The sequence below is a fragment of the Iodobacter violaceini genome (assembly GCF_011601265.1).
Classification (GTDB): domain Bacteria; phylum Pseudomonadota; class Gammaproteobacteria; order Burkholderiales; family Chitinibacteraceae; genus Iodobacter; species Iodobacter violaceini.
Genome location: NZ_JAAOLX010000005.1, coordinates 172,749 through 288,091, shown reverse-complemented (window position 1 = coordinate 288,091; position 115,343 = coordinate 172,749). Strand labels below are relative to the sequence as shown.

101 protein-coding genes and 1 tRNA gene (2 of these 102 cut by a window edge) are annotated in these 115,343 nt (G+C 47.7%); 47 read left to right on the top strand and 55 right to left on the bottom strand.

What is annotated here, in order from left to right; all coding sequences use genetic code 11:
* From HA050_RS11605 to HA050_RS11590, 4 genes are all read left to right on the top strand, one after another.
* Positions 1–849, top strand: the 3' portion of a protein-coding gene (locus tag HA050_RS11605; protein ID WP_166826098.1) for a PoNi-like cognate immunity protein. The gene continues 129 nt to the left of window position 1, outside the view; the window shows 849 of its 978 coding nt (coding positions 130–978); its start codon lies beyond the left edge, outside the window; its stop codon occupies positions 847–849.
* A 3-nt stretch (positions 850–852) separates the two neighbouring features.
* A complete protein-coding gene (locus tag HA050_RS11600; RefSeq protein WP_166826095.1) occupies positions 853–2,034 on the top strand; it encodes a type VI immunity family protein in 1,182 nt (393 codons plus the stop codon).
* A 42-nt stretch (positions 2,035–2,076) separates the two neighbouring features.
* Positions 2,077–3,054: a PoNi-like cognate immunity protein gene (locus HA050_RS11595; protein WP_166826092.1), complete on the top strand. Its 978-nt coding sequence runs from the start codon at positions 2,077–2,079 to the stop codon at positions 3,052–3,054.
* Positions 3,055–3,303: 249 nt separating this feature from the next.
* On the top strand, positions 3,304–4,866 hold the full coding sequence (locus tag HA050_RS11590; protein WP_166826089.1) for a hypothetical protein: 1,563 nt from the start codon (positions 3,304–3,306) through the stop codon (positions 4,864–4,866).
* A gap of 80 nt (positions 4,867–4,946) precedes the next feature.
* On the opposite strand, the gene HA050_RS11585 is transcribed toward HA050_RS11590, so the two are convergent.
* From HA050_RS11585 to HA050_RS11530, 12 genes are all read right to left on the bottom strand, one after another.
* Positions 4,947–6,485, bottom strand: coding sequence for a pilus assembly FimT family protein (locus HA050_RS11585; RefSeq protein WP_166826086.1), 1,539 nt, complete (start codon positions 6,483–6,485; stop codon positions 4,947–4,949).
* Positions 6,486–6,576: 91 nt separating this feature from the next.
* Positions 6,577–7,113: a type 4 pilus major pilin gene (locus tag HA050_RS11580; protein ID WP_166826426.1), complete on the bottom strand. Its 537-nt coding sequence runs from the start codon at positions 7,111–7,113 to the stop codon at positions 6,577–6,579.
* Between the two features lie 46 nt (positions 7,114–7,159).
* Positions 7,160–8,203 (bottom strand): type II secretion system F family protein, encoded by a 1,044-nt coding sequence (locus tag HA050_RS11575; protein WP_166826083.1) that lies wholly within the window; start codon positions 8,201–8,203, stop codon positions 7,160–7,162.
* A gap of 8 nt (positions 8,204–8,211) precedes the next feature.
* Positions 8,212–10,095 (bottom strand): GspE/PulE family protein, encoded by a 1,884-nt coding sequence (locus tag HA050_RS11570; RefSeq protein WP_166826081.1) that lies wholly within the window; start codon positions 10,093–10,095, stop codon positions 8,212–8,214.
* 20 nt (positions 10,096–10,115) lie between these two features.
* A complete protein-coding gene (locus HA050_RS11565) occupies positions 10,116–10,730 on the bottom strand; it encodes a hypothetical protein (RefSeq protein WP_166826078.1) in 615 nt (204 codons plus the stop codon).
* A gap of 2 nt (positions 10,731–10,732) precedes the next feature.
* The gene (locus tag HA050_RS11560; protein ID WP_166826076.1) at positions 10,733–12,367 is read right to left on the bottom strand and encodes a type 4b pilus protein PilO2; all 1,635 of its coding nucleotides are present in this window, start codon (positions 12,365–12,367) and stop codon (positions 10,733–10,735) included.
* Positions 12,368–12,371: 4 nt separating this feature from the next.
* The gene (locus tag HA050_RS11555; protein ID WP_166826073.1) at positions 12,372–14,084 is read right to left on the bottom strand and encodes a secretin GspD/PilQ domain-containing protein; all 1,713 of its coding nucleotides are present in this window, start codon (positions 14,082–14,084) and stop codon (positions 12,372–12,374) included.
* A gap of 21 nt (positions 14,085–14,105) precedes the next feature.
* Positions 14,106–14,960, bottom strand: a complete 855-nt coding sequence (locus HA050_RS11550; protein WP_115226472.1) for a TrbG/VirB9 family P-type conjugative transfer protein — start codon at positions 14,958–14,960, stop codon at positions 14,106–14,108.
* Complete coding sequence (locus tag HA050_RS11545) at positions 14,960–15,766, bottom strand: lytic transglycosylase domain-containing protein (protein WP_166826071.1); 807 nt, start codon at positions 15,764–15,766, stop codon at positions 14,960–14,962. The genes HA050_RS11550 and HA050_RS11545 overlap by 1 nt, the downstream gene beginning before the upstream one ends.
* Positions 15,767–15,768: 2 nt before the next feature.
* Complete coding sequence (locus HA050_RS11540) at positions 15,769–17,130, bottom strand: TraB/TrbI/VirB10 family type IV secretion system protein (protein ID WP_166826068.1); 1,362 nt, start codon at positions 17,128–17,130, stop codon at positions 15,769–15,771.
* The gene (locus HA050_RS11535; RefSeq protein WP_166826066.1) at positions 17,130–17,930 is read right to left on the bottom strand and encodes a TrbG/VirB9 family P-type conjugative transfer protein; all 801 of its coding nucleotides are present in this window, start codon (positions 17,928–17,930) and stop codon (positions 17,130–17,132) included. The genes HA050_RS11540 and HA050_RS11535 overlap by 1 nt, the downstream gene beginning before the upstream one ends.
* A 4-nt stretch (positions 17,931–17,934) precedes the next feature.
* Positions 17,935–18,672 (bottom strand): VirB8 family type IV secretion system protein, encoded by a 738-nt coding sequence (locus tag HA050_RS11530; protein ID WP_166826062.1) that lies wholly within the window; start codon positions 18,670–18,672, stop codon positions 17,935–17,937.
* A 548-nt stretch (positions 18,673–19,220) separates the two neighbouring features.
* On the opposite strand from HA050_RS11530, the gene HA050_RS11525 reads away from it, so the two are divergent.
* Together HA050_RS11525 and HA050_RS11520 are read left to right on the top strand one after the other, a co-directional pair.
* Positions 19,221–20,387: an AAA family ATPase gene (locus HA050_RS11525; RefSeq protein ID WP_205836413.1), complete on the top strand. Its 1,167-nt coding sequence runs from the start codon at positions 19,221–19,223 to the stop codon at positions 20,385–20,387.
* On the top strand, positions 20,384–22,600 hold the full coding sequence (locus tag HA050_RS11520) for a S8 family peptidase (RefSeq protein ID WP_166826059.1): 2,217 nt from the start codon (positions 20,384–20,386) through the stop codon (positions 22,598–22,600). The genes HA050_RS11525 and HA050_RS11520 overlap by 4 nt, the downstream gene beginning before the upstream one ends.
* Before the next feature lie 445 nt (positions 22,601–23,045).
* Here the strand turns inward: HA050_RS11520 and HA050_RS11515 are convergent, their stop codons facing one another.
* The 11 genes from HA050_RS11515 to HA050_RS11465 form a co-directional block, all read right to left on the bottom strand.
* Complete coding sequence (locus HA050_RS11515; protein WP_166826057.1) at positions 23,046–23,363, bottom strand: DUF5710 domain-containing protein; 318 nt, start codon at positions 23,361–23,363, stop codon at positions 23,046–23,048.
* A gap of 868 nt (positions 23,364–24,231) precedes the next feature.
* Positions 24,232–25,935 carry an ATP-dependent helicase gene (locus HA050_RS11510; RefSeq protein WP_166826054.1) on the bottom strand — a complete coding sequence of 568 codons (1,704 nt, stop codon included), beginning with the start codon at positions 25,933–25,935 and terminating at the stop codon, positions 24,232–24,234.
* 116 nt (positions 25,936–26,051) lie between these two features.
* Positions 26,052–26,807 carry a hypothetical protein gene (locus HA050_RS11505; RefSeq protein ID WP_166826052.1) on the bottom strand — a complete coding sequence of 252 codons (756 nt, stop codon included), beginning with the start codon at positions 26,805–26,807 and terminating at the stop codon, positions 26,052–26,054.
* An 88-nt stretch (positions 26,808–26,895) separates the two neighbouring features.
* A complete protein-coding gene (locus HA050_RS11500; RefSeq protein WP_166826049.1) occupies positions 26,896–27,780 on the bottom strand; it encodes a hypothetical protein in 885 nt (294 codons plus the stop codon).
* A 41-nt stretch (positions 27,781–27,821) separates the two neighbouring features.
* Positions 27,822–28,757, bottom strand: a complete 936-nt coding sequence (locus HA050_RS11495) for a type IV secretion system protein (RefSeq protein WP_166826047.1) — start codon at positions 28,755–28,757, stop codon at positions 27,822–27,824.
* Positions 28,754–29,005: a hypothetical protein gene (locus HA050_RS11490; RefSeq protein ID WP_166826044.1), complete on the bottom strand. Its 252-nt coding sequence runs from the start codon at positions 29,003–29,005 to the stop codon at positions 28,754–28,756. The genes HA050_RS11495 and HA050_RS11490 overlap by 4 nt, the downstream gene beginning before the upstream one ends.
* 24 nt (positions 29,006–29,029) lie before the next feature.
* Positions 29,030–29,773: a TrbJ/VirB5 family protein gene (locus tag HA050_RS11485; protein WP_166826042.1), complete on the bottom strand. Its 744-nt coding sequence runs from the start codon at positions 29,771–29,773 to the stop codon at positions 29,030–29,032.
* Positions 29,766–32,270, bottom strand: coding sequence for a VirB4 family type IV secretion system protein (locus tag HA050_RS11480; protein ID WP_166826040.1), 2,505 nt, complete (start codon positions 32,268–32,270; stop codon positions 29,766–29,768). The genes HA050_RS11485 and HA050_RS11480 overlap by 8 nt, the downstream gene beginning before the upstream one ends.
* Entirely contained in the window at positions 32,267–32,563 is a 297-nt protein-coding gene (locus HA050_RS11475) for a hypothetical protein (protein WP_115226485.1), read from the bottom strand. The genes HA050_RS11480 and HA050_RS11475 overlap by 4 nt, the downstream gene beginning before the upstream one ends.
* Entirely contained in the window at positions 32,564–32,920 is a 357-nt protein-coding gene (locus HA050_RS11470) for a TrbC/VirB2 family protein (protein ID WP_166826037.1), read from the bottom strand. It abuts the gene before it with no gap.
* Positions 32,917–34,002: a TadA family conjugal transfer-associated ATPase gene (locus tag HA050_RS11465; RefSeq protein ID WP_166826035.1), complete on the bottom strand. Its 1,086-nt coding sequence runs from the start codon at positions 34,000–34,002 to the stop codon at positions 32,917–32,919. The genes HA050_RS11470 and HA050_RS11465 overlap by 4 nt, the downstream gene beginning before the upstream one ends.
* 97 nt (positions 34,003–34,099) lie before the next feature.
* Between HA050_RS11465 and HA050_RS22475 the strand changes: the two genes are divergently transcribed.
* Both HA050_RS22475 and HA050_RS11455 read left to right on the top strand, forming a co-directional pair.
* Entirely contained in the window at positions 34,100–35,032 is a 933-nt protein-coding gene (locus HA050_RS22475; RefSeq protein WP_166826033.1) for a tyrosine-type recombinase/integrase, read from the top strand.
* Between the two features lie 200 nt (positions 35,033–35,232).
* Positions 35,233–35,308 (top strand) — tRNA-Thr (locus HA050_RS11455).
* 93 nt (positions 35,309–35,401) lie between these two features.
* Here the strand turns inward: HA050_RS11455 and HA050_RS11450 are convergent.
* The gene (locus HA050_RS11450; RefSeq protein WP_166826030.1) at positions 35,402–36,349 is read right to left on the bottom strand and encodes a helix-turn-helix transcriptional regulator; all 948 of its coding nucleotides are present in this window, start codon (positions 36,347–36,349) and stop codon (positions 35,402–35,404) included.
* A 150-nt stretch (positions 36,350–36,499) separates the two neighbouring features.
* On the opposite strand from HA050_RS11450, the gene HA050_RS11445 reads away from it, so the two are divergent.
* The 9 genes from HA050_RS11445 to HA050_RS11405 all read left to right on the top strand — a co-directional run bounded on the left by HA050_RS11445 (position 36,500) and on the right by HA050_RS11405 (position 44,703).
* The gene (locus HA050_RS11445; RefSeq protein WP_166826028.1) at positions 36,500–38,479 is read left to right on the top strand and encodes a TonB-dependent receptor domain-containing protein; all 1,980 of its coding nucleotides are present in this window, start codon (positions 36,500–36,502) and stop codon (positions 38,477–38,479) included.
* A 66-nt stretch (positions 38,480–38,545) separates the two neighbouring features.
* A complete protein-coding gene (locus HA050_RS11440) occupies positions 38,546–39,673 on the top strand; it encodes an ABC transporter substrate-binding protein (RefSeq protein WP_166826026.1) in 1,128 nt (375 codons plus the stop codon).
* Positions 39,673–40,719, top strand: coding sequence for a FecCD family ABC transporter permease (locus tag HA050_RS11435; protein WP_166826024.1), 1,047 nt, complete (start codon positions 39,673–39,675; stop codon positions 40,717–40,719). The genes HA050_RS11440 and HA050_RS11435 overlap by 1 nt, the downstream gene beginning before the upstream one ends.
* Positions 40,716–41,489: an ABC transporter ATP-binding protein gene (locus HA050_RS11430; protein ID WP_166826021.1), complete on the top strand. Its 774-nt coding sequence runs from the start codon at positions 40,716–40,718 to the stop codon at positions 41,487–41,489. The genes HA050_RS11435 and HA050_RS11430 overlap by 4 nt, the downstream gene beginning before the upstream one ends.
* 14 nt (positions 41,490–41,503) lie before the next feature.
* Positions 41,504–41,785: a DUF2218 domain-containing protein gene (locus HA050_RS11425; RefSeq protein WP_166826018.1), complete on the top strand. Its 282-nt coding sequence runs from the start codon at positions 41,504–41,506 to the stop codon at positions 41,783–41,785.
* Positions 41,786–41,901: 116 nt separating this feature from the next.
* Entirely contained in the window at positions 41,902–42,426 is a 525-nt protein-coding gene (gene def, locus HA050_RS11420; RefSeq protein ID WP_166826015.1) for a peptide deformylase, read from the top strand.
* A 31-nt stretch (positions 42,427–42,457) separates the two neighbouring features.
* Positions 42,458–43,585, top strand: a complete 1,128-nt coding sequence (locus HA050_RS11415; RefSeq protein WP_166826012.1) for a hypothetical protein — start codon at positions 42,458–42,460, stop codon at positions 43,583–43,585.
* Between the two features lie 54 nt (positions 43,586–43,639).
* Positions 43,640–44,008, top strand: a complete 369-nt coding sequence (locus HA050_RS11410; RefSeq protein WP_166826009.1) for a VOC family protein — start codon at positions 43,640–43,642, stop codon at positions 44,006–44,008.
* Positions 44,009–44,070: 62 nt separating this feature from the next.
* Positions 44,071–44,703 carry a LysE family translocator gene (locus HA050_RS11405; RefSeq protein ID WP_166826006.1) on the top strand — a complete coding sequence of 211 codons (633 nt, stop codon included), beginning with the start codon at positions 44,071–44,073 and terminating at the stop codon, positions 44,701–44,703.
* Positions 44,704–44,887: 184 nt separating this feature from the next.
* Here the strand turns inward: HA050_RS11405 and HA050_RS11400 are convergent, their stop codons facing one another.
* A complete protein-coding gene (locus tag HA050_RS11400; RefSeq protein ID WP_166826002.1) occupies positions 44,888–45,745 on the bottom strand; it encodes a DMT family transporter in 858 nt (285 codons plus the stop codon).
* A 295-nt stretch (positions 45,746–46,040) separates the two neighbouring features.
* Between HA050_RS11400 and HA050_RS11395 the strand changes: the two genes are divergently transcribed.
* Positions 46,041–47,924 carry a methyl-accepting chemotaxis protein gene (locus tag HA050_RS11395; RefSeq protein WP_166825999.1) on the top strand — a complete coding sequence of 628 codons (1,884 nt, stop codon included), beginning with the start codon at positions 46,041–46,043 and terminating at the stop codon, positions 47,922–47,924.
* Positions 47,925–47,981: 57 nt separating this feature from the next.
* On the opposite strand, the gene HA050_RS11390 is transcribed toward HA050_RS11395, so the two are convergent.
* From HA050_RS11390 to HA050_RS11380, 3 genes are all read right to left on the bottom strand, one after another.
* The gene (locus HA050_RS11390; RefSeq protein WP_166825996.1) at positions 47,982–48,779 is read right to left on the bottom strand and encodes a head GIN domain-containing protein; all 798 of its coding nucleotides are present in this window, start codon (positions 48,777–48,779) and stop codon (positions 47,982–47,984) included.
* Positions 48,780–48,908: 129 nt separating this feature from the next.
* Positions 48,909–49,820 (bottom strand): 5'-nucleotidase, encoded by a 912-nt coding sequence (locus tag HA050_RS11385; RefSeq protein ID WP_166825993.1) that lies wholly within the window; start codon positions 49,818–49,820, stop codon positions 48,909–48,911.
* A gap of 68 nt (positions 49,821–49,888) precedes the next feature.
* Complete coding sequence (locus HA050_RS11380; RefSeq protein WP_166825990.1) at positions 49,889–50,740, bottom strand: AraC family transcriptional regulator; 852 nt, start codon at positions 50,738–50,740, stop codon at positions 49,889–49,891.
* A gap of 107 nt (positions 50,741–50,847) precedes the next feature.
* On the opposite strand from HA050_RS11380, the gene HA050_RS11375 reads away from it, so the two are divergent.
* Both HA050_RS11375 and HA050_RS11370 read left to right on the top strand, forming a co-directional pair.
* A complete protein-coding gene (locus tag HA050_RS11375) occupies positions 50,848–51,501 on the top strand; it encodes an HAD-IA family hydrolase (protein WP_166825987.1) in 654 nt (217 codons plus the stop codon).
* Positions 51,498–51,758: a SemiSWEET transporter gene (locus HA050_RS11370; RefSeq protein WP_166825985.1), complete on the top strand. Its 261-nt coding sequence runs from the start codon at positions 51,498–51,500 to the stop codon at positions 51,756–51,758. The genes HA050_RS11375 and HA050_RS11370 overlap by 4 nt, the downstream gene beginning before the upstream one ends.
* A gap of 541 nt (positions 51,759–52,299) precedes the next feature.
* On the opposite strand, the gene HA050_RS11365 is transcribed toward HA050_RS11370, so the two are convergent.
* Positions 52,300–53,244: a DegV family protein gene (locus HA050_RS11365; RefSeq protein ID WP_166825982.1), complete on the bottom strand. Its 945-nt coding sequence runs from the start codon at positions 53,242–53,244 to the stop codon at positions 52,300–52,302.
* A gap of 311 nt (positions 53,245–53,555) precedes the next feature.
* On the opposite strand from HA050_RS11365, the gene argJ reads away from it, so the two are divergent.
* Positions 53,556–54,785, top strand: coding sequence for a bifunctional glutamate N-acetyltransferase/amino-acid acetyltransferase ArgJ (gene argJ, locus HA050_RS11360; RefSeq protein ID WP_166825980.1), 1,230 nt, complete (start codon positions 53,556–53,558; stop codon positions 54,783–54,785).
* A gap of 62 nt (positions 54,786–54,847) precedes the next feature.
* Here the strand turns inward: argJ and HA050_RS11355 are convergent, their stop codons facing one another.
* The 7 genes from HA050_RS11355 to HA050_RS11325 all read right to left on the bottom strand — a co-directional run bounded on the left by HA050_RS11355 (position 54,848) and on the right by HA050_RS11325 (position 63,387).
* On the bottom strand, positions 54,848–55,189 hold the full coding sequence (locus HA050_RS11355) for a zinc ribbon domain-containing protein YjdM (protein ID WP_166825977.1): 342 nt from the start codon (positions 55,187–55,189) through the stop codon (positions 54,848–54,850).
* Positions 55,190–55,369: 180 nt separating this feature from the next.
* Positions 55,370–56,962 carry a jacalin-like lectin gene (locus HA050_RS11350; protein WP_166825974.1) on the bottom strand — a complete coding sequence of 531 codons (1,593 nt, stop codon included), beginning with the start codon at positions 56,960–56,962 and terminating at the stop codon, positions 55,370–55,372.
* A 375-nt stretch (positions 56,963–57,337) separates the two neighbouring features.
* Entirely contained in the window at positions 57,338–58,111 is a 774-nt protein-coding gene (locus HA050_RS11345) for a MetQ/NlpA family ABC transporter substrate-binding protein (protein WP_166825971.1), read from the bottom strand.
* A gap of 86 nt (positions 58,112–58,197) precedes the next feature.
* Positions 58,198–58,872 (bottom strand): methionine ABC transporter permease, encoded by a 675-nt coding sequence (locus tag HA050_RS11340; protein WP_166825968.1) that lies wholly within the window; start codon positions 58,870–58,872, stop codon positions 58,198–58,200.
* Positions 58,872–59,879: a methionine ABC transporter ATP-binding protein gene (locus tag HA050_RS11335; RefSeq protein ID WP_166825966.1), complete on the bottom strand. Its 1,008-nt coding sequence runs from the start codon at positions 59,877–59,879 to the stop codon at positions 58,872–58,874. The genes HA050_RS11340 and HA050_RS11335 overlap by 1 nt, the downstream gene beginning before the upstream one ends.
* Before the next feature lie 463 nt (positions 59,880–60,342).
* The gene (locus HA050_RS11330; protein WP_166825963.1) at positions 60,343–63,036 is read right to left on the bottom strand and encodes a hybrid sensor histidine kinase/response regulator; all 2,694 of its coding nucleotides are present in this window, start codon (positions 63,034–63,036) and stop codon (positions 60,343–60,345) included.
* Positions 63,037–63,108: 72 nt separating this feature from the next.
* Positions 63,109–63,387: a hypothetical protein gene (locus tag HA050_RS11325; protein ID WP_166825960.1), complete on the bottom strand. Its 279-nt coding sequence runs from the start codon at positions 63,385–63,387 to the stop codon at positions 63,109–63,111.
* A 114-nt stretch (positions 63,388–63,501) separates the two neighbouring features.
* On the opposite strand from HA050_RS11325, the gene HA050_RS11320 reads away from it, so the two are divergent.
* The 5 genes from HA050_RS11320 to HA050_RS11300 all read left to right on the top strand — a co-directional run bounded on the left by HA050_RS11320 (position 63,502) and on the right by HA050_RS11300 (position 67,482).
* The gene (locus tag HA050_RS11320; RefSeq protein ID WP_166825958.1) at positions 63,502–64,587 is read left to right on the top strand and encodes an oxygenase MpaB family protein; all 1,086 of its coding nucleotides are present in this window, start codon (positions 63,502–63,504) and stop codon (positions 64,585–64,587) included.
* Positions 64,584–65,294 (top strand): transmembrane-type terpene cyclase, encoded by a 711-nt coding sequence (locus HA050_RS11315; protein WP_166825955.1) that lies wholly within the window; start codon positions 64,584–64,586, stop codon positions 65,292–65,294. Before HA050_RS11320 ends, HA050_RS11315 begins: the two co-directional genes overlap by 4 nt.
* Positions 65,295–65,638: 344 nt before the next feature.
* Positions 65,639–65,902 (top strand): hypothetical protein, encoded by a 264-nt coding sequence (locus HA050_RS11310; protein WP_166825952.1) that lies wholly within the window; start codon positions 65,639–65,641, stop codon positions 65,900–65,902.
* Positions 65,903–66,203: 301 nt separating this feature from the next.
* On the top strand, positions 66,204–67,229 hold the full coding sequence (locus tag HA050_RS11305) for a hypothetical protein (protein ID WP_166825949.1): 1,026 nt from the start codon (positions 66,204–66,206) through the stop codon (positions 67,227–67,229).
* Entirely contained in the window at positions 67,216–67,482 is a 267-nt protein-coding gene (locus HA050_RS11300) for a hypothetical protein (protein ID WP_166825946.1), read from the top strand. The genes HA050_RS11305 and HA050_RS11300 overlap by 14 nt, the downstream gene beginning before the upstream one ends.
* Positions 67,483–67,667: 185 nt before the next feature.
* Here the strand turns inward: HA050_RS11300 and HA050_RS11295 are convergent, their stop codons facing one another.
* A complete protein-coding gene (locus HA050_RS11295; protein WP_166825943.1) occupies positions 67,668–69,569 on the bottom strand; it encodes a B12-binding domain-containing radical SAM protein in 1,902 nt (633 codons plus the stop codon).
* 325 nt (positions 69,570–69,894) lie between these two features.
* Here HA050_RS11295 and HA050_RS11290 point away from each other — a divergent pair, with 325 nt between their 5' ends.
* Positions 69,895–70,206, top strand: a complete 312-nt coding sequence (locus tag HA050_RS11290) for a hypothetical protein (protein ID WP_166825941.1) — start codon at positions 69,895–69,897, stop codon at positions 70,204–70,206.
* 295 nt (positions 70,207–70,501) lie between these two features.
* Here the strand turns inward: HA050_RS11290 and HA050_RS11285 are convergent, their stop codons facing one another.
* Positions 70,502–71,809 carry an MFS transporter gene (locus tag HA050_RS11285; RefSeq protein WP_205836411.1) on the bottom strand — a complete coding sequence of 436 codons (1,308 nt, stop codon included), beginning with the start codon at positions 71,807–71,809 and terminating at the stop codon, positions 70,502–70,504.
* A 959-nt stretch (positions 71,810–72,768) separates the two neighbouring features.
* On the opposite strand from HA050_RS11285, the gene rarD reads away from it, so the two are divergent.
* Complete coding sequence (gene rarD, locus HA050_RS11280; protein WP_166825940.1) at positions 72,769–73,674, top strand: EamA family transporter RarD; 906 nt, start codon at positions 72,769–72,771, stop codon at positions 73,672–73,674.
* A gap of 49 nt (positions 73,675–73,723) precedes the next feature.
* Here rarD and mutY read toward each other — a convergent pair whose 3' ends face one another.
* Positions 73,724–74,755, bottom strand: coding sequence for an A/G-specific adenine glycosylase (mutY, locus tag HA050_RS11275; protein WP_166825938.1), 1,032 nt, complete (start codon positions 74,753–74,755; stop codon positions 73,724–73,726).
* A complete protein-coding gene (locus HA050_RS11270) occupies positions 74,752–77,085 on the bottom strand; it encodes an AsmA family protein (RefSeq protein ID WP_166825936.1) in 2,334 nt (777 codons plus the stop codon). The genes mutY and HA050_RS11270 overlap by 4 nt, the downstream gene beginning before the upstream one ends.
* Before the next feature lie 75 nt (positions 77,086–77,160).
* On the opposite strand from HA050_RS11270, the gene HA050_RS11265 reads away from it, so the two are divergent.
* Genes HA050_RS11265 through HA050_RS11255 form a run of 3 tightly spaced genes read left to right on the top strand, consistent with a single transcriptional unit; the run spans position 77,161 to position 78,622 of the window.
* Entirely contained in the window at positions 77,161–77,568 is a 408-nt protein-coding gene (locus tag HA050_RS11265) for an acyl-CoA thioesterase (RefSeq protein ID WP_115228228.1), read from the top strand.
* Complete coding sequence (locus tag HA050_RS11260; RefSeq protein WP_166825934.1) at positions 77,561–78,013, top strand: LEA/WHy family protein; 453 nt, start codon at positions 77,561–77,563, stop codon at positions 78,011–78,013. The genes HA050_RS11265 and HA050_RS11260 overlap by 8 nt, the downstream gene beginning before the upstream one ends.
* Positions 78,014–78,028: 15 nt before the next feature.
* Positions 78,029–78,622 (top strand): hypothetical protein, encoded by a 594-nt coding sequence (locus HA050_RS11255; RefSeq protein ID WP_166825932.1) that lies wholly within the window; start codon positions 78,029–78,031, stop codon positions 78,620–78,622.
* Here the strand turns inward: HA050_RS11255 and HA050_RS11250 are convergent.
* From HA050_RS11250 to HA050_RS11225, 6 genes are all read right to left on the bottom strand, one after another.
* Entirely contained in the window at positions 78,619–79,539 is a 921-nt protein-coding gene (locus HA050_RS11250; RefSeq protein ID WP_166825930.1) for a carbohydrate kinase family protein, read from the bottom strand. The genes HA050_RS11255 and HA050_RS11250 overlap by 4 nt on opposite strands.
* 173 nt (positions 79,540–79,712) lie before the next feature.
* A complete protein-coding gene (locus tag HA050_RS11245) occupies positions 79,713–80,936 on the bottom strand; it encodes an ROK family protein (protein WP_205836410.1) in 1,224 nt (407 codons plus the stop codon).
* Entirely contained in the window at positions 80,917–81,372 is a 456-nt protein-coding gene (locus HA050_RS11240) for an RbsD/FucU family protein (RefSeq protein ID WP_166825928.1), read from the bottom strand. Before HA050_RS11240 ends, HA050_RS11245 begins: the two co-directional genes overlap by 20 nt.
* Before the next feature lie 429 nt (positions 81,373–81,801).
* Complete coding sequence (locus tag HA050_RS11235; RefSeq protein WP_166825925.1) at positions 81,802–82,599, bottom strand: ATP-binding cassette domain-containing protein; 798 nt, start codon at positions 82,597–82,599, stop codon at positions 81,802–81,804.
* Positions 82,599–83,558, bottom strand: coding sequence for an ABC transporter permease (locus tag HA050_RS11230; RefSeq protein ID WP_166825922.1), 960 nt, complete (start codon positions 83,556–83,558; stop codon positions 82,599–82,601). Before HA050_RS11230 ends, HA050_RS11235 begins: the two co-directional genes overlap by 1 nt.
* A gap of 74 nt (positions 83,559–83,632) precedes the next feature.
* Positions 83,633–84,622 (bottom strand): sugar ABC transporter substrate-binding protein, encoded by a 990-nt coding sequence (locus HA050_RS11225; protein WP_166825919.1) that lies wholly within the window; start codon positions 84,620–84,622, stop codon positions 83,633–83,635.
* Between the two features lie 482 nt (positions 84,623–85,104).
* Here HA050_RS11225 and HA050_RS11220 point away from each other — a divergent pair, with 482 nt between their 5' ends.
* The 11 genes from HA050_RS11220 to murI all read left to right on the top strand — a co-directional run bounded on the left by HA050_RS11220 (position 85,105) and on the right by murI (position 97,211).
* Positions 85,105–85,566, top strand: a complete 462-nt coding sequence (locus tag HA050_RS11220) for a DUF4124 domain-containing protein (RefSeq protein ID WP_166825916.1) — start codon at positions 85,105–85,107, stop codon at positions 85,564–85,566.
* 202 nt (positions 85,567–85,768) lie between these two features.
* A complete protein-coding gene (locus HA050_RS11215; RefSeq protein ID WP_166825913.1) occupies positions 85,769–86,212 on the top strand; it encodes an SRPBCC family protein in 444 nt (147 codons plus the stop codon).
* 900 nt (positions 86,213–87,112) lie between these two features.
* Complete coding sequence (locus tag HA050_RS11210; RefSeq protein ID WP_205836409.1) at positions 87,113–88,729, top strand: methyl-accepting chemotaxis protein; 1,617 nt, start codon at positions 87,113–87,115, stop codon at positions 88,727–88,729.
* A gap of 247 nt (positions 88,730–88,976) precedes the next feature.
* Positions 88,977–89,135: a hypothetical protein gene (locus HA050_RS11205; protein ID WP_166825908.1), complete on the top strand. Its 159-nt coding sequence runs from the start codon at positions 88,977–88,979 to the stop codon at positions 89,133–89,135.
* Positions 89,136–89,336: 201 nt separating this feature from the next.
* Positions 89,337–89,723 carry a hypothetical protein gene (locus HA050_RS11200; RefSeq protein ID WP_166825905.1) on the top strand — a complete coding sequence of 129 codons (387 nt, stop codon included), beginning with the start codon at positions 89,337–89,339 and terminating at the stop codon, positions 89,721–89,723.
* Positions 89,724–90,048: 325 nt separating this feature from the next.
* A complete protein-coding gene (locus tag HA050_RS11195; protein ID WP_166825903.1) occupies positions 90,049–90,993 on the top strand; it encodes an MbnP family copper-binding protein in 945 nt (314 codons plus the stop codon).
* Positions 90,990–92,132 (top strand): methanobactin export MATE transporter MbnM, encoded by a 1,143-nt coding sequence (locus tag HA050_RS11190; protein WP_166825900.1) that lies wholly within the window; start codon positions 90,990–90,992, stop codon positions 92,130–92,132. Before HA050_RS11195 ends, HA050_RS11190 begins: the two co-directional genes overlap by 4 nt.
* Positions 92,080–93,207, top strand: a complete 1,128-nt coding sequence (locus tag HA050_RS11185) for a hypothetical protein (protein WP_166825897.1) — start codon at positions 92,080–92,082, stop codon at positions 93,205–93,207. Before HA050_RS11190 ends, HA050_RS11185 begins: the two co-directional genes overlap by 53 nt.
* Positions 93,208–93,614: 407 nt before the next feature.
* Entirely contained in the window at positions 93,615–94,088 is a 474-nt protein-coding gene (locus HA050_RS11180) for a copper chaperone PCu(A)C (protein ID WP_166825894.1), read from the top strand.
* 724 nt (positions 94,089–94,812) lie between these two features.
* Positions 94,813–96,192 carry a peptide MFS transporter gene (locus tag HA050_RS11175; RefSeq protein WP_166825891.1) on the top strand — a complete coding sequence of 460 codons (1,380 nt, stop codon included), beginning with the start codon at positions 94,813–94,815 and terminating at the stop codon, positions 96,190–96,192.
* Between the two features lie 206 nt (positions 96,193–96,398).
* Positions 96,399–97,211, top strand: a complete 813-nt coding sequence (gene murI / locus HA050_RS11170) for a glutamate racemase (protein ID WP_166825887.1) — start codon at positions 96,399–96,401, stop codon at positions 97,209–97,211.
* A 171-nt stretch (positions 97,212–97,382) separates the two neighbouring features.
* Here the strand turns inward: murI and HA050_RS11165 are convergent, their stop codons facing one another.
* Complete coding sequence (locus HA050_RS11165; RefSeq protein WP_166825884.1) at positions 97,383–98,510, bottom strand: patatin-like phospholipase family protein; 1,128 nt, start codon at positions 98,508–98,510, stop codon at positions 97,383–97,385.
* Between the two features lie 172 nt (positions 98,511–98,682).
* Entirely contained in the window at positions 98,683–99,051 is a 369-nt protein-coding gene (locus HA050_RS11160) for a winged helix-turn-helix transcriptional regulator (RefSeq protein WP_166825881.1), read from the bottom strand.
* Positions 99,052–99,160: 109 nt separating this feature from the next.
* On the opposite strand from HA050_RS11160, the gene HA050_RS11155 reads away from it, so the two are divergent.
* Positions 99,161–99,928 carry an SDR family NAD(P)-dependent oxidoreductase gene (locus tag HA050_RS11155; RefSeq protein ID WP_166825878.1) on the top strand — a complete coding sequence of 256 codons (768 nt, stop codon included), beginning with the start codon at positions 99,161–99,163 and terminating at the stop codon, positions 99,926–99,928.
* 71 nt (positions 99,929–99,999) lie between these two features.
* Here the strand turns inward: HA050_RS11155 and HA050_RS11150 are convergent, their stop codons facing one another.
* The 4 genes from HA050_RS11150 to HA050_RS11135 all read right to left on the bottom strand — a co-directional run bounded on the left by HA050_RS11150 (position 100,000) and on the right by HA050_RS11135 (position 105,041).
* Positions 100,000–100,323: a DUF2845 domain-containing protein gene (locus HA050_RS11150; protein WP_166825876.1), complete on the bottom strand. Its 324-nt coding sequence runs from the start codon at positions 100,321–100,323 to the stop codon at positions 100,000–100,002.
* A gap of 137 nt (positions 100,324–100,460) precedes the next feature.
* Positions 100,461–102,245, bottom strand: a complete 1,785-nt coding sequence (gene recQ, locus HA050_RS11145; protein ID WP_166825873.1) for a DNA helicase RecQ — start codon at positions 102,243–102,245, stop codon at positions 100,461–100,463.
* A gap of 561 nt (positions 102,246–102,806) precedes the next feature.
* Positions 102,807–103,349, bottom strand: a complete 543-nt coding sequence (locus HA050_RS11140) for a cysteine hydrolase family protein (protein ID WP_166825870.1) — start codon at positions 103,347–103,349, stop codon at positions 102,807–102,809.
* A 231-nt stretch (positions 103,350–103,580) separates the two neighbouring features.
* A complete protein-coding gene (locus tag HA050_RS11135) occupies positions 103,581–105,041 on the bottom strand; it encodes a catalase (protein ID WP_166825867.1) in 1,461 nt (486 codons plus the stop codon).
* Positions 105,042–105,485: 444 nt separating this feature from the next.
* Between HA050_RS11135 and HA050_RS11130 the strand changes: the two genes are divergently transcribed.
* Positions 105,486–108,206, top strand: coding sequence for an ImpA family metalloprotease (locus HA050_RS11130; protein WP_166825865.1), 2,721 nt, complete (start codon positions 105,486–105,488; stop codon positions 108,204–108,206).
* Between the two features lie 54 nt (positions 108,207–108,260).
* Here HA050_RS11130 and HA050_RS11125 read toward each other — a convergent pair whose 3' ends face one another.
* The gene (locus HA050_RS11125; protein ID WP_166825862.1) at positions 108,261–109,136 is read right to left on the bottom strand and encodes a LysR substrate-binding domain-containing protein; all 876 of its coding nucleotides are present in this window, start codon (positions 109,134–109,136) and stop codon (positions 108,261–108,263) included.
* Positions 109,137–109,232: 96 nt separating this feature from the next.
* Between HA050_RS11125 and HA050_RS11120 the strand changes: the two genes are divergently transcribed.
* Both HA050_RS11120 and HA050_RS11115 read left to right on the top strand, forming a co-directional pair.
* Positions 109,233–110,432 (top strand): MFS transporter, encoded by a 1,200-nt coding sequence (locus tag HA050_RS11120; protein ID WP_166825859.1) that lies wholly within the window; start codon positions 109,233–109,235, stop codon positions 110,430–110,432.
* 192 nt (positions 110,433–110,624) lie between these two features.
* The gene (locus HA050_RS11115; RefSeq protein WP_166825856.1) at positions 110,625–111,161 is read left to right on the top strand and encodes a hypothetical protein; all 537 of its coding nucleotides are present in this window, start codon (positions 110,625–110,627) and stop codon (positions 111,159–111,161) included.
* Between the two features lie 103 nt (positions 111,162–111,264).
* Here the strand turns inward: HA050_RS11115 and HA050_RS11110 are convergent, their stop codons facing one another.
* Positions 111,265–112,005, bottom strand: a complete 741-nt coding sequence (locus HA050_RS11110) for a tetratricopeptide repeat protein (RefSeq protein ID WP_166825853.1) — start codon at positions 112,003–112,005, stop codon at positions 111,265–111,267.
* A gap of 81 nt (positions 112,006–112,086) precedes the next feature.
* Positions 112,087–114,099, bottom strand: a complete 2,013-nt coding sequence (locus tag HA050_RS11105; RefSeq protein ID WP_166825850.1) for a bifunctional 2',3'-cyclic-nucleotide 2'-phosphodiesterase/3'-nucleotidase — start codon at positions 114,097–114,099, stop codon at positions 112,087–112,089.
* A gap of 578 nt (positions 114,100–114,677) precedes the next feature.
* On the opposite strand from HA050_RS11105, the gene HA050_RS11100 reads away from it, so the two are divergent.
* Positions 114,678–115,343 carry the start of an NAD(P)/FAD-dependent oxidoreductase gene (locus HA050_RS11100; protein WP_166825848.1) on the top strand. Its footprint extends 948 nt past the window's final position, so the window shows 666 of its 1,614 coding nt (coding positions 1–666); its start codon is at positions 114,678–114,680; the stop codon falls past the right edge of the window.

Sequence of the window (115,343 nt, the reverse complement as noted above, 5' to 3'; positions counted from 1 at the left end):
GCGGCAAGGCAGTCATTTAAATGGAGCATTGCATCTGAAAAGTTAGAACTTTTTATTCTTAACTATACAGCAGGTCAATCTATTCAAACTTCATCAGCTGATTTCATAGGAATAATTGATGCCTTCGATGATTTTATTAAAAATGAGATAAAAAAAAATGGCGTAGCTGAATCTCTAGAGATCACACAGATAGAAGCCTATGTTTATGTTATGTGGCTATTATCCCTCGCCAAATTGCTCGGTCATGAGGAGCAGATCCCCCGAATTATGGGCTGGATTAATAAAAACGCTGAATTTAATCGTCACCGTGATGGTTTATTTGAATATATTGTTCAAAAGCTTACCCCTGAAACTGGGCCAATTGAGCGCACGTTGCTGCATGCCGATGTTTATCGCCCTCTGGCCAAAGTGATTGTTTCCCCAGCAGAAGAGCGCCCTGCTTTAGTTAAAGCTTTTCTGGATGGCTGGTATAAGAAAATGAAAGATTGCTATTGGTATGGCTCCCATACAGATGAAGTCGGCCATTCTTCTTACTTTGGCTATTGGGCCTTTGAAGCCGCTTTAGTTACTTTTCTATGGGATGTTGATGACAGCAGCTATCGTGATCATTTGTATTACCCAAAAGACTTGATCGACTTTGCCCGCTCCAGAACAGAGCAACCATCGCCCGAGAATGATTTAGGCCCACAACGTGTTGTCGCTAACAAGCCCTGCCCACAATCAGGCTACTGGTACACCCCCGCCAAACAAAACAGCCGTGTTTTGTTTAAACAGGGCGAATTAATGCCAGATTTCCCCGGCTCTACTTACGGTGCGACGATTTGGTATTGGGATGCTGAGCAGGATTAAGTCATGAGCTTTTTTGAAGAATGGGAAGAGGCCAACTGGCATTTCACCTATGTGGATGAAGACGAGCCAAATAAAACAACCTTACAAGGGGGCTTAGTGGCCGTGTTTTACATGGTCGGTGCTTATCTGCCTGCCCGCCGCCAAGCTATTGCTCAAGTGATGCAAGAATTTCACCTGCATTATGGTCAGCATATTCAATGGGGCTATTGGGGGGATGGGCAGGACAGAATCCGCGCCTATTCCGCCAGTGATTATGCCAACAGCAGCGAATGGGTAAGAACCTTACCCATGACTCATCCTCTTGAATTTACTTGGTCGTCTGGCGCAGGCTATGAGTTCGTTGGCAGCTATGCTATAGAAGCATACTCAATGGCTGGATGGAAAGAAAAAAATTACAAAGGAATTTCGTACCTTAATATTTACTTACCTATAGAGGAGCTGCAAGGCAACGGTCTAATTGTATTCGAGCGGCGCTTACGCGAATGGGCCAGCTTGCTACAACCTTTGCATGGCTATGCTGGGCTAGGTTTCCAGCAGTGTAATGAATATCATCGTTATGAAAATTTAGAACTGGAACACGCCGAGCAATTTAGATGTTTTGATGTCGGTAGCTGCCTTAGTCATGACGAATTACGTGAAGGTTTTAAAAGCATTAACTGGTACACGATTCTATCGGACGATTATTTGCCTAAGCTGGGCGGCAAAGATGTGCTGGCATCGGCTTTAGAACAAGAGGGGCTTGGCTTACTGAATTACTCCGGCGGCATCATGGTCAAAACGGGGGAATACCCGGAGCTGGGCTGGATAGAAAAAGGCCCGCTACCCGCCAGTTATATCGCTGCCAACCGCATCCTAAAACCGGCCCGTGTAGCGGAGCTATCCAATTTGCATTACGGCTCGATCGCCGGTGAGGCTAGGTTTACACCAGACCTTACAGATCAATGGCTAAAGCGCTTTGATATTCCAGATGAGCCAGTAGCCTATGCAGTTGTCGTGCCTTTCCCTCAAAATAACACGGATATACAGCGCTGCGAAGCGCATCAGCCTTGCCCGCAATCAGGCTACTGGTATACCCCCGCCAAGCAAAATAGCCGTGCTTTGTTTAAACAGGGTGAATTAATGCCAGATTTCCCTGACTCTAGTTACGGTGCAACGATTTGGTATTGGGATTTCAATCAAAACTAATTCCATGAATAATGGCTAAAAATAGATAGGGCTAATTACTCAATGAGCTTTTCTAAACAGCGCAGGCAGCGTTTTATAAGTGAAGCTCATTATAATGAATTCACTAATGATTTAGCTGAGACTATAAGATTAAGAAGTGAATGTCTTATTAATGATAAATCTCTTAGTCAAAAAGCAATCAAAACATTCAAGTGGCGCATAGCCAGCTCTCTTTTAGAAGTACAAATTCTAAATTATACAGCTGGTAGCCCCATTCAAGAGTTAGTCCAAAGTTTTACCATTACAATTGATGCCTTTGATTCTTTTATTTCTATTGAAGAGCGCAAGCAAGGGGAGGCTTTAACTTTAGAAATCACCCAATTAGATGCCTATGTTTACGTAATGTGGTTGTTGTCTCTCGCCAAATTGCTCGGTCATGAGGAGCAGATCCCTCGAATCATGGGCTGGATTAATAAAAACGCTGAATTTAATCGTCACCGTGATGGTTTATTTGAATATATTGTTCAAAAGCTTACTCCTGAAACTGGGCCAATTGAGCGCACGTTGCTGCATGCCGATGTTTATCGTCCTCTGGCCAAAGTGATTGTTTCCCCAGCAGAAGAGCGCCCTGCTTTTGTTAAAGCTTTTCTGGATGGCTGGTATAAGAAAATGAAAGATTGCTATTGGTATGGCTCCCATACAGATGAAGTCGGCCATTCTTCTTACTTTGGCTATTGGGCCTTTGAAGCCGCTTTAGTTACTTTTCTATGGGATGTTGATGACAGCAGCTATCGTGATCATTTGTATTACCCAAAAGACTTGATTGACTTTGCCCGCTCCAGAACAGAGCAACCATCGCCCGAGAATGATTTAGGCCCACAAAGAGTTGTCGCCAGCCAGCCTTGCTCGCAATCAGGCTTCTGGTATAGCCCTGCCAAGCAAAACAGCCGTGCTCAGTTTAAACAGGGCGAGCTAATGCCAGATTTCCCTGACTCTACTTACGGTGCGACGATTTGGTATTGGGATGCTGATCAGGATTAAACCAGTAAGATTAATAATATTGTCTTAGAAATAGGTTGATAAGGTAATACGTAGTAATGACGTAGTATCAAGTAAATATTTTGGAATAGTTTAGCTGACCAAAAAAATACTACGCCGTTACTACGTATAATTATTTCCCAGACGCTTCATTTTCCCTTGCGTTACTCTTTCGTTAAATAAAATTTCCTGTAAAGTAGTCTTTGTTAATACATCTGCATAACCTTTCAAAGAAAACACAGGGAATTTAAAATGACAGTTAAAAATACCCCCCATTCTGCATTGCTGCCTGTAGTGACATTGGCTGCTGTGGCGTTGTTGTCTGCTTGCGGCGGCGGGGGAGGTGGTGGTGACTCTGCACCGTCTGGAGGTAATCCTTCTACGGGCGGTGGTAATGTGGTTGTTCCAACGCCTAACCCAGTTATTCCTCCTCCTGCTTTGGGGGATGCAATGGCATTTTCTAATGATGCGGCTGAATCATTCACTTATGCAGCGCTAGACGGGTTCAATGGGGATTCGTCTGCTGCAGCGGTGGCCACTGGTGATGTCAACGTTCAGAAAATTGAGTTCGGGCAAATCAATCTGAAGACTGCAGATTCGCCATATTTTGCGTTGGCGGCTAATCGGGATGTTTTGATCCGGGTTGCCGTTTCCGGCTCAGTGGCAAACTTAAAAGCGCCTAAGTTAAAAGTCACTATTACTAAAGATAAAGATGGTAGCGAGGTCTTTAGTCAAGTTGTCTCTGCCCGGGATGGCCAGCGTGTGTTGCCTGTCGAAATCGATAAGGCTCCAATTTATTATGCTGCCTATACCACTCGGGATTATGTTGATAATGGTAGTAATGTGGGCGTGTACAAAGATCGTAGCCAGGCAACCACAGAAATCAAAAGCACTTCTTTACCTGATCTGAATCGCAGTTATCTTGTGCGCTGGCCAGCCGGGCAAGTGCTGGCAGAAAAGCTCACTGTTAAGGCTGAAATCGTAACGGGCACTGTGCTGGATAGTAATTCGGCGAACGACGTTAAAACAGCTCAGCTTGAGCCTCGCATTACTAAGCCTTTTAATATGGCCATCGTGCCGATTAATGTGGCTGGAACTCTACCCAATGTACCGAGTGATGAGTTTTTTAGAAAAGAAATTATGAAGTTTTTTCCGGTGGCTTCAGTCAACATCCGTCACCGTGAAACTTGGGTGCCGAATTCGAGTATTTTAGGGGATGGCGTGACGGTTGATCAGCATAAAAATGGTGGCCAAGAAGCAATTACTAAATTGATGGGGGGAAAACCTGGATCGTTCACCTATTTAAGCATAGATGATGGCGTGGAGGTGAACCTAGGTTCAGAAACGAGTGGACCTAATATTGGTAGCTTTAAAGGCTCAATTAGTAAGGAATACTATTTGGGCTTGGCTCGTTCGGATCATTCGGGAGGGATAACCTCAGCAACAGGCACGTCGAGTATCATATCCGATAGTTCATTTGGCATAATGAAAGCGCTATCAAATGAAGTTTGGAATGGTCCTGGACAATCAGATGATATTGCTGTGTGTGGCTCGGTAGTACAAACCACTAAGCTCTATCCTTATGCAGGTGGCAGGATGGGTGGGGCTTGGGGTATTGATTTGGTATCGGAATCAGGAAAAATTAAACTAATCAATCCTAGTTTGCACTTTGATATGGCAGGTTATTGCTCCCCTATTTGGACCTCTGATTATTCAGTGAAAAAATGGATGAGGGATTTCAAATTGGGTGAGCTAGATCATATTAATGAACAGCCACTATCTAAAACTGCGATTGATCCATTTAAGTGGTGGTGATTTTGTTTTAAGTAAAAAACCGCACTTTTGTGCGGTTTTCTTTTACCTATTTAAACAATAGGAATTAAACAAATATGGTTTTATACCATTCCATAGCAAACATAATCAATTGCGGACCTGCCTGCATAAGGTGGGTTATTGTACGATCCTCCCGCACCATATAAAGTGAGTTCATTCGTGTCAATATAAATGTTCCATTTATAATGTAATCGGCCATTAATTGTTTTGGAGTCGCCTGCGTTCATTGTTGGTCCGCCATGAAGAATGTTGGTGTCGCCATTAAATTTAATCTGGCAAGAGGTGAAATAACCTCCAGAGAAAGCACCACCTGGGTCGGCAAACAATCCACCCACATTGCATGCGGGATCACCATTGACATTGGTGCATTTATTCCCGCCGCCATTAAAAATCCACTGGGTTACATACCCTGAGTAAGTAACCCAGTGCCACCCACCACCGCCTTGGCCAACTTTAATTGTCCAGCTACTATAAACAGGATCACCTGCTACAGGGATAGAGCCAGATGAAATGGCTTGTTCGGTGTAATTAGGAGAGGGTGGAGAAGTTGTATTTGGTGGTACGTTTTTGCAAGCATTGCCAGAGTCCGTTCTATCGACGTTTTTACAATCAATCCAACCTGCTTTATCCGCCCATGCTGCTCGATCAGCATCACCCGCTTTATTGGCCCATGCCGCTTCACCTGCTTTATTGGCGTACTGAATGTTGTTCAGCCCACCACCATTTCCGTTGAATTGACCACCAGCGAGAATGTCTTTGTATGCCTTAAGTGTCTCTGCGCTAATGGTATTCCAACCTTTAATTGCACCTTGAACCTCCATATCCATTTCCATCTTGGTCATACCTCTGATGAGGATGTTGCCATTGGCATCAGTGGTATTGCCGTTGATATCAGTTCGGCCAGTGAGGGTGGTGTTGCCATTAATAGAGGCGTTGCCATTAATGACTTGGTTGCCATTAATCGGTGTGCTGCCATCGGTGCGCACGAACTGCCCCCAGCCAGATGACATATAGCCACGGCGGAAAGCAAGCATGCCTGGCTTATTAATGGGGTTGTTAATGCGCCAGTCACCAGCCGTGCCGGTAATCAAGTTCTTTGTGTCTAAACGAGAAAACCCAAAATCAGCGCCTCCATCATGCGCAGCGGATGCCGCACGGGCTGGATCGGGGTCGGTGGTGCCTTGGTGATACACGGGTTCAGAACCCCGAACGATCATTTGTACATCGCAGGCCGGGGGAGTGCAGCCCGCAGGAACAAGCGTCATTTCAATGACAAAATTTCCGCCCATTTTGCCTTTTTCAGGAAAATCAACAGGTAAGTAGTGGGCGGCTTTAAGTTCAGCAATTGATGGGTTGCTGGGATTAGCAAAGCCTGGCACAGGGGCTCCAGATTGCAGCAACGCATATACTTTGGTGAGGTATTGCCCTTCAATGGTATTGCCGAGGTTTTTTAATTGCTGGGCGTAGGTATCAACTCGCCGCTGCTTGCGTTCTTGTGCGCTACTATGGATAAATCCACCTAAGATAATGGCCGTGATGGTCATAACAATCATCATTTCGAGCAGCAAATATCCCCGCTGCTTGCTTTGTATTTTTTTCATATTTTTACTCCTCCTAGAGCAAAGTACGTGATGAATAGGGTTAGCTATTCATCACGTAGTGCAGCGCAGACAAATGTCACTCAGGCTTTAATTAACCTTTGCCAAAAATAAAGGAAACAGAATTAGTTGTACCAACAACGCAGGCTGCATTGATGGTTTCGTTTACCTTTGTTTCTGTTCGTGCTTTAACGGTTGTGCCATTCGCTTTAATCACTTCATAGGAGGCCCCGCCCGTCTTTCCATACTCAATGCATTGCTCTTTATTCATTCCATTATTGGTGATGTTAATGGCATCATTTGCATTAGTTAAAGTATCGGGAGCAATTGTCGTTTCCCCACCAAACCGATTTGTAATTTTGTTGCCACCTAAAATTGTTTCGTCAGGAACTGATTTCAAATTAATGACGGTAGTGGTATCAATGCCCTGTGTATCAACGTTGTTTGTTGTGTATTTAACGAGGCTGGCCTGAATTAAAGATACTTTTTTGGCTTCTCGATCAACGTTGGCTCCTGATTTAAGCATTTTGAAACCCATGATCAGTCCGCCAACAATAATAGAAATAATGACCATAGCAATCATAATTTCAATGAGTGTGTAACCTGTTTGTTTCTTGTTGAAATATTTCATTTTTCTTCCTAGTTGAGATGTTACATTTAAAAAAAATAATAAAAAGTCAAACACCAATTCCAGATTTAAGAGCGGAGAACATTCCAGCAAAGTCAAAAGCCACACCAATAATTACCGAGCCACTGATTAAAATTAGCATTGTTGTAATTGGCTTAAGGGTACTGCGAATAGAATCTAGCATTTGCTCAAATCCTTCATCTCCCAGTTCAGATATAAACTGTTCTGCCTTTTTGTTTTTGTCATAGCGATCAATTCGCGCTATTAAATCTTTAGGCATCAATCCAGTGCTAATAGACTCAGCTAAAGACAGGCCATCCCCAAAATTTTTAGCCATTTTTGCCATATGATCAGCTAGATATGGTGAGCTTTTTTCTTGAATCATTTGTACTGCTTTCTTTGGTGGAAGTTGAGCTCGAATCATGGCTGAAAAAACAATCATGAAATACACACTACAAAATTGACGATAAATCATGTAATGCGGCATAAACTTTTCAGCCACCGCTCGTGTTTTTCCGCGCCAATTACTCATTGACCAAATACTTGCGGCTAAAAGAGAGATAATGACGAATAGCATGCTATAGGGATGATTTTCTAGCGTGTGAAGACAAAAAAGAGAAAAACGTGTTGTAATTCCCATTCTGTCTTCTTTAATTCCAGCCTCCATCAGGCTCGGTGCTATGGCTGTCGCCAATATCCCTAGCCCAACAATACTGATGATAATGAAATATAGAGGAAGCACTAAGCTTTTAGAAATCAATCCAAAAATAGCTTTTCTTGCTTCATTGACTTTAATTGCCCAGCCTAAACTTTCTTCTAAACGGCTGGTGTTTTCACCTACCTCTATTAGCAATAATTCATCAATACTGTAATAACCGCTGAGTGCGTCAGAAACACGAGCACCTTTGCGGCGAAGTTTTGTTTCTAAATCTTCAAATGCAATTGATTTTATGCTTTTTCCATAGAATTCGCTCATTGCCCCGAAATACTGGTGAGTTAATATATTCATTTTCATTTCGGCAATCATATCTTTAAGAACATTAATACGTTTGCCTTTGAAACTTACTTTTGAAGCCCATAATGAGAAAGACATAGAAGTCCCTATTTGTTGACTACAGCGGCAGAGGAAACTGGTTTTGTAACCATTAAATCGGACATTAATTGCTTAGTGTCTTGAGTGCTCTTACTTGATTTTTTTCTGATGTATAACAAGTTAGGTTCAAATTCATGCTCTACTTCACGCGGGTCAATAAGCCCTTGGCTCATTTTAAAAAGTGCAATTTCGTGCGCTGTTTTGCCATTTTGAGAGCTATCCCATAAAGGGGACTTTTGGGACTCCCAATAACGTAAGGCCCCCATTTGATCGTGTTTACTGATTTTCTCTAGCAGGGTGTTGTCAGGCATTAATACGGAGGCGCAGACCGTTCTATCGCTTTCACCTTCAAAGCAGTGGGCACAACCGTGCGAATTCTTGAAGTGCACATCTGACGTCAGATTGCCAAGTAGTGTGGCAACATTTTCCATATAGTCGGAATCAATGATTCCTTCAGCAATGGCTTGTTTTGCGGTTAGTTTGCAGTGCTTGCAAAGTGATCGAACGAGCTTCTGAAAACAAATCAGGGATAAGAAGTCAGGCTGGGTTAGTGTATGTAAATCTAAGCCGATCATGGCACCATTCAGCCGATAGAACGCACCCATTGCTGATTCGGTGTGGAGTGTTGTGAGCGTCAGGTGGCCAGTTGAAACTAAGGCTTCAAAGCCCCCGGCTGTATCCGCTCCGCGAATTTCAGACACCATACAAATATCTGGATCTGCACGCAGGAAGGCTTCGATCAAGAGCGATAGAGCTTGATCTTTTGTTTCCATCTTCCCTGTGGTCTGATCTTCTTTTGGTGTAACTTGATGCTGACTCACACCAAAAAGCTTCACTTCGACCGGATCTTCTGCTGTGCGAATCATCACGCCTGGCGTGGCCATATGCGTGAGGGCAGAATAAAGCGTAGTTGTTTTACCTGCGCCGGTAGGACCACAAAAAACCAAGCCGCCTGATGTTTTTCTCATCGAGAGCGCAATGAGTTCCGCTTGCTCTGGCAAATACCCAAGTTGAATTAGGTCCGATGTAAGGGATTTTCCCTTTTTAATTTTTCCGCCGGATTGCCACAACAATCGCATAATGACGTCGTAGCCTCCCGCAGCTTCGATGGATTGAAAGCGGAGTTGTATTTTTTGAAATACGCCATTTACTTCTACTGAGACAATAATTGAAGTTCTTTTAGATCCACTGGGGGAGAAGCTTGATTTATCATTTGCACCACTTTCAGATTCACCATAAATAGCCCGAATCATATTGGTGGTATGGCCGTAGCTTAATGTACGTGATTGTCTAACTAAACGCCCATCCAGACGAAATAGCAGGCCAACGGAATTATCTCCTCCTTTTTTGAAATCCATATTCGGTTCGCGCACACAAAAATGAATATCAGATGCATTTTTTTCTGCCGCAGATTGGACTATTCCTAAAAACTCCTCAACGATTTCAGAGTCCAATTTTCCTGTAGCGGAAATTGCGCCCTTATCTAGCAGATTTGAGATTGATGCTAGAACCGGGCTGGATACTACGTAGGGCTGAAATGGGGTATTTAATCCAGATTCTTCATCTAGCCAGCGTTTAATAGCCATGACCTCGCCACGCTTTACCTGAGCAAATGCAATAGAAAACAACACAACAGGGGCGCTTTTTGTTTTGAAAATAAAAATATCGTTGGCAGATAAATTACGCAACATGGCACAGCGCGAAAATTCGCTTAATGCGATCGCTTCTGGTTCACGCCCATCCAAATTTATTTCGTTTATATCTGCAATTACTTTTTCCAGCCAGCTGGATTGAATCGATGGACGAGGTGCAATATTTGTTACTTTATTGCTTTCTTCCTTAACCTTTTTTGATGGAAAAAGAGTGGACATAAACAGTGAAATAATAGACATGTGGCAACCTTTATATTTACTTATCGAGCATTGTTGCTTAAACCAATAAATGGCTTAACTGCAAATGGATTGGAATCCGTAACAGCTCGAGGCGCAGTATTTATTTCTGTTACAGGAACTGCAGGTATAGAAGTGTTGTTTGTGCCATTGGCATACATTGTTAATTTTTTGGTTATGGTTCTATTTGTATTGGCAGTCGATTTTCTGGATTTTTTTGCTTTCTTTGTACTTTTTGTATTAAGCGATTTTTCTAAAATAACTTCGTTATCGTTAATAGCGCTGACTGTCCAAGTTTCGAATTTAGAGCCAACACGGATAGGAAGAATGCCACGGTCACCGATTGCAATTTTGGCCATTAAATCTTTGCCGACCCCGTAAATGACGAGGAGTTTTAATTCATCGGTTGCTAAGGCGGTCGTACCCATTAATGGGTTAAATGGTGTCGGTGATACTGAATTAGGTTGCACATTTAATGCAGGAGCTGAAATTGAATTGTTCTCAGCCTTTTTGATCGCTTCATCGAGCTGCTTCAAACGTAATTCCGCGCCCTTATTGGCGATAGCATCTAAATCAACGCCCGCATGAGTAATGCCAGTGAGCAGAAGAAGCGATGCAATGAGTGTTTTGCTGCGCATTTTTATTTCCCTTTTGGAGGAGTAAGGCTGTTTAACAGCTCATCGGCTGGAGTGACTTTTTTAGCCTCAGGCTTCTGTGTCGTAATCAATGACGCTGAAGGAGCTGGTTTTTTGGGGGCCGAGCTGCTGCTTGCAGGATTTTTTGCAGGCAATAGAGCTGCTGCGGCATTTGAGGCTGCTTGCGTAACTGGTTGCTGGGGTGGCAGTACTTGCATCATGGCCAGCGACTGAGTGGTCATTGCAGATGCCGTAGTAGGTGTAAGGGCACTTAGTTTTTTGCTGGTGATTTCACCTGACGCTTCAAACCAAACCCCTTTAGCTGCGAATTTTGCTTCCTTAGCATCCTTCAGGTCCCAGTCAATTGCAGTAGCAAACAAATTTTTTGGAAAGTGAAAAAAACTATCTTTTAGGTACGCAGGGCACTGAATGTTCCAGGCGTGACTGGCCACCTTTATCTTGCTTGCAGAAGGGGAGGCTGCACCAGCAACTGCGCTGGCTGGTCTTGGTGTTGCGACGTCGGGCCAAACGGGTTGGTTTAATTGGATCAATGCTGAGCAGCCATTGTCTTTTGCTCCCTGCAAAGCACGAAGTGTTTCATTTCGATTGGCTTCAAAGAACTGAAGCAACTGATCAGGTGATAAGTTAAGGGGCAGTGTCGCGGCATTGGGGTGTGTAAAGTTCATCGCAACATCTGCATAATCTAGATCATTGACAGTTGCCGTTGCATCCTCAATAGCACCAAAGGGTTTGCTGTAGACTTGTCGCTCATAACGAGCGGTACAACCGAAGTTTGAGCACTTTAAGTCGTTAGGTAGCCAACCATTGTTTTGTTCAGGTAAATGACTTGCAAGCGATGTAACGAGCTCATTAAAGTCTTTGGCTGTTATAAAGCGTTTAGCGTTAAATTGAGTAACGAAAGATGCGGTGTATTGCTCTTCTGCTGTGGGCAGCTTGGCAGCCGCTTTTTTTGCAGCAGCGGCGGCTATTTCAGCTTGGATGCGCTCTTGTTCTTCTACTTCTTTTTCGTAGAGGTAGTAGCCAAATCCTGCTCCGCAAACAAGTGAAACTCCGATGATGGAAAGCAGTGCATTGAAATAAGCTGGCTTACCCAATCGCTTCATTAATGAAAATGACGAGGGGGAGGCGAGGGGATGAACGTCAACAACCTCAACCCCATACACGCTAGTGAGTTCATAGATCATTCCACCGGCAGAAAATAGCGTCGCGGTCGGAAATTTTGCGTGCAACTCAGCGATGAACGCATTGGCCTTGTCAATGGACGCGGCACTGTATACAAAATCAGAGCCTTCGACCGGCACGCCTTGCGCGGTGGCACACACCCACAATTGGTCTTCTGCCAAGGGCAGTACAATAATCGCATCCCGGCCCTGAGCCAGTTCTGTTAGCCACAGCGCTCCTGCAAAGCAGCTTTTAATTGCAAGGTCAGATTTCTTTTTCCGTCCACCTGCAAATCCCAGCATTGGAAAAGGGGTTTTAATTTCAGCGCAAAATAGTGAGTTGGTGCTGCTTAATTGTTCCTTGCGTTGTTTTTTGCTTTTTGCGGGATCAATGTCTAGTGGCAACCAGACTAAACCGATCGCTAAGTTGCTACCCTGGTATTCAACTATGCTCGCCATATGATCACCCTAACCGTTTCAGTTTTCGGGCAGGGCTCATCGAGGCAATGACTTGTGGTAGCAATTGGTTTAAAGCCATTAATGAATCGGCTTTGAAGTACTTGCCTGGTTCCAGTGCTGCATCGTTATCCACGAGCACAGGCGTAATTAAAATCAATAGATTTTCTTCCGCCGCTGTATTGGCGTAACTGCCACCAAAGGTGATCTTTGCATCACGGTTTAATGTGAGGTTGTTCATCGCAGAAAGAACGACTGTTTCTCCCACATTGATGTTGACGGTTTGTGAGGTAGCCCGTCGTGGGACGATAGGTGATTTCAGCGTAGCAACCGCGGTAGGAGTGCTTTCCCAGCCCTGTAACACGGAGGTATCGACGGTGTAGCTCAGTAGCATTTTGTTATTGTCGAGCAGGCGAGGGAGCAGCTGCATAAAGATGCCTGTTGTGACCTGCTTTTGATCGACCGTCACTTGGGTAGAGCCTGAGCCCTGAGCTGATGACGAGCCAACTGAATCGACATAACTTTGTGTTGTGGCCATCGTAAATGGCACTGGGCTGTTATTGATCGTAGTGGCCGTCATGGTCGATTTAACCTCGACGTTTGCAACTTGCTTCAGTGCGTTTATGACCACTGAAGAACCGGCCCAAGGGCTATCTGATCCCGGAGTGACAACGCCATTGGAAGAGACTGGAGCCATGATTGCACCAGAAAGTGAGCCGACTGATGTGGAGTTCAGGCCGCTTGGTGATTTGAGTTTGAATGAATTAAATCCATCGTTATAAATGGCATCCAGACTCAGGCCCAACTCGACGCCATCGCGAGCGGTTACGTTAATTAAATCAATTCGGAAATAAACAGTTCGTGAAATACGACGGTTTTGTTCAGATAGGACTTGAGCGATTTGACGATGAACAACAGGGGTATCTGTGACCGTAACAGTGCCCACCGCCTCGTTCATACTGACGCGGCCGCCAGCAGTCAGGTAAGCCTTAATTTCAGAGTTTAATGCGCCCCAAAAATCGAGCTTGGCGCTACTTTTTTGCTGAACATTAATGACGCTATTACCGCCGCTTCCGCCTTTCGCAGAGGATGTGGCCACATTCCCGCTTGAGTTAAATTCTGACTGGACCTCTTTAATACCAGCCAGCGATTTAACTTCATAAGTCGTCGTTTTATATCGGAAAAACTGCAGCCGATTATCTTTGAATTCCCAGGCAATCCCCAGCCTCGCCGTTGCTGAGTCCAGGAAACCAGCAAGGGAGCCTTTCCAATCCAAGGTGATATTGGCTTCTAAGTCACTGGCCGTATTTGCGGCGGAGATACCTGTATCTTTTCCGTCCCCATTGGGAAGCGTACTGTTTTTGACATAAACATCAGGAGAAATCTCCGTCACAATGCCGGTTGCGCTATGAATAATTTCTGCAGCTGTGGTGAGGTTAATTCTCCCTTCAGACACTAGCCTGACCGGGTGTTGAAATGGCTTTGCAAATACGGCTGGAAGCGATGCCTCTCGTGACAATGGAACAGTCCGGCTGCCAAGATAAGAGCCATTTACCCGTTCAACAGTAGGGCGACTGTTTAGCGTCTCCCTAGCTATTAATGCTGATTTTGCCTGCTCAATTTGTTTTGAGCTTTCGACGCGCTTTTGCTCAACATTCATTGTTGAGCATGCAGTAAGAGAAAGGGCGACAAGGGCAGAAATAGTTGATTTTTTAAACATGAGCTTTGGGGCCTATGGCAATTAATTAGCGGCAGAGAAAACGCGAATGGCTTTGTTTTCTGCGTAAAGGCGGACTCGGATTTTTTGCTGGGGATTGATCGCGTCCATGAACTGGGTAATGACGCTTTCAAACTCACCGCAAAATTCAGCATTACCATCGAGGGCAACATCTGTTGGGTATTCCCAGATGGGTTCTTGCCAGCCCGCCTGACGTGACCAATTTGATATAACCGTGCTTGCTAGCCGGTCTGTTTGACCCACTTTCCAACATTCAGCAGGTTTATCTGCTGCAGATTTTCTGGGAGCTGCCTTCGATGAAACTTGCAGGATGAGGGCTTCTTTTGCCGCCAAAAGATCAACATTTGCCTGCAACTCCTGTGCCTCAATTCCGGCTTTCTTGGCCCGTATTTCAGCTAATTGCGAGTCAATTTTTGCGAGCATCATTTCAGGTGATTGCGTTCCGACCACCTGATTTGAAGGTTGCGAGGTAATTGCTGTTTTTTGTGTTGCTGTGTTTGTACTGGCCAGCGCCCGGATATTTACGCGTGTACCGGAGTAACGAACCGTGGACTGTTCTCCACCAGTGGTTTGAACCTCATAGGCGGGGTAGACACCATCCACAACCAGATACGGCTTCATTAGTTGAGCTGTGAGCGGAACAGTTTTACCTTCGCTATCAACTGTTGCGATCGTTATTTGAGAGGGGTCGCGAAATTGAAAAAATGTTTTCCCCCCGTCATTGAAAACCTGGCTAGGTTTTGCAAAGCGCGAGCCATTAACGCTGTAATTAAATTCGTAGTTACTAATATCTGCAGCCGTCGCCATGCTTGCAAACAGAATGGCCATGATGCTGGCCGCGAATGTCGCCTTTTTCACTAAATGCTCCCTTCGGACCTAGCCGAACGATAATGAGTTATAAATTTGTTGAAATAAGGCTGGTTTTTATTCGGATTTTTGCTGTGGTAGCGCCGAATGGCCTCATTCATGTTTCCGGTACTTCGGTAGTTTTCTCGCAAAATCTGTGCTGCAACTGAAACATTTGTTGAGGGTTGTAATGCTCTCCAAGTTGAGTTGCCAAAGCGCTGTTTGTGATAGGCCCAGTGCACCTGCATCGTTCCGATATCAAAGTTTTCGTTTCCGTTTTTTATGAGTGATTCAGCCGCCCGGAATGCATCCTCTCTACTGCGGAAATACCTGGCCTTACCATTTGCATTGAGTGTCCAAGGCCATGGCCGCCCATTGATACCGGATTCGTTTTGGGCTAGTGCAAACAAGACCGCTGGCTCTATGCCTGCCCGCCTGGCTGTGGCTTCAAATGGGGTCAGCTTTCCTACGCAGGCTGTACCCCATATGCCTTTTCGTTCTGCCACTGCATCATCTTCAAAACTGGCGTATCGATTATCACTGGCTCCAATCAATCCGTTTTTAACCAGCATTTCCCCAACATTGATTGCCCCTGTTTGATTCGTGGCCCAAATGTCGTAACCGCCATTGGCTTTAATTAGCTTTAATTCGTTTTTATCGGCCATTGCTTGCAAATAACTCACGGTGTTTTGATCATTGCAAAGCAGGCGACGAACATTAGCGATCTCAATATTCCCGCCTGAAACGGCAATTTGCAGTGGCGCTGCAAATGCAAAAACAGGGAATAAAAGGGCCGTAGCGAGTAACTGGTAATGCATAATTAAGATTTTCTAAAAACGCTATTGGGAACTACGATGTCTCTCTTAATCTGAATTAGAAATGTTTCACCCGCAGGAACTGCGATGGTAGGGGCCATCTTGGTGTACCTATCCATGCTGCGCTTTGCTACATCGCCTAATGTTGCTCCTGCGCTATTCATTACTATTTGGCTATTGCTGCTTGAGCCATTCCCATTGCTGTTTTTATTTGAAATAACATCTGTGCCAACCTGAATTAACGAGATCGCAAATGCCGCTCTAAACTGAGTCCAGAAATGGTCATCTACATCGCCTGTTAAGCCGCCAACACCCTCAGCATCAGCAGCCGTCATGCCGCCAAGACGAATATCTGCACCGTTAGGAAAAATGATTCGTTCAAATGCCACGGCTACGCGAGTACTTGCCTGATCAATATTGGCATTGCAGATACCCACTACCCGTGATCCAGCGGGAATGAGAACGCGTTGATTGCGCACGGTGTCGTAAACATCTCGTGTTATATGGGCAGTAATTGAGGTTGGTTGCTGGCAGTCAATACGTTGTCGTGTCACTGCCCGGACGATGGATCCTTGGTAAATAGTGTTAGGATCACCCGGACCCTCAGCAACAATGGCCCCTTTGCGGCTGCTTTTGTTCGCATGTTCAACGAATTGAGCAAGGTTTTCATTGTTACCGCCTTCTACTTTGCTTTCGCCAGCCCCCGCACCTTTTTGTAGAAGTGCTAACCGATCATTCAGCGCACTATTTTGAATGGCACCGCCAGCTGGGGTTGTTGCCGCCTGTTGTTGCTTAAGCAATTTAATTTTTAGCTCAGTATCCGAAAGAGTATCTGCATCACCACCTGAGGCTGACGATTTAGCCGCAATTGAAATTAATGGTGATTTCCGTAAATCAACCTGAACTTGTTGTTTTTTCTTCTCGTATTCAGCAGCATCTTCTGTGCCTGAAACTAGACCGAGAGAGCTACCCCCTCCTTTGGTTGGGATGCTGCCCGTCGCGTCAAACTCACCATTTGCTGCATATGGAGAAGGTGATCTTCGTTCTGCGCTCACGCCGCTCGCATTGGGGGTGTTTGCGGCTGCTAATAGCTCATCTAAGGTCTGTTTCTTCTCTATCTTCTGTTCTTCCGCCTTCAGCTGAAGATTGGGGCGAACGTTGTCCTTCGCTTCGGCCTTGCGTGCGGCAACGCGTTTTTCTTTTTCAACTTGAGACAGGCTTTTACTATTTCCGTGAAAAATTTCTATGGCGAGAACAACGAATAGGCCACCTAAAATTAAGCCGATAATGATGTGGGGGATTTTTCGTGAAATTTTCCCCTCCATGAGGCTTTTTTCATCAAGATCATTTTGGATGTTAGCGGACATTACCGGCTCCTCATCCGTGGAGCTACGCGTCTTGACTCGCCACGTTCTCCTCGTTCAATTTTGACTTCCTGTGAGCCGAGTTTGAGCAGTGCGCGTTCAACCAAGCGATTTAAAACGTAATAGTCAGCTCGCTGCGTGTAATCGACGAGCACGGCCCGATCATCGCTATCGACCATAAACATGGCAGGCAGCTCTTGCATGCGTGGTGAAAATTTAATCCAAGTTGATTTGCCATCATCAAAAATTTGTGAAGGCTTGAAATCTGCATCGCCATTAACGTCGTAATTAAAATTCAACGTCTCAATATCGATATTGCGCTCGACGATGGGTTGCTCAATTCGGCTTGATTCCAGCTCATTTGCCTGAGTTTTTGCCGCAGAGACTTGTCGCTGGTAGGCGATCAGTTCTGGGTAATTCCAGCTAACACGCTGAAACCATGTTTGAGAATCCTCTACTGATTTCAAATGCAGCTGATAGGTGCGTTTGCTCGTTACGAGTTGGCCTGATGTACTTAGACCAGCCTTTGTTGGCTTCAAAAAAACTTGTGTGTCTGTATTGGCGGGGATCCACTGTACCGTGTCGCCTAGAATTAACATTTCGAGTGTTTCATCTGGGCTAAGTTGAATGTTGGTAACGCGGTTTGGAGCAGAAATCACGGTATAGCTATTATTTTTATCGAACTGATACACAATCAGCCGAGGATCCGCTGAGAAGCTATTTGGTTTTGCTTCCGCATAGGCGTAACTAGCAGTAAGCAGTGGAAGGGTCGCAATGGCGGTGGCCAGTAAAAATTTTTTCATTGAGTTATGTCTCTGGGTCATCAACAAATTCAAAATGGGTAATGAACATGCCAATTGCATTGTCGAAAATTTCTTTCTTTGTTTTCGGCGCTTCAATTTCATAATGAGCAGTCAATAGCCAGTGATTTACAATCGGCTGATTGCGACTGTCCCTGATTCGCGTAGCAAATCGAACGAATGCTATTTTTTCACTTTTATGAAAAAACACATTTACGTCCTCAACTTCTCTTGTTAGGTTTGGCAATGTTTTTAGAATTTCAGCAATTTTTTGTTTTTTAAGAAAATCTTGAAACTCATCAATTGCCTTACCTCTGACTTTTTTGTATGCGCGAGGTAGGTATTCGGCCTCGCTCAAAACGGGATCAATGGTCATTGCATCCGTTACCCACGCATTCATCAGGTGGATTTTTTCGTTCTCTCCAGGTACATACTTCTGTGCGCTAACCTCGCTAACGGAAACGGTCCCTTTTTTAGAATCAACATTGGCTACATAAAGCTCAGTCGTTTTGAGCGGTGTTAGCCCATTCAGCGCCAGCGCCATTGTTGTAACAATTAACCCTGAAATGCATAAGCCAATAAACTGTCTGCGATTCGTCGTTTTTAGATTTGCAATCAAATCGAGTGTTGGATTCGTCGAATGATCTTTTTCTACTGGATCTGGATGATTGCGAAACGCTATTTCATCATCTGTTTTGGGTTTTTTAAACATGGCGCTTAGAAGGCTTATGGATGGCGTTAGCATGTCATATTTTTAGAATGAAGACGTTTGATAAGTCAGCAGATTTTGGTAGTACTTAGGCATCCAAAACCTAAAGAAAATGGAGTATTTAGATGAAAAAAAACCACTCAAAGAGTGGTTTTTTTGGTTATTAATTTCTGAAATAGGATTTATAAAAAAACATACTTAAAGCACTCCATTTAGACCTAGGGAGCCTCTGCACAAATACTTTTCTCGCGCAATCACCCGTTGTAAGTAATTGATTTCATTGCGAGCCAATCTGGGTTTTTTGATTCGTGCAGAGGTTCCCTGGGAAAATTCCTCATATGGAGCTGCTAGTTCTCAAATAAGCATAAAGGCAACTCCTACATAGTGTAGTACGCAAATCGCACAGTAATCTCTCGCAAGCAAGCCACAGGTTTGAGCCAACTGAAGTGTTTTTGTGCTCACTATTTGAAGGTATAGAACGGATGTTCTGTTATTGTGCTTCACACTGTAGCAAAAACATGAGAAAATATATTTATTCCGTTTTTTACTATTACAAATAGCATGATAATCAATGAGTTACGAAAATGATGGACGATCTAAATGACATTCAGTTGGATTTAGCCCAGTTGATTAGGCTTGCACTTGCCGAGCAAACTGAAGATGTGCGCCTCTTCGTTGCGCGGCTGGTGCGAAAATATCGCAATACTTATCCTGAATTAGCGGAGCAGATGGATTTATATCTACGAGCAAAGACGCCTCGCTCAAGCCCACCAATGCGTAAGGTGATGCAAAAAGCCGTGTCAACACAGGATCTTCCTGTTGATGATGAATCTAGATTGTCGCTGCTTAAAGTCTTTAAGGATGAAACCAATCGAGAGCAACCATTACTCTCACTCGACCTTGAAGAAAAATTGAGTCAATTGATCCAAGAGCGGCATCAAGTGGAGCGTTTAGCATCATTGGGGCTAAATCCAACAAGGTCTGCAATCTTTGTAGGCCCACCAGGTGTGGGTAAAACATTAACTGCGCGTTGGTTGGCCTCACAATTGGGTGTGCCGTTGTATATTTTGGATCTCACTGCCGTTATGAGTAGCTTGCTTGGGCGCAGTGGAAATAATCTGCGAGCTGCTCTGGATTTTGCAAAACGAACTCCGTGCGTATTGTTATTGGACGAAATTGACGCTATCGCGAAGCGTCGTAGCGACGATACAGATATTGGTGAATTAAAACGTCTAGTTACTGTTATTTTGCAGGAGGTCGATGAATGGCCTGCAACTGGTTTACTTCTGGCCGCGACCAATCATGCGGAGTTGATTGATCCCGCATTATGGCGGCGCTTTGATCTGGTTATTAACTTTAAGACACCAGAAATGCAAGCAGTTAAGCAGGCAATTAAACGTTTTCTGGGGCAGGACTTTGCGATGTTTGCCCGTTGGATCGATATCCTGACCTTTGTTTTTAATGGTGAATCATTCAGTGATATAGAACGGGATCTTCAGCGTTTCAGGCGCGCTATCGCGCTTGGTACAGCCTCTGACGCAGATTTAATTGAAGAGTTTGTTAAATCACGCGCACTAATCCTAGAGCGCCAAGAGCGGATTGATTTAGCGGTGTTGCTGGCAAAGCAGACTCGGCTTTCACAGCATGCTATTTCGGATATCACGGGGGTGAGCCGCGATACGATTCGAAAGTATACAACTGAGCAAACCTTAACTAACAAGCAGTCATCGAAAAGGAAGCCTGACGCATGAGTCTAACTAATTTTCTGATAGGACGCGGCGAATTACTGACCCACGATATTAAAGGTCCAAAGCGGATGCCTGGTAAAGCAGAGGTTTATACTCTTGCGCAAGCCGTGCAACGATTGACGCCTCAATTCTCAGCTACTGCTTCTTTGCTCGATGAACTACCGCAACAGGCTTGCCCTAGTGATTTTGGTGTTGCTCGACTAATGATGAATCCAAGCTACATTGCTCGATCATTTTTTCCTGCATCAATGCTGCGCACTGTTGGTTTAGAGTCCGTTGGTAGCCGTACAGTTAAGGTGACCCCTGGTGGGTGGACTAAAAAAGGGATACCTCAGGAATGCACAACGACCGAACTATTTGTTGCGGGTAAGCGACAAGCTTTTCGCCATCTTCAGGACTGGGTTTTGCAAATCGAATCAGAATCTGATGAGGCATTGGATCTGGCTCGCATAGAACAGTTTTCAGCTTTTACGCCACAACAACGACTCATTAACTGTGGTGGCGGGAAGGGAGCTTTCTTTGAAGTTGGCCTTCATTTACTGCCCGATGGAAATCGACTATTTATTCAGCAAGCATTTGTGAAATATGCGAAGGAATTAAGCGTTAAAGTTTATGGCGATCTTGGTTTTACTGCTGGCAGCCTGTGGTTTGTGCCTGTTGAGGGTAAACGAGACGAAATAGAAAAGCTCGCAGAGTTTGTATTTGTGCGTGTTATTCGGCCTGTTCCTAAACTACGTGGCATGCGGCCCGTTCGACGGACTGGCGAAGTTTCGGTTACGTGTAATCTACCCAAAGAACAACCGCTTTCGTCTGAGCCTAAGGTTGCGATACTTGATGGTGGTTTGCCGAAACAACATGCGATTGGTCCTTGGCTGCGTTCATATCGTGTTCTTGATGAAGATGCTCAAGATGACCCCGCAGGTTTAGAGCATGGTCTAGCTGTCAGTTCCGCATTTTTATTTGGCCCGATAGAACCGAATGGCACTGCAGCGCGACCATTTGCATATGTAGATCATCTGAGAGTTCTTGATAAGGATGCTGATTCAGAAGATCCATTGGAACTTTACCGAACTTTAGGTTTTGTTGAGCAGGTCTTGCTTTCACGGCAGTACCAGTTCATCAACCTTAGTCTTGGGCCTGACTTACCTATTGAAGATACAGATGTGCATGCTTGGACATCAGTTATTGATGATTTACTGAGCGATGGCGATACGTTAATGACGGTAGCCATTGGTAACAATGGTCATTTGGATCGTGCTTCTGGTAATGCACGGGTACAAGTTCCTTCAGATTGTGTTAATGCCTTGGCGGTAGGGGCGGCTAATAATACTGATGCTAACTGGGCTCGAGCGCCATACAGTGCTGTCGGACCAGGTAGAAGTCCTGGTGTCGTTAAGCCGGATCTAATGGCCTTTGGTGGTGATGCGAGTAAGTATTTTCACGTGCTTTCGCCGGGAAAGAAAGCAACGCTTTCTCCTCAACTTGGCACTAGTTTTGCATCCCCATACCTTTTGCGCAGCGCAGTCGGAATTCGTGCCATTTTGGGTTCAGAATTATCGCCCCTTGCTATCAAGGCTCTACTTGTTCATGCTGCAGACGCACAGGAACACGACAAATTAGAAGTGGGTTGGGGTAAGGTGCCAGAAGATTTGATGACTATTATCACTTGCCCTTCCGGGGTCGCTCGGATTGTTTATCAAGGTGAGTTAAAGCCTGGCAAATACCTACGAGCATCGCTGCCGCTACCAGAGGGTGGGTTGAACGGCAATATTCGTCTAAAAGCAACTTTTTGTTATGCGTCACCAACTGATCCTCAAGATGCAGCGGCTTATACGCGAGCTGGATTAGAGACGGTATTTCGCCCCAATGATGAGAAAATTAAAGAGGGTAAGGCTAACGCTGACACCAAAGGCTTCTTTGATATGAAGCAATATGCGACTGAAGAAGAGCGTCGTTCAGATATGGGGAAGTGGGAGACAGTACTGCATGGTTCGAAGAGCATGCGTGGAAGTAGCCTGAAAAATCCAGTTTTCGATATTCATTACAATGCACGGGAATCAGGACACAAAGCCAATGGCGCAGAGAAAATCCGCTATGCATTGATCATTACTGTGGAGGCCCCCAAGCATGCTGAACTTTACAATGAGATTTTGCGTGCTTATGCACAAACATTAGTGCCAATTCAGCCGCAAGTATCTCTGCCGATACGTGTTTAGTCGTAGTTGCTGGTCTTAAAAATGCAATTGTGTATTTTTAATGTAAGCGTCCAGCCTTCTCATCTAAATGCCTCTTTTTTTCGTCATGCTGAGGTTTTTATCAAGCAGGAGAATTTATGGGGGATTTACAGAAGCGGTGCAAGGTATGCCTTTTGGAGTCGTGCCAGTAATCGCATTAAACTTCTGTGCTGTGCTGTGCTGTGCTGTGCTGTGCTGTGTTGGTGCGGGCGTGGTTGGCACCGCGACGATTGCATCAAGGCCGGTTTATTTGGCCGCGTAGCGATCGTGAGCTTTTACCTCGGATGCGCATGAATGGCAGTGGCTCACCACCGGCTTGGACTGGCAGTATTTGTTGGCAAAACCCTCTGGATTTTTGTGTGGGTAAATAGGGTAAAACTTAATAAAAATGAGCCTCCATTCATAAAATGAAGGAGGCTCATGTGATTTAGATTGAAATGCCATTCCGCGAAAATGACTCGACGGCTTCAGGTTTCATCCATTTAATAAAGTTTTTTAATGGCTTCCAAGCAGGAATAAACCAGCGCCATTGCGCTCCAATTTTTTCTGCTTGAGCACCAAATGCTTTTGCTTGCTCTTTATCTACGTATGGGACATCAATGTAGGTTTTGTAAGCGACGCCGGAGACAAGCGAGTTTTGTAAATGTCGTTTGTGTTCTGAGGCAAGAAATTGTGTAGCCGCCTGACCATGGCCATTTTTACGCATGGTACTGGCATAGGCATTGGATTGATTATGACTGCGCATTTTAAAAGCTCCGTGGTGAGCGGAGCCCCACCAAGCGGGGGGGCCCGCTTGGGTGAAAAATGTTGTTTCCTGAATGAAAGGCTGCATAAAAGGCACAAAAAAATGACGCCACTTGGCGTCACCATTTCATGATTTTTATGTGGTTAATTAATAAAAATTGAATATCTGATTTGCCGTGCAATATTCTTGCAAGACATAAACCAAAATATCTTAAGATTTGATAATAAAAAAGGACGCTATGCGGCGTCCTTTTTTAAGGTAAAGCTTGTGTGGAGTACATCAATTTCGTTTGAATACGAATGGGTTAAGCCTAAAAGGGCTAATGGTACTGCGTTTTAGCTCACGTTCAGTTCGCGTGTCATTACGATAAAAGCTGATGAATCTTGATTATTCAATAGGATTTGCAAAGTGTCCAGTATTTTATATCGAAATTTATCATTGCAAATGAAGAAGCTTAAGGCACTGCCTGTTAATTACTACGTTAACTTTACGTAGTAATTAACAGGAATCCCTTCTTTAGTGATTATTGATATACGTAGTAATGACGTAGTATTTTATAAGGTAGGGCGCTGTGCCGATAGTTATGCATTGAAAAACGGATGTGCTACATGCGAGAGGATATTCTAAGGAACGTTTAAATTTTCCTGGAGTTTCATCTGCAAGTTGTTTAATGAAAATGTCGTATATGGATAAGACGCATTATATTTTATTTAGGAATTGAGCGATTTAGCCAAAGGAAAGGAGAGGGCAGGTGAAAGACAATCGATATAGATATAAAAACCAGCTTAGGTAGGTGCATTGTTCTGCTACCAGAGCTGGTTTTCAGTAGTTAAAAATTAGCCCTACTGTATCCGGGAGAAATTGATAGTTAGAGATTAATTGGGGAGCCGACTTTGGGCATGGAAAGGCCTGCTTCTGAAATAAACCGACTAGGCTTATTTAGTGATGTTGCGGAAATAACAAGCCTATTCTGAGCTCGTGTCATTGCGACGTACATGAGTCGTCGCTCTTCGCTTTCTGGAGATCTTTCGCTAGGGATAACTTCTTCTTCTGCTCGAATGATCCAGACATTGGGAAACTCTAACCCTTTGCTTGCATGCATTGTGAAAAGTCCGACTCCTTCAATATCTTCTTCTTGTTTTCGCTGAACGAGGGCGATCCGCTGTGATATTGAACCTTTCAAGCGCTGTAGCACCGAGATTGCTCGAGCGAGTATTTCTTTATCCCAAGTACTGGCTGCAGGCATTAGAAATTCAGATACCCCAATAAGCAGTAATTCTTCCCGCTTGTTTTTGGCTAGATTTTGCCAATCGAGAAACTTAATGGCCAGATTATTTATTGTCTTCTTCGTTGAGGCACTTATGGCATCACCATCTGGATAGCTGGCACCAACGTAGCTAACCTGGCCATGCTGATGTAGTTGAGATAGCTCATGCTCAGGAACCCCCATCCAGTGAAGTAGAGAGTCATATCCTCCGTTAGATTGCCGTGAAATACTTTGCAATAGATCTAGTAAAACTTGCGTTGCAAGCTTGGACCAAACGCCACTCCCGCCGTGGCGTGTATAAGGGATCTGGCGGGCAGTAAGCTCTAACTCAATAACATCAAGCGCCATATTTGTTCGAGCCAAGACGGCCCATTCAGAAGGGGCTTGGGTGGCTGCATTTGCTAAAGCTTCAGCCTCATCTTGATCTGTCGAAAACCGATTGCATGCAATACGTCCGCCTCTTCCCCTTGCCGGGTCAAGAGCCTTTAGCATCCTGTCCTGGTTAAGATTAATGAGGCAAGCCGATGGGAATACGATCTCTCTATAAGACCGATAATTTATACCAAGTGTGACAACTTCAGCTTGAAACTCGTTAACGAAGCGCTCCATACCTTGAAACCCCAGAGCATTGCGCCAGCCGTAGATGCACTGGTCATCATCCCCGACAACCGTGATAGAACGGCTAGGGTTTCTATGCAGTTTTAACCATTCGAATTGAACGTGATCAGTATCCTGAAATTCGTCAACAAAAATCCATTTATGCCCAAATGGCCGGAGTCGGCCTGCTTTCATTTCAGCCACGGCATCTAAAATGAGGTCGTGCATATCATGCTTGCCATCACGTCGCAGCAACTCTTGGTAAGCTTCAAACAAATCATTTATGGCAGCATCCGTTGGGGCAGTAATGCTGCATTTAGCAGCATCAATTTTTTGCAGAGCATCATCGGCCTTGCCTTCAAAATCGGCTTGTTTCATTGCCCTTTTGACTAATGCTATTAATTTACTGCCAGTTACCAAATTAAATTTCTTATTAAGCCCCTTTTCAAGTTGTTGTTTGCATACTGAGTGAAATGTGCCAACAGATATGCGTGATGAAAGAGGGCCGATTTTTTTATTAATCCGCTCTTTGATTTCGCCTGCTGCCTTCTTTGTGAAAGTAACGATGAGAATGCGATCATCATGATCTGGGCTAATTAAGTGTGCTGCCTTTTCAATTAGCGTTCGTGTTTTTCCTGACCCAGGGCATGCAAAAACCGCCAAATTACCTGATGAATGAATAGCTTGTTCTTGGTTGATATTTAGCATGATGAGTTTGGTCGCTATAATAAAACTAAGAAGCGCTGAGCAGCCAATATAATTGGCTGCTCTTTAGCCACTGGTGAAGTGAAGTTCAAAACAATAAGTAAATCTGTGTTAATTTCTTAATGACTAAACCGAATTTCTGAATAAACGCCTGACTGAGAATCAGCATTAGTTTCGGTATAGCTAAAACTCCTTAATATAAGAGTTCCTTCAGCGGCTATGCCTAAGTATTCTCGAATTGATTTATTTTTTTGATTCGAAAAATGATTAATGAAGCCTCTAGGCTGATGGCCAAGAAATATGGTTATGCCAGTAAAAGTCATATATAAAACTAACCAGCTATAGCACAGATTCGCAAAGTGACTATAAGGTTGGAATGCTAAAGATTCCTTACTAAAATTGGAGAATATGTTTAGCAAAGTATCCGGTTCAAATATAGCGAATATGAATAACATCCAAAAAATAGCGACAGGTATAGTAAAAATAAAATCGTTAATTTTTAATAACCAAACCCAAAGAGCATTTAAAAATTGAGCAATATATATCTTTTTGTCAGTTGAGGTTTTTAAACAAATATAGGCATATTTTTCATCACTAATTTCACCAATTTTTACGTTGTTGAGGGCTACGTCCCATGAAACAGGGGAGCTAGTTTCAATACGTTTTCTTAAATTAGAAATTCGTGTTTTTATTGCGTTATTGAGTATTAACCCTCCAGATGAAAATAATAATAAATAACTTAACCATACGGTGAGATGGCTTAGGCTGAGGCCGATATATAAACCATAGGGAAGGGTTAGGATGCCTAAAATACTGCAGGCCTTAATATAAGAATAATTATATTTAAATATTTCTACAATATTTTTTAGGTTCATGATCGCTAACACTCTATGTTATCAACAGGATTTTTTTAAAGATTGAAGTGATTGTTCAATAAGTTATGAACAATCACTTTCGTTTAAATTAGGCTTCGCTTAATTCCAAATCTGGTTCGGCATTTTTTTGCGGATCAAGATCCGCAGCAATGTCTAATAGCTCTTTATTATGTTTTTGCTGAGCAGTGTACTTCTGCTGTACGCTTATTGCTTGCTTCCGAATATCAATGGATAACTTTCTTAATTTTATTTTTGTTTTATAAAATGACTGGTTATACTCTTTTTGAGTTTTAAAACGATTCAACATTAAGACATTTAAATCAAAAAGATACTCTTCGATTCGCCATAACAACCGAAGGTAAGCTGTGGCCATCGGGCTGGTGATGATCACTTCTTCTGAATCTTCGCTTGGATACGAAACTTCAATTAGCCGGTCGGCTTTTGACACGCTGTCTACCTGCTTGCTACGAAGAGTTTCGAGGAGCTTTTTGATAGGGGCGTGTAGGTTGGTAATTTCAATTTCAAACTCATCAATCCAGCCATTGATGATGGATACGACCAGTTCGATATCTTTTGCCGGTAAAATAGCCGGGCCATATGTTCCAATGAAAAAAACATTTTTGGAGTTTACGTAGAATGTTTGGTTGAATAAGTGTTGGAGAGGCTGACTGGGCAAATCTCTTTGCATGCGGCCAACAGCGCCTTTGATTCGGCTTAACCAATTTTCACGAATAGTCGTGTTTGTTTCGGCAAGTCGTTCTGCTCTTACCTTCCCCTGTCTTCGGCGCTCCAGCGCCCTTACTTCCTTCTGCTGTGCTCGGCTCATCACCGTAGCGGCATTGTTTTCAGGTGTGGTGGCATCTGCAGCTGTGCTTACCGGGCTCGCATTAGATTCTTCGATTAGCTGGTTTTCTGCTGAAAGAGGAGCATCTTCAGTGCCTAATTCTGGATTTAAGTTTTCATTCGAGTTCATTTCAGTCTCCTTGGGTTGAGCTATTGGTTATGTTTACTAAATTAGAGCTTTACGCTCTTTAATACGTTTTTTGCCAGGCCTGCGCCTGGAAGAGAGCCTTTTGCTCCTTTTGTTGCACCGCTTAATAAACCGGATGCAATGTCAGGTATTTGCATGCAAAGGAATAAAACCGTAAGTGCTAGCAGTACAGCGGTCATGGATGCTTGAATTGGCAATGCATCACCATTCGTGATGTTTATTTCCAAATGAGATTGCATTGAAATTAATACGTTTGCTGTTATTGTAATAACAACAATAGCAACTAATTTTAGGAATCCTGCTCCAATAGTATATTTAAACCAACCATCAAATATAAAACTGACACGTTCATGAATAATTGATGGAATCATTAATGGACCGAATGCCAGTGAAATTCCTAGCAATAAGGATCCTAATGTCCAATACCACATCACAACAATTGCGGAGAGCATAAGTAATATCGATGCAATGGTTATATACAATAACCCAACAAGTCCTTCCTGCATGTGAGCAGCAGCAACACCTGGAATGAGTGATTTCCATGAAAGAAGGCTGTTTTTGGTGTTATCAAGTAGCTGCACATATAGTTTTCCAGATGTTGATGTTAATAAATTAACAATAGATTCCATTGCTGCATCGCCACTTTGCCCCCCGGTCGCGGCAAGTTGCAGGCCGTTAAATATGGAAGTGATACTATCAATTACAGCGGACTGATAATTCATAATGAGTGATAAAACAACGCATGCCTGTATTACAGTGACAATCAACTCAACAAATGCATCCATCCCACCACCCAATGCAATTTCAAGGGCATTAAATACGATCACAGAAAATAAAAGGATGGCCAAAAATTCTTGTCCATTTAAAATAAATACAGTAGAGAATTTCTCTGATTCACTGATAATTGAAAGGCTTAATTGCTTAAGTATCGCAGCGTAATCCATTGCACCAGTTGTCATAAAAACACTCTTTTTATAAAAATATATAGTTGCAATAAAATAATAAGCGTTCCAAAAACAACAAGGTTTTTATGCCTTGTGAATATGGAGTAAAAAATATAAGCAAGCTTGAAATTTTTACTTTTTACTTCATGAACAGATAGAGCAAGTGTTCTTTCGTTTTTATCTTTAATGTTTGCTAATATTTTTATTTCTTCAAATTCAGAGCTACTTATTTTAAAGCGACGAATCATAAATTTTTTAATCACGACTAACTCCAAGAATTGGTCATGCTACAATTTGAAAGATTTTTTTATTTTTTCACGCTCTTCATTGTTTTTCTTTATTCTTAGCTCTCTCATCATATTGTCACGTTCTTCATTGCTTATTTCATTGATTGCTTTTTCATTACTCAACGAATTAGCTTTAATTACACTGGATTTTACGTCCATCATAATGGACGCTAACATATGGCTTTGTTGTGCTAGGACTTTAAATCCTTTTAAGTTCCCATCAATTCCTTCTATTTGAGAACGTGACTCTTGTAGACCTTGGGCTTCTTCCGCTACACGGCCTAAAGAGATCATGTCTTCATCAAGAGATTTTTTGTATTCTCCACCTCGGACCTTTGCAAGATTTATCTCAGCTCGCATATATTCTTCAGGATTTAAATTCAAGTTTTTCATTTCTTCAATACGTCGTGTATACACGGTTCTTACATCTTCAACAGAGCGTTTGAAAGATTGAATATGATCACGCAATTCCCTGATTTTTTCGGCTGTTCTAATATAGGGTTGTAATTGCTTCTGGATCACATCTCTTGGCACATTCGCCATGTTTTTTATTCGTTCAATTTGTTGCTCTAACTGTAGTGCGTATTCTTTTGCTTGAACGGCCACTAATTCTGCTTGAGATAAGTTTGACGTCACAAGCTCGAAATTGTTTAGCCATTGCGTGAATTCCAGCGCATAAGCATATGCGTAGCAAGCATTACTAATGCTTGATGCCAGTAAAAAAGCAATAATATATTTACGCATATTCACTTTCCTCTTCTTCAATACTCACATGAGAAACTTCATCAATATAACGCTCTTGCCAATTTTCATTGGTTGGCTTGCCGTTATTCCAGTGTTTATTAAATATACTAATTGCTTTTAAATCAGACCGGCAGCAGGCCAAAACGCGAGGAGGTAATGGCAGTAATATTTTTCGTGTAATATCACCTTGAATTACAATATATTCTAGTTTAGGAATGGCAGACCTGATCATTTCGATTTGTTTGTCATTCAGTAAAAATACCCCTTTGTATAGATTCAAATGGGATTCAATATTTTTATTTGGTAAGAATATTCTTGTAGGAATATTATCTATAATTCCTTCAAATGCAGCTGATTTCGCCAACTCGCCGAGTGATTGGGTTGTGATGATGACATGCCCTAATTTCTTGGCTATATCGCGTAGCCAAACGTCAAATTCCGCAGTGAATTCAGGATTAGAAAGTAGGTAATGACCTTCTTCAACATAGATAGTTGTCGGGTAAATAACGCTTCTTCGAGTGGATTTTATATCGCGCTCAATTCGATAAAATACATAGCTCATTACTGGCTTACGTGATCTTTCATCTTTAAGGAGTTCGCCCATTTCCATGCACGTAATATTGGCAAACTCAAATGAATCATCCATATGATCAAATACATAGGCTAATGGCCCATCTCCAACCCAAGGGGCCAGCTCAGCTTGTAAATGATATGGGAGAAAATGCCATAGAGCGTGTAGACGCCAAGAGTCTTTACCTGATCCCTTTAAATGACGCATTGACGAGTTGATTTCCATTTCATCATCAGCTTGAAGCGAGTAGCCTCGTGCACAAATGAGCTTTTCTATCCAACTGGATAGAAATGGCCAGGCATCAGGATCATCCAGCATAAGCAAAGGATTTAAGTGGTTTTGGCTGCCAGGTTGAAAGTCAATATGTTTGCCTCCCTGTAGGATTGTAGGGATCCAGCAGCTATACGATTTATCAAAGATAATTAAACGGCCATGGTATTTTGCAAATTGAGACAGTAAAAAATTAAGTAGCGTTGATTTACCTGTGCGAGATGGACCAATCACCATCGCATTGCCTAAATCTGCGAGATGAAAATTGAACCTGTATGGGACTCCATATTCGGTCGGTAGCTCTGCAAGGGCAGGGCAATGCTTGTCCATGCTTTCGGAAAAATAGTCATTCTTGGCAGAGCCAGGATTGACTGTTTTGAATGGAGCAAAGTCAGAGAATGCTGAAATAGGGCGATAAAGCCAGCGTTGCACTTGACGCCATTGGCCGGGGATGGACGATGAGTACCCAGAAAGCAAATGCAATTGTTCTGAAATAGAATTAATAGATGAGTTTTTTAATTTTTCTTGAACTTCTGTAGCCACTCTTTTTGACTCTAAAAGAGTGGGGCCGTTGCATAAAATAATTGATGAGTACCAGCCGTATAAATGGCCAGCGTCAATTTTTGATTCAATAGTTTTACATTTTTCTACTAAAGACATTTTGTGCGCATTTCGTTGCACGTCGTCAGGGTTGCCTTTTTTCCCTTTCATTGCCAGCCTGAAATACTCACCTATATTAATACTCGATAGACTGTAGAATTGCTGAGCACGTTTAGAAATCATTGTTGCTTTTGATTGCGGGATTATTCTAAATAATTGAATGGAGTCCAGTTCTCCATTAATCCCTAATAAGCAGTTTAACTTTGATGGAGTTGATTTAACCGCCTTAATAACAGTCAAACCTGTGATGTACTTTGTATCCATAGCATTACTATTAACCAAATGCTCAGATGCAACCTGCAGAGTTGAGTTTGGTAATGCTGTGTCCAGTAATTCACCCGCGACAACATCCATTGCCCAATTAATTTGGTTCGAATCATTGGCAGAAATAGTTCCGCCCAAATAGTTGATGAGCTCCTTATCATGCAAGCGTCTTAAACCTGTTGAACGCTCTAATGTTTGTTCAAAACTACGTAACATCCCATCAATTTTAAGAACTGACTCGGTAATGTGAGAAACTTCTTGTTTAAGCGTTTCTCCAGGGTTAAAAATAGATTTCATTTCTGTTAAAATGGCCGCGATAGGCTCATCTTTTCCAACCGCATTTTTAATTCGATTAAGGAAGCTTTGATCAGATGGAGAAATTAATACGGATAAATATTGTCGATTTGAAAATCTTGGATGTAGATTTTCAAAAACTGTATTAAATTCAGTTTCTAACATTTTTGCGATTGGATTGCTAAAACTTGTTGTTGAAATCCCTTTTAAATACCTTCTTTTTAAATGCGTCCAAATGGTAATGGGCATGTTTTTGAACTCTGAAAATGCAGCATCGCTAATTGACGATAAGTCATCTTCACCACTTTCCGTGAGTCCGCCAATATCTTGCCCTTTTATTTCGTAGCAAACGAGCAATGAACCATCTTTGCACATAACAACATCGTTACGTACCATCATTAACCACGGAATGAGTTTACCCCATGAGGCACGTTTCACATTAACACCTTATTTCCAAATCCGTCAGGACGAATATTGTCATTACTAGGCCACGGCTCATAGCAGTCAGCCTGATAAAAATAGCCATAATAGCTGGCCACCAAATGTGAATCTTTTTCAGTAATAGATTTCAATATATAATGAGCGATTAAACTACATAATATAAAAGCATACAGCTCAAAACCAATAACCATTAAGCCTGCGGTGAGCATATTAATAGCAAACAAAATCCAGTGAACTCCATATATTGTTCTTGGCACATCCATGAATTCAGGGAGTTCATTTTCTCGCATTTATGCAATTGCCATGAATGTGTTTAAATAATCAATTGCATTAACAACAATTCCAGACCCACTTCCGCCACATGGAATGCTAATGCCCAAAATACTTGTTACAAAGGGTGCTGCTGATGCCGCAATCCCAACACCTAATACGATTTGAATTGCTCTGCCAATGAATCCATCCATTTTGCTGGCTAGTGCAAGGCCTAAGCCAAAAACAACAATCATAATAAATGCAACTAGCCCAATAATTTTTGGACTTGTATCAGTCATAACTTTGCATAGGCCGGTAAATGTATCAGCCGCATCTGCATTTGAATGAATTAAGAATAGTGCAGACCACATTAATGCTAGGGATTGCTTTTTCATGTAGAGATCCTTTGTTTTTTAAATAGAGTTTTAGTAATGTATTTACCGTGTTCACAACCAAGTATTTCAATTACCTCTTCAGGAGCTCTTTTTCCTCCTCGCCTGGAGGCGTGTACAACAAAGTTAATTGTTTGTGCTATTTGCTCTCGAATTACTTCAATAGGCGTATTTCGCATATCTGGACTTTTGCGCATCATATTTTCTAACCGAGAAAGGGCTGAGTGCGCATTCTCCGCATGCAATGAAACGGCTCCGCCTGAATGGCCAGTGCTTAAAGCGTCCATCAAGTCGCAAGCTTCTGCACCTCGGACCTCTCCAACAACAATGCGATCAGGTCGCATGCGTAAACACAATCTAAGGAGTAAGTGAGTATCGACACCCAGTGCTTGATTACTAACTAGGGCGACCCAGTTAGGGACTTTGATTTGGAGTTCTTTAGTGTCTTCGATCGTTAGAATGCGCTCATAAGGGGAGAGCCCCTGTAGATATGCATTTAGAAAAGTTGTTTTACCGCTAGATGTTGCGCCTGAAATTACAATATTCTGATGAGTGTCCCTCATCCATTCCAACGAATTTTTTAGGTGTATTCCACCTTGTGAAACTAAATGATCTGCTGGCCTAGCAGTCAGTATTTCGCCGGTATCTTCGTAGAAAGGGTTAAATGATCCGTCATTGACATAATCATCAAGGGTCCTAACATGACGCCCGTGTTTTCTGATCGCCATGACGGGACCAAAATATGAAATTGGTGGCAGGGCCGCCGCGATGCGCAAACCTGGTAGTTCTGCATCCAAAATTAAATGTTCGCTGATCCTGCCATTTTCTCTGACCTCTTTTCGATTCTGCTTAGCGATCAGTTTAATAGCCGCGATCAATGAACCTTCGGGAAGAACAAGGTTGGATTTTTCAATACGCCCATTTTTTTCAACGAATATGTTGTTATGCCCGTTGATCATGATTTCTAAAACGTCTGGGTCTTCTAAAAGTGGCGCGATTGAGCGCAACTGATCACCGAGCAGGCGTTTTGCCAAACTAATCAGTTCAAGTTGTTCTGATACTGGCAGGATAAGAGGTTCAGTCATTGTGTGGTTTCGATTAATTTTTTAGCAGCCTTAGAAATACTAACAATTTTCTCTAGCTGTTTAGTGCTGTAAGTCTGTGGATTTTAGGGGTACTTAAGTGTCGATAAATTTGTCTGATTTAGTTCAAATGTACTTAGAAGAAAAGTATTTGCGCCCCGCAACCCGTGATAACTATGTTTTGGTTGCTCATTTGTTCTCAAAAGACGTTGGCCATATTGATGTAGATAAGATTGCTCGGAAGCACTTGATTGCGTGGCGTGACGCGGTTCTCTTAAGATGCAAGCCGATTTCATGGAATACGTATTACCGGCATTTTTCAGTTTTAATGGGATTTGCAGTACGGGTAGGAGTAATTCAGGAGTCGCCCTGCGAGGGGTTTAAGTCGATCCGAATAGGGAAGAGAAGTAAAAAAACAATTCCTGTTCATGCGAGGCAACGAGTTTTGCATCGTTTAGATGCAGAAGAAGAAAAGTCAGATGAGGGTGAAGTTTCTCGTTTTTATCCGCAGTATTTCTGGCGAGCGACTGTTATGACGTTATCCATGACAGGTATGAGGTTAGGGCAGTTGGTAGGAATTATTTGGGATGATGTTGATTTTGAAATGATGCAAATTAGGCTGGAGTCTGAGACGAGTAAGAATCACAGAGAGTGGTATGTTCCAATTCCAGAGCAATTGAAGCCATCCTTGCTGGTGCTATTGTGGCATGTGAAGTCAGTGGGCTTGTTTGGCTACGACAGACAAGTTTTTAATGTGCATGACCATAACAGTAAAAATATTCTTAGAAAAAAGATGACGCGGGCAGCGGTTAAAAGTTTTTTTCGTAGGATTTCTGCCTCAATTGAGGCCCCAATTAGCTCTCATCGGTATAGGCATACACTGGCCACAGTACTGGTGAATAATGTTTCAAACATTCGGATCGCCCAAGAAATTTTGGGTCATTCAAGCATTGAGGTGACGGCGGGGTATGTTGAAGCTGATCACGCAACAATGGCTATAGCATTGAATAAAGCAAGCGCCATAATGGTTTGATGTCAGAAATATTACGGATTAAGTGCAAACAGATTTGCGTTCATTTTTTAAATGGTATAGTATCCACGTCGTATTTTGCTGCTTACAGGGAGCTTGTATAGTTGACGTCGCGCTATTCGCCGACCGACGAGACTGTGCAACGTTCATGTTTTTTTTGGGCAGATGAAGAATTCTGAAATAGCTAGTTATTGTGAAGTTATGCCGATGTAGCTCAGTTGGTAGAGCACCTGACTTGTAATCAGGGGGTCGCGAGTTCGATTCCTGCCGTCGGCACCAAATAGAAAAAAGGGTTAGCAAGCAATTGCTAACCCTTTTTTCGTTTCTGGCGCATGGGCGCAATGCCCGTGCTGGCCGCTGTGGGCCGCATGTTTATAGGCGGACTTCCCGTGGCGAAAGGCCAAATTGCCTTTTAAAGGCTGTCGCAAAATTAGCGGGCGAGTTATAGCCCGCATTGAGTGCTGCTTCGGTAACAGACTGTCCTTGTTGCAATTCATTTCTGGCCAGTTTCAGGCGGTAGCTGCGCATGTATTCCGCGATGCTGTGACCCGTGCTTTGGCGAAATTGCTTTTGCAATGTGGTGGGATTGCTGCCTACTGCGTGTGACAGTGTGGCGAGTGACCAATCATTGCGCGGCGAGTGGTGAAATAATTCTAATAATTGTTGAATGCGTTGCTGGGCCCGCATGTCCAGCCGGGTGGGCTGCTGCGGGCTGATTTGCTGAAGTGCGGCAAGCAATAAGTTTAATGCGCGGCTTTCCTGTTGCAGTGGGTGTAAGGGGCTGCTGGCGTGCCCGGTTTGTAAGAGCTTCGCCGCCAGAGAAAGTACTTCCGGGGAGGCCTGCCAGCTGCGGCTGCTTAACGCCGGGCCTTGTAATTCTTCAATGGCCACCCAGTCTTGTACATCCCCCATTCCGGACTGGGCCAGCCAGTCTTCACTAATCGTGAGTACAACCTGGCGTTGCTGCCCAGCTTGTTCAACGACTCGTTTAAAAGACTGTGTTGTTTGCGCGCTGAGCAGCACACAACTGGCTTTGGCGCCTCCCAGTTGTAAGTGTGTACGGCCAAAATGTGCGCTGATTTCACCCTCCAGCATCACAATTAATTTAAGCCCGGCGTTTATTTCGCTTTTGCCTGATATGCCTTGCCGAAAAGAAACAGTGGTGCCGTGCAGTGCCAGTCCGGGACGAAGTTCTTGTTCGATAAATGTACCGTGCATCACCGGCTGAGTTGCGTGATCAGCCCATAATGAATATCCCTGCTCTGTTTTTCTCCATTCCAGAGTGGCGGCATCTAATAGTTGCTCTTCTTTTTTTCCCATCCTGCTACACCTGTTTTGCAAACAAAAAATTGCCGGTCGCAAAGGACAGTTCATTTTGGCAATGCGACAATGACGACATTGTAATGATATTAATTCTCATTTGGTAGTCGGGCGTATTGTAATCGCCTGATCAGGTCAGGAAACCTTGATATGACGCAAAAACCACCTTTTCCCTCCCGCTTGCTTGCTCTGATGTTACCGCTGTGCTTAAGCGGCTTTGCACTGGCGCAGGATGCTGTGCAGCTTGATGCCGTGGAAGTAAAGGCCAGTACACCCACGCAGGATGATACTTTGGCACGCACTGAGCTGATTCATCAGCAGGCAAAAGATTTAAAGGAGATATTTGTCTCTGATGCCGAGATAAATGTAGGAGGCGGGGGAAATCCTATTGCTCAAAAAATGTATATCCGGGGAATGGAAGAATCTTTGCTTAATTTAAGTGTGGATGGCGCTCAGATTAACAGCAAGGTTTATCACCATCAGACAGCGCTGATTCTTGATCCGCAGCTGATTAAACAAGTTGAAGTAGAAAAAGGTACGCCTGCTGCAAGCGCCGGCCCCGGCGCATTAGGCGGGGCGATCCGTTATGAAACGGTATCTGCTGGCGATTTGCTTCGCCCGGGGCAGCAGGCGGGCGGCGTACTTACAGGCAGCGTATCCAGTAATGAAGGCTGGCGCAGCAGTGGCAGCGCATATGGACGCTTTGGTGAGAAAGCCGATGCGCTGCTGAGTGCCAGCGTGATGAATACGCAAAATTATCAGGATGGATCGGGGCAGACGATTGCCAATAGCGCAACGGAGCAGCAAAACTATCTGGCCAAACTGGGCTGGCAGCTGACAGACCAGCAGCGTATCAGTGCAAGCTTCCAGCGCAGCAAGGATGAAGGCGTGCGTACTGCCCGAGCTAATATGGTGGGATTTGCGCATCCGGTGCTGCCTAATGATGCGATTCCGCAGAGCCTTGCCAGAGATACTGCCACGTTAAGCTACAAAGGCCGTCAGCTGGGCTGGGCAGAGGGGCTGGACGTTACGCTGTACCGCTCTGAAGTAGAGAGCGAGCGCACCAATAAAAAGGCACGCCATTGGGGGGAAACGCTCACTACAAGTGGTGCTGATGTGATGCTGCGCCATGCTCTTGGCGATCATGTTCTCAAGTACGGGCTGAATTGGCGTGAAGAAAAGTCCTCGGCTAATCAAGTGGCAAACCCTTTTGGCTTAACCGGCAGTGGCCGTGAAGCGATGCGGGTGCTGGGGGGCTTTGCCGAGACCGAGCTGAGCTTTAATTCTATTTTGTTCACAGCTGGCTTACGTTTTGATGATTACAGCTATGAAGATAATCATCAGCAAAAATTCACCAGCGATGGCTTCAGCCCAAGCGCAGGCGTGCGCTGGCAGGCAACGGATCAGCTGCAACTGCGTGCCGGTTATGCACAGGCTTTGCGGGGTGTGGGTTTAAAAGAAGCCTTTATGCTCGATATCGCTCAGTGGAAAAATCTGCCATCAATAAAGGCCGAAGAAGCTGATAACACCGAGCTTGGCTTTCAGTATCAGCAGGGTGGATTCAGTCTGAATGGCAATGTTTACCGCCAGACTATCGACAACTTTGTGACTACTTTCAGTTGCCCTGCCAGCCGGGGCGGTTGTCGTGGAAATCTGGGGCAGGCAAGCATTGATGGCTATGAGCTGGCTGCCGCTTATCGCCTGGGTGCGCTCAGTTTAGGTTTAAGCGTGGCAGATCATCGCTCAGAGCTGGCTGGCCGTATTTTTAACGATGGTGATCTGGGGCTTGGAACCAGCACAGGCCGCAGCTGGGTCAGCCGTGTGGGCTATTCCATACCGCAATACGGTGCAGAGCTGGGCTGGCTGGGGCGCTATACCGAAGCCCTTGATTATCAGCCGGTGGGCAGTACGGTTAACCGAGCTAAAGCGGGTTATGGAGTCCACGATGTCTTTGTCAGCTGGATGCCTTTGAAAAAAGACACTTTGCGTTTAAACCTCGCGGTTAAAAACCTGTTTGATCAGTATTACTACGATCAGGCGACCTATGCCTGGAATGGCTGGCAAAACAAAGTGCTGGGTTACGCCGAGCCTGGTCGTGATGTACGTCTGGAAGCCAGCTGGAAATTCTGATTTTCAACTTAAAGACCCCACCCATTCTCATGGGTGGGTTTTTGCATTTTCAAAAATGGATTCCGAATGAAGCAATTTAAAGGAAAAACAATACGGTTATTAGCGGTTATTTGCGGGATTTTACTCAGCCCGCTGACGCTTGCAGCCACATTAACCGATCTGGCCGGGCGCACTGTGGTGCTGCCCGCCAGGGCCGAGCGCATTATTTTGGGCGAGGGCAGAATGCTGGCCAGCTTAGCTATTCTTGATCGCGAATTACCCGCAAAGCGGGTGGTGGGGATGCTGGGAGATTTCGAACAGCTTGATCCGGGCAGCTATGAGCAATACCGCAAGGTTTACCCAAAACTGGATCAGATCACCCGCCTTGGGCGCAGCAGCCAGAGTTTTAGTGTGGAAGAAGCCATTGGGCTAAAGCCGCAGCTGGCTATTTTCAGCCTGCGTGGCCATGGCCCGGATGCCAGTGATCAGGCGACTTTACAGCGCTTGAGCAAGGCCGGTATTACGGTGATTTACGTGGATTTTACCAAAGACCCACTGAGAAATACCGAGGCCAGTATCCGGGTTTTGGGGCAGGCTTTGGGCAAAGTCAAAGCGGCAGAAGAATATATCGCCTTTTATCGTGAAGAAATGGCCAAAGTCAGCCAGGGGCTGGCGGGGGTAAGCCACAAGCCTAAGGTTTTTCTGGAAAGCCGGGTAGGTTTGTCTAATGGCTGCTGCGAAACGATTACCCACGGCATGCTGGGCCGTTTTGTGGACGCGGCGGGAGGTGACAATATTGCCAATGCACTGGTGCCGGGCAGCCATGGCACGGTAAGTGTGGAATATCTGTTGCAGTCACAGCCTGAGGTTTATATCGGCACAGGGATTGGTAATCCGCTGACGGCAAGGCAATCGGGCAGCCCGCGGATTGCCTTGGGCGCCGGGATTGACGAAGCGACTGCCAAAGCTTCTTTGCAGCGCTCGCTGGGCCGCACCGGCATTGCTCAGCTTACTGCGGTGCGCCAGGGCCGGGCCTATGCGATTTCGCATCAGTTTAATTACAGTGCCGCAAATGTGGCCGCAGTGCAGGCCATGGCCAAGTGGCTGTATCCGGCCCGCTTTGAGCAGCTGAATCCCCAAGCCACATTGCAAAATTTTTATAAGCGTTTTCAGCCGGTACCACTGCAAGGCACGTTCTGGGTGGAGGCTGATTAATGAGTGTATCGCTTGATTTGGCAGGGCAATACCGCCAGCAAAACCGCTGGCGCTTACTGCTGCTTTGCGGATTGCTTCTGGCACTGGGGCTGAGTTTTGCGGCGGATTTGGCTACAGGAAGTGCGCGTTATCCTTTATCTGCCGTGCTGGCAGGGCTTTGGAATCCTGCGCAGCTGGATGAGGGCATGAAGGTCATTTTGTTTGATGTGCGATTGCCATACGCACTCATGGCGCTGGTTGTGGGCGGTGCTTTAGGCCTGGGCGGCGCGCAGCTGCAAACCGTTTTAAATAACCCGCTGGCCAGTCCGTTTACCCTTGGGGTGGCTGCGGCCGCTACTTTGGGGGCATCACTGATGATTGTATTTGAGCATCATCTGCCCGCATTACCCCATGATTTGCTCGTGCCTGCGGGAGCATTTTCGCTGGCCTTGCTGACAACAGGCCTGATTTTATTGCTCAGCCGTGCACACGGTGGTGGTGGCGATACATTGGTGCTGTTTGGTATCGCCTTATTATTTGCGCTGGAAGCGCTGGTTTGGCTTTTGCAGTTTTTAGCGGATGCCAATGCGCTGGAGCAAATTGTTTTCTGGTCTATGGGTAATCTGGGCCGGGCCACATTGCATCATGTGGCGCTGGTTGCCGTGGTGCTGTTGGTTTGCTTTGTGCTGGCCATGCGCCGGGCATGGGCCCTGACTTTATTACGCGGTGGGGCTGCCCATGCAGCAAGCCTTGGCGTGCACGTTGAGAAATTAAGCTGGCGGGTTTTGCTGGAGGTGAGCCTGCTTACGGCGGTGGCGCTGGCCTTTGTTGGCACCATTGGTTTTGTGGGCCTGGTCGGGCCGCATATTGCCCGCTTGCTGGTGGGAGAGCAGCACAGGTTTTTTCTGCCTGCCAGCGTGCTGTGCGGCGCACTGATGCTGTCTTTGGCCTCACTGGCCAGTAAAAGTATTATTCCCGGCATTTTAATTCCTATTGGTATTGTGACTGCACTGGTCGGTGTGCCGGTCTTAATTGTGCTGATTTTGCGCCGCCGGAGTGTTGTATGAGTCTGCAGATTTCACAACTTAATATTGTTCGCGGCAAAGTGGCCGTGGTGCAATCGCTGGATCTGGCTCCTATGCCACCGGGCAGTATCACCGCCCTGATTGGCCCGAACGGCGCAGGTAAATCAACCCTGATTCATGCGCTGGCCGGATCACTGCCCGCCCGCGGGCAGATGCTGCTCGATGGTGTGCCACTGGCCTCTTTAACGCACCGCGAGCGCTGCCAGCAAGTTGGTCTGCTGCCGCAAACTTTGCCACAGGGGGCGGGGCTGACGGTTTATGAATTATTGCTGGGAGGTCTGCTCACGCTGGGCTTGCCACACCATCAGGCAGAACAGCGGATTGAGCAGGGTTTGCAGCAGTTGCGGCTGAGTCATCTGGCGATGCGGGCGATGTCTTCTTTATCAGGAGGACAGCGGCAAATGGTGGCCCTTGTGCAATTACTGGCCCGTCAGCCACGGCTATTGCTGCTGGATGAGCCAAGCAGTGCGCTGGATCTGCACTGGCAGCTGGCCATGGTGGAAGCTATTTCCCGGGATGTGCGTGAACGGGGCAGTATTGCTGTACTGGCCTTGCATGACCTGAATCTGGCTTTGCGTTGTTGCGAGCGAATTATTGTTTTGTCAGAAGGGCGCTGTGCCGCCGATGGCTCTGCGCTGGACGTACTGGACCCGGATTTACTGGCAAAAGTGTATGGCATTACTGGCCGAATCGAGCAATGTTCGCAAGGCCGGCCGATTTTTGTTCTCGATCATCTTGTTCACCCCCTTTAATCAGAGTGCTATTTATGCTGCAAAGTGAAACACAAGTGGATACCCCGCTGGCTAAGTCTTATTTATTTAAACTCTGTAAGCATTTCGCCCGAAAAATCAGGGTGGAGTTTGATGAAACAACAGGGCTGGCTTATTTTCCCTATGGCACCTGTCATTTTACGGCCTCGGCGACTGGCCTGACCTTTGTGCTGGCCGCATCAGACGACAATCAGATTGAACAGTTGCAACAGGTCATCGAGCATCATTTACAACTGATGCGCCGTGCCCCGGACCCTGCGCTGCACTGGTTGCCCTGAAGTGGCAGCAAGGGGGATGAAGTCAGGTAGAATATAAAAATTGGGGCTGTTCAGGTAAGGTTCTGACCGGCACTGTTTGTATTTTCTTTCTTACTTATTGTGCCTCGGAGCAAACAATGACGATTCGTAATGTAATCAAAATGGGCGATCCGCTTTTGCTGGAGCAAGCTGCGCCCGTTGAGGCGTTTGGCACGCCGGAATTACACAGCCTGATTAGCGATCTGTTTGACACCATGCAGGCCACAGGCGGCGTGGGGATTGCCGCGCCGCAGATTGGTATAAGCCTGCAGGTAGTGATTTTTGGCTTTGATGTGAGTGATCGTTACCCGGAGGCCGAAGCTGTGCCAATGACCGTGCTGATCAATCCGGTACTCACGCCGCTGAGCGATGAAATGGCTGATGGCTGGGAAGGCTGCTTGTCTGTGCCCGGCTTACGCGGTGAAGTGCCGCGTTATACCCGGCTGCGCTATCAGGGCTTTGATGCGGAAGGGCAGGTTATTGATCGCAGCGTCAGTGGCTTTCATGCGCGGGTGGTGCAGCATGAGTGTGATCATTTAAACGGGATTTTGTATCCGCAGCGGATTAAAGATTTGCGGCGCTTTGGCTATACCGACACGATGTTCCCTGAGCTGGCCGGGTAAATGATCCTCTGAACACTTAAAAGGATGAATGATGCGTCTCCTGTTTTTTTTCTTACTTTCTGCCCATGCCCTTGCTGGCCCTTTGCAGCTTGAATCCCGCACCATGACGTGGAAAATGCCAAAAGATGCACCTGCTTATACTTCTGGCTGGGCGGGAGGAGAGATCAGGATGCCCTATGTGTTGGGTGGGGGCGATGTGGCGGGCCGTATTAACGAAGCATTGTATTTATCGCTGGTGGGTATTGCTGCGCCACTTAAAGCCGGAAAAACCTTTCCCCTTACCGAAGGCAGTGGCGAGCTGGATGGTACTGCGTCTTTGGATTTTAGCGTGCAGCGTAACGATGGACGTATCCTCTCGCTGGATATTGAGGCGGAAGGCTGTGGTGCTTATTGCGAAGCCTATGTGCGCAGCTACAGCTTTGATGCCGCAACGGGCAGAGCACTGAGTGCCATCGATTTGTTTACTCCGGGTGGTTTATCTGTGGTGGCAAAAGAGGTGCTGGCAGAGCGTAAGCGCCGCTACTCAGAGGAAATTAAATCCTTAAAGCGGCAACAGGCTGAGTTAAAGCGTAAAAAAGTGAAGGCCGATGATTTAGCCGATATCGATGAGCGAATTGATTTTAATGAGCTCTGCCTTGAGAGTGAAAAAGAAAAGCAACAAAGCGGCCCTCAGCAAGATGTGCTTTCTTACGCACGTTTGTCTTTGCCGCAGAATAAAGCCGTATTTACAACAGGGCGCTGCAGCGCACATGTAAACCGTGCCTTAGACGATGTGGGTGATATTAGTCTCGCGATTTCGCCCAAGGATTTAGCGGCCTTGCTTAATCCCTATGGCAAGTTTCTTTTGCTGGGCCAGGCGGCCGCAGCACCTGCAGATTCGCTGTTTGCTCAGGTTTTGCATGGAAAAATAGGCAGTGCGGCGATTACGATGCGGCTTGAAATTCCTTATGGTGATGGCTCTTTTTCAGGCGTCTATTTTTACGATAAATACCGTAAAGTGATTGCTTTGCGTGGGATGAAAAAAGGCGCAACGCTGGAGCTGATTGAGCAGGTTGCAGACAAAGATCAGGCAAAACTGAGTTTAAATATCAAAGGGAATCAGCTTTTCGGGCAGTGGCAGGGCAATAACAAGCAAATACCCGCAATATTAGGCTGGTAAAACGTGTTAGCAGATGAGGCTGCTCATCGATCCTGGATAAAGGAAGCTAAATCAATGAGTGCTTTGGAAGTAGTAGAAATTAAAGCGTTTATTCCTGCTAAAGACTATGCAATATCTAAGCAGTTTTATCAGGATATGGGCTTTACTCTGGCCTCTGATACGGAGGGCGTTGCGTATTTTTATTACGGCACCAGTAGTTTTTTACTGCAAGATTATTATGAAAAAGATCATGCAGAGAATTTTATGATGCATTTATTGGTTAAAGACGTGGCGGCATGGCATGCGCATTTAAGCGCGCAAGATCTGGTGAGTAAATATCAAATTCACTTATCTGATATAGAAACACAGCCATGGAAAATGCGTGATTTTACAATAACAGACCCTGCTGGCGTGCTGTGGAGAATTGGCCAGAATATTGAGTAGTTTTACAGGCGGTAAAAGATCAATCCTGTCAGCTTAAACCCTAATTCATCAGGAATATTGAAATGCATTTATCTAATTGGCTTATTTTTTGCGGTGTAGCACTAGTGGTTACTTTTACGCCCGGCCCCGGCGTATTGCTGGCGATTTCCAACTCGCTCTCTATCGGGCCATGCCGTAGCATGATTAGCTCACTTGGCAATATGATGGGTTTGTTTATTATTTCAGGCGTAACCATGGCAGGCATGGGGGTCATATTGGCCACATCCGCCATCGCATTTACCACATTAAAACTAAGCGGTGCGGCCTATTTGATTTATCTAGGCATTAAACAATGGCGCAGCAAGGCTAGTCTTTTTTCTGCCCCCATCTACCAAGCAGATTCACACTCAGCTTGGCGCTTATTCAGCCAAGGTTTAACAGTTGCACTCACTAACCCGAAAGCTATTTTATTTTTTTCGGCGCTGTTTCCACAATTTATTAAGCAAGATGCGCCTGTCCTGGCTCAATTCACCGTATTGACCATCACTTTTGCAGCTTGCGCCCTGATATCACACGCTTTTTATGCATTATTGGCCCGCAGCTTAAAAAGCCAATTTGCCAATCCTCGGCGTATGCAGCTTTTTAATTATGCATCGGGTGGTTTATTTGTAGTGCTGGGGCTTAGCCTGCTGCGCTTGCGCAATAAAACAATTTAAAGAACACTCTAATGAACTCTTTTGATCAAGTTAATATACAAACAAATCGTAAAGCCAGAAGATGCAATGTTTTTCGCAGGAGCAGCACTAGCAGCGTATAAAAACATTCACTGCTGGAGCTGCTCCTCTATTACAGATTCTGGGTTGGCAGGATTGGGTAAAAGATATCGCTGCCCCCGAAGTATTAATGTTTCTTCTGCCATGCCGATTTATTAATCAATAGTGCAATGAGCATAATCACCCCGCCAATGATCAAACGCGGAATATCCTGCGCCTGATGCCAGAAGATTAAATTAATCATCAGCCCCACCGGAATATGCATATTATTCATCGCGCCTAAAGTACCCGCATCCACTAAACACGCCCCTTTATTCCACCAGTAAAAGCCCAGTGCGGACGCAGCCAGGCCAAGGAAGGCTAATACGGCAAATTGCTCTATACTCTGGGGAAGCTTGCTGGCGTTGCCAAAGATTAAAAATGAGGGCAGGGCAATCAGTAGCGCGCCTAAAAAGAAATAGCCAAAGCTGGCCGATTGGGGCTGCTGATCCGGGTAATATTTATTTAAATAGCGATAGCCCACCTGGCCGGCGGCAAAAGTGATATTGGCCAGTTGCAGTAATAAAAAGCCATTTAAGGCATTGCTGTCAATGTGATTGTAGCGAATCACTAAAGAGCCCAATACGGCAATTAAAGCAGCGGCCATGGCCCTTGGATTAAAATGCCTTTGTAATAAATCATCAAGCAGGGTGATATAAATCGGCGTGAAAATAGTAAACAGCAATACTTCCGCCACGCTGATAAATTGGAATGAGCGATAAAGGCATAAATAGGTTATGCCAAATTGCAACGCACCTGCTGCCATGGTGCCTAATTTGCGTACTGTGCTGATCCCTGCCCAGCGGGTAAAGGGCAGAAAAACCAGCCCTGCAATCGCAACGCGGCTGAGTACGGCAAAATCGCTGTCTACATGGCCCGCTAAAAATACGCCAATCAGATTAAACGATAAGGCCCAGACAACGGTAATAAAGGCGAGATAGGGCAAGAATCTTATCCTCTTTAACAAAACTGCTGATTTTAACTGTTTAAGATCTTGCAAGCGCTATTCTCCTGCATTCTTTTTTACACTCGTTTATTCGTGTAATTGTTAATTAAGCCAATCATTCTTTACTTACAAAATAAACCGTACTGCGGCGTGTAAGCTAAAAATAGCTGGCAGTTTTTATAAATTAACATACGCTAATGAAACGCTGCTTAATGACTGCCCTCATTAAGTAAACATCAGGCATTGCCTAATGAGTCTGATGATTTGTACTCACCCTTTCAGGAGAGGCATCACGATGAAGATCAGTCATAAAGTGGGATTAGCGGCAGCATTCGTGTTGTTACTTACTGCCAGCTTGCTTTCAATTACCCAAATTAATCAAATCAGAAGTACTCTGCGCAGCCAGGCAGAATCTACTATCAGTGAGTCGAGCAATGTATTGGCGAGGCAAATTGAGAATTGGTTAAATGGCAAATTACAGCTGATTGATTTAATGGCTCAGGACATTGACCGTAAATTCAGCAATGAGCAAATTGATCACACTTTTTCTATGCCCATATTAAAAGAACAGTATTTATTAATTTTTGGTGGCCTGGAAGACAATGAAGGCAAGCGGATCACCAATGATTTAACCTGGAATCCTCCTAATTGGGATGCCCGTAAACGCCCCTGGTATCCCGTTGCCAAAGCGGCTTCAAGAGCGGTACTGACTGAACCTTATGCCGATGCAGGCACGGGGGAGATTTTGATTTCTGTGGTGGCAAGGCTCTCAGATAAGGGGCAGTTTAAAGGCGCTTTTGGCGGTGATTTAAGCCTTAAAACGGTTTCTGAAGCTGTGAATACGCTGGATTTTAATCATGCGGGCTATGCTTTTTTGCTGAGTAAATCGGGGAAAATTATTTCTCATCCCAAGGCTGATTTAAATGGTAAAAGCTACAGCGAATTATTTGATGGCAGCAGCCCTGCTCTGGAAAAGACACTCCAGAATGTAAAGGGGGGAGGAAAAAAACTACTGGTTTCATTTACACCACTTGTTAATTTAAAAGGAATGGATTGGTATATCGGCGTGGTGCTGGATGAAGAACTTTTAATGGCAGAAACCAATGCCTTAAGCTGGCGCTCTGCACTGGGCACGATTGCAGGCGTGCTGATCAGCATGCTGGTGCTGGGTATTTTAATGAGCAAATTACTTAAACCGCTCGACCATTTAAACCAGTCATTGCATGAAATTAATCGTGGTGAAGGCGATTTAACCAATCGGCTGCCTATTGTGGGCAATGATGAGATTGCGCATGTTTCGAAAGAATTTAATTACTTTTTACAAACACTGCAAACGCTGATCAGTGAAGTAAAAAGCAGCTCAGTTTTAGTCAGAGAAAGCACGGTATTTACATCAGATGCAGCCAATCAGGCCTCCGGCCGCCTGCAGGTACAGCTTCAGGAATTAGATCAGCTGGCTGTTTCCATGCAGGATATGTCGGCTAAAGCGGAAGAAGTAGCCGGTAATGCTGAAGCCGCAGCTCAGGCTGCTGTGACGGCAAATGAAGAAACACAAAGTGGTGTGGAACTGGTTTCGCGCTCCACAGAAGCGATTCAGCGCCTTGCGGATGAAATGAATGATACCAGTCAGGCGATTAATGAATTAGCTAAATTAAGCCAGAGTATTGAATCGATTTTATCTGTGATTACCAGCATTGCTGACCAGACTAATTTATTAGCCTTGAATGCGGCTATCGAGGCTGCCCGCGCAGGTGAAGCGGGGCGTGGTTTTGCAGTCGTCGCGGATGAAGTGAGAAAATTAGCGTCGCTGACCCAGCAATCCACGCGTGAGATCAGAGAAATGATCGATCAGTTGCGCACCGGGGTAAAACAGGCAGAAGAAAGAATGCAGCAAAGCAGCAGTACTGCCAGTGTGACGGCAACCGAGGCGGGGGCGGCAAATGAAATGCTGGGCAGAATCAGCGAGGGAATTACCCGGATTAATAAAATGAATTTACAAATATCTATCGCCGCTGGCGAGCAAAGCGCAACCACAGAGGTGATTAACCGTAATACCACTAATATCCGGGATATCAGCCATCAGGTAGCAGATGGCGCAGACAGCCAGGTCCGGCAATGTACGGTGATGGTTGATCAGGTCAGTAATCAGGATCAATTATTAGACAGGTTTAAAGTTTAGGTTTTTTTGGAAGGGGGCGCCGCAGCTTTTATTTAAGTTGCGGCGCCTTTTGTTCATTTATATTGGAAAAGCCCCAATACGTTTTAAGGTGCCTGATCCCATCAGGGACAGATGTGTTTGCGGATCGCCGTAATATTGAATATTGCCTGAGCCTGCCACGCTGGCGCTGAGCTTGTTTTGTGCCGCTACAGTAATTAGCCCGGAACCCGCAAGGCTTAAGCTGACTTCTTTGGCTTTTAACTGTGCTGTATCAATTTGGCCCGATCCGCCAATAGAAACAGATAATTTATTGCTGTTGCCTGCTGCTTTAAATGAGCCGCTCCCGCCTAAAGACACATCTGATTCATTGTTTTGCAAAGCTTGAATGGCCACCGCTCCGGAGCCCCCGATATTGACGCTTAAATCTGGAGCATCCAGTTTTTCCAGCTGAATTTTTCCTGAGCCACCCACATTAATACTGAATTTTTTAGCAATTAAAGCGTTAGAAAAGACGGTGCCTGAGCCGCTTAAATTAAGCCGGTCTATGTTTTTGGTGCGGACAATGATATTGAGTGTTTTGGTGTTTAATTCAATGTTTTTATGGCGGATTTTAAGCGTGCCATTTTCTACCACGGTTTCAATTACCGGAATGATGTTGTTGTCACTTTCAATGGTCACGCTTTCAATATTGCCCTGGATGATTTCTACCCGGCCGGTGGTTTCACTGCTCAGCGCATTAAACGTGGCAATAACCCGGGTTTGTTTTTCTATCTTGCCTGAGCCCTGTATGGTTTTGCTAAACAGAGAAAACGCATGGGCACTATTAAACTGAAAAATGCTCAGTGTGATTAAAAGCAGGCTGCTGAGGCGTTTCATTTTTATTCCTTACGCTGTTTGTATGAACAATGTGGATTAATGTTAGAAATTATGCGCTCAGCGTAAATATTATGCTGCAATCATGCGATATTCTGCTTAATGCGTGGCATAGAATGCAGTTTCAGCCGCTTAGTCTGCAATTGGCCTGGCATTAGAAATACCCGCTGCCACATGGGCCGTCGGTGCAACGCTGGCGGCAGAATCACAATGGCCGGTTTGATCATCAAAAAATAAATCAGGCGCGAATACTTTTAAGAAAGGGCCTTTGTCTAAGCCACCTAAAAAGTAAGCTTCATCAACTTGAATATTCCAGCTCATCAGGGTACGAATCGCCCGTTCATGCGCCGGTGCACTGCGTGCCGTCACCAGGGCAGTGCGGATTTTCATTGGTGCGTCGCCTGCATCCTGTTGCAGGCGGTGTAAGGCTTGTAAAAATGATTTAAACGGGCCGGGAGGGAGCGGCTGCTGCACTTTAGCGCTTTCGTGCGCTTGAAAAGCGTGCAGGCCATCCTGCTGGTACACGCGCTCTGCCTCATCTGAAAACAGCACGGCATCGCCGTCAAAAGCAATGCGGATCTCATCAGGGTGCTGCTCGGTACTGGCCGATTTTGGATAAACCCGTGCCGCAGCAAAATCGGCAGCCAGTGCATCACGCACATCCGTTTCGTCGGCAGATAAAAACAGATTGGCCTGCAAAGGCTCTAAGAAAGACCATGCTGGCCGCCCGCGGGTAAATACGCCTCGCAGTAAGGGCAGGCCGTGGGTATAACAGGATTTAAATACCCGCAGCCCGCTGACAGGATCATTGCGCGAAAGAATCACAACTTCTACCCGCTGCTGCCCTGGGCTGTTAAAGGCCAGTAGTTTTTTGACCAGAGAATAGGCCATGCCAGGCGCGGCAGGCTCGTCGATTTTATCCAGTTGCAGGGCCATATAAGGTTGATCGTCGGCCTGATCAAAAATGAGATTTTCGGCTTCAAAATCAAAGAGCGCGCGGGATGAAATAGCAATAACTAACTGGCCGTCCAGAGATGCAGGCATGGGTTTTCTTTTTGGGAGGGATGATGAGCTCAGGAAGCAATGTAAGTGCTGTGATAGTTATTTGCAAGTCAGGCATGAGCCTTGGGCAGGCGATATTGTTTACGGTAACGGGCGGGTGTCTGGCCTTTCAGCTCGGTAAATTTACGATAAAACTGGCTGAGGCTGGGAAAGCCACAGTCTTCTGCCAAAGCAGGGATCGGTTGCTCGCTGCTGAGTAAAATCTGGCAGGCATGGCTGATGCGTATTTGGGCCAGCAGGGCGCTAAAACTGGTTTTCATTTGCTCTGCAAACAGGCGCTTGATGGTGGCTGTGCTGGTGTTGGCGGCAAGGGCTAAATTATTGAGCGTGACTTGCCGGGTAAAGTGCGTTTGCAAATAGCCTAATGCAGCATTTAAGCGCCGGTCTTGCGCTCCGCTGTGAGGCTCGCCTTGTAACAGCCGCTGCTCCGGGTCTTGTTGTAAGCAGGATAAAATTTCCAGCAGGCAAGCCAGCCGTGCTAAACCGCGCAGCTCATGTAGTTGTACAAAGCGTGGCGCCAGCATTGCGCTGATGTTCTGACCAAAAATCACCCCCATACGAATTTGCCCCAGCCATTGGCAAAGCGGCAACAGCTCAGGTGCACCCTGGCTGGCTAAGGTTTGTAACCAATCGAGCGTAAAGTAAGCCACTTGTACTTCTTTTAAATCGCCTTCCGGTGCCGAATGCCATGTATGCGGCTGGTTTGGGGCAACGAGGGCTAAATCAAGCTCAGTAAACGGGCTGGCATCACTGCCGATATAGCGTGTGCCATGGGCATGCCGGGTAAAGGTCAGCTCGAATTCCGGATGGTAATGCCACTGAAACGGGCAGAGCTGCGCTTTAGAGTAAAGATACTGCCAGCCTTGACCCTGAGTGTTTCCCACCCATTCTCTGATTAACATCTTGCTGCTCAAATATGGAATGAGCTGATTGTAGAAGAAATAGATCTGGCGCTGGAACTTTAAGCAAAAAATATCGGGCAGAATTTGCGCATTCAAAGGAGATTTGCATGAGCAATACCATGGTCTTAATGGCACGCGCTTTTTTATTTGATATGGACGGCACGCTGGTCGATTCATCCAGCAAAGTAGAAGCTGTCTGGTCGGCATGGTGCCAGAAGCATGGCGTGGATTTAAGCGGTGTGATGGCGATTCAGCAGGGTGTGCGTTCTGAAGACACCATACGCAAAGTGGCACCTCATCTGGATGCCGTGCAGGAAGGGCGCTGGGTTGATCAGTATGAAGCCGGTGATTGCGAAGGCATTACAGAAATCCCCGGCGCAGCCAGGCTGCTTGCTGCCTTGCCGCAGACTTGCTGGACGGTGGTTACTTCGGCAGGTCTGGAGCTGGCCGGTAATCGCCTTGGCTACTGCCAGCTGCCCGTGCCGCCCCATATTGTGTGTGCAGAAGATGTGAGCGCAGGTAAGCCCGATCCTCAGGCCTATCTGTTGGCGGCCAGCCGTTTAAACACTGCGCCCCGCGATTGTATTGCTTTTGAAGATGCGCCAGCAGGCGTTGCCAGCGCCCTGGCAGCAGGCTGCGCGGTGGTGCAAATCGGCGGAGCGCATAAATTACATCCGGATGTGCTGGCCCTGTTGCCAGATTGGCAGGGGGTGACCGTTGCGGTGGATAATGGCCATTTATTTTTGAGCCTTCCGAAATGAACACATTAAATTTACTGGGCTTTGCTGCCGGGGCTTGCACTACAGCGGCATTTATTCCGCAGGTGTGGCAGGTGTGGACAACACGTTCAGCAAAAGATATCTCGCTGGGGATGTATCTGGTGTTTGTGACGGGGGTGATGCTCTGGCTGGTCTATGGTTTATTTACTAAAGAGTTGCCGCTGATTATCGCCAACGCCATTACGCTGGCACTGGCCGGGGCGGTATTGGCAATGAAATTGTATTTTGAGCGGAAGTAAGCAGGAGGAAAGGGGCTTGCCCTGGCTTCAACCCTGTTAGCCTGAGAACATGTTTTTCTTAGGACAGGGTACAAGCTGCGAAGTACGCGGCATGCTCCCCGTGTGTGCACCTGATTTGGTCTTTAGTAGCAAACAAAGAAAAAAGATCACGACTAAACTCTTGGCACGGGGCTTAATTCTCCCCTTGAAACACGCCGGAGTGAGGAACAAGCGGGGCGGGGTTTCGGCAAGGGAGCGAGGCAGCGAGCCAATCCCGCCCGCCGCCGACTCGATTGTCCGCAGCGCAGGGGACTTCGTGTTTCGTGGGGTGGCCTTCTTTCGCTTCCTTTCTTGGCCACACAAGAAAGGAAGGTCCAGCGGGACGCCCGCACCTAAATCAACGTGCCGAAGGCACTAAAAAGGTCTTTGTGACTTTGCTTCGTGCACATGGGGTGAAGCCCGCGAAATTCAAGGGTTTCAACCACCCAGCGATGATTCAATATTTGCAGTGCGCAGCAGAGTAATGACAAATAGCTATGTTGGGTGCCCGGCTTTGCACCACCTAATCCAGCTCAGCCTCAATCTCTGATGCAAAGGCAATGGCTACGCCGCCTGAGCCGATATTTACTCCTGCGGTAGTGCTCATTTCGCAAAGCAATAATTGCACACCATGGCTTTTGCAGGCTTGTTTTAATTTTTGGTAGGCAGGCATATCGGTGACAACTGCCGGATCGCCGCCGTAGCTGACGCAAATGGTGGGGGCAAACAGGCCGCGCTCCAGATGGGCCCGGGCGAGTGAAAATAGTTTTTCAACGCCTGCACTAAAGCCATGAATACGGGCCACAGGCGCAGTGACGCCGCGATAGGCACGCACGACCGGCTTAATATCGAGTGCGCTGCCCAGCGCATAGGATAAAAAGCCCACACTCTTATCGCCTTTACGCCGTGCCTGGTGACGTAACTGGCCTAAATCGGCAGGCATTAAAAAGCCCTGAGTGGTTTGAGATAATCGCTCGATATGTTTTGTGATTTCAGAATTAGAAGCCTGCAGGCTGATTAAACGGGCCACTTCAGCAACAACTAATCCCTGGCCGGCAAAAATATTGGCGCTGTCAAATACACGCAATGTAAAGGGTTTATTCAGGCTGGCTTGTTCGCGAATAGGGCGGTATTCGGTAAGAATGGCTCTGGCCGCCTGGCTGCAGTGATTAAAAATCTGGCTGCGGGATTGCATTACTGTAAGGCAAAAAACGGCATCAAAATCTAATACCAGGCGGGATAAAAATAATTCACGGATTTGTTCTGCAGAAAAAGGCTCTGATTCAAAATCAGCCACGCCTGCCGCAGCCTGGCGGCGATAAAAATCACGCGTAGCAGCAGGATCCCGATTATCAATAAAAGTGCCATCGCTGCCATGAATGGTAATTGGCAAAATGACGATCTGATGTTTATCCAGAAAATCCCGGGGTAAATCGCAGCATGAATCCGTGACTAAGCCAATACGCATTGTTATCTCCTCTGAGCATTATTTAGGATGGCCATCTGATGTGGCTCTGTTTTAAACAAGGCAGTGCATTTAAAACGCATGATTTACAACAATGCGCAATGCAATTTATCACTAAGATCTCAATTCTATTACAGGGATAAACCCGTATAAAAATGGTGCTCTGAATACTTGGTACGGTTTTATTTGTTTTAAATTTATCTTTTAAAACAGCGTGGAATGGCCGCTGTGGAATAAATGCGCCATGTTTTTTCCAGCAACAGTACAGAGGTGCTTTACAATATTTATTTTTGCCCCATCCGGAGATTTCAGTCATGCCCGTTAATCTGCCTACACTTGATCCCAGCCAGCTTTTTCCTGTTGCCGGATTAGAGCTTGGTATTGCCTCAGCAGGTGTTAAAACCGCAGGCCGTAAAGATGTGCTGGTAATGCGATTAGCGAAGGGCAGCCGTGCCGCAGGGGTATTTACACTGAATAAATTTTGCGCAGCCCCCGTGCGTATTTGCCGCAGCCATCTTGCCGACACGGGTGAGATTCGCGCTTTGGTGGTGAATACCGGCAATGCAAACGCAGGTACAGGCCTGGATGGCTATGAGCGCGCTAAAGAAATCTGTTTTGCACTGGCTGAGCGCCTAGATATCAGCCCGGCACAAGTGCTGCCATTTTCTACCGGCGTCATTTTAGAGCCGCTTCCGGCTGCTAAAATTATTGATGCGCTGGATGCAGCTATTGGCGATCTGAAACCAGCGAATTGGTTTGAAGCCGCTAATGCCATCATGACCACCGATGTGGCGCCTAAAGCCGCCAGCAAGAAAATTGTGCTGGATGGTAAAACCGTGACCCTCACCGGTATCAGCAAGGGCGCGGGCATGATTCACCCGAATATGGCGACCATGCTGGGCTATCTGGCCACCGATGCCGCTGTATCGCAAGCAGTGCTGCAAGAATTAGTCAGCTGGTCGGCAGACCGCTCGTTTAATTCGATTACAGTGGATGGCGACACCAGCACCAACGACAGCTTTATTCTGATGGCAACCGGCCAGGCGGGGAATGCCGAAGTGGCCGACACCCAGAGTGCAGATTTTATTACCCTGCGCGATGCGGTATTGGAAATCAGCCAGACGCTTGCCAAAGCGATTATTCGTGATGGTGAAGGCGCAACTAAATTTATTACGATTAATGTGGAAGGCGGTATTGATCGCGCTGAATGTAAAGCAGTTGGCTATGCCATTGGCAGATCGCCTCTGGTTAAAACGGCTTTCTTTGCTTCTGACCCAAATCTGGGCCGTATTCTCTGCGCGATTGGTTATTCGCATGTTGAAAATCTGGACGTGGATAAACTGGAAGTGTGGCTGGATGATGTGCTGGTGGCCAAAGATGGTGGCCGCTATGCGGGCTATAAGGAAGAAGACGGCCAGCGCGTGCTGAAGCAATCTGAAATCAGTATCACCGTAAAATTAAACCGTGGTACTGAATCTGCAACTATCTGGACTTGCGATTTTTCTTACGATTACGTCAAAATTAATGCGGATTATCGCAGCTAAAATGCAGGGGGAGGGGAGCAGGTTTTATTACTTTCAACTCCCCGCCTCTGTTTTTTTGGGTGTTAAGCTTTCTTCAGAAAACAAGCCTTCAGCATAAAGTTGCCTGCATCCATACGGCAATCTACTTCATGATCCCCGCCGGATACCAGACGAATGCTCTTCACTTTAGAGCCTTGTTTCAGCACGGTAGATGTGCCTTTTACTTTTAAATCTTTGATCAGAACCACTGCATCGCCATCAGCCAGCACGGTACCGTTGGCGTCTTTAACGATGGTGTCGTCACTGTCATCACTGGCAGCTTCTTGCATTGGCCATTCAAAACCACAGTCTGCACAGACGTAGTTTTCTGCATCCGGATAGGTGTTTTCTAATGTGCATTGTGGGCAAGCAGGGATATTCGCCATGATGTTTTTTTTACAAAGTTGATTCAGATTAGCCGGATTATAACATCTGCCTTCACTGAGCGCCCTGCATGGGGCGACAGGTTTGTACTTGTACTTTGCACTTTATTGCGGCTGCGCAATGGCGGAGGCTGGTTAATTCAGGCACAAAGGGGGGTGATAGCCCCCTTTGTGCGCAGTTAGTTAACGCGGACGAAAACGAATACCCAAGCCATTGATATATTCGCTGCTATGGCCAAAAAAGCTGATGATTTCATTTTGTGGTGGTGCTGTAAAACTAAATGGTTTTAAATTGCTCACAGATTCTGCTTTACCAATAGCGGGCAATAAACGTTTATTGGTGCGGATTTTAAGCTGCGCAATACAGGTTGCATTGCCAAATTTATATTGTCCGAATTGCCCTGATACCTCGGTAATATATTCATCGGCGGCAAAGGTAATGGTGGTCAGCTGCCCGCCATTGCCCCCATGCTGTGGCATGGTTTGTGTGTCGTACACAGCCTGTATGGCATCAATTACCCAGTCAGAGCGAATATAAAGCTGTGAGAGTCTGGCATTGGCCGCCGGATGATCGTCAAAATTTCTGTTTTGTTCTCCTGCCGGGCCTTCCTGCCAGCGGGCCAGCCATTCTTCACGAATCTGTGCTTTAAAGTCTGAATAGGCCCAATCCGAATCCGGATCAAATTGTTTAATTTGCCCGTCTTCAATGTAATCAAAGTATTCATAGTGCTGGGTATCATCTGCTTCGTAGCGATAAGATTGAATCGTTGCGCAGAATTGATCGCCCTTGGGCTTGGGGTTAAACAACTGGTGAATCTGATAATAATCAGGGGTCAGAAAAGTGACTTCATCGGTCTGGGCAATCACTTTTCCCCATGGTGTTAAAAGCTGAGGGCTGAGCGCTGCAAACCAGGAAACCTGAATTTGCCCATACAGCACTTTGATCACAGCACAGGCGTCGCCATGGTCGTGAATGGGTGAGCCATTGCCGGCGGGCCATATTTCTAACACATAGGGCTGGCCGGGTGAATCGCCAAGATTAGTATCGATTGTGATGCGCAGATAGCCAAATTCGGCTGGTTTTTCTGCTAATTTTTTGTAGCAAATACAATCTGGCGTCAGGATGGAGTGCTGAATTGCTTCGGGGAAATCAGGAAAATCTGCCGGGCGCAGGCTCATGCTTTTACCGGCTACATTGGCATAGAGCCGCTGGCATGCTTCTGGCAGATCCGCAATTACACTGATTTTGTTGTCAGCCAGCAGCTCCAGCGTTACATCATCCATAGAAACAATATGCGGTGATGGATCAAGATTGACAGGGATGGCTAGCAGCTGCAGCTTGCTGACTTCAGTATTTTGAATATTAATCGCATTGATTTCAGCAGTATTGAGCTGCTTATCTGATGCCTGTGCCCAGCTGTATTCAAAAAGCATCAGCGTGCGCAGCATTTCGCCCTTACCGTAGCGTATCCGTTTGTTATTGCTGTCGAGACTAAGCCAATAGGGCTGCAGCTCACCGCTTGGGTTGAGCCCAACCCCGGATTTTTTGGAAATTTCAACGCCGTTATAGAGAAGGCGAACGCCGCTGGCTTCAATCTCCAGGCGGACAGCGTTGCTATTGTCGCTTTTCAGCTCGATCGCAAAGGCATTGAATGAGCCGGGCAAAACCGACACCGTTCCTTGTCCTTTGACCGGAAACCTGGCGGTGTTGCTGCCCTCAAACGAGCTATGGATCAGATGCTGCACTTGCTGGTGTGGCGTGGTAGCGAGCTTCATTTTGACCTCTCAAAAGTGGTTTGCATTGAGTCAGATTGGGGCCATTGCCCATCGCAGGCGGCTTAAACACGGCCCAGTGGGCGTGCCCGATGTTTTTTCTATTCAATGAAAGCATAAGATTTATATTTAGTAATTTTTAACCGTTATTTATTTACAAGATGCTTACTTTTATAAATCTTAGAAATGATGATAGTTCTTAATTTTTGCTTTGTTAAAAAAAGATGAGGCAACAGAGTCTGGGCGTAGCAAGCAGCTTATTTGCTTGCAGCAAGGCATGATCTGTAAGGGGGAAAGGGGGTACAGCAGGGGGCAGAAGGTATAAAAAAACCCCAGGCTTCACAGCCTGGGGTTTTTGAAGGTTGGCTTATTCGGGCATTAAAAGGCCGGAACAATCGCGCCTTTGTATTTTTCAGTGATAAACGTTTTAACAGCAGGGCTGTTTAAAGCGGCAATCAGTTTTTTCATGGCCGGGCTGGCTGCGTTATCCGGGCGTGCCACAAGGATGTTGGCGTAAGGCGATTGTGCGCCTTCGATGACCAGAGCATCCTTGCTTGGGTTAAGGTTGGCAGCAAGGGCATAGTTGGTGTTGATCAGGGCTAAATCAACTTGGGTCAGCACGCGTGGCAGCGTGGCGGCTTCCAGCTCGCGGAATTTCAGCTTCTTGCTGTTTTCTACGATATCGCGGCTGGTAGACAGGATGTTTTTGCTATCTTTCAGCTTAATAATGCCTGCTTTTTCCAGCAGCAAGAGCGCGCGGCCGCCGTTGGTGGCGTCGTTAGGGATCGCTACGGTTGCGCCCTCGCTCAGATCTTTCAGCGATTTTACTTTGCTGGAATACGCGCCAAATGGCTCAACATGCACCAGTGCCACACTTTGCAGACGTGTGCCTTTACCCTTGTTAAATTCATCCAGATAAGGTTTGTGCTGGAAGAAATTAGCGTCTAAACGTTTTTCTGCTAATTGCACATTAGGCTGTACATAATCAGTAAATACTTTGATTTTTAACTCTACGCCTTCTTTAGCCAGCTGTGGTTTTACAAACTCCAGCAGCTCGGCATGAGGAACTGCCGTTGCGCCAATAGTGAGTGTGTCTGCGGCTTGTGCATTAAAAGCTAAGGCCGCTGTGAGTAGCGCAATGATCTTTTTCATAAAAGTTTATTCCCTTGTAAGGTAAACACCAAAAAAGCAGTTCGTATTTTAAGGCTTAAGACATCGTCTGGCGTAAAAGTTATGGTTTATTTGCGGCTAAAGTGCGTAACCAAGCGATCGCCAATCATTTGTAAGATCTGCACCAGAATCAGCAGCAGGATTACCGTGACCACCATTACATCGGTTTGAAAGCGCTGATAACCAAATCGAATCGCCAGATCACCCAAGCCGCCACCGCCGATCACACCAGACATCGCGGCATATGAAACCAGGGTAATGGCAGTGACCGTAATGGCCGCCAAAATACCCGGCAGGGCTTCGGGCAGCAGGGCGCCAAATACAATTTGTCTTGTGCTTGCGCCCATAGACTGAGTGGCTTCAATAATGCCCCGGTCTACTTCACGCAAGGCAGTTTCAACGAGGCGGGCAAAGAAAGGCGTTGCACCAACCACCAGCGGCGGGATTGCGCCTGCTACACCCAGTGAAGTGCCAGCAATCAATACCGTAAACGGAATCATGATAATCAGTAAGATCACAAACGGCACAGAGCGCAGTACGTTTACAAGGAAAGATAAAACCCCGTAAACCGCAGGCTGATCAAGCAGCTGGCGCTTGCCGGTTAAAAACAGCAGCACGCCCAGCGGTAAGCCAAGTACCAGCGTAAATACTAAGGAGCCAGCCAGCATCAGCAGCGTATCTTGCCCAGCCAGCCAGATTTCTGCCCAATCAATATTGGCGGTCAGTTGATTAAAGAATTCCATTAGCGTAATACCTCTACATCAATCCCTTCAGCGCTAAAGCGGGCGAGAGCCGCGTCTACATCACGTCCGCTCAGGGCAAGGGTAAGCTGGCCGCAAGGCGTATCTTTAATACGCTCGATACGGCCGGCCAAGATACTAAAATCTACCGCGCAATCTCTGGCTACCGAGCCCAGAATCGGCTGGTATGTTGAATTGCCAATAAAGGTCAGGCGTACGATTTTGCCTTCAACGTGCTTGTAATCGTCGTACTGCTTGTTTTCATCGATATGCTCGGCTTCGAAAACAAAGCGGCGGGTAGTGGGGTGTTTGGGGTGCAAAAATACTTGCGTAACCGGCCCTTCTTCCACAATCAGGCCACCATCAATCACGGCCACGCGATCACAAATCGTGCGGATCACATCCATTTCATGCGTGATCAAAACAATGGTCAGGCCCAGCTGCTTATTAATATCCAGCAGTAATTGCAAAACAGATTGTGTGGTTTGCGGGTCAAGCGCGCTGGTGGCTTCGTCGCAAAGCAGCACTTTGGGGCGATTAGCCAGTGCACGGGCAATGCCGACGCGTTGCTTTTGCCCGCCGGATAGCTGCGCCGGGTATTTATCGCGATGATCGCTAAGGCCTACCAGGGCCAGTAATTCATCTACGCGCTGCGTGATTTGAGCTTTGTTGAGCGTGCCGGCAATCTTTAAAGGAAAGGCAACGTTTTCGCCTATGGTTTTGGAGCCCAGCAAATTAAAGTGCTGGAAAATCATGCCCACCTGCTGGCGCAGGCCACGCAGGGCCGAGGCGTTCAGCTCGGTTACATCATCGCCGTCGAGCAAAATGCGCCCGCCGGTAGGGCGCTCTAATAGATTGATCAGGCGGATCAGCGTGGATTTACCCGCGCCGGAGTGGCCGATAATGCCAAATACAGAACCTGCGGTAATCGATAAAGACACACCAGCAAGCGCCGGGATATCGCGGCCATCGACCCGATAAGCCTTGCTGACGTTTTCAAGTTTAATCACTGTAGTGCAAACCTTGTGGGCCAGCAGCATGCCATGCTTAAGGCTGATCAGCTGTGGAAAAAGCGGCTTTGTTTATCGCTCATTTTTGCAGACACAGCGGGGCGTCATCACCACCAACTCTTTGCATAAAATGAATTCTGTCTCAAACCGGTTTTTCCCGCTGCGATCGCTTATGGGAGGCAAGGCTGCCAGATTTAAAAAATAGCAGGGGATTCTAAAGCCCAAACAAATAATCCCAAAACCCTTAATCAGCTAAGTTAAGTTTTATAAAGCATAAAACGGCCAGACAGGGCGCTGTCGAGCCGTTTTAGCTGAGTTTTTTACGTATTTCTGCGAAATTTAGTAATAAATACCACGAAAAATACCCGTGCTCAGGCGTAAGGATTATACCTGTTTCCCCGCCCCTTGCCGCCATAGAATTCAGCCATGCAAGCCAGTGCGGTTTTTTTAACAGTCCGCCTGATCAGGCTGGCTGGTTTTTCTGCAGCTGGATTACGGCCGCTTCTATCTCTGCCTCAGCCTGCAAGCGGATGGCGGGATCATCGGGCTGATTTTCTAATTGCCCCAGGCAATAGCTTAAGCGATTAGCTCCAATTTGCCCTGCAATGCCCTTGGCACTATGGGCATGCCGCTGGCGGTTTTCAAAGAGCGGCTCTTCTGTCAGCTGGGTAAAGAGCAGCGTAATTCTGTCCAGGCCTCTTTGTGCAACTTTGATACATTTTTCGGGAGGATAAGCCAAAGCCTGAGCAACCTGTTTCAAATCCAGAATGGCCAGTCCCGGCTCTGGTATTGCCGGGGCATTGTTCTGCGCTAAGGCTGCAAAAAGAGTGGTGCGGTGGAAAGGTTTTTCTATCCACTGGTCGATGCCCGCTGCAGCGAGATCTGCTTCATTGGGTGAATGCCCGGCGCTGACCAGCAAAATACGGCCTTTGAAATGAAGGGCGCGTAAGCTTCTGGAAACCTGCATGCCGTTCATAAGCGGCATATGGTAATCCAGCAGCACGGTATCAATCGGGCCTGCAGTACGCCATGCGCTGAGTGCGGAAAGGCCGTCTTCACAGGCAATGACCTGAGCGCCTGCGGTATGGAGCAGCTCATTGAGTAATTCGCGGTTAATTTCCTGATCTTCAGCGATTAAGATGGTTTGCCCATCCAGCCTGATGGTTTCTGTGTTGTAAAGCGGTGCCAGAGAGCCAGCGGTTTTACTTTGTACCGGCACGCAAATGGTGAAATTAGCGCCTTTGCCAAGTTCGCTTTTTAGGGAAATACTGCCGCCCATTAATTGGGTAAAGTCTTTGCAGATGGATAAGCCTAAGCCCGCGCCTCCAGCGCGTTTCCCCAGCCAGGTTTGTTCGAAAGGCGCAAATACTTTCTGGCAATCTGCTTCGGCAATACCCGGGCCGGTATCAATGACTTCGGCCATTAAGCTGGATTGACCGTTTATTTGCTCAAGGCTGAGAGACAAGCGCACGCTGCCTTGCTCTGTAAACTTAATGGCATTGCCCACTAAATTAACCAATATCTGGCGTAATTTACCGGTGTCTAATACAAAATCACCCTGTAATTCAGAATGAATTGTAAAGCTGATATTTTTTGATTTAGCCTGCTCTTCAAAAAGTGATTTTAACTGCCGGACTAAAACCTCAATTGAAATTGTGCTTTCATCCAGCTGGGCGAGGCCCACTTCTAATTTGCTGACATTAAGCACATTTCCAATCAGGCTTAATAAGTAATCGCCGCTGTCTGCAATATGCGACAAGCTTTGCTGCTGAGCTGTATTGAGCGTGCTGTCGTGTTTCAGCCTGTCTACATAGCCCAGAATAGAAGTCAGCGGCGTGCGGATTTCGTGGCTTACATGGGCAAGGAAATTCCCCTTGGCAAGATTGCCCGCTTCTGCGTCGCGCCGGGCCAGATCCAGCTCGTGCGTGCGCTGCATCACCAGCGCTTCCAGCTCTGACGCTTCTCTTTCTAATTGCAGGCGATAGGCGTGTTCAAGGCGTTCTTTCTGCCGGTTTATTTCTGCTACGCGCAGCGCCATTGCGGCGCTGAATAATAAAATTTCAATCACAATGCCAACAGAATTATAGCGGTAGCTTAATGGTGTATGGTCAATCAGGCCAAAACCACGTAAGCCCCAGGTTACCGTGATCGATACCGTATAGATAGTCCAGGCCAGTGCAAATAATCTGGCTCCGGAAACCCTATAGCGCACCGCATATAAGCTGGCCGCAATATGGAGTAAAAATCCTGCGCCGCCCATTTCTAAAGCCAGCAGCGCAAACTGGGTAAAACCAAATAACGCTGCTGCGCTGCTGATAGCGCCACAGGCAATAATGGCTTTTAATCCAATATCAAGCCTTGGTGTGATTTGTGAGGTTTTTAAATAGAGCCGTACAAACTGGGCGGCACAAATATAATAAAAGCCACTTAATATATATAAAAGAGTAAGGCTGTATTGCCCCCGCCATAAATATAAGGGCATTAAACCTGTGGCACTTAAATGGGCCAGGGTCAGGGTAATTAAATTAAGGCCATAAAATAAAAAAGTCTGATCTCTGGCTGCAGAAAACACAGCTATTGCAGCAAAAGAAACTAAAAGCATGATGCCGAGCATGCCACCCCAAAGCAGCATTTCCCGGTTATTGGCCTGTAGAAACTCTTTCTCTCCCCATACCCGGACATCAGAAACAATCGGCCCGGCCATGTCTTCTTCTTCGCTGTAAACCACCCGCATCAGCACTTCCAGCTGAGTATGGGCCTGAATTTTTTGCAAAAAAATGGGGCGCACGGTGGCTAAGGGGCGGCTGTGCTCGCTTTGAGCAGCATTAAAGTGCTGGCTTTGCCATGGCTCACCCTTTTGACGCGTGTAAAGGGTAACCCCGCCGATTTGCGCCTCGGTATATTCAAGATAATGACTGATGGGGGTGGAGCCGGGATTATCCAGGCGAAACGAAAACCAGACTGCATTACGGGAGTAGCCCAGCACATGCAGCAGGCCTTTGGGAGTGTGAAACTGGCCGGCATCGCGCTGTTTTTCAGCCCCGTGCACATCAAGGCGGCGGCTTGGGTCTTGCCACACTTTCAGCTCATTCTCTATCTGAACGCCAGCCATGCCCTCGTTTACCGTGAATGCCTGAGCCGGGCCAAATAGAAACATAGCCAGACACAGCCCAAGCCAGTATCGGCAGATAGCCCTGAAAAGAGGATGAAGTGTCAGGATATACAAGGTCTATTTCTTAGTAAAAGCATGCGATATATTTTCTTTGCCCTGAGTGAAGCTTTCTTCAAAAACAATAAAAAATAACAATGCAAGTAATACTTGCGTTAAAATGGTTAAAGTCGCGAATAATGAGAGCGGCATAATACGTGCTTTAGGTGAAAAAAGGCTATAGCGCTTTCTATTGATATGGATATTATTTATTGAAGCCGTATCTAAAGCTGACGTATTGTTGTCGGCCACTGACTGTTTGTTTGCTTTTTTGGTAAACAAATCATCGTTTTTCACCATGATCCCTGCAGGAACGCGCGTAAAATTGTGATGCTACGAATCAATGCTCCTATCTGGTCTGATGCCACGCTCGACCAACTCAAAATAAGTGCAGATCCTCTCGCAGATCTTTGTATGCGCGATTTGATTCTGAACGGCAATATCAACAAGGCTAATCAGATTTTGGCTCAGCTGGATACATATATAGCATGGCCCAATGATACCCCACCCAAATTACTGGCTTATTTAGAAGCCACGGCCAAACTGCCCGATGATGTGGATGCTGCCCGATTAGAACGGGCACAACAGTTTTTTACTACCTATGGCATTCCCTTTGGTATCAGCCTGATGTGCCGCTCTTTGCCTGTGCTTTATGCCGGCCGGGTGGGCGGGGCACAGGTTCTGGCGGCGACCGGGCAGCTTAGCGGGCACTTTGAGCGCCGTGCTTCTGAAACGCTGCGCTTTATTCTGAATGTAGCCGAGCCAGGCGGCCTTGATCCCGATGGCAAGGGCTTGCTGACGATTCGCAAAATTCGCCTGATCCATGCCGCAGTACGCCATTTTGCCCGCTCTAAACAGCGTGGTGCTGCAGAAAACTGGCATGCAGACTGGGGTGTGCCGATTAATCAGGAAGAGCTGATCGGCACCATGCTGGCGTTCTCACAACAAGCAATCGAAGGCTTGCGTCAGCTGGGGGTTAAGGTCAGTAAAGAGCAGGAAGAAGACCAGCTGTATTTATGGCGGGTAATTGGTGCCGCGCTCGGTATTCACCCTGAAGCCATGCCGGTGAATATTAATGAAGCGCGTGAAGTATGGCGGGCATTGCAGCGCCGTAATTTTGGCCCCTCTGATGCTGGTAAATTACTGACCAAAGCCCATGTGGCCTTTTTGCAATCCAACCTGCCCGATCTTGCTGCAGACCTTGTGCCTGAATTAATGGTCAAGCTTCTGGGCAGCCGTAATGCCAGCTATCTGGGGCTGAAAAAGCACAACAGCTGGAGCTGGATGCTGGATGTGCTGCGTTGGGTTTTCCGCTGGAAAAGCCGCCTGGCCAATAGCTCGCATACCGTAGAAAGCTTTATGCAGGAGTATGGCGAGCACTTTATGGAAGTTTTACAAAAACACTGGGCCAGCCCCTATTGCGGGCAAGCTTTTCAAATACCTGAACAAATGCGCCCATCCGCGGCACAGTGCCCCATGCTGCAGAGGAGCGAGGCATGATCTTGCTGAGTACAGGCAGCAATAATCCCGAAGCCTGGTTTAATACCATCAGTATTGATGGCAGTGTGTATACGCCGCTGCAACTGGCTTTTTTTGCTATAGGCTGCCTCTTGTGGGTAGTGGCTTATGTGCTGATCTTATTGCAGGCCAAACGCCATCAGTGCGTTGAAATGGCCGTGATTGCCGCAGCCAGTAACCTGGCATGGGAATTTGTATGGGGCGTATTGCTGCGCACCGATATGGGCGTATTTTTAGTCTGGACCTACCGGGCCTGGCTATTTTTTGACCTGTTTATTTTTTGGCAGGTATTAAAACTAGGCACAGGCCAATTTACCACGCCGCTATTTAAACGCTATTACCAGCCTATTGTGTGGTCTGGTGTTATTTTCTTTGTTTTATTGTATTGGACTATGGCGCTATCCGGTATTGAAACCCCTATCGGCGCACGCTCTGCCTATATCTGCCAGTTTATTATCAGCCTGCTCTGCTTTATTTTATTAGTACAACAACCCTCCACCATTGGTTACGCATGGGCGATCGCCTGGACGCGTACTTTGGGTACGGGTTTAGTTTCAATATTTATGTATCTGCATTATCCACACGATTATTTCATCTTAACCCTTGCTGTGGCTTCGACTTTATTGGATTTGGGGTATTGTGGGTATTTGTTGGGGTTGAGGCGTAATTTTAAATGTGAAGTTATATAAAATTAAATTAATTTATTATTCTATTAATTTTCTGCTTTTTCTGTTACTTAAATAAAACTTAGATATTGGCTGTAACTAAGATGTTTGTTTGGCTATTTTAAAGGAAACGTAGAAATGGAGAGGGAGATTGAAGCGTTAATTTGTTGGTATAAACAACAAAAAAGTGATTTTGTTTCTGTGACATATTTAGATAAAAGTACATTGATAAAAAAATATTTATCTCATATTCAAATTGGGATAAGGCTGAAATTATAGAAAAAGAAGTATCTTTAGCTATTAGTGCATTAGCTAAGCTTAAAACACAGCTTTCAATAAATGGTGTACCAATATCAAAAGGGGCGCTATTGATTATTATTTTGGCATTGAAAAATAGGACTGAGCATGTTTCAAATCAAGCAGATTTTTTTCCTGTTTTTTGTACTTTAATAATATTTAATTTTACATTTTTAACCATGGCTGTGCCTATTTTTATTAAATTGCTTTTTGCTTTTTTAATATTTATGGTGGTTATATTATTGTTGCAGAGTCGGCTTAAAATACGCCTTCATTTGGCGCATACTAAAGAGTTGATTAATATTTTAGAGCAATATAAAAACGAACATACTTAGATAGAAGCATTTAATCTAAAGAGAAGAAAAATGGAATAGAAAACGGTAAGTTTAGTTAGCCATTTTTTACAGTGTCTTACCATCATTCTTATCCACAAATTTTGTGTCATATTCGTTGTTTATCAACAAAATTTAAGATAAATGCTGACGTCAAGCTTGGAAATAGATACCATTTGTAATGGACTAATTGGTAGTGCGTATTCTGCACGAAGAAAAATAAAGGCCGTGATTTATCCTTGTTAGTTCAGCACGGGTTGCGATCAGCTCGGGATGGTTATTACAAACAGATTAAAAAGTAAAAATGAACTCAAAAGAAAAAAACAAAACTACCTCAAATGAATACTTAGAACTCTTCAAGGAACTCTGGCATAGGAAGTGGTTTGTTCTTAGGCGAATTATTTACCCACTTAAAGTTTTTATCAGCTGGATTGACTCTATTTTAGAGAATTGGTTTATTAGCAAAATAATATCGCCAATCTTTATAACTATCCCACCAGCCATAACATTACTCTACTATACAAAGAATCCTGCTAAAGATTGGATAGTGAAAAATTCGCCTCCACTATCACAATTTCTGAATGAACATGCAGCTACCATGTTGCTTTTCTCAGTTCTATGGTTGCCAATCTGGCAAAGGGTGAGAGATTTTATTAAATATGCAGGAAGCAGTCCTATTGAGGTATCTGCCAAGAATGTTACTTTACTCTTAGCAGCTTTCGAAAATATTGTTGCATTTAAGAATAAAAGATTTTCAGATGCCGCTCGACAAATAATAAGCGGGAAAAGTGATGCCGAGTCAATATTTAATTTAATTACTCAGCCCGAGTCGCAAATAGAGGAAACTGTTCAGCAAATCTACACTTACTTTGTTGCTTTCGACCCCCTGTCGAAATACAAAATTAATTTGGCAATAATTGATAATAGTGAAGTTAAGTTGATTAAGTTTTACTACCCAAGAACTGCTGAAGTCAGAACCCCAATTGATATATTAAACAATGAAAACTCTGGGATTAGAATTGCAGCACGAACTGGAAAAATGGTCATAATCGAAGATGTAGAGCATGAGCAATCTGCGCCTAAAGCGCGTTATGTCACATCACCTGACATTGAAACAAAGCCAGGATCTTTGATTTGTTACCCTATTAAATCTGGAATAAATTCTAAAGTTGTTTTCGTAGTTTCTATTTTTTGCGAAACGCCAAAAAAATTTAAGGAAGACAAAGAGTTTAAAAAGTACTACAACGAACTTTTAAAGCATTTTGGTGTCCGACTTACATTGGAACACAATCTTTTGGTTCTCAAAGGAGCAGTCAATGCGCAATCTTGATGAGATCGTTAGGCAAGCAAATTTAACGCTTAGCCTATATGAAGAGACAAAAAGCGACAAAAAAATACGCAGCGAAATAGAAAAATTAAAGAGGGAATCAGATGCATATCTTCACATACTACAAGAACTCAGTAGAATTGAAAAAACAATAGAGATAAGACACTTGAAACAAATAGCAGAAAGCGGTACTTTAAAAAAACGTCCTAAAAATTTCTTTATTTCTATGTTAAGAGCAAACTTACTTGGTGAATAACCTTGGTTGTTAATATTATGTTGAATAATCTGTATCGCACCTCGGCGTAGGGCGTAATCGCCAAAGGCATTACGCCGCAATTGGTGCAAAGATCATATCCCGCAAATTGAATCTTCAATCTTCACGGCCAATTGGCGTATTGCGTGCTTCGCGCCGAATACGCCCAACATCGCTAAGTTGGATAGCTAGCCTTTCCCCGCCAGCGCTCTTGCAATCTTATTTCTCGGCACTGTGGTACGCGGCACTTTTCCGCTGAACCACACCCGCACATCGTCATCCAGACCAATGCCGTGCATATAGTTGTACAGCGCTTTATTCAGCGCTACACCCAGCGCATCGTGATCGACCCCAGTTGGGTCGATAAAGCCGACGTCGTTTTTAGCGAACGTCACTTCGGGTAGCGGCAGCAGTTCGATGCCGTATTCTTCCGGGTTTTGGCCCACGGGCGAGTGCACGGTGCAGGCGAAGCGGTGGAAGAAGCCCGATTGGATGCAGCCCTCGGCAAACAGCTGACGCACGTATTCCAGCGCATCCACGGTGTCTTGCACGGTTTGTGTCGGGAAGCCATACATCAGGTAAGCGTGCACCAGAATACCGGCGTCGGTAAACGAGCGGGTGACGCGGGCGACCTGATCGATGGATACGCCTTTTTTCATCAGCGTTAGTAATCGATCCGAGGCGACTTCCAGCCCGCCGGAGATGGCGATACAGCCGCTATCGGCCAGCGATTGGCACAGCTCGGGGCTGAAGGATTTTTCAAAGCGGATATTGCCCCACCATGAAATCGCCAGATTGCGTTTTTGTAATTCTGCCGCAAGTGTTTTCAGTGCTTTTGGCGGGGCGGCTTCGTCGACAAAGTGAAAGCCGGTTTGGCCGGTCTCTAGAATAATTTCTTCGATGCGATCGACGAGGGTAGCCGCCGATGCGCCATCGTAACGCGAGATGTAATCAAGGCTGACATCACAAAAGCTGCATTTTTTCCAGTAGCAGCCGTGGGCCACTGTCAGCTTATTCCAACGCCCGTCTGACCACAGCCTGTGCATGGGGTTCAGCATATCCAAGAGCGACAGGTAGCGATCAATCGGCAAGCCATCCCAGGTCGGCGTGCCAACTTCGGCAAAGGCGATATCCGGCTCTACAAAGTTAATATATTTAACCACCCCATCGTTTCTGACAAAGGTGCGTACCAGGCGCTGCTGGCTGCGCTTGCCTGCCAGATGGTCGAGCAGCGCTAAGAGCGGGCGCTCGCCGTCGTCCAGCGTTACATAGTCAAAATAATCAAATACGCGCGGGTCAGACATCTCGCGCAGCTCGGTATTTACAAAGCCGCCGCCCAGCGCCAGCACGATGCCCGGAAACTCTGCCTTAATCACTTGGGCAATTCTGAACGCTGCGTATACCGCGCCGGGGAAGGGCACAGATACCAGAACAATGGTGGGCTGGTGTTTTTTAACCGATGCCAGGGTGAGCTCCAGCAGCGTGGCATCAACCAGATTCAGCGGCTCGCCCAGGGCTTTAGCCAGCGGATCAAAGCTGGGCTGGCTGGATGCCAGCGATTCGGCATAGCGCACAAATTCAAAACGCGGGTCGACCGCATCGCGCAATACATCGGAAATATCGTTTAAATACAGCGTGGCCAGATGCCGTGCCCGGTCTTGCATGCCGAGCGCACCAAACGCCCAAGCCAGCGGATCGCCGCCTTCGTCGTCCACATACACATCCAGCGATTCAAAGCGCGAGCCTTCAGGCAGAAACTGCCGCGAGCAAATTCGGTGGCCTACGGTGGAGTCTCTGCCTTGCAAAAAGGCAATTGCCGGGCCGATGGTAGCGAGGTAAAGATCAAACTGATCAACAAAGGCCTGCACCTGAAAGCTGCGCTGGCGAACGGGCATGGCATCGATACAGGCTTTGACGGCCAGCAAGCCTGTCTTAGAAAACAGCTTGAGTACCAGCGCCAGCGCTAAGTCTTCCTGCACCGCATCGATCTTTCTGGAGCGCAAAAAACCCGTGATATAGGCGGTGGAAGGGTAGGGTGTGTTGAGCTGAGTCATTGGCGGGATAACAGACAGCACGCGGGGCGTAGACATAGCAAAATCCAAAAAATACGCGCTAGGGCTGGGCCTGGCGCTAAACGCGCATTGTAACTCAGAGCTGCTTTGTTGGCTTGTAGGAGGGGAGGCGGTATTGAGTTTGCAAAGCCAAGCGTTAGATTGTGGGCAGAGATAGCGAACCCCAATGCTTACCGTAATAATGGTATCTTTGAGTTGCTGTAAAGAGCTTGTCATTGATTATGCTGAATTTAGTCTGGGGTTAATATGCTACATCGAAGATTGATGATCTCTTTAATACGTGTCTAAATATAGTTTATTCAAGGATTTCTTATCCTGAGGTAAATTTTTTGGAGATGTCCATATGAGCAACAAAAAAAATTATTTTGCTTTTTTTGCATCAATGTTAATTTGGATTGGTTGGGCAGAAGTGTTTTTACTTGAAATTATAAAAGAAAATATTAAAACTGCAAATTATTTAACCTTTTATATTTTGTTCGTGCCATTTTATGTTTTGCCAAGTGTAATACCATGTACGTTTTTATTGGCTGGTATTTTCTCTGTTATTTCTTTGTTGCCGGAAAAAAATAATCGTATATCATTTGATGTGCCATTGTTGGTATCTATTGGTTGTAGTTTTGTTTTTTATTTTATTTTTAGAATGTTTAATGAATGATTATTGTTTAATATAGATTTTTTTCTCTTATTTATATTAAATAAATATTTAAATTGCAGATCGAAAAATTTACGCTTCATAGATATGGGGAATTCCGTAAGGCGCGATCAATTTGGCTTTGTGTGATTTGTAGAGCGTTAATAAGTCTGGGTGTTTTTCCAGGTGCATTACGCCGAATGGCATGAAGTAAATCGTTGTAATGCGTCAGGCAAGGTAAACCTTGCACGCTCAGCTTATATGCACCCTACAAAATATATGACTTACGGACTGATATGATTTCATATCGCAGTGAGATTCAGTGAGTTTTAAATCCAGCAGGGTATTCTTTTCGATACCAATCGTTGACTTGCTCGTGATCGAGGCCAAAAAATTCTTTTGAGCGAGGGATCAGTACAAAGCCTGCGGCACAGATGGCTGCAATAAGGCTAAATGCCATATAAACGGTTGGGAGTGGCCAATGTAATAAGGCAATACCCGCTAAAGCTGGCCCAATTGTACTGGCCATTTGCGTACTCATTTTATTGACTGAGCTGATTCTTACTCTAAATTCTTTGGGTATGGCTAATGCGCGATGCGTGGAGCCCACCAGCACCATTAATGTATTGGCAAACCCTGCGCAAAAAAAAGCCACAATAAGTAAATAGGGCTGATTGCACAGGGCAACACAAGCAAGAATAAGGCCTTCTGAAATAGCTGCGAATACCCGAACGCGATAGCGGCCAAATTGATTGATAAGGAATGTTGCTAAATTGAAGCTGCCAAGCAGCATGCCGATGGAGATACTTGCTTCGCATGCACCGAGCCATGCAGCAGATAACCCAAGGGAATGCACTTTAAGCGGCACAAATAAATTAAATGCAGGGCCAATAAATATCCAGACAAGGAAATTAACCAATGTCCAGCCCCGCTCTAATGGCACTGTCCATTTTGCTTTGATTCCGCCCTGCAATTCAAGCCACCATAATGCGATTCCTTTTTTATTAGAGGCGATCCTCGTATTTATCGTTGGCGGTATTTTTCTGGCACTCAATATTGCAATGATTACCAAGCCCGAATAAACCCAAAGCGTGGCCGTGATGCCTGCCGTTGCAAGCAGGCCGCCGCCAACAATAGGCCCTAAGAAGCGGCCTGTTGAGGACGCTCTTTTTCGCAGCTGTAATGCATGGGCTAATTGCGCAGTGGGTATGAGTTCTGGTGTGATGGTTGTTGCAGCGCTATCGATAAAAGCATTGGCCACAACGGCAACTAGCCCTGCGGTGATAATGAGCCAAAGGTGATATCGATCAAAAGTTGCAATCAGGCAAAATAATAGCGCCGAGAGTGCCAGTGCAATAGTGCCTTGCACTAATTGCTTTTGTTTTGCATAGCGCTCGCAAATGGGGGCTGTTAAAGGCTGGAAAAAAAAGATAGCCATTGCCGTGATGCCGCCATAGATGGCTAAATCTTGTGCATTGCCTTTTTGAATAATCCACCACGGGATAGTGATATAAGTAATCATTAAAGCTAAGGTCATGAGCACATCAAAAACCAGAATCCCGCGTAATGCCGGATCTGCGCTGATTAAAAAAGACCTGATTTTTAGCAGGCTAAGTTGTGTGCTCATTTTTTGTCGTTTTAATGGGATGAAATATTAAGGAACCTCTGCACGAATCAAAAAAACCAGGTTGACACGCAATAAAATAAATTGCTTGTAAGGAGGTAAAAAAAGTATTTGCGCAGGGGGCCTTAAGGAAATGCTGATTTAATTAACTTTGTTATTGTCGCGCTTGGGCCTGTGCTTGAAGGCCGTATGACACAATGAATTTGTAGACCATTAATAAGGCCGGGTGTTTTTCCTGATGCATTATTCCGTATAGCATTTAGGAAATCAGTGCAATGCACTGAGCTTATTGACACTCTGAGAAACATACGCCTTACGGTTTTTTTGGTATAGAGCTAACATTTGGCGCTGCAGCTGGGCGATTGTCGGCCACATATGTATCCTCACCAACATAGCCGGGGGATACAACTGTAAGATAGCTTACGGTTGTTCCATTTTCGCCAGGGCAGCCCAGCTGACCAGTCCAACCCATAAGAAATAAATCGTCATCAAGTTTTACAACAGGGAAGGTAGATTCATCATAGTTGCAAACAACAGTGCTTATATATTTGGGGGCCAGTGCAGATGTTTTTTTTCATTAAATGCAAGAGCGTGGCTGGTAAGTGCTAATAGTGTTATTGCGAATAATATTATTTTTATATTATAAAATTTTCCAAAAAAATTGAGTTTAAAAAGTAAGCTTGCATGTAGCGTGACCGTAGCTTGGGTTGATTGGGAAATATCTTACGTGTACCGCGAGTAATGCTAAATTTTAGGTTACAGGTATGCCATTTCATTGGGGGATATAATGGAATATCCTTACTTAAATATTACCATGTATAAATAAATTACATCGGCATTTCCAATGCTTCACTCCCCATCCTACCCCTACAGTTTGTAGCGATATATTGCTTGAGCAGGCTGTCCCCTTTACTTTAAAGTAGTCCTTTGCTGCTTTTCCGGCTCCTTCCTCTGGTTTTTCTATGTCTGCTCCCAATACTTCGCGCGGGGTTTTGTTTACCGTGCTGGCCTTTATTATCTGGGGCCTGTTTCCGCTTTACTGGAAGTCTTTGCATGGCATTGATGCCTTGCAGATTATCTCGCACCGTATTGTCTGGTCTGGTGTTTTTGTGGCGGTGATTTTGCTGCTGCAAAAAAACTGGGGCTGGCTGTTGCCCGCGATTAAGAATCCCCGTGTGCTGGGTGTGTTTGCGCTGTCTTCATTGCTGCTGTCGCTCAATTGGCTGTTGTATATCTGGGCGGTGAATGAGAACCGCGTGGTGGATGCCAGCCTGGGCTATTTTATTAATCCGCTGATTAATGTTTTGCTGGGCAGATTGTTTTTGGGTGAGCGCTTAAGTGGCTCGCAAAGCTTTGCCGTAGGCCTTGCTGCCATAGGCGTGCTGTGGATTACCATTGCAGCGGGCACTTTGCCGTGGATTGCGCTGTGTTTGGGCCTGAGTTTTGGCGTGTATGGCTTGCTGCGTAAAAGAGCCAGCCTGCCATCTTTGGAAGGCCTGGCTTTAGAGACGTTCCTGATGGCGCCTTTTGCGCTGTCGGCACTGCTCTGGTTTCAGTTTCACGGGCAGGGCGCGCTGGGCAATATCAGCTGGGGTACTGATGCTTTACTGATGGGGGCGGGGGTTGTGACGGCTTTACCGCTGCTGATGTTTGCTTCAGGGGCCAGAACACTGAAGCTGGCTACTGTGGGCGTTATCCAGTATATCGGCCCAACGCTGCAATTATTGCTGGGGGTCTGGCTGTATCAGGAGCCCTTTGGCTCTGACCGGCTGATTGGTTTTTCTTTGATTTGGGCGGCGCTGGGAATTTATTCGGCATCAGGTTTGATCAGCTATTGGAAATCCAGCCGCCTGGCTGAGCAGTCTTGATGATTTGGTGCTATTTGCAGGCCGGGTAAAATCCGCCCTGCAATATTGTCTATTTTCCCTTTTCCAACAGCTTTCTCACCGGTGTTGGTAATCCTAACTCCAGTGCTTCGGCCTTGCTGAACCAGCCCAGATGGTCTTCGTGGGTAAGGGCTGTCTGGCTGATCACACTGCCGGGCAGCGGAGTGATGGTCAGGCGAAAATGGGTGAAGACATGGACGAAATCTTCCCCTGCGCTGTCAAACTCTACATTTAGCCCAAAGCGCTGCTGGCAGGCGCTGCTGGCGTCTAAGGTGGAGGTGGCTTCAGGCAAACTCCACAGGCCACCCCAGATGCCGCTGGGCGGGCGGCGTTCCAGCAGGATTTTGCCGCTGCGCTCTACCATCATCAGCACGGTTTGCCGCTCTGGCGATACTTTTTTTGGCTTGGGTGTGGGCAGCCCGGCTTGGCGGCCTTGCTGGCGGGCGATGCAATCGGCCTGCACCGGGCAAGCCATACAGGCTGGCTTTTTGGGCGTGCAAATGGTGGCACCTAAATCCATCAGGCTTTGGGTGTAGCGCTCTATGCCACTATCAGGCAGCAGATTTGTCGCCAGCTGCCACAGCTCTCTTTCAACTGCCTTGGTGCCAGGATAGCCGCTGATGCCTGCCCAGCGGGCCAGTACGCGCTTTACATTGCCATCCAAAATGGCGGCTTGCGCACCAAAGCTGAATGCGGCAATCGCCGCTGCTGTGGATGGCCCCACACCAGGGAGTTCGGCCAAGAGGGCGGGTGTACGCGGAAACTGGCCTTCAAAGCGCTCCATCACCATTTGCGCGGCTTTATGCAGATTGCGGGCGCGGCTGTAGTAGCCAAGGCCGCTCCAGCGAGCCAGCACATCGTCTGAGCTGGCCGCTGCCAGGCTGGCTACATCGGGAAAGCGTTCTAAAAACTGCTGGTAATAGGGGATGACGGTGGAAACCTGCGTTTGCTGCAGCATAATTTCGCTGAGCCAAACTCGGTAGGGGTCAGACACCTGCCAGGGCAGGTTGTGGCGGCCGTGCACGGCCTGCCAGGCGATTAAACGCTGGGAAAAATCGCTCATTTATGGGGTTTTTCTGCTTTTTTAGGGGTGGATTTTTTAGCTGCGGCTTTTTTATCCGCTGCGGCTTTCAGTTCGGCGGTTTTTTTTGCCTCGGCTGTTTTTTGTGCCAGTGCTTTGCGTTTGGCAGCGGCCTCTGCTGCCTGGGCTTCAGATTCAGCTTTTTGCTTGAGCAAAATTTGTTCTTTCAGGCTGGCGTAATCAATATGGTATTCAGGTGCATTTAAGGCACCAGACACCGTAATGGGCAGGCTCAGGCCAGACAGTCCTTTTAGTTCGGGTACTTTGGGGTTGGCGCTGGCGTTCATATTGTAGTTAATGGCATTGCTGTTTAAATCCAGCGTGCCACCGCCAGTAAGCTTAAGTATGCCCGCTGTAACGGCCAGATCATTATTGCTGGCAATGCCATGCTTAAGCGTTAATGTAGAGCGCAATTCGCTGAAGGATGTTTTGGCATCCAGATTCAGAGAGGGGCTGGCTTCGCCGTTCATTAAGCTGATCTGGTGGCTGGCTGTACGCAGCAGTGCTTCAAGGTTAATCCCGCGCAGCGTGCCCTGATTAAGTAACAGCCGCACATTTCCGCCTGCAGTCCGGCGTAAATCGCTGAGCTGATTACCTACGGCTGCTACGTCTAAATCCATATGGCCGCGGCCTTCAAAGCGGCTGGTATCAATCACATCGGCAAGCAGCGTATTGATGTTCATATTCGCGAGTTTTTGCTGTACACGGAAAGAGGCGTTCTTTCTGCTGGCATCCACTTCCAGGCTGCCAGTCAGCTGGCCTTCGTAGAGCGTAGCGGCTAAAGGATCTAAATTGAGCTTGCGATTTTTGGCAGCAAATTCCAGCGATATATCGTTGATATGCAGTTTTTGCATCGCCAGCTCACCAATTTTAAGCTTGCCGCTGGCATCCAGATTATTGAGCCACCAAAAATCAAACGGTTTATCCGGATTTACTGTTTTTGCACCCGCTGCAACAACGGGCAAATAGGGCGATAAATCGAGCTTATTCAGATCAATATCCACTGCGTAATGGGGGCGGACAAAATCAGTAACTTCGATCTGCGCTTTTACGGGTGATTTATCCAGCTGGCCCTGGCTGTTCAGGCTTAATGATTCAGCTTGTAAATTAAGCGTGCCTGCCCCGGTTAAATCAAGGCCAATTGCACCGCGCGGTAAATTACGGTTGGTATAGCTGCCACTCAGGCGGTAGGCAGGCAGCCTTGCGATACTGCCATTGAGTAATTCCAGCGGGCTGGCAAATGAAAGCGCTAAGTTTTGTTCCGGGCTGTGCAGTTTTACTTCAAAGCTGGCCGTTTCGGTACGCAGCAAGCCCTGCTTCAGCCCTGCCAGGGTAGGAATGGTTGCTTTCGCACTTAGCTGGCCGCTGGGGCTTTGCATATCTACATTTAATTTCAGGCGGTTCAGGTTTACGGCTTCTTTGGAAAGCAGAATCTCTGGCACATCCAGCTCGCCTTTCCAGTGCTGCCCGGCGCGCTGGCCGGATATATTCAGCTTCAGCTCACCGCCCTTAAAGCGCAGCGGTTGCCAGCCATAGACCAGATTACCCACGGTGCTTACTTTTACATCTTGTAAGCGAAGCTCGGGCGAGCTGCCGCCTTTTTGCTCCAGCTCCAGCAGTAAGTCAGCCACAAGTAAGCGGTTGTCGGCCTCGTGATAGCGCATGGCAGCGCTTGCACTGAGCGCACCCTGCCATTGCACCGGCCTGTCGCCATCGCCAATCAGCAGCATGCCGTCCAGATCCAGATGCCCGGCTTTGGAATCGGATAAGTTTTTCATGGTGAGATTAAGCCGCGACAGGCGCAGGCTTTCACCTAAAAATTCGTCAGAAAGTTTGAATGATGCCTCGGTAAAATGAACCGTATCAAGCGAAAAGCTCAGCTCTTTGGTCTGGGATTTAGGCGTCAGCAAGTCTTCAAAATTATAAGTGCCATCTTCGCGGCGGATTACATTGAGCGCTGGCTTTTCAAAATCAAGCGCTTTGATTTTTCCTTTACCGATCAGCAGGGGCCAGAGACTGAGTTCGACCCGCACCCGATCGGCATGAGAAAAAATAGTTGTTTCGCCAGGCTCAGTCAGCGTGACATTATCTAAAAGCAATGCGGGTTGAGGGAGCAAGACAAAACGGGCATCTCCACGTATGGTTAGCTGCCGTTTGGTGTCTTTTTCCAGAATACTGCTCAGTTCACTTTTGATCAGATCAAAAGAAATAAAATACGGAAGCGTGCCAAGCAGCGCCACAAGCATGACGAGCAAAAGCAGGCAAATTCGGAAGGGGCGAGAATGTCGCCAATCTATAGTAGGACGATGCATGCGGGGATTATCCCGAAGACATGGATTAATTTCAAAGTTAAGATTGCTAAAAATTTTCACACACGGGAGAAAAACATGGCTCAAGCCACTGAAATCAAGGTTCGCGGCTATCATTTAGATTTATACGGTCATGTGAATAACGCGCGGTATTTAGAGTTTTTAGAAGAAGCGCGCTGGGCTTTAGTGGATGAAAGTGGCGGTTTGGAGTGGTTTACTCAGGAAAAGCTGGCTTTAGTGATTAGCAGAATTGATATTCGCTATAAGCGCCCGGCCACCATGGGCGATGTGCTCAGAATTGAAACCCGGATGGTGCATTTAAGCGACAAAGAAGGAATTATTCATCAGCGTATTGTGCGGGCAGATAATGAAAAATTAGTGGCCGAAGCCGATGTGACTATTGCCGTTATTCATGCCAATACTCCCGGGGCAATGCCATTGGATGGCGAATTAGGCCGCCGTTTACAAGAGATGATGAATGTATAAATGCCTGAAAAAATATGTATTGCTGCTGGTTTTTTTGCTGGCCGGTTGCGCTGGCCTGTCTGGCAATCTTGAAAAACCCAGTGTAAGCCTTGCCGGCCTGAGTGTGGCGGAAGTGGGCTTGCTGGAGCAGCGTTTTGTGCTGAGCTTGCGCCTGACTAATCCAAATGATGTATCGCTGGATATTAAAGGGGTGCAGCTTAGCCTGGATGTAAACGGCCAGCAGTTTGCCGAAGGTGTTTCCAGTGAGGCTGTGACTTTGCCTAAGCTGGGATCGGTTCTGGTTAAGCTTAATGTCACTACTTCGTTGAGCACATTTATTCAGCAATTTAATGGCTTGCAAGCAAGTGGCAAGCCAATCGCCTATCGTATTAAGGGTAAACTGTTTCTGCCATTACGCCCCGATGGTGTAAGCTTTGAACGTCAGGGAGAAGTAAACTTACCTTAATCTGGAAATATAAAGATGAGTGATCACGCTGCAGCATCTGCCGGCTCCCATGGTGGGGATGATATTCATGGCTCACCCAGCCCTTCGTTTATGCAAAAAAACCGCTTGAAGCTGATCATAGCAGGCGGTTTTTTTGGTTTTCTGTTTGTGCTGATTGTGGGTATTGCCATTGGGATGACTAAACGGAATTTTGAAAAAACCCAATATATTGAGCAAATTGCACGCTTAAAAGTGTCTTTTGAAGAAACCATCGAGACGCGCAAAGAGCTTGAAGAAAAAATATCCGAGCTGAAAAAAGAAGTAAAAGAGAAAAAAATTGAAGTAGAAGAGCTTGAAGTGAAAGTTGAAGATTTAGAGCGGCGTGGCGGAGCAAAAGCAGGCAGCGAGCAAACAGCCCCAGCCGCACATGGCGAAGCCCCTAAGGAAGGAGCGGATATTAAGCCCGCTGGCGGAGGCTATGTAAAATTTGGCGGCGGTGATTGCGTCTTGCCTGCAGGCGGCGGAAAAGGCAATGCGGCATGGAAAGAATGTATTAAGCAAAACAGTAATGCTAAATCTGAAGGCCCTAAGGCAGAGGCTGCACCTGCCAAAGAGCCTGCCGGACATTAAGCCTGAGCGTAGAGTGCAAGTACTGTTTCTAAGCCCGGAGGCGTTGCACCATGCTGCATGCAGGCTGCAGCGCCGCTGGCAATGGCAAAGCGCAGATGCTCATGCGTGCCGTGCCGGGGCCAGGTGATCATGCTGTAAATCAGGCCGCCTATCGATGCATCTCCAGCTCCCACACTGTCTGCCACGCTGATTTGTATGGCGGGTGCGATGGCACTGCCGTGAGGTGTGTGCAGTGATGCGCCTTCTGCGCCGCGGGTATACAGAAAGCAGGCTTCAGGATTCCAGCCGTGCAGCGTTTTAAATGCAAGCCCGATATCTCTGGTGCGGAATAAGCCTGCCAGATCTTCATCAGAGACCTTAATCACATCCGCCAGCTTGCTCATGGTTTTAAAGGTATCGTCGTAGCGCTCGTCCATGATGTTTCTGAAATTGGGGTCGTAGCTGATTTTTACGCCCTGCGCTTTCAGGCTTTTTGCCAGCGCCACTAATTTATCCGCCAGAGGCTGGCGGGCAAGGCTGATCCCGCCAAAATGCACCCAATACGCCGCACTTTGCCAGCCGGAGGGCAGGGCTTGCGGGTCAAAATATAAGTCGGCGGAATCATCACCTACAAAAAAGTATTGTGGCGGATGGGCGGATGGCACCATGGCCAGCAGCGGTGATTTATCCAACTGCTGTAAAAAACGTAAATCCAGCCCCGCAGCGTGCGATGCCTGATACAAATCATTGCCAAAGCAATCCTGGCTGATTGCCCCTGCAAACGCGCTGTGTAAGCCAAAGCTGGCCAATACCCTTGCCACATTCCAGGTCGAGCCGCCCACTTTACTGACCCAGTTTTCGCCATCAGTGCGGATCATATCGGTGAGCGCCTCACCGGCGGCTAAAAAAACTGGGAGACTGTGTTGGCTGGAGGGCATGTGCAGGCCTTTTAATCATTTGAAGTGGTTAAGTGGAGCAATGGCTGGCTTGATTATATTTAAAACCTGAAGCAAGCCGCTTAATTTAGATCTGGTTTTTCTCCGTGAAACGCCCTGTCCTCTGTGTACTCCGTGGTTCTCGGATGTGGGTTTTTTCATCATTTACCCGGCAATCAGCCATCCAGTTTTAAAAATAAATCACGGTCAGGGGCGAAGTTGGCGTAGAGCGGCAGCAGTGCTCCGCCTAATGCGCGGGCGTCAGATCCTATAGTCCCTGCCAAAACTTGTGGCGGCACGACGCCTTCCCAGTTATAGCCTTGCATGGCGATGATTACGGCCTGAATCAGTGCTTCTTTGACCGCGCTGCAAAAGCAGCCGTCTAAAATCACGCCTTCCAGATCCAGCAGGCAGCTGCTGTTCAGCATGGCAAAGGCAATGGGCGGGGCGGTTTCAGCTATCCATGCATGGGTATGCGGCCAATAGGCGGCGCTGGCGGCGCGCTCGTCGCTGGTGGCTCTGCCGTCCAGCCCTGCTGCGATAAAACGGCTTTCCAGTTTATAAAGTGAAGCCACATTCAGTAGCTGCGGGCTGTTTGCGCTGCCTGTTATTCCAAGCGCTAATGATCCTATGGCACCGGCATTGCCGTGTTTGCCAATATGCAAATGACTGTCGAGCACGAGACCGCCGCCGATAAAGGTATCGACAAATACATAAATAAAATTACGCACATCGCGCCCACGCCCGGCAACCAGCTCTGCCACGCAGGCGGCGGTGGTGTCTTTGATTGATTGCACCGGCAGGCCGGTGAGGGCGGCGATTTCTTCATTAAGCTGAAAACGCTCCCAGCGGGCGACGACTTCAGCATCCAGCCCAAGCAGTTGCTGCCAGCCGCCGATATGCAGGGGGGCTGCAATGCCTATGCCTTGCACACGCTCCCACAGATGAGGGCTGAGTCTGGTTTTGATTTTGGCCAGGCAATTGGCAAGATGCGTCAGAATTTGCTCGGGATCGGCAAAATCATAGCTTAGATTCCAGCGCTCTCTGACCGTACCCGTGAAGTCGACCAGCAAGATATCTAAGCTGCGGCGGCCTACTTTTACGCCGATTGCAAATGCACCATCAGGATTCAGCGCCAGCGGCACCGAGGGCTGGCCCACTTTGCCGCGCTGCGGTGTTTCTTTAATCAGCAGCTCGTCTTCGAGCAGCCGCTTGGTAATCATCGAGATAGATTGCGCCGTTAAGCAGGTAAGCCGGGCAATTTCTGCCCCTGGCAGGCGGCCATTAAGGCGAATGGCTTGCAGCACAACCCGTTCGTTGTACTGGCGCATACCGCCTTGAGATGAGCCTCTGGGTTTTAAGCTGCTGGCTGCGGATGCCTTATCCGGCGAGGGGCTCACAAATGACTCCTTTTTTCAGTATGAAATTGCCGTAAGGCTGCAATTCGCCCGTTAGCACAATCGCGTAAGCTTGCTTTACCCGTTCATAGAAAGCAAATCGCTCGATGGCCTCGCACTGGCTTTCATCTGCATGGCCGTCTGCTTGCAGCTCGCCGATAATATGTTTTTGCAGTGCGCTGCACCAGCCTGCGGGCTGATGGCTGACTTGCATAAAGCCTACCGGCTGGCTGACGTCCTGATCTAATGGCAGCAAGCTCATTACCGCTTTTACCGTGCGGGCAATGCCGACACCAGAAAGATGGATCAGGGGCTTGCCCGCCGCCAGCGAGGCCGCCGTAAAGTTGGCATCGGCAATCACAATCTCATTACCGTGGCCCATTTCAGCCAGTACCTTGAGTAATTCAGGGGTGAGGAGGGGGTCTATTCCTTTAAGCATCGTGTTCTCCTTGGGGTTTTCTGGCTGGGGCTGGGCCACTTGTGGGGCATCCCATGTGCACTAACCAAAATATAAAGGCTCATTTAATTAGTGCCTTCGGCACGTTGATTTAGGTGCGGGCGTCCCGCTGGACCTTCCTTTCTTGCGCGGCCAAGAAACGAAGCCAAAGAAGGCCGCCCCAGCCAGCACGAAGGCCCCTCACTACGGATAATCGGCTCGGCGAAAAAGGCTGCTCGCTGCCTCGCTGCCCCTTTTCCGAAACCCCGAGCCGCTTATTCCTCGTTTCGGCGTGCTTCAAGGGGATTTTTAAGCCCCATGCAGCGAGAGTGGTCATTACGTTTTTTCGTTGTTTGCTAAAGCAAAAATATATGGCTTAGTGCCTATGTGATGAACCCCGCCTTTTTTTAGCATTCCATTCCCATCTTTTGCCTAATTCGCCAGCCACTCCGCCGGGATATCCTCAGGCTTCATTGCCCCCGTCATCACCGCTACAGCATCGCTCATGGTGATGGCTTTGGGGTTGAGGATGGCGGCGCGGCGGCCCAGGCGGGCGACGTGGATGCGGTCGGCTATTTCAAAAACATGCGGCATATTGTGGCTGATCAGCACCACTGGCAGGCCACGGTCGCGCACATTGCGGATCAGCTCCAGCACCATATTGCCCTCTTTTACCCCCAGTGCTGCGGTGGGCTCATCCATGATGACCACATGGCGGGCAAAGGCTGCGGCACGGGCGACAGCAACGCCCTGGCGCTGGCCGCCAGAGAGCGTTTCCACGGCTTGTGTCATTGAGCGGATGCCGATTTTTAGTGCTTGCATATAGGCGATGCTGTCTTTCAGCATGCGTTTTTTATCCAGAAAACCGAGGCTGCCTAAAAGGCCGGGCCGGCGGATTTCCCGGCCCATAAATAAGTTTTCGGCAATGGTCATGGCGGGGGCCACGGCTAAATCCTGGTAAACGGTTTCGATGCCTGCACGGCGTGCTTCGATGGGGCTTTTAAAGCACACGCTTTGACCATCGAGTAAAATTTCGCCGCTGTCTGGCGTGGTCGCGCCGGACAAGGCTTTGATGAGCGATGATTTCCCCGCGCCATTGTCGCCAATCACGGCCAGAATTTCGCCTGCGCGCAGCTCAAAATCAGCGCCATCCAGGGCGACGACTTGCCCATAGTGTTTGACCAGGCCTTTGGCTTCAATGACGAGGCGGTGTGCTGTGTTCTGGCTCATTAGCGGCCTCCTTTGCGTGACAGTTGATCGGTGGCCACAGCCAAAATAACCAAAATACCTGTGATTAAAATTTGGTAAACCGAGGACACGCCCATCAGCGTCAGGCCATTGCGGAATACGCCGACAATCATTGCTCCAATGAGCGAACCAATAATCACGCCGCGCCCGCCAAATAAGCTGGTTCCACCAAGCACCACGGCGGTAATGGCATCCAGGTTTTCTGTTTGCCCCGCATTCGGGTCGCCCACGCCAGTGCGCGCCACCGAAAGCAGCGATGCCACGCCATAGCACAGCCCTGCCAGTACATACACCATGAGGATGACGCGGTGGGTGGCGATGCCGGTGAGGCGGGTTGCTTCCGGGTTATTACCCACGGCATAAATATGGCGTCCTGATGCAGTTTCGCGCAGCCAGATCCAGCTCAGTGCATAGCAGGCCAGCATCAGCACCGTGCCATAGGCGACCTGGGTTTGACCTATGCCAAAGGTGTTGCCAAAAAAGGTCATGGCGGCGGGTAAATCGGTAATGGTTTGCGAGCCTGAATAAAGCTGGGTAATGGCAAAAGCGATATTCATTGTGCCTAGCGTCACAATAAAAGGCGGCAGCTTAATGCGTGTGACCAGCAGGCCGTTAAGTAAGCCAAAGCCAGCCGTTACAGCCAGGCCGATTGAAATGGCAAGGATGGGATGCAGGCCATAATCATTAGCCACCCTGGTCATCACTACGCCGCCGAGCGCCATCACCATGCCACAGGAAAGATCGATACCGGCCGTTAAAATAATCAGTGTCTGGCCAATTGCAACCAGCCCTACCACCATAATCTGCTGCAAAATCAGCGAGAAATTTGCGCCAGTTAAAAACTGCTCACTTTGAAACGAGAAAAAACCGCAGGCCAGCAGCAGGGCCAGAAATGGCCCAAGAGTGCCGATAGACGGGATGTGATCTTTCCAGCTCGGCATAGATAACCTCTGTATGTTTGAAGATGCTGCAGGCATACCGATTGTTGTGGGTCTGTATGCCTGCGGATAGCTGCTTACTTATTACCCCAGCACATATCCATGCCTGCTTTACTGTCTTTGCTGTCTACTCCTGCAACCGCTTTATTGGCGATCAGGGTGACACCGGTGTCGGTGTAGCCCGATGGTTTTTTTCCTGTTTTGGCATATTCAACGCCAGCGGCTACGCCCATTGCGGCCATTTTTAGCGGGTATTGCTGCGAGGTGGCGGCAAACTTGCCGCTTTTAAGATCTTTAATCCCCTGGCATCCGCCATCTACCGAAACAATCAGTACGCCTTTTTCTTTGCCTGCTTTTTTCAGTGCATTAAATGCACCGGCGGCGGCTGGCTCGTTAATGGTGTAGACCAGATTGATATCCGGATTTTTTTGCAGGCAGTTTTCCATGGCGGTCTGGCCCTTGGCCTGATCGCCAAAGCTGTCTGCCATACAAACTACATTGGCGGGTTTGGCTAATTCATTGTTTTTTGCATCAAAGGATTGCAGGCCAAAGCCTTGTAAAAAGCCATTGTGGCGTTGCGCGCCAACGGGATGGCCGGGGAATAAATCCAGGGTGGCGATCTTTGCGGGTTTGCCTGCGAAGGTGGCCTTGGCGTATTCGCCAATCAGCACACCCGCTTTAAAGTTGTCGGTGGCAAAGAGTGCATCGGTGGCTTCTGCCGGATCGGTCGGGCTATCGAGCGCAATGATCAGCACACCTTTTTCGCGGGCTTTTTTAATGGTGGGCACAATCGCTTTGGAATCACTTGGGGTAATCAGAATGGTTTTGGCACCGGCTGCAATCATGTTTTCGATGGCTGTCACCTGGCCTGCGTTATCGCCATCGGCCTTGCCTGCCGCAGACAAAAGCCTGGCGCCCCTGGCTTTTGCCTCGGCAGCTGCGCCTTCTTTCATTTTTACAAAGAAAGGATTGGTTTCAGTTTTGGTGATCAGGCCAATGACGGGCTCGCTGGCAAAAACGGGTGCCGCGATAAAGGCGAGGGCGATACAGATGCGGGTTTGCAGCATTTCTCTTCTCCAAAGAACAGGCCGTCCGGCCTGAAGGCTTACAGCTTCAAGCTGGGTGACTCTTAATAAATCACTCAGTTTGATTTAATCGATACTAGACTTGCTTTTCTAATAAATCAATAGGGTTTACTTATAGGAAATCCCTTATTAAACAGTCGTTTAATGTTTTTATATTTGCCGGTAAGGCTCAGTGAAAAGGCTTGTGATCTGGCAGGCAAACAGGAGAGGCACTAAGACGAGCGGGCATTGGACTGGTTCTTTAGATGCCCGGCCGACAGGCGGTATACCTGATCATCAAGTTGATAAAACGCTTTTCGTGGCATTCGTGTTTTAAGGCCAATGCAGATATAAGCGGAAGTGGTTGTTGATCAGGGCAAAAGATAAATCATCATTTGCTTATTGATTCGATCGAAAAGCAAAGAGGCTGGCGGCTATAATGCATTGCTTATAGATAAGCAGATCAGATGGTTTAAGGTTTAGGTATGAAAATTTTATTATTGGCCTCTTTACTTGCTATGCCCGCTTTTGCAGCTAAGGTTTATCAGTGGCGCGATGCGGATGGCAGGGTGTTTTATTCGGACCAGCCAGCGCCAGGCCAGAATGCAAGGGAAAGGAATATCCGCGTGCCAAGTAATACGGCCAGCCCGGCACAAGATCAGCCCTCGATGGTGTTGTATGTTTCATCCGAATGCGGCCAGCCCTGCAGCGATGCAGTAGAGATGCTCGATAGCCGCAAAATTAACTACGAGTTAAAAAACCCAAGCCGCTCAGAGCCACAAATGATCGAATTTATTAATTTGGTTGGCAGCCTTTCGGTGCGAACCCCCGTGCTGGTGATGGGTAAAAAAGTGCTGAGCCCATGGGATAAGCTGATCTGGAGCGCAACGCTTAATAAGGCGGGCTACCCAGTGCAAGAAAAGAAAAACACCCCGGCAGCAAAATAATTTTGGCCACTCTTCTTTTTGCATGTCGCATTGCCCGGTAGCCTGATCAGATTTAAGTTTCTAAGTATTTGTTATATCCAGACCCGATTTTTGGGTGTGCAAAATTTGTGGGGCTTAAGAACTGGATTTTGTGAGGCCTGTGTAAACAGGTCTGCAGAAAGCAATAATTGATGATTCACCCAAGGAAAAGGAGATCAATACCATGGCAGGCACTGTTCATCTTCACCAGGTACTCAAAGCACCGGCAGAGCGCGTTTACCGGGCCTTTATAACGCCAGCGGCTATGGCCAAATGGATTTCTCCCCATGGTTTTACCTGCACGGTTCACCATATGGAGCCGAGGGTGGGCGGGACATTTAAAATGTCATTCACTAACTTTGCAACGCAACACAGCATGTCATTTGGCGGTGAATACCTGGAGCTGCTCGCAAACGAGCGGTTGCGATACACCGATCAGTTTGATGATCCAAATTTGCCTGGCGTGATGCAGGTTACTGTTTCACTTAGATCCGTTTCATGCGGCACTGATTTAAGCGTTGTACAGGAAGGCATTCCGGATGTGATCCCTGTAGAAATGTGCTACCTCGGCTGGCAGGAGTCTCTCGCTCAGCTGGCAAGGCTGGTGGAAGCCGATATTCCCCGGTAGCAGCCCGGCGGGTATGAAATGCAAAGCGTTTTGTCGCTTTGCGGCGAATTAGAAATGAATCAAACGATTTGCCCGTATTGAATAAGCAATCTGCCTTTTTTGCTATGGGTTATTGCCTCATTTTTATCAGTTGTTAAAAATTATTTGGGGGCGACTGATTTTCCGGGTTTTTACTATTCTTTATGGTTGGTTATTCTTTTATTCCAAATTGTGTTTTTTTTTGATTTTTTTCAGGCACGGGATGTTGTCGTTTATTTAAAAAATATTCAGACTCATCGAAGATATAAAGAATAATACGCTGCACTTGCTCGGGCTTTGAAAGGCGAAAGACGCTAAATGCTGCGTTCTTCGTTGCCCTGGGAAAATGAGCTGAGCATCTTCAGTTTTATCCCTCAGTACGTTTGTCTTCATATTCAAATTTCACTTTCGGCTGGCTGCGTTGAAGGGGCTCTGGGCAGAAGACGTTCCCGGGCTGCTTCGCTGAGGACTAACAGGTATGCCTGCGCTGTAAGGCAATTTACTGGCTTGCTCATGCTTTGCTCTCGCCGTTTTTCTGACAGAGTTTGGCTGGTACTGCTGCACCCTCTTTTTACGCAGCCACGCTATGGCATGCCATGGTTGTGGGGCGTTGCGATTCAAATATCTGATTGTTCCTGATGGGATGACGTTTGAGCATTGTCCGCGAAAAAATGCCATTTAGAGGGGGATAAGTAAGCATCTTTTCTATTGGCGTGCATACCATTTGAGATGTACTAAAGTGACTTATTGGTAAGCAAATTTTGTTTGCAGAGTGCGTTGCCTGCACGGGCATTTGATCTGTTTACTAATTGTTTTACTCAAAAGTAAAGTGGTCTGGCTTATTAAAAATTTAAATAAAGTGAGATTGAAATGGGCTTATTAATGAACTATCGGGTACGTACCCGATTATTGCTGCTCTGTGTTTTTGCCTTATGCGGCATGGTGTTTTTAAGCCTCGCCAATATGAAGGCACTGCGGGACACCATGCTGCAAGACCGGATGGATAAAGTAAAAGGCCAGACCGAAACGGCTGCAGGGGTGATTGAGCGCTTTCGTACTTTAAGTCAGAAAGGACAAATGAGCAGTGCAGAGGCCCAGCAAGCTGCGATCAGCACTTTACGGGATGTGCGCTATTCCAAAACTGAGTATTTCTTTATCTTTGATACAAATTACATTGTTCGTCTGCTGCCAACCAAGATCGAGTTTGAGGGGCAACAAAAGGGTGATTTAAAAGATGCCAATGGCAAGCTTATTTATGTGGAGCTGGCTAAGGTTGCTCAGCAAGGGGGGGGCTTTGTTGATTATTTCTTTCCAAAGAAAGGCTCAGAAAAGGCTGAACCAAAGATTTCTTATGCGGTACTGATTCCTGATTGGAACTGGGTGGTGGGCACAGGGATTTATGTTGATGATGTGGATGCTGAGTTTAAAAAGAACTTGCTGTATGGCTTAGCAAAACTCTTGCTGCTGGCGGTACTGGTAGCGGTGGTGGCCTGGATGATTGCGCAAAGTATATTGCACCAGCTGGGTGGCGAGCCGCAGGAAGGGATTGCTGTGATGAGACGGGTGGCCGATGGCGATTTACAAATTAATGTAGCGTCAGCTCAGGAGGGCAGCATGCTGGCTTCTCTTGGGGAAATGGTTATTGGCTTAAACAGGGTGATGCGCAATGTGCGCACAGATGCTGATTTGCTGAATGAGAGGGCTGCACAGATTGCGGGCTCCAGCAGAGAGATTTCGATTGCCGCTACCCGCCAGTCTGATGCGACAACTAATATGGCGGCGGCAATGGAAGAGCTGACGGTGAGTATTAATCATATTTCTGAGGGCTCGGGCGTGGCTGAGCAGGCATCGCGGCAAGCCACTGAGCTGGCTAAAAATGGCGTTACTCAGGTCGCTGAAGTAACCACCACCATGGAGCTGATTGCGGGCAATGTCAGTGAAGCCACCACGCAGATTCGTCAGCTGGATACTAAAGCACGTGAGATTTCTGGCGTGGCTTCTGAAATCAAAGATATCGCCGATCAGACCAATTTGCTTGCGCTGAACGCGGCCATTGAGGCGGCAAGGGCGGGCGAGCAGGGGCGTGGCTTTGCGGTGGTGGCCGATGAAGTCAGAAAACTGGCAGAGAGAACATCGCTGGCAACCGTCAATATTGCTTCGATGCTGACCGCGATTCAGGGCGAGACCGTCAGCGTGGTAAATGCCATGAGCGCCGCTATTCCTCAGGTTGAGCGGGGCGTGCAATTATCCCGGCATGTAGCCGAGTCTCTGAACAGTATTCATTCAGGTGCGGAATCCAGCCTTCACAGCCTGCAAGATATGGCTACGGCGATCCGCGAGCAAGGCCAGGCCAGCAATAGTATTGCTTCAAGGGTGGAAGATATATCGCAAATGGTGGAGGAAACCAGTACCTCTATTCAGCATGCTGCAGAAAATGCATCGCAAGTTGAGCAGATTGCCAATCAGCTTAATCAGGGCGTGAGCCATTTTAAAGTTTAGCGTGTCAGAAGCGAAAGATCCTCATGGCTGTTTGGCTCAAGCTGCGTGGCATAAAGGTGAGCCAGGTCTTAAGGGGCCTGGTAATTAGAGGCTGAGCCCTGAAGCCTTACTGTGTAAGCTTGCTGCCATTTTAAATACAGGAATTCCCAATGCGTAAGCCTTCACTGATCTGGGGCTTACCCTGTTGCTGGCAGCCCTGCCGTTTTTGCAAATTGCAAAGATATGATTAATGAAACCAGGCTGGATATTGAAGATAATCATTTACATGCGGGCTGCACGCAATAAGGCGAGGGTTGATCTGGCAAAGGCCGAAGCCCATCTTCTTGATTTATATCCGCTGCCTGATGTGGATTTCAGAAAGTCAGTGCTTAAGGCAAAAGCGGAGCTGCGCAAAGGCAAAAAGTAATTTCAAAACCATGCAGGGGATGAGGGCCTTGCATAAAATTTGCGCGACGCTTTGTGCTGGCTGGGCTTGATCTGTCATTTTATTTAATAAAATTTGTTTTAAGTCATTGCAAAAGCTTAAAAGTGAACACCTGATAAATTTATATTGGATGACATACGCCTATGCCAATATAATCACATCTTTCAGCTCACTTATCGGTTCATGACAGCACGACGTTATCAGCTCAGCATACGCATTGCCTTTCTGGCGATCATGCTGCACGTCATGATGCCTTTGCTGCATGCTACTTTGCCACAGTCTGCCCTGCGCAGCAGTGTATTTTGCGGCACGCTTACACCGATTGTGGAATACCAGCTCAGCCAGCTGCCCGGCAGTAAATCCGAATCTGTTTTAGCTAAGGCCGCACCTGCCTGTGTGCTCTGTGCCCATGCGGATCAAACGCAGGCGCCTGCTGCAGATTTTGCGGCGGCATTTGTAGTGGCCGCGATGTTGCCGCATACTTTTGGCATACCCGCGCCGCCTGTGCTGCGTCTGCATCGTAATTTTTCATCCCCTCCCCCCAGTCACGCCCCGCCTGTTTTCTCTTAACAGATTCTTGAATACGCTAGAAAAGATCTGCAGATACAAAGTTAAATAAGAACACAGCGCTCACAGAGAAAGCTCAGTTTTGTGTGCTTTGCAAGCCTTGCATCTGTTGATTTAAGGTAGAAAAAGCTAAAGCTTGATGGTCACCAGTCTATGGGAAACATTTAAAGGTATTTTCCCTGTGCACTGTGTGCCCGATCTCTGCGTTTGCAGATTTCAGGTCTTTCAGCTTCTTACTAAAAACATTCTCGCGCCTTCATGGATCTGCTCAGCCTGTACTGGCACCCGGCTTGGCCGGTGTGCTCCTTTATGCTGTCTGGAGAAAACCATGCGTTTATATGCAATGCTTGCCGTACTTATTTTATCTGCCTGCAATTCAAGTGGTGATAATGAAACCACTCCCGTCCCTTCCGTGCCTTTGGCTGATCAGGCTGTTTCAGTGCAATTTGCGCTGAAAGCAGGCGCTCAGGCTGTCGCGTGTAATACCACCTTGCCGGGCCTTGGGCTGGCTGCCACACCTGCTAAATTGCGCGATGCACGGATGTATGTGCACGATATCAAGCTGATCAACGCGCAGGGTAAGGAAGTGCCTTTGGCGCTGACGCAAAACGACAATCAATATCTGAATGTGGCCCTGCTGGATTTTGAAAATAAAACGGGTAATTGTGCCGGGGGTACCCCGGAATTAAATACTCAGGTCAGTGGTATTGCGCCAGGCGGCCAGTACATTGGGCTGAGCTTTAAAGTGGGCGTGCCTGATACGGCTAAAGATGCGGCGGGTAAAGATGTGGTGCTGAATCATTCCGACACCATGGCCGTACCTTCTCCGTTAAATAATATGGCTTTGGGCTGGAGCTGGCAGGCGGGCCGCCGCTTTGTGCAGCTGGAGTTGAATCCTGATGTGCCAGCAGTGGGCGGCAAGGCTGTGAATTGGTATTTCCATTTAGGCGCAACCGGTTGTACGGCCGATGCGGTGAATGCCAATAGCTTCAGCTGCAGTAATCCCAATATTGTGCCGGTGCGTTTTGGCAATTTTGATGTGACCAAACAGCAGGTGGTGCTGGATCTGGCGGCGCTCTTGCAGGGCGTGGATATCAGTAAGGATGCGGGTGGCTCCAATGGTTGCATGAGCGGCCCGACTGATCCTGAGTGCAGTTTAATGTTCGCTAATTTAGATCTGAATCTGAGTGAGTCAGCAGCAGGTAAAAAAGATGCAGGCTTACCTAAGGGTGATGGTAGTTTCTCTAAAGTATTTAAGGCTGCACTGAAATGATTAAACGCTGCCTCTTGGCAGCGTTAGTGCTCGGCGGCTGCGTGCAGTCGGGCACTTCCACCTCAGATCCGGTTCGCACCAGTGCGAGCTGGAACTGGGAGCTGCCGTTTTATTTTCCTGCCCCCAAAGTGCCTGCCGACAATCCCATGAGCGAGGCCAAGTTTCAGCTGGGCCGCAGCTTGTTTTACGATGCGCGGCTTTCAGGCAACGGTCAGCAAAGCTGCTCATCCTGCCACGATCAGAGTAAAGCATTTACGGATGGCCGGGCTGTTTCACCAGGCTCTACAGGTGAGAGCACGCCAAGAAACGCGCAGGGTTTGGCCAATGTGGCCTGGCATAGCACTTACACATGGGCCAACCCCGCACTGGCGACGCTGGAGCGGCAAATGGAAGTGCCGCTGTTTGCCGAGCATCCGGTAGAAATGGGCGTTACTGATCAAAATAAAGCCACTATCCTGGCGCGCTTTCAGGCTGATCGGGAATATGTGCAGCGTTTTGCAGAGGTTTTCCCTGGCGAGCCGATCGGATTCCCGCAGATTATTAAAGCCATTGCCACATTTCAGCGCGGGCTGATTTCTGCTTCTTCCAAATATGATCAGTATTTGCAGGGCAAGGCCACGCTGACATCGGCAGAACTGCGCGGCAAAGATCTTTTTTTTGGTGAGCAGGCCGAGTGCTTTCATTGCCACGGCAGCTTTAATTTTAATGATCAGGTGCGCCATGCTGGCTCGAACACCGCCGAAACGCTGTTCCACAACACCGGGCTGTATAACATTGACGGTAAAGGTGGCTTTCCCGAGCCTAACCGTGGCTTATTCGAGCTAAGTGGTGTGCCTGCGGATATGGGTATGTTCCGTGCACCCAGCTTACGCAATGTGCAGCTTACCGGTCCCTATATGCACGATGGCAGCATCGCCACGCTGGAAGAGGTACTGGATTTTTATGCCGCAGGCGGGCGTGAAATCAAGACCGGGCCGCATAAGGGGGATGGCCGCCTTAACCCGTTTAAAAGCGATTTGATTGTTCGTATTCAGCTGAACGAGCAAGACAAAGCCAATATCGTCGCCTTTTTAAAGACACTCACCGATGAAAAATTTATTTCTGATCAGCGCTTCGCTGATCCTCGCCGCAGCAAATAGCGCGCTGGCCCACGATGGGCCGCATGATGATGAGGCAGGCTATATGCAAATCAGTCTGCTGACTAATGTGCGCTACCTGAGCGCCGATACGGCATGGCCGGGAGCCTTGCCAGTACTGGGGGCCAGCAATGAAGACCGGCGTGGAGCGTGGTATGGCGGCTCAGGTATTGAGTGGCGTCAGCGCTGGACAGCAGAAATTGACACGCAGCTGATGGCCGCATACGACGAGCACGAGCAGAAAGTGGCGCTGGATCATGCGGTGCTTCGTTATCAGACTGATGCGGCGCAGCTGGCCCTGGGGCGGCAGTCCCCCGTGTTGGCCGAAGCCGGGTTAAGTGCATGGGCGCTGCCTGATTTATGGCTGTATACGGTATTGGGCGATGATCACTGGCACGAAGATGGCTTAGCCCTGCGTTATACCGTGGGCAATCTGACTGGCCACGCTGGTGTTTTTAATGGGCAAGGCTATCCGGGGGCAGAAAGTGCCATGTGGACAGCAGGCCTTGCCTGGCAGAATGGCCCATGGTTTGTAGCGGGCCATGCCGCGTATTTATCTGATGTAAATCGTTCCTTAGTCACAGACGCGCATAGCGGGCATAGTCACGTCGGGCAGGCTGTGGGCTGCGGTAAGTTAACAGACTGCCTCGCTGGAAAATCCACCCTGCTGCGCGCCAGGGCGGGCTGGCAGGGTGAGCAATACTGGCTGCAATCGGCATGGAGCTGGCAGCAGCAGGATGGCCAGCTGGACAGTACCCTTGGCCGTGTTGCTTATCAGGGAGAGCTGAATAGTCTGGCGCTGGAGGGCGGGGTTAAGCTTACCGACAGCATTAAACTGGCGTTGCGTCACGAATGGATGGGCATTGCCCATGAATTAGCTGGCGTGAACGCCGCGCAAATTGCCAGCAAAAATGGCATTGCCAATAGCGATGAGCAGCCATACCAGACCGGGGTGCGCCTGGCATGGCAGGCGCACCCCGCGCATTTGCTGGCGCTGGAGCTGTATCAAACCCGGCGCAATGGTGAGTCGAATCATCTGGCGATGTTGCAATGGCAGATGAATCTGCGGGTGTATTGATCGCGGATAGATATTTTTGCAGGGCGGGAGCAAGCCGCCGGGTTTGGGCGTGAAAGCTTAGGAAAGCTCAGGAGGTATCGCATATCTGCTAAGTAGTTTGCTTTTGTATTAGCAAACAACGAAAAATTGTGATGACTAAGCTATTTGCACGGGGCTTACTCCCTCCCTGAAGCACGCTGAAGCGAGGAACAAGCGGGGCGGCCTTCTTTGGCTTCGTTTCCTGGCCGTTCAAGAAAGGAAGTCCCCTGTGGTGGCTAACCGCTCCAAAATCAACGTGCCAAAGGCACTAAAAAGGTCTTTTTGACTTTGCTTAGTGGATACGCGGGTTTCTCCCGCCCTAAGCATGTTGCATCGCTCGTTTATTACGTTGGCAGACTTATGTTCTGCCTCTTTTAAGGGAAATAAAAATGAAAAAAATCGCTTTATTACTGGCCGCTGTCTGCGTATCTGCTACTGCTTTTGCCCATGAATATAAGGCAGGGGAGATTCGGGTGGTGCATCCGTATTCGGTGCCTACCTTGCCGGGCAAAGACATTGGCTCGGTATATATCGGGCTGGAAAACAAAGGTTCTGCGGATGATCAGCTGATTGCGGCAAGCAGTGATCGGGCTGATCGTGTTGAGATTCACACCATGAGCATGGAAGGTGATGTGATGAAAATGCGCCAGGTGCCAGAGCTGGAGGTGAAGGGGGGTGAAACCATTAAGATGAAGCCGGGTATGGGCTATCACCTGATGATTTTTGGCGTGAAGCAGCCACTAAAAGCAGGGGACAAATTTCCGCTTAAATTGCAGTTCAAAAAATCAGGATCAGTAGAAGTATCGGTGATGGTGCAGGAGCGTGATGCGGGTGTTAAAGCCGCAGAAGGGCACTTTCATTAATTCTGACCGGCAAGATTTTTGGCAGTGCCTGAGTACTGGTCCGCCTTTATATTGCTGACTTATACAGGTGCACAGAGCGTCACAGAGAAAGCCATTCAACCCTGGTTTGTCTCTGTGACGCTCTGTGCGTTTTAAAGATGGATTGCTTTGCTAGTGAGTTTTATCCGTTTTTAACAGAGGTCTTTTTAGTGCCGGTTAAAGCGCTAAGCCATGAAGAGATGGTTTGCCGGGCAGGCCATGGGCGCCTTGTAAACTTGCTTTCTGTCTGCTTAATTGTTTTCTGTTTAAGTAAGAATATTGTATGCATTTTTACTTAAGTATTTCTTATTGGCTTCGCAACTATTTGCCGTTCATCATTTGATTATTCAAATATTTTTATGATTATGACTTTATCATAAGCATAAAAAGCCAATATCTGCGCTAGATCAAGCAATCTTATGTCATTAAAAGCCAAGCTCTTGCCTGGCTCCTGGTATATTCCCCTGGGCGTATTCCCTTACATGAAAAATTGCAGCACTAAAAGTGAGTATTTACGCGGCGTTGAGGGGATTTTGCACATTGCGAATCTATAAAATTTACGTCGCTTTAGTGTTGTTTTTAAGAATGAAGTTCCTTCGGTGTGAAAATTACCGGCTAAAAAGTGGTTATTTTTAGTAACGCATTCGACTGTTTGTAAGGTATTAATAGTAGCAACATAACACTCACACTCACTAAGGATGCCCAGATGGCAAAACAGTCTAGCCACCCTAAAGGCCTCTACCTTTTATTCGCCACTGAAATGTGGGAGCGCTTTTCTTACTACGGTAACCGTGCCTTACTCGCACTGTTTATGATTTCAGCTTTGTCGTTTGACAAGCACTTTACCTCGGCGCTGTATGGCCAATATACGGGCCTGGTTTATCTGGCACCCTTGGTTGGTGGTTATGTAGCCGATCGGTTCTGGGGTAATCGCCGCTCTATTGTGGTGGGCGGTTTGCTGATGGCGCTGGGACAGTTTCTCTTGTTCTTTGCGGGTACTTGGTTTCAAGAAGCTAAAATTGCGATCCCGCTGTTTTACAGTGGCTTAGGTTTTATTATTGCGGGCAATGGCTTTTTTAAACCCAATATCTCGACCATGGTTGGCCAGCTTTATGAGCCAAACGACAGTCGCAAAGACACGGCCTACACCATTTTTTATATGGGGATTAACTTAGGCTCGTTTATGGCTCCGCTGATTTGCGGCGCTTTGGGCGACACAGGTAATCCGGCTGATTTTCGCTGGGGTTTCTTAACGGCCGGCATAGGTATGCTGATTTCTCTGGCGATCTTTATTACTTTCCGTGATAAATATCTGGTTGACCCGGCTGGCCAGCTTATTGGCCGGGCTCCCGGTAAAATCAGTGCAGAAGAGCGCGCTAAACGCGATACCCCGCTCACGCAGGTGGATATCGAACGCATTATCGTAATTGGCGTATTGTCTTTCTTCGTGATCTTTTTCTGGTCTGCATTTGAGCAGGCAGGTGTTTCGCTGACATTCTTTGCGGCTGAATCGCTTGATCGTGAAGTATTGGGTTTTGTTGTGCCCACATCATGGTTCCAATCCTTAAACCCTGTGTTTGTGCTGATTTTTGCACCGGTACTGGCTTCGCTGTGGACTTTCTTGTCTAAAAAAGACGCAGAGCCCAGCTCTCCGACCAAAATGGCATGGGGTCTGTTATTCCTTGGCTTTGGTTATATCGTGATTGCGATGGCCGTGAAGCATATCGAGCCGGGCGTAAAAGTATCGATCATGTGGCTGGTAACCATGTACTGGCTGCACACCATGGGCGAGTTATGCCTTTCACCGATTGGTTTGTCTTTGGTGAATAAGCTGGCTCCTGTACGCTTTGCATCGCTTTTGATGGCGGTTTGGTTTACTGCCAGTGCGGCGGCAAACTGGTTTGCCGGTGTTCTGGCAGGTTTCTACCCGGAATCAGGTCAGGCCATACCAAGCTTTATGGGCTACCAAATCAACGGCATCTATGAATTCTTTATGTTGTTTGTAGGGATGGCGATGGCCGCAGCGGCACTCTTGCTCTTGTCGACCAAGAAGCTGCAAAAAATGATGCACCCGGAAGTGGCTTAAGTTTCGTTAGTCATTGATACTTGAGTGATGGCCCGTTTCTAAGAAACGGGCCATTTTTATTTCTGCCGCGAAGCGCGATAAGCGCTGCTGCTGAAGTGGTTTCACAGTCTGCATTCCTGTTTAATAGCAAAAAATATGCGATATAAGCCAGCATTACCCAATATCCGGCTCGCTCAGATCGGCACTCCGGCGTAAAATGCCATCCCATGCAAAATCCATCTCTTCCTTCTCATCCAATTGGTGTGTTCGATTCTGGCGTAGGCGGTTTAACCGTAGTGCGTGCTTTGATGGACAGACTGCCGTTTGAAAATATCATTTATTTTGGCGATACCGCCCGTGTGCCTTACGGGGTGAAATCGGTGGATACCATTGCCCATTTCACGCAGGAAATTGCCCAGTTTTTGCAAAACCAGCAGGTGAAAATGCTGATTATTGCTTGTAATACTATGGCGGCGGTGGCAGCTGATATGGTACGGGCCAGCGCCAGTGTGCCGGTGCTGGACGTGATTGAGGCGGGAGCCAAAAATGCGGTGGATGTGAGCTGGACCGGCGGCATTGGCGTGATCGGTACGCCAGCCACCATTAATTCTAATGCCTACGCCCGTGCGATTCATCAGCTCAACCCCGGCTATCGCGTGTATTCGCAAGCTTGCCCGCTGTTTGTGCCGCTGGTTGAAGAGGGCTGGCTGGATCATCCGGTGACCAAACTGACTGCGCAGGAATATTTAAAGCCTGTGTTTGTAGAAAAAATCGATACGCTGGTCTTGGGCTGTACCCACTATCCACTGATTAAACCGCTGCTGCTTGATGTGGTGGGCGGGCGGATGAAGCTGGTGGATTCAGCCTTATCCATTGCCGATCAGGCTGCCGATTTGCTGCAATCTTCCGGCATGGCCAACCCATCCCATCAGGCCCCGGATTATCGTTTTTATGTGACCGATGTGCCGGTGAAATTCCAGAGTATCGGCGAGCGCTTTCTGGGGCGCAGCCTGAATAAGATTGAGCGGGTGAATCTTTAAGATTGGTTTTATCTGCTCAGATATTCTCAGCAACATCCAAAAGTACTTCATTCCCAAGCGGTTTAATCGGTCATTCAAAGTCGTCATCCCCGGTTAAACCACTTGGGGAGACGACTCTGGAGGCTCAGAGAATTGAAGCAGCAAGCTGCAGATCACCTGTTAGCAACGCCCTTATAAACACACCTGCGTATCTAATTTTCCTGCTTGCAAGCGGTGCAGGGTGGTGGCGATATTGGCGGCTCTTTCTTGTTTTTTCCACGGTGACTGGGCCAGTGCTTCCTGCATGTCGGCATAGCCTGCCGCACGGCGCCGGGCTATGGATGGGCGGGAGAATTCAGCATCGCTGCAAGAGCCCTCTTCTGCGCTGGGGGTGTAAGTAATGTGCACAATATCAATATGGCGTTGTGGCACATCGATTGCGCTTTCCTTACCTACGGCTTGAGTGTCTGGCGAGGCCTGGGCCAGAGCGCGGCGCAGATTGTGCGTGGTGCATGCAGCCTCTACCTGGGTATTACGGCTGGCATACTGGATTTCTTTCTGCCGCCATGCCACGGCATCCATGCTGGTAGGAAGTGGCCCTTCGGCGCTCCACAAATCCACCATAAACACCAACAAATCATCTTCGCCCTTGTCGTCCAGTACTGCGTTTAAAGGTGTATTGCTGACGCAGCCACCATCCCAGAAATACTCATCACCAATTTTTGTGGCTGCAAAGCCAGGCGGAAGTGAGCCGCTGGCAAGTACGTGTTCGGCTTCAATTTTTTGTGTGGCAGAATCAAAAAACACCAGCTCGCCTGTATCCACTTTGGTGGCCCCAAGTGTCAGCCTTGCTGTTTTTCCTGCATTTAAGTTTTCAAAAGAGGCTAAATCACGCAGCGTACTGAGCATTGGGGTGGTGTCGCAAAAACTGGCCTGATCGGTTGGCAGTGATGGCAATAAAAGCGGGCTGGGCAGGCGTGGCAGCCAGAAGTTAGGCTGACCCAGCAGCATGGCTTCGGCCACATTAAACTGATTAAAAGCCCAAAGGCTTTTGCCTGATAAAAAGCTGCCCCAGCCATCCGGGCGGGAAATCGATTCCCAGAGTGTTTCAAGTTTTTCAATACGCTGATCCGGCGGGTTGCTGGCAATTACAGCAGCATTGATAGCGCCAATAGAAATACCAGTTACCCAATCAGGCTCAAAGCCTGCTTCCTGCATCGCAGCATAAGCACCAATGTGATAAGCGCCTAATGCACCTCCACCTTGAAGCACAAGAACCACTTTGGGGGATTTGGTCGATTTTTTGCTTGCCGCCGCCATCTCAGTCACTCCATACCATGTTATGAATGGCTCCTTAAAATTTTTTAAGGAGGAATGCATCTTCGCTGGGAGCTTACAAAATTAAGCGAAAATTTGGCGAAGTGCTTTCAATAAGATAGATGATGGTCTATGGATTTTCTATTTAGTTTCTAATTTTTTTCTTTCTTATAAATTATTTATTAGAAAGAATTTGAGTGCTTGCTGCAGTACTATCCATTTCTTGCTGAAGTTTTTCCAGCGAATCCAGGATATGAAGGAATTTTTCACCCAGAGGGGTAAGGGCATATTCAACCCGTGGCGGCAGCTCCGGATAGATGGTTTTTTCTAAAATGCCAAATTCCATATTTTTGCGTAAGCATTCGTTCAGCACTTTGGTGCTCAGGCCTTCTACGCAGCGCACCATTTCACCAGGGCGCCTGATGTCGTTCGCCAGAAGGTTAAATACAGTAAGCGACCATTTGCAGCCGCAGATGGTTTCAACCATGCGTGCACTGCGCTCTGGTGCGGCTTTTTTAGAAAATTTTTTGCTCTGTTCAATCATGAAGATGTACCCATTTGTGCCTACCCTACCATTTTGTGCCTGGTTTTCATGGGAATAAGGGGGGAAATAAACTCTGTTTCACATCTTACTGTTTAACGGAGACGCACTAATGAAAAACTTAAATCAAACGATTGCCCTTATTGTGGGCGGCTCAAGCGGTATGGGGCTGAGCACGGCAAAGCGCTTATCTGCGCAAGGCATTCAAACCGTGATTGTGGGCAGCTCTGCCGCCAAATTAGCGCAAGCTCAGCAGCAATTATCGGGCTCTGGTGAAATTGAAACCCTGCAGGCTGATTTATCCAGTGCAGGGGATATTGAGCGCTTAATTAGCTTTGCCAAAAATCATGAGCGGCATATTAAGTATCTGGTGAATGCCGCCGGATCTTTTAACCCTAAATCATTTCTGGAGCATGGCGCACAGGATTATGATCAGTATTTAAATTTAAACCGGGCTACTTTTTTTATTACCCAGGCCGTGGCTAAAAATATGGTGGCGAACGGGGGCGGATCAATTGTCAATATTGGCTCAATGTGGGCTAAGCAGGCGATTAAAGCCACGCCTTCATCGGCTTATTCAATGGCTAAAGCGGGCTTGCATTCATTAACCCAGCATTTAGCAATGGAATTAGCAGCGCATCATATTCGTGTGAATGCGGTTTCACCTGCCGTAGTTAAAACGCCAATTTACCAGTCGTTTATTGAGGCGGAGCAAATCGATACTGTAATGGCTTCATTTAATGCTTTTCATCCTATTGGCAGGATTGCAGAGCCGGATGATGTGGCAAAGGTGATTGCGTTTTTACTGAGTGATCAGGCGGCTTGGGTCACGGGGGCGGTTTGGGATGTGGATGGCGGAGTGATGGCAGGGCGTAACTAGCCGCTTCTTTTGCCCGTCGTTCAGCATTGCGGGGCTTGGCCGATATGGGCCAGGCCCTTTTCAGGCAGCTTTTATCTGCCGTAACCCAGCGTTTCGATCTGCTCAATTTTATTATTGATGGCATTGATCCTGACCATCAGGCGGTTGGGGCCAAAGTTGTAAGTCCAGATCTGATGCTCGGCAGGGCGCCGGTTCGGATCGATCACGGTTCTGCCATGCCGGTTGATATAGGTGGCAGGCACGCTGTATTCTCTTTTATCGCTGGGTGGCCCGCATTTTTCTTCAGCAATAAATAAAGGATCGCCGGTGCTGACAAGGCTTTGCTCACAACGCATCGAATCCGCATAAGCCATAATGCTGGAGCAAAAAAGTGCAATAATGCAGAGCGTTTTCATGATGTTGCCTTGTGAATTGGGCTGTTTTTAAAATAATACAAGCAGCGTTTGAGCAATGTGCATCAATAGGCCGGGGCAGATCATGCCTTTGGTCTTGCCTCTTCACAATGGCAATATTTATCTTTAATAACAGTAGTTTAGATGCTCTCTGCAATCACTTTCAAAAATGCATCGCCGTATTTATCCAGCTTTCTGTCACCAATGCCCGAAACGCGGGACATTTCGTAATGATCCCCGGGGCGCAGTCGCACCATTTCTTTGAGCGTGACATCGCCAAAAATCACATAAGCGGGCACATTCTGCTCATCGGCCAGCTCTTTGCGTAAACGGCGCAGTGCCTGCCACAGCGCCTGATCGGAGCTGGCGACAAACTCACTGCCTTTTTCTCCTTTGTAATTAAATTTCTCGGTGCGCTCACGCAAAAACAACGATGTTTCGCCCTTGAGTAAGGGCCGCGCAGCATCGGTCAGCTCCAGGCCTCCATGGCCGGATTCATTCAGGCGGACTGCACCACGGGCCAACAGCTGCCGAAACACCGCACGCCAGCCGGATTCGTCCACATCTTTGCCAATACCAAAGGTGGTGATGCGGTCATGAAAATGCTCTTTTACTTTGGGCGTGGCCTTGCCCTGCAAAATATCCACTAAATGCCCAACGCCAAAGCGATTGCCGGTTCTGAAGATACACGACAGCGCTTTTCGGGCGGCTTCGGTCATTTCCACCAATTTGGGCGGGTTGATGCAATTATCGCAATTGCCGCAGGGCTGGCTTTCTTCGCCAAAATAACCCAAAAGTGTCTGACGGCGGCAGGCCGTGGCCTCCACCAGGCCCAGCATGGCGTCGAGCTTGCGCCGCTCCACCAGCTTTTGCATGTCCGGCGAGCCTGAGTTATCAATCATGCTATTGAGCAAAATTAAATCTTGCAGGCCATACGCCAGCCAGGTGTTGGCAGGCAAGCCATCACGCCCGGCACGGCCGGTTTCCTGATAATAGTTTTCTATGCTTTTGGGTAAATCCAGGTGGGCCACAAAGCGCACATCGGGTTTATCAATGCCCATGCCAAAGGCAATGGTTGCCACCATCACCACGCCTTCGTTACGAATGAATATTTGCTGATTCCTGGAGCGTAAGCTCACATCCAGCCCGGCGTGATAGGGCAGGGCATTGATTTCCTTGCTTCGCAGCCAGGCTGCGGTGTCTTCAACTTTTTTACGGCTTAAGCAATACACAATGCCCGAATCGCCCTCGTGTTCGCGGCGGATAAAGGTGAGCAGCTGATCGCGGGCGTTTTTTTTCTCCACCATGGCATAGCGCAAATTGGGCCGGTCAAAGCTGGAGACAAATTTTTGTGCGCCCTCAAGCCGCAGCCGCTCTATCATCTCGGTGCGCGTGGCATGATCCGCCGTGGCTGTGAGGGCAATGCGCGGAATACCGGGGAATTCATCAGCAAGAAGAGAGAGCGCCAGATATTCCGGCCTGAAATCATGCCCCCACTGCGAAACACAATGCGCCTCATCAATGGCAAACAGGCCAATATGCGCGCGTTTTAGCAGCGCCATAAAGCGCGGCGTAACCAGCCGCTCTGGAGCCACATACAGCATCTTGAGCTGGCCGCTGATAAACGCGTTCTCTACATCGCGCGCCTCATCCTGGTTCAGGCTCGAATTCAAATAAGCCGCCGCAACCCCCAGCTCTTTTAATGCATCCACCTGATCCTGCATCAGCGCAATCAGCGGTGAAACCACCACGCCGCAGCCATCCCGCAGCAGAGCGGGGATCTGATAACAAAGCGATTTCCCCCCGCCAGTAGGCATCAAAACCAGCGCATCCCCACCCCCCGCCACATGGCTGACAATGGTTTCCTGCTCACCGCGAAAACTGCGGTAACCAAAGACGTGTTCAAGGACTGAATGGGGGGACATGGCGAATCTTATGTGCAGCAAAGGGAGGATTGTACCCGTGTGCAGGGCGAAGCTAAAACTTGGCGTGCTTTGGGGGGAAGATTTACGTGGGATCTAATGCAGGGCTGATGGAATTCGCCACGCTTCGCTTGGTAGCAGGTGAGCAACGGAGAGTACCACTGAGTAGGTGCTAAGCAAAATAAATAAAAGCTTTTTAGTGCCTTCGGCACGTTGATTTAGGTGCGGGCGTCCCGCTGGACCTTCCTTTCTTGCGCGGCCAAGAAACGAAGCCAAAGAAGGCCGCCCCGGCCAGCACGAAGGCCCCTCATCTGCGGACAATCGAGCGGCGGCTGCGGAACTCGCTTCGCTCAAACAGGCATCAAAGAAACCCCGCCCGTTTGTTCCTCGCTTCGGCGTGCTTTAAGGGGATTTAAAGCCCTATGCAAAGAGCGTGGGTATGGTGCTTTGCCATTTGTTTGCCATTAAAAAAATCAAATGCAGGGCTTTAGCAAGTAGAGCGCACTATGAAGCGTAGTGCACCGTGGGGCGATCTTTTTAGCACTCCCCACAGTTCTTATTTCACTACATTGAATTAAATTTTATCTGCTCAGCCAAAATCGCTTTAGCCCGTGGCCCGAAGCTGGAGAGGTTTGAAAGTGTGACGTTGTGATGGGCAGAAATTTGTGCGGCAGATAACACATCATTGTCCATGGTGGAATGGCCGTCAGCAATCAGCGTTACCGGGTAGCCAAGGGCCAGGGCGCAGCGGACGGTGGTGTCTATGCAAAATTCACTTTGTAAGCCACAAATAATAAGCTGCTCTGTACCCAGCTCTTTAAGCAGACTATGCAGATTGGTATTGTGGAATGAATCCGATGCCGTTTTTCTGATAAATAAATCGTCCGGCCGGGTTTGCAAACCCGCAGCCAGCTGCCAGCCATCTGTGCCGTATTCAAGCAGGCCATCATTGGCTTCATGCTGGATATAAATAACCGGTACTTTATTCTGGCGAGCTAATTGGGCCACTGAATTAATCCGGCTAATGACTTGTGCTGCTTCAAAGGCGGCATATTCACCGCTGCAGAGCGCTTCCTGCACATCAATAATCAGCAATGCGTTTTTCATAGTGGCCTTGTGGTGGAAAATAATTTGAAAGAGATATCGCTTTAATTCACTGTTTTTAGCGATTTTAAAATAAGTATGCTGGCTTGGGCTAAGGTTTTATTCGTTTGGTCTTTTAAAATGTATCGCCGTTTCACTGCCTGAAAAACATACCCAAACTCCATCCCTGGTCAGCATAAAAAAAGGCCACCCCTGCGGGTGACCTTTTATTGATTTACAGCTTAGCTAATCTGTTTACTTAATCTCAGCCTCAGCTATCCCCAAACGACTCGCTAAGCCCAGGCCATAAGCCGGATCGGCTTTGTAGCAGTGGCGCAGCTGGCGGATTTGGATTTCTTTTACCGTAACCTGGCTGAGCGCACCGGCCATATTGTCCAGCAGGCGCTCCTGGGCTTCTTTGCCGATTAAGCGGAACAAATCACCGGCCTGGATGTAATCATCGGGCTGATCTTGCAGCGGGTTGTAGCGATCGGCGCTGCCGTGAATGGCCAAAGGCGGTTCTGCTGCGCTTGGGTCTTCCACCGGGCCGCCAAAGCTGTTTGGCTCGTAGCTTGGGTAGGCACTGCCGCCGTAGTTGCCGGTCTGCATTTGCCCGTCACGGTGATAGTTGTGGTACGGGCATTTAGGCGCGTTCACCGGCAGATGGCCGTGGTTCACGCCAAGGCGGTACCGCTGCGCGTCACCATAAGCAAATAAGCGGCCTTGCAACATTTTATCGGGCGAGAAGCCGATTCCAGGCACCACATTGGCCGGGTTATGCGCGGATTGTTCTACTTCGGCGTGATAGTTTTCTGCGTTGCGGTTCAGCTCCAGAATCCCTACTTCATGCAGTGGGAAATCACCGTGTGGCCAGACTTTGGTCAGATCGAAGGGGTTGATTGCGTAGTTATCCGCTTCAGCCTCGCTCATCAGCTGCACACACATTTTCCAGCGCGGGAAATCGCCGTTTTCGATGCTGTTATATAAATCGCGCTGCGAGCTTTCTCTGTCATTGGCCACCACCGCTGCGGCTTCTTCATTGCTGTAGTTTGCTATGCCTTGCATGCTTTTAAAGTGGAATTTCACCCAGGTGCGCGTGTTGTCGGCAGAAATCAGGCTAAAGGTGTGGCTGCCAAAGCCGTGCATCTGGCGGTAGTTTTTAGGCAGGCCGCGATCGCTCATTACGATGGTGATTTGGTGCAGCGCTTCGGGCAGGCTGGAGAAAAAATCCCATTGCGAATTGGGGTTAAACATATTGGTGCGCGGGTCGCGTTTCACCACATGGTTCAGATCAGGGAACTTGAGCGGGTCGCGTAAAAAGAACACTGGCGTGTTATTGCCGACCAAATCCCAGTTGCCTTCTTCGGTATAAAACTTCATCGAGAAACCACGGATATCGCGCTCGGCATCTGCCGCACCGCGCTCACCGGCAACGGTAGAAAAGCGCATGAATATCGGGGTTTCTTTGCCAATTTCAGAAAAAATCTTCGCCTTGCTGTATGCGCTGATATCGTGCGTTACCGTAAAGGTGCCGTAAGCGCCTGAGCCTTTGGCGTGCATTCTGCGCTCTGGAATCACTTCACGATTAAAGTGCGCCATCTTTTCCATATACCAAACATCTTGCATCAGCATCGGGCCGCGCGGGCCTGCTGTAAGGGCGTGCTGGTTATCGCTGACGGGTGCGCCTGCCTGGGTGGTGAGTTTTTTAGATGACATGATTTGCTTCCTTTGCTTAACGCATGCAGGCATGGACAGGGCCGTGGACAACCTGCTCAGCGCTTGGTTTGGGATTACTGCATCCAGACAAGACTGGCAAGCAGCTCGCAAAAGAGTTCCCCCAAAGACATTTCTTGCTTCATGGTGGCCTCGCTTTTGTTGAAAACGATTATGCTGATTTGTGATAGTTAAAACAAATTGATTGTTTGAATGTGATTGATAGTTTTTATCTTTGCAAATGCAGGATCTTTATCACTGTTGTTCAGTAATCGCTGTAATGAGGGTTTTACTGACGGGCGGCAGCGAGGAGCCGTGTCAGTGGATGATTTGCCCTGCTGATTAGAAACACCAATGTCATGTTTTTGGGGCACCTGGTAATATCATGAAAATCTAATGCTCTTCAAACAGAGCAAATCGCGCGGTTTCAACGAGGCATTTTCCCTGATGAAATACAAATCTCTTCTGAGCATGCTAATGCTGGGTGTACTTACCGCTTGTGGTGGCAGTGGCAGCTCTGATTCACCATCCGTTTCACCTCCGGTAAATGTGCCCATCAGCAGCAGTGATGCAAGCCTAATTGCGACGGCGGTTAAAAATGGCAGCACGGCAGGACTGAACGTTTCACATCGTGCCTTGCTATTGCAGCAGGCTTTGCTGCTGGCTCAGCGTTATCAGCAGCAGAACAATGCCGCGCTAAGCGATATCTATAGTGGTGCCAGCCTTGATCTGACGCTTAATTTAAGCAAAAACAGCAATTTAATTACTCCCGCCCTGTCGACTATTGCCACGCCCTTAATGGTGTCGGATGAAGGCCGGGGTATGGCGGCAATCAGCCAGTATGGCAAGGGGCGCGGCCTGGCTTATGGCGCGGATGTGCTGGCTTGGATGGCTGATCAGTCTAAAGAGAATCAGCACTTTGCTTTGTTCAGCCGTGCCTTTAACTGGGTGGTAACAGGCAAGGCGGCCGGGCCACTGCCCGCCACTGTTAAATTTGCCACGGCGGGCTACGATGCCAAAAGTGTGACTAAACTGCTGACCCGCATGGGCAAAACGCCGCAAGCCCAGGCCTGCGATCTGGCCGCCAGCACTAATAGCTGCTGGCAGGATGCCGATGTGTTGTTCTTTGGCGCAGGGGTAAAAGACGATGTGGAGCTAAGCCGCCAGGTCCGTAAATATTTAGAAAGCGGCAAAGCCGTGATCTATATGCATCCCAACTGGGAGGATTCGGCAGGCGGGCGCAAGGTATTGCATGCCATGGGCATGGAGTTGGGTGGCTATGGTGGTAATTATTTTGCAAGCACGGCGGGGATGTCGGCAGGCAGCCAGCGCACAGTGAGCGATGCTCTTAAGCAGGGTGACAGGCTGGCGCTGCTGATACAAGCCATTTCGCAGATGAGCAGCAGCTTAAGCCTGGATTTAAGTAAAGACACATCGTCTGCCGATGCAATTACGGCAATACAAAAAGAGCTGGAGAGCCTGCAGAGCACAGGTGGTGATGTGTTTGCCGAGGCCACTGCAGATCTTCATCAGCTGCTGGTTTTGTGGGCCGATCTGTACCGCCCGGATATTGAATACGGCAAAATTAATCGCAGCACTCAGCCTGCTGAATTTTTGCGTACTTATGCTTCTGATTCGTGGCTGGCTTTTAACCGGGCGAATACCACGGTTGCACGGGCCGGGCAGGGCGATTTTATGCCGCAGGCTGCGCAGCAATTACCAGTAAGCAGCAGTGCTGAAACCATTGAAGTGACGATTGCTCAGGCTGATGGCGTAACGGCTGTTGGCCGGGCGGCGGTGCCGGGTAAGCCGGTTTATATCGAAGTGCTGGCAAGCAACGGCAAGCTGGGTGTGCAAAGTAATTATCTGCGCACCTGGGGCAATCCGCTGACCGATGAGCTGAGCGAGGGCTATAAGCGCCCGCGCCATCCGCAGTCGTTTACGCTGCCATTGAAAGCGGGCGGTGAAACGGTGCTGGTCAGCCCGTTTGGCGGCCCGCTATATTTAAATTATGCGGGTGCTGCTGCAGGCCAGAGTGTGACGCTGAAAATCCGTGGCGCTGCCAGATATTCACACTTTGATTTTACTAAAGCGCAAAGCGATGAGGACATTAACGAGGCGGTTGCCGCTTTAAAGCGCAAAGATTTTGGCTGGCAAACTGCTAAGTTTGTGGGTGGGGAAATCCAGCAGACCATTCATTACGCCAATGAGGCGATGGGCAATTTAGACCCTAAAGTCTATATCGTTGATCAGATCAAAGGCCTGTTGTTTGATTCCAACCATATTGCCAATGGCTACAGCAATATGCCTATGTCGGCCAATGTGGCCACACTGTGTACGCAACTGGGCTGGACGTGTGACGGGCCAATTCACCGTGCGCCGGGTGTGCAGCATTTTGTGGGCTGGATAGCGGCTTGCGGCTATCTGTGCTCGGGCAACCCTTCGGATGGTTTTGCGGGTATCAGCGGTACAGGCTGGGGGCATGCTCATGAGCTGGGCCACAACACCGTGCAGCGTGTGATGCATATCGAGCTTAACGGCAAAGGCTGCCTGGTTGAGTGTGATAACAATATCCTGGCCAGCGCCCATATGATGCGCCAGTACGCCCTTACAGGGATTGATAACGGCCATATCACCGATCACCCTGCTCTTTATCAGTACATTGTACAAAACCGTCAAAGCGGCAAGAGCGGTGAAGCACAACGTGCCGATATGGAAAACCGCCTCTGGGGTGGAGATTCACAAGACCCGATGCGGGCGGTGCATTTTCAGCTGGCCTTTCTGTACAGCAAATACCGCGCCAAAGAAGCGGTGCCGGGTATGCAGGCCAGCATGGATTACTTCACCCTGCTGACAAAGGCCGATCGTTTAGTGAGTAAGAATTGGGAAGCGGGTAATAAATATGGCATGAGCCGTTACACCAATAACACCATCAGCAATCATGAGTTGCTCTATGTGCTGAGCTCTAAAATTATCGGGCAGGATGTGCGTAAAATTTTTGCCATGTATGGCTTGCCTTTAAGCCAGACCGCGCTGGATTCGGTGGCCGATCTGAAGCTGCCGCTTGCCCCGGAGCAGTTTTATGCGCTGGCACAAAAGAAATTTAACCAGGTTTCCAGCGGAAAATGGCTGGATTTAGCTTCAGCAACGCCAGCCTATCCGCAATAAATGGCGTATGCAGAAAAAGCCCGCAGTCTGTGCGGGCTTTTTTGGGGCCGCGATTTACGTCAAGGCCCTTGCCAGATAATCCACAAAGCAGGCAATTCTGGGGGCCAGCGTGCCTTGCTTATAAAACACTGCCCAGATTGTTTGCTTCCACGGCAAAGATGCATCGCTCAGCACGGTTTGCAGCTGGCCCGTTTGTAAATCTTTGCCAATCAGAAAATCAGCCAGGCAAGCAATGCCCGCTCCATTAAGCGCCAGATGGCGCAGTGTTTCACCACTGGATGCGCTGATGGCGGGGCTGATTGCCAGCCCCTTGCCACCATTTAATGGCCAGATATTAAGCGAGGCAGGGCTGCTGAAGCCAAGCAGGCTGTGGGCTGTGAGTGCGTCTTCGTTGAGCGGCGAGCCGTGCTGCTGCAAATAGCCGGGGGAGGCCACAAGGCGCAGCTGGCTTTCCCCCAAGCGGCGGGCATTCAGGGTGGAATCTGACAACTCGCCTATGCGAATCGCCACATCGGCGCGCTCTTCAATTAAATCAATCACCGCCTCTGCCCCGATCAGCTCCAGCTGAATCTTGGGGTAGGCGGCCATAAAGCCAGCCGCCAGCGGGGCGATCAGATGATTGAGTACTGGTGTAGCTGCATTCACGCGCAGCAGGCCAGCAGGCTGGGCATGGCTGGCGCTGAGCGTGGCTTCGGTTTCGGCCAGTGTGGCTAATATTTGCCGTGCCTTATCCAATAGCCAGCGGCCTTCTTCGGTGAGATCCAGGCGGCGGGTAGTGCGCTTAATCAGGCTGATGCCCAGTTGTTTTTCCAGCCTGGATAAGCAGCGGCTGACGCCCGATGGCGTTTGCCCCAGGCGCCCGGCAGCGGCAGAAAACGAGCCGGTATCGACAATAGTCACAAAGGTAAGCAGGGCATCCAGATGAAGCATTGTTGACTTCCAGTCACAAGTGAATGTCAGTAGAGCCTATTTTTCTCTGCACGGCAAGGGCAGACAATCGGCGCATTCATTCATCGGAGAGACACAATGCCTCTAGCACTTTGGGCGCTGACCCTCAGCGCCTTTGCCATCGGCACTACAGAATTTGTGATTGTCGGGCTGATTCCCACACTGGCGGGCAGCTTGCAGGTTTCGCTTCCCCAGGCGGGATTATTGGTCAGCTTTTACGCATTGGGTGTGGCCATTGGCGCGCCATTGCTCACCGCTTTAACGAGCCGCGTGCCCCGCAAGCCTTTATTACTGGGGCTGATGGCCTTGTTTACGCTGGGTAATTTACTGGCATGGCAAGCGCCTGATTACGCCACGCTGCTGGCGGCGAGGGTGCTGACTGGTTTGGCGCACGGGGTGTTTTTCTCGATAGGCTCCACGCTGGCGACCAGCCTTGTGCCTGAGGAAAAAGCCGCCAGCGCCATTGCGCTGATGTTTTCTGGCTTAACCGTGGCCCTGGTGACGGGTGTGCCGCTGGGCACCTGGCTGGGGCAAATATTTGGCTGGCAGTCGGTCTTTTTAGCGGTGGCTGTTTTAGGCGTGATTGCTTTTGCGGGCAGCTTGCTGCTGGTGCCAAGCAACCTGCCAAAGGCTGCGCCTTCATCTGTATTGGCACAACTGGCGGTGCTTAAAAAACCAAGGCTGCTGCTGGTTTATGCCATTACAGCGCTGGGTTATGGCGGCTCTTTTGTGGCGTTTACTTATTTAGCGCCTCTGATGGAGCAGATCACCGGCTTTGCGCCATCGAGTGTGGCCTTGGTGATGCTGGTTTATGGCGTATCGGTGGCGGTGGGCAATATCTGGGGGGGCAAATTGGCCGATCAAAAAGGCCCTGTGCGTGCTCTGCAAATGATCTTCAGCCTGCTGGCGCTGGTGTTGTTTGTGCTGACCTTTACCGTGCATTCGCCAGTGCTGGTGGTGGCAACAGTGTTGGCCTGGGGCGCGGTGGCGTTTGGCAATGTGGCCGGGCTGCAAGTCTATGTGGTGCAACAGGCCCGGCGCGATGCGCCCCATGCGGTGGATGTGGCATCAGGCCTGAATATTGCGGCATTTAATGTGGGCATTGCAGGCGGTGCCTGGGCGGGCGGCTTGATTGTCGAACACTTAGGTTTGCTGGCTGCGCCGTGGATAGGCGGCGTGGTGGTGCTGGGTGCTTTGGCGCTGACAACATGGTCTGGGGTGCTTGATAAAAGGGCTGGCAATACGGGCAAAAAAATGAATCAACAAATTGCTTATTAACACGGGAGTTAAAAATATGAATATGCCAAAAATGGGTCGGTAAGGTGATTGATTTAGTTTGTGATGTTTTTTTGTAAAAAATACACACATAAAAAAACATTTTAGAACATTGGCTTATGACGTTTATGTTAAATTACAGTGATTGAAATATTAGCATATGGTTATACTGTGTTTTTTGTAGGAAATACTTAAATGAAAAAAGCCATTTTATCTTGCTTGCTTACATCCTTTGCTCTTGTCGCATGCGGCGGCGGCGGTGGAGACAGCACAACTTCGACATCTACGACTACGGGAACAACAGGAACTACAACACCACCCGTTGTTCCGACCACAACGCCAGTCGTTCCTGTTCAGCCAACAACTCCTGTTGATACTGGAAGCCGGCCGATTGCTGCAGAGCAACCTCCTGTGATTGGCGGGTTTACGCTTAGCGCATTGAATGCAGACATGAAGGGCAATAATCTAAAAACGGTTTATGCGCTTAAAGATGGCGGTTCATTAAATATTATTGGCAGTGGCAATAGTGCGAAGATTGTCGATGGCTCTAAAGTGGCGCTTATTGATATAAGCGGCGACACCAATACGGTTGTGATTGGAAAGGGCGTGATCGTAAACGACTTCAAAATGATCGGAGCAAGTAACACAATTTGGCTTCCTTCTGATTCCTCTGTTGTTGTGCCTGCTGCCGTATTAGTTTCAAATACCGTAAAGTATTACGTTGCTCAATAAAGTGACATTAAAACAGCATAAAAAAAGCCCATCTGCCAGATGGGCTTTTTTTATTGTCGAATAAATAAGGTGCTTATTTCATGCTTGTCTGATGTGCCACACATTAATCAAACACCTTCACTTCATTCGTATGATCCTGCTTGCAATGGCTGATATGGCCAGCCATTTCGCTAAGGCTGTGGGCCTGGGCGGGGTTGATATCCAGGCCCATTTCGCCCATCTCAAGTGCCAGTGCCAGCTCTTGCAGGGCGGGTACATATTGCAGATTAGCGGCTTGTTTGTAATGTTTAATGGCCAGCTGAAAATCCTGCTTTACATAGTCGCCATAGCGATACCAGTTGCCCAGGGTGTAGATCGCGGCCGGGTCGTGGTTTTGGGCCGCAGTTTCTACCATGGCGATGCCTTTAGCCTGATCCTTTGGGCCGCCTTCGCCTTTAAGCGTCATCATGCCCAGCTGATAAAGCCCCTGCTTGCCAGCGGTACTAAACCAGAGCCGTGCTTTTTGGGCATTTTGCGTCACGCCTGTGCCTTTTAAATAGGCAAGCCCCAGCTGGTAGCGGGATTTTTGATCGCCTGCTTCGGCTGATTTTTCATACCATTTTGCGGCTTCTTGTTTGTCTTCTGTTTGCTCGGCAATCAGTCGTGCTGCAAGCGGGTGGCCAGCATTTGCGATTTCTTTCAGCTGTGACTGAGCTGCATTTAATTTAAGCTGTTGTACTGCGGCATCGGGCATGGCCAGTGCCTGGCTTTGTTTGTGCTGCTGGTATTGTTTAATGCCGGTTGCCATCGCAATAAGCAGGGCAAGGGCGAGCATCCATTGTGTGGATTTGGAAAAAGCTTTCATAAAAACTCCAAATCTGCCTGCCCCGGCAGTCAGCCAGGGCAGGCAGATTTTATTGCAGTGACAAATTTGCTAACTTAAATCTTATTTGCTCAGGTCAATACGGAAAACCGATGCGCTCTTGTCCGCTTTGGTGGATTCAAGAAACACATTGTCGATTTTGTCCTGACGCGCCACGCTTTCAGCTGCCGCATCTGCTGAAGATTCAAACAGCACCTTGCCTGCTGTTTTAACCTTGGCAAAATGCCAGTTGGCTACTGCGCCTTGTTTTGCCAGCGTCAGTGTTTTTTGCGCTTTAACGTAGTTAATAATGATTTCACGGTTGCCTTCGCCGCTGTCGACAATCGTTTTGCTGCCATCAAGGCCAGCAAAGCCACCACCACCGCTGGCACGGTAGTTATTGGTCACAACGATGAATTCGGCTTTCAGGTCCAGCGGCTTGCCATCAAAGGTGATATTGACGATGCGGCTGCCTTTATCTTTGGTGACATCAATTTCGTATGAAATACCGCTGATCTGGTCAAAGTTATACGAAGGGAAGCTGCCGTTGATTAAGTCCTGATCCGCTGTTTTGCTTGGGTCAATTTTATTAAATTGCTCGGCCGCTTTTTCTAACCACAGTTTGACCGCTGCACCATCAATCTTCACGGCTTGCAGGGTATTTGGATAGAGATAAAGGTCGGCAATGTTTTTGATCGCTACATCGCCTGCTGCAATATCCGTAAAGCCCGTGCCACGGAAATTCACTTTAAAGGGGGCCGCTGACGAGAGAATAGGCAGCTTGGCGTATTGCGGTGCATTGGCCTTGATATAGCTGGCTACATAATCGGTTTGTGCCAGATTAATCAGTTGCATCGATGAAGTTGCGCCGACTTGCGAGAAGAAGGAGCTGATGCGGTAGTCTGTTTTGCCTACTGCGCCGGTTACATATTTAATGGTGCCCTGATGCTCTTTTTCGATCAGTCTGGCGATTTCTGCTTTAACCGGCACGGCAGTCACTACGCCTGCTGCATCTTTGCTGCTGACTGATTTCAGCTCACCTTGCGAGTTGTTGGTTTTCCACGCTTTGCCATCGAATTCCAGATTCAGCTTCAGCACGCCCAGTGTGTTGCCCCAGAAGCCGGACATCACGGTTGGAACGCCATTGACCAGGCCTTTTTCGTTATCAACATTTTTGATCCCGGCGTAGTTCTTTTTATCCGGGAAAAAGCTGTGCGAGTGGCCGGAAACAATCGCCGTAATGCCAGGAACGTCTTTAGCCAGGTAGTAAACTGCGTTTTCCATGCTTGGGCTGTATTCAGCCGCAGAAATGCCGCTGTGCGCCAGCGCAACCACGATATCCGCACCCTTGGCTTTCATTTCCGGAACGTATTTTTTCGCCGCGTCCACAATGCCTAATACGCTGACTTTGCCATCCAGATTACGTTTGTCCCAATCCATAATGCCAGGAGGGGTAAAGCCGATCACACCGACTTTCAGCTTGATATCTTTACCATCTGCGCTTTTAAAGGTGCGGTCCAGAATGACGTAAGGGTCAAACAGCGGCTTGCCATCGCTGGCGTTATTCACATTAGAAGTAATCAGCGGGAAAGCCGGGCCTGCACATTTTTGGCCTGCTTCCGGGCCAGCCTTCATAGAGGTGCCCGACACCTGGCCAAGGTATTTCAGACCGTAGTTAAACTCGTGATTACCGATATTGCCAGCATCATATTTCATTAAATTCATGGCTTTATGGATCGCCAGCGGCGTATCGCATTTGACCGGCTCAACTTGCGACTGGAAATCAGATAGCGATGTGCCCTGAATGGTATCGCCATCATCAACCAGCAGATTGTTCGGGTTTTCTTTACGCGCAGCATCAATCAGTGTGGCGGTGCGTTCAAAACCAAGGGTATTGTCTTCGGTGGTTTTGTAGTAATCGTAGCTCAGCACATTGGCGTGCAAATCGGTGGTTTGCAGTACGGCTAAATCAAGCTTGGTGCCTGCGGCCGGGGGCGGGGTAACCGGTGCAGCGGCGGGCGTGTCTGTATCGCTGTCATTGCATGCTGCTAAAAGCAGTGAGCTGCAAATTAAGCTGGCTAGTAATGTGATACGCATTGCTCTCTCTTATGCCCTTGGGCTTTTATGTGAAGGCGCGAGAGTAAGGTTTGAAGTTTGCAGTAAGACTATATTTGTGTTGCAAACGGGTTAATCTTTTATGACATTGGGGTTCTTGTGCTCTTGAAGTGCCAAACAAGGCAATAGCTTCTCAGTATTCAGGCGACAGATTGAAAAAAATAGCCCGGGCTGGCCAGGCCTGGTGCGCTGTTTTTTCTGCATATTTTTGAGTGGTTTGCTGCCATGCTCTGGCCATGTAAGGCCAGAGGCATTCGCAGCTTAAGAATTTTGTTCGGGTTGCCGCTAAAGCACATCACGCTGCTGGCCGGACAGAGCGCCGGAAATGCAGTGAGGTCTGTGCCCCGCCATTTAATACATTTTTGCGTTTTATCAGCTGCAGATGCGCGGATTAGCGGTGGGCGGGTTTATTTGCATAGCCATAGTTCTGCACGATGCGCAGAAAACCGGCAAAATAGCGGGTTGAATCCGCGTGGCGTGGTTTTGTTTGATTATTTCAGGCTTGGCCTAAAATAATCAAATCAGGCCCCTGTGCGCACCTTGAATTTCGGAAAGACAGAATGTTAAGAATAAATGAAGTAAAACTGCCGCTCGATCATTCGGAAGACGAGCTTAAACACGCACTGCTTAAGCGTCTTGCGGTGGCAGAGGCTGATCTGATCAGCTTTAGCATCTTTAAGCGCAGCTACGACGCACGTAAGCGTGCCGCCATTCTGCTGATCTATTCTCTTGATGCAGAAGTCAAAAACGAAGCGGCGGTGCTGAAGCGTTTGAAAGCTGACCGCCATATCATGGTATCGCCTGATATTGAATACCAGTATGTAGGCCATGCGCCGGAAGGATTGACTGATCGCCCCGTTGTGATTGGTACCGGCCCCTGTGGCTTGTTTGCTGGTTTGTTGCTGGCGCAAATGGGCTTTAAACCGATTATTCTTGAGCGCGGCAAGGCCGTGCGTGAGCGCACCAAAGACACATGGGGTCTGTGGCGCAAGGGCGTGCTGAATCCTGAATCGAATGTGCAATATGGTGAAGGCGGCGCGGGTACGTTTTCTGACGGCAAGCTTTACAGCCAGATTAAAGACCCAAAGCATCTTGGGCATAAAGTATTACAAGAGTTTGTAAAAGCAGGCGCGCCTGACGAGATTATGTACGTCAGCAAGCCCCATATTGGTACGTTTCGTTTAGTCAGCATGGTTGAAAGCATGCGTGCCAATATTATTGAGCTG

Bases quoted from the DNA above. Each gene is read 5' to 3' on its own strand.
- HA050_RS11600 (WP_166826095.1), top strand. From the start codon at position 853: ATGAGCTTTTTTGAAGAATGGGAAGAGGCCAACTGGCATTTCACCTAT.
- HA050_RS11595 (WP_166826092.1), top strand. From the start codon at position 2,077: ATGAGCTTTTCTAAACAGCGCAGGCAGCGTTTTATAAGTGAAGCTCAT.
- HA050_RS11590 (WP_166826089.1), top strand. From the start codon at position 3,304: ATGACAGTTAAAAATACCCCCCATTCTGCATTGCTGCCTGTAGTGACA.
- HA050_RS11585 (WP_166826086.1), bottom strand. From the start codon at position 6,485: ATGAAAAAAATACAAAGCAAGCAGCGGGGATATTTGCTGCTCGAAATG.
- HA050_RS11580 (WP_166826426.1), bottom strand. From the start codon at position 7,113: ATGAAATATTTCAACAAGAAACAAACAGGTTACACACTCATTGAAATT.
- HA050_RS11575 (WP_166826083.1), bottom strand. From the start codon at position 8,203: ATGTCTTTCTCATTATGGGCTTCAAAAGTAAGTTTCAAAGGCAAACGT.
- HA050_RS11570 (WP_166826081.1), bottom strand. From the start codon at position 10,095: ATGTCTATTATTTCACTGTTTATGTCCACTCTTTTTCCATCAAAAAAG.
- HA050_RS11565 (WP_166826078.1), bottom strand. From the start codon at position 10,730: ATGCGCAGCAAAACACTCATTGCATCGCTTCTTCTGCTCACTGGCATT.
- HA050_RS11560 (WP_166826076.1), bottom strand. From the start codon at position 12,367: ATGGCGAGCATAGTTGAATACCAGGGTAGCAACTTAGCGATCGGTTTA.
- HA050_RS11555 (WP_166826073.1), bottom strand. From the start codon at position 14,084: ATGTTTAAAAAATCAACTATTTCTGCCCTTGTCGCCCTTTCTCTTACT.
- HA050_RS11545 (WP_166826071.1), bottom strand. From the start codon at position 15,766: ATGCATTACCAGTTACTCGCTACGGCCCTTTTATTCCCTGTTTTTGCA.
- HA050_RS11540 (WP_166826068.1), bottom strand. From the start codon at position 17,130: ATGTCCGCTAACATCCAAAATGATCTTGATGAAAAAAGCCTCATGGAG.
- HA050_RS11535 (WP_166826066.1), bottom strand. From the start codon at position 17,930: ATGAAAAAATTTTTACTGGCCACCGCCATTGCGACCCTTCCACTGCTT.
- HA050_RS11530 (WP_166826062.1), bottom strand. From the start codon at position 18,672: ATGCTAACGCCATCCATAAGCCTTCTAAGCGCCATGTTTAAAAAACCC.
- HA050_RS11525 (WP_205836413.1), top strand. From the start codon at position 19,221: ATGATGGACGATCTAAATGACATTCAGTTGGATTTAGCCCAGTTGATT.
- HA050_RS11520 (WP_166826059.1), top strand. From the start codon at position 20,384: ATGAGTCTAACTAATTTTCTGATAGGACGCGGCGAATTACTGACCCAC.
- HA050_RS11515 (WP_166826057.1), bottom strand. From the start codon at position 23,363: ATGCGCAGTCATAATCAATCCAATGCCTATGCCAGTACCATGCGTAAA.
- HA050_RS11510 (WP_166826054.1), bottom strand. From the start codon at position 25,935: ATGCTAAATATCAACCAAGAACAAGCTATTCATTCATCAGGTAATTTG.
- HA050_RS11505 (WP_166826052.1), bottom strand. From the start codon at position 26,807: ATGAACCTAAAAAATATTGTAGAAATATTTAAATATAATTATTCTTAT.
- HA050_RS11500 (WP_166826049.1), bottom strand. From the start codon at position 27,780: ATGAACTCGAATGAAAACTTAAATCCAGAATTAGGCACTGAAGATGCT.
- HA050_RS11495 (WP_166826047.1), bottom strand. From the start codon at position 28,757: ATGACAACTGGTGCAATGGATTACGCTGCGATACTTAAGCAATTAAGC.
- HA050_RS11485 (WP_166826042.1), bottom strand. From the start codon at position 29,773: ATGCGTAAATATATTATTGCTTTTTTACTGGCATCAAGCATTAGTAAT.
- HA050_RS11475 (WP_115226485.1), bottom strand. From the start codon at position 32,563: ATGCGAGAAAATGAACTCCCTGAATTCATGGATGTGCCAAGAACAATA.
- HA050_RS11470 (WP_166826037.1), bottom strand. From the start codon at position 32,920: ATGAAAAAGCAATCCCTAGCATTAATGTGGTCTGCACTATTCTTAATT.
- HA050_RS11465 (WP_166826035.1), bottom strand. From the start codon at position 34,002: ATGACTGAACCTCTTATCCTGCCAGTATCAGAACAACTTGAACTGATT.
- HA050_RS11450 (WP_166826030.1), bottom strand. From the start codon at position 36,349: ATGGGAAAAAAAGAAGAGCAACTATTAGATGCCGCCACTCTGGAATGG.
- HA050_RS11445 (WP_166826028.1), top strand. From the start codon at position 36,500: ATGACGCAAAAACCACCTTTTCCCTCCCGCTTGCTTGCTCTGATGTTA.
- HA050_RS11440 (WP_166826026.1), top strand. From the start codon at position 38,546: ATGAAGCAATTTAAAGGAAAAACAATACGGTTATTAGCGGTTATTTGC.
- HA050_RS11435 (WP_166826024.1), top strand. From the start codon at position 39,673: ATGAGTGTATCGCTTGATTTGGCAGGGCAATACCGCCAGCAAAACCGC.
- HA050_RS11430 (WP_166826021.1), top strand. From the start codon at position 40,716: ATGAGTCTGCAGATTTCACAACTTAATATTGTTCGCGGCAAAGTGGCC.
- HA050_RS11425 (WP_166826018.1), top strand. From the start codon at position 41,504: ATGCTGCAAAGTGAAACACAAGTGGATACCCCGCTGGCTAAGTCTTAT.
- def (WP_166826015.1), top strand. From the start codon at position 41,902: ATGACGATTCGTAATGTAATCAAAATGGGCGATCCGCTTTTGCTGGAG.
- HA050_RS11415 (WP_166826012.1), top strand. From the start codon at position 42,458: ATGCGTCTCCTGTTTTTTTTCTTACTTTCTGCCCATGCCCTTGCTGGC.
- HA050_RS11410 (WP_166826009.1), top strand. From the start codon at position 43,640: ATGAGTGCTTTGGAAGTAGTAGAAATTAAAGCGTTTATTCCTGCTAAA.
- HA050_RS11405 (WP_166826006.1), top strand. From the start codon at position 44,071: ATGCATTTATCTAATTGGCTTATTTTTTGCGGTGTAGCACTAGTGGTT.
- HA050_RS11395 (WP_166825999.1), top strand. From the start codon at position 46,041: ATGAAGATCAGTCATAAAGTGGGATTAGCGGCAGCATTCGTGTTGTTA.
- HA050_RS11390 (WP_166825996.1), bottom strand. From the start codon at position 48,779: ATGAAACGCCTCAGCAGCCTGCTTTTAATCACACTGAGCATTTTTCAG.
- HA050_RS11385 (WP_166825993.1), bottom strand. From the start codon at position 49,820: ATGCCTGCATCTCTGGACGGCCAGTTAGTTATTGCTATTTCATCCCGC.
- HA050_RS11380 (WP_166825990.1), bottom strand. From the start codon at position 50,740: ATGTTAATCAGAGAATGGGTGGGAAACACTCAGGGTCAAGGCTGGCAG.
- HA050_RS11375 (WP_166825987.1), top strand. From the start codon at position 50,848: ATGAGCAATACCATGGTCTTAATGGCACGCGCTTTTTTATTTGATATG.
- HA050_RS11370 (WP_166825985.1), top strand. From the start codon at position 51,498: ATGAACACATTAAATTTACTGGGCTTTGCTGCCGGGGCTTGCACTACA.
- HA050_RS11365 (WP_166825982.1), bottom strand. From the start codon at position 53,244: ATGCGTATTGGCTTAGTCACGGATTCATGCTGCGATTTACCCCGGGAT.
- argJ (WP_166825980.1), top strand. From the start codon at position 53,556: ATGCCCGTTAATCTGCCTACACTTGATCCCAGCCAGCTTTTTCCTGTT.
- HA050_RS11355 (WP_166825977.1), bottom strand. From the start codon at position 55,189: ATGGCGAATATCCCTGCTTGCCCACAATGCACATTAGAAAACACCTAT.
- HA050_RS11350 (WP_166825974.1), bottom strand. From the start codon at position 56,962: ATGAAGCTCGCTACCACGCCACACCAGCAAGTGCAGCATCTGATCCAT.
- HA050_RS11345 (WP_166825971.1), bottom strand. From the start codon at position 58,111: ATGAAAAAGATCATTGCGCTACTCACAGCGGCCTTAGCTTTTAATGCA.
- HA050_RS11340 (WP_166825968.1), bottom strand. From the start codon at position 58,872: ATGGAATTCTTTAATCAACTGACCGCCAATATTGATTGGGCAGAAATC.
- HA050_RS11330 (WP_166825963.1), bottom strand. From the start codon at position 63,036: ATGTTTCTATTTGGCCCGGCTCAGGCATTCACGGTAAACGAGGGCATG.
- HA050_RS11325 (WP_166825960.1), bottom strand. From the start codon at position 63,387: ATGGTGAAAAACGATGATTTGTTTACCAAAAAAGCAAACAAACAGTCA.
- HA050_RS11320 (WP_166825958.1), top strand. From the start codon at position 63,502: ATGCGCGATTTGATTCTGAACGGCAATATCAACAAGGCTAATCAGATT.
- HA050_RS11315 (WP_166825955.1), top strand. From the start codon at position 64,584: ATGATCTTGCTGAGTACAGGCAGCAATAATCCCGAAGCCTGGTTTAAT.
- HA050_RS11305 (WP_166825949.1), top strand. From the start codon at position 66,204: ATGAACTCAAAAGAAAAAAACAAAACTACCTCAAATGAATACTTAGAA.
- HA050_RS11300 (WP_166825946.1), top strand. From the start codon at position 67,216: ATGCGCAATCTTGATGAGATCGTTAGGCAAGCAAATTTAACGCTTAGC.
- HA050_RS11295 (WP_166825943.1), bottom strand. From the start codon at position 69,569: ATGTCTACGCCCCGCGTGCTGTCTGTTATCCCGCCAATGACTCAGCTC.
- HA050_RS11290 (WP_166825941.1), top strand. From the start codon at position 69,895: ATGAGCAACAAAAAAAATTATTTTGCTTTTTTTGCATCAATGTTAATT.
- HA050_RS11285 (WP_205836411.1), bottom strand. From the start codon at position 71,809: ATGAGCACACAACTTAGCCTGCTAAAAATCAGGTCTTTTTTAATCAGC.
- rarD (WP_166825940.1), top strand. From the start codon at position 72,769: ATGTCTGCTCCCAATACTTCGCGCGGGGTTTTGTTTACCGTGCTGGCC.
- mutY (WP_166825938.1), bottom strand. From the start codon at position 74,755: ATGAGCGATTTTTCCCAGCGTTTAATCGCCTGGCAGGCCGTGCACGGC.
- HA050_RS11270 (WP_166825936.1), bottom strand. From the start codon at position 77,085: ATGCATCGTCCTACTATAGATTGGCGACATTCTCGCCCCTTCCGAATT.
- HA050_RS11265 (WP_115228228.1), top strand. From the start codon at position 77,161: ATGGCTCAAGCCACTGAAATCAAGGTTCGCGGCTATCATTTAGATTTA.
- HA050_RS11260 (WP_166825934.1), top strand. From the start codon at position 77,561: ATGTATAAATGCCTGAAAAAATATGTATTGCTGCTGGTTTTTTTGCTG.
- HA050_RS11255 (WP_166825932.1), top strand. From the start codon at position 78,029: ATGAGTGATCACGCTGCAGCATCTGCCGGCTCCCATGGTGGGGATGAT.
- HA050_RS11250 (WP_166825930.1), bottom strand. From the start codon at position 79,539: ATGCCCTCCAGCCAACACAGTCTCCCAGTTTTTTTAGCCGCCGGTGAG.
- HA050_RS11240 (WP_166825928.1), bottom strand. From the start codon at position 81,372: ATGCTTAAAGGAATAGACCCCCTCCTCACCCCTGAATTACTCAAGGTA.
- HA050_RS11235 (WP_166825925.1), bottom strand. From the start codon at position 82,599: ATGAGCCAGAACACAGCACACCGCCTCGTCATTGAAGCCAAAGGCCTG.
- HA050_RS11230 (WP_166825922.1), bottom strand. From the start codon at position 83,558: ATGCCGAGCTGGAAAGATCACATCCCGTCTATCGGCACTCTTGGGCCA.
- HA050_RS11225 (WP_166825919.1), bottom strand. From the start codon at position 84,622: ATGCTGCAAACCCGCATCTGTATCGCCCTCGCCTTTATCGCGGCACCC.
- HA050_RS11220 (WP_166825916.1), top strand. From the start codon at position 85,105: ATGAAAATTTTATTATTGGCCTCTTTACTTGCTATGCCCGCTTTTGCA.
- HA050_RS11215 (WP_166825913.1), top strand. From the start codon at position 85,769: ATGGCAGGCACTGTTCATCTTCACCAGGTACTCAAAGCACCGGCAGAG.
- HA050_RS11210 (WP_205836409.1), top strand. From the start codon at position 87,113: ATGAACTATCGGGTACGTACCCGATTATTGCTGCTCTGTGTTTTTGCC.
- HA050_RS11200 (WP_166825905.1), top strand. From the start codon at position 89,337: ATGACAGCACGACGTTATCAGCTCAGCATACGCATTGCCTTTCTGGCG.
- HA050_RS11195 (WP_166825903.1), top strand. From the start codon at position 90,049: ATGCGTTTATATGCAATGCTTGCCGTACTTATTTTATCTGCCTGCAAT.
- HA050_RS11190 (WP_166825900.1), top strand. From the start codon at position 90,990: ATGATTAAACGCTGCCTCTTGGCAGCGTTAGTGCTCGGCGGCTGCGTG.
- HA050_RS11185 (WP_166825897.1), top strand. From the start codon at position 92,080: ATGAAAAATTTATTTCTGATCAGCGCTTCGCTGATCCTCGCCGCAGCA.
- HA050_RS11180 (WP_166825894.1), top strand. From the start codon at position 93,615: ATGAAAAAAATCGCTTTATTACTGGCCGCTGTCTGCGTATCTGCTACT.
- HA050_RS11175 (WP_166825891.1), top strand. From the start codon at position 94,813: ATGGCAAAACAGTCTAGCCACCCTAAAGGCCTCTACCTTTTATTCGCC.
- murI (WP_166825887.1), top strand. From the start codon at position 96,399: ATGCAAAATCCATCTCTTCCTTCTCATCCAATTGGTGTGTTCGATTCT.
- HA050_RS11165 (WP_166825884.1), bottom strand. From the start codon at position 98,510: ATGGCGGCGGCAAGCAAAAAATCGACCAAATCCCCCAAAGTGGTTCTT.
- HA050_RS11160 (WP_166825881.1), bottom strand. From the start codon at position 99,051: ATGATTGAACAGAGCAAAAAATTTTCTAAAAAAGCCGCACCAGAGCGC.
- HA050_RS11155 (WP_166825878.1), top strand. From the start codon at position 99,161: ATGAAAAACTTAAATCAAACGATTGCCCTTATTGTGGGCGGCTCAAGC.
- HA050_RS11150 (WP_166825876.1), bottom strand. From the start codon at position 100,323: ATGAAAACGCTCTGCATTATTGCACTTTTTTGCTCCAGCATTATGGCT.
- recQ (WP_166825873.1), bottom strand. From the start codon at position 102,245: ATGTCCCCCCATTCAGTCCTTGAACACGTCTTTGGTTACCGCAGTTTT.
- HA050_RS11140 (WP_166825870.1), bottom strand. From the start codon at position 103,349: ATGAAAAACGCATTGCTGATTATTGATGTGCAGGAAGCGCTCTGCAGC.
- HA050_RS11135 (WP_166825867.1), bottom strand. From the start codon at position 105,041: ATGTCATCTAAAAAACTCACCACCCAGGCAGGCGCACCCGTCAGCGAT.
- HA050_RS11130 (WP_166825865.1), top strand. From the start codon at position 105,486: ATGAAATACAAATCTCTTCTGAGCATGCTAATGCTGGGTGTACTTACC.
- HA050_RS11125 (WP_166825862.1), bottom strand. From the start codon at position 109,136: ATGCTTCATCTGGATGCCCTGCTTACCTTTGTGACTATTGTCGATACC.
- HA050_RS11120 (WP_166825859.1), top strand. From the start codon at position 109,233: ATGCCTCTAGCACTTTGGGCGCTGACCCTCAGCGCCTTTGCCATCGGC.
- HA050_RS11115 (WP_166825856.1), top strand. From the start codon at position 110,625: ATGAAAAAAGCCATTTTATCTTGCTTGCTTACATCCTTTGCTCTTGTC.
- HA050_RS11110 (WP_166825853.1), bottom strand. From the start codon at position 112,005: ATGAAAGCTTTTTCCAAATCCACACAATGGATGCTCGCCCTTGCCCTG.
- HA050_RS11105 (WP_166825850.1), bottom strand. From the start codon at position 114,099: ATGCGTATCACATTACTAGCCAGCTTAATTTGCAGCTCACTGCTTTTA.